This is a genomic window from Saccharopolyspora shandongensis, assembly GCF_900106995.1.
GTDB lineage: Bacteria > Actinomycetota > Actinomycetes > Mycobacteriales > Pseudonocardiaceae > Saccharopolyspora > Saccharopolyspora shandongensis.
In genome coordinates this window covers 1-109,247 of the sequence record NZ_FNOK01000006.1, presented here as the reverse complement: position 1 = coordinate 109,247, position 109,247 = coordinate 1, and the positions used below count along the sequence as shown (strand labels likewise).

The 109,247-nt window shown below is 70.0% G+C and carries 117 protein-coding genes and 3 pseudogenes (1 of these 120 running past the window's edge); 52 read left to right on the top strand and 68 right to left on the bottom strand.

Annotated elements, in window-relative coordinates:
* On the bottom strand, positions 1-54 hold the beginning of the coding sequence (locus BLW84_RS08615) for a hypothetical protein (RefSeq protein ID WP_143060897.1). 261 nt of this gene lie to the left of the window's left edge; 54 of the gene's 315 nt are visible here — the first part of the coding sequence; its start codon is at positions 52-54; the stop codon falls past the left edge of the window.
* A gap of 349 nt (positions 55-403) precedes the next feature.
* Positions 404-556, bottom strand: a complete 153-nt coding sequence (locus BLW84_RS47330; protein WP_177226362.1) for a hypothetical protein — start codon at positions 554-556, stop codon at positions 404-406.
* Between the two features lie 329 nt (positions 557-885).
* On the opposite strand from BLW84_RS47330, the gene map reads away from it, so the two are divergent.
* Together map and BLW84_RS08605 are read left to right on the top strand one after the other, a co-directional pair.
* Positions 886-1,653 carry a type I methionyl aminopeptidase gene (gene map, locus BLW84_RS08610; RefSeq protein WP_093263367.1) on the top strand — a complete coding sequence of 256 codons (768 nt, stop codon included), beginning with the start codon at positions 886-888 and terminating at the stop codon, positions 1,651-1,653.
* A gap of 249 nt (positions 1,654-1,902) precedes the next feature.
* Positions 1,903-3,078, top strand: coding sequence for a macrolide family glycosyltransferase (locus BLW84_RS08605; protein WP_093263365.1), 1,176 nt, complete (start codon positions 1,903-1,905; stop codon positions 3,076-3,078).
* 82 nt (positions 3,079-3,160) lie between these two features.
* On the opposite strand, the gene BLW84_RS08600 is transcribed toward BLW84_RS08605, so the two are convergent.
* Both BLW84_RS08600 and BLW84_RS08595 read right to left on the bottom strand, forming a co-directional pair.
* Complete coding sequence (locus BLW84_RS08600) at positions 3,161-3,703, bottom strand: YciI family protein (RefSeq protein WP_093263362.1); 543 nt, start codon at positions 3,701-3,703, stop codon at positions 3,161-3,163.
* 34 nt (positions 3,704-3,737) lie between these two features.
* Positions 3,738-4,193: a hypothetical protein gene (locus BLW84_RS08595; protein WP_143060895.1), complete on the bottom strand. Its 456-nt coding sequence runs from the start codon at positions 4,191-4,193 to the stop codon at positions 3,738-3,740.
* 182 nt (positions 4,194-4,375) lie between these two features.
* Between BLW84_RS08595 and BLW84_RS08590 the strand changes: the two genes are divergently transcribed.
* Positions 4,376-8,452, top strand: a complete 4,077-nt coding sequence (locus BLW84_RS08590; protein ID WP_093263357.1) for a type VII secretion system-associated protein — start codon at positions 4,376-4,378, stop codon at positions 8,450-8,452.
* 7 nt (positions 8,453-8,459) lie between these two features.
* Here the strand turns inward: BLW84_RS08590 and BLW84_RS08585 are convergent, their stop codons facing one another.
* The 4 genes from BLW84_RS08585 to BLW84_RS08570 all read right to left on the bottom strand — a co-directional run bounded on the left by BLW84_RS08585 (position 8,460) and on the right by BLW84_RS08570 (position 12,485).
* Positions 8,460-9,761 (bottom strand): RNA polymerase sigma factor, encoded by a 1,302-nt coding sequence (locus BLW84_RS08585; RefSeq protein ID WP_093263727.1) that lies wholly within the window; start codon positions 9,759-9,761, stop codon positions 8,460-8,462.
* Positions 9,758-10,177, bottom strand: a complete 420-nt coding sequence (locus tag BLW84_RS08580; protein ID WP_093263724.1) for a YciI family protein — start codon at positions 10,175-10,177, stop codon at positions 9,758-9,760. The genes BLW84_RS08585 and BLW84_RS08580 overlap by 4 nt, the downstream gene beginning before the upstream one ends.
* Positions 10,178-10,342: 165 nt before the next feature.
* A complete protein-coding gene (locus tag BLW84_RS08575) occupies positions 10,343-11,689 on the bottom strand; it encodes an MFS transporter (RefSeq protein WP_093263722.1) in 1,347 nt (448 codons plus the stop codon).
* A 64-nt stretch (positions 11,690-11,753) separates the two neighbouring features.
* Positions 11,754-12,485 (bottom strand): DUF2306 domain-containing protein, encoded by a 732-nt coding sequence (locus BLW84_RS08570; RefSeq protein WP_093263355.1) that lies wholly within the window; start codon positions 12,483-12,485, stop codon positions 11,754-11,756.
* Positions 12,486-12,681: 196 nt separating this feature from the next.
* On the opposite strand from BLW84_RS08570, the gene BLW84_RS08565 reads away from it, so the two are divergent.
* The 3 genes from BLW84_RS08565 to BLW84_RS08555 all read left to right on the top strand — a co-directional run bounded on the left by BLW84_RS08565 (position 12,682) and on the right by BLW84_RS08555 (position 15,274).
* Positions 12,682-13,641, top strand: a complete 960-nt coding sequence (locus BLW84_RS08565; protein WP_093263352.1) for a TetR/AcrR family transcriptional regulator C-terminal domain-containing protein — start codon at positions 12,682-12,684, stop codon at positions 13,639-13,641.
* Between the two features lie 90 nt (positions 13,642-13,731).
* Positions 13,732-14,634, top strand: a complete 903-nt coding sequence (locus BLW84_RS08560) for an alpha/beta fold hydrolase (RefSeq protein ID WP_093263349.1) — start codon at positions 13,732-13,734, stop codon at positions 14,632-14,634.
* A gap of 121 nt (positions 14,635-14,755) precedes the next feature.
* Positions 14,756-15,274 (top strand): alpha/beta fold hydrolase, encoded by a 519-nt coding sequence (locus BLW84_RS08555; protein ID WP_143060894.1) that lies wholly within the window; start codon positions 14,756-14,758, stop codon positions 15,272-15,274.
* A 6-nt stretch (positions 15,275-15,280) separates the two neighbouring features.
* On the opposite strand, the gene BLW84_RS08550 is transcribed toward BLW84_RS08555, so the two are convergent.
* From BLW84_RS08550 to BLW84_RS08530, 5 genes are all read right to left on the bottom strand, one after another.
* Positions 15,281-15,775, bottom strand: coding sequence for a DinB family protein (locus BLW84_RS08550; protein ID WP_093263344.1), 495 nt, complete (start codon positions 15,773-15,775; stop codon positions 15,281-15,283).
* Positions 15,776-15,849: 74 nt separating this feature from the next.
* Positions 15,850-16,425 carry a 1,2-dihydroxy-3-keto-5-methylthiopentene dioxygenase gene (locus tag BLW84_RS08545; RefSeq protein WP_093263342.1) on the bottom strand — a complete coding sequence of 192 codons (576 nt, stop codon included), beginning with the start codon at positions 16,423-16,425 and terminating at the stop codon, positions 15,850-15,852.
* Entirely contained in the window at positions 16,422-17,048 is a 627-nt protein-coding gene (gene mtnB / locus BLW84_RS08540; protein WP_093263339.1) for a methylthioribulose 1-phosphate dehydratase, read from the bottom strand. Before mtnB ends, BLW84_RS08545 begins: the two co-directional genes overlap by 4 nt.
* The gene (mtnC, locus tag BLW84_RS08535) at positions 17,045-17,764 is read right to left on the bottom strand and encodes an acireductone synthase (RefSeq protein ID WP_093263336.1); all 720 of its coding nucleotides are present in this window, start codon (positions 17,762-17,764) and stop codon (positions 17,045-17,047) included. Before mtnC ends, mtnB begins: the two co-directional genes overlap by 4 nt.
* The gene (locus BLW84_RS08530; protein ID WP_093263334.1) at positions 17,761-18,801 is read right to left on the bottom strand and encodes a s-methyl-5-thioribose-1-phosphate isomerase; all 1,041 of its coding nucleotides are present in this window, start codon (positions 18,799-18,801) and stop codon (positions 17,761-17,763) included. Before BLW84_RS08530 ends, mtnC begins: the two co-directional genes overlap by 4 nt.
* 309 nt (positions 18,802-19,110) lie before the next feature.
* On the opposite strand from BLW84_RS08530, the gene BLW84_RS08525 reads away from it, so the two are divergent.
* From BLW84_RS08525 to BLW84_RS08515, 3 genes are all read left to right on the top strand, one after another.
* Complete coding sequence (locus BLW84_RS08525; protein ID WP_093263331.1) at positions 19,111-19,902, top strand: ABC transporter ATP-binding protein; 792 nt, start codon at positions 19,111-19,113, stop codon at positions 19,900-19,902.
* Positions 19,903-20,051: 149 nt separating this feature from the next.
* Complete coding sequence (locus BLW84_RS08520) at positions 20,052-21,581, top strand: transferase (protein ID WP_093263329.1); 1,530 nt, start codon at positions 20,052-20,054, stop codon at positions 21,579-21,581.
* Positions 21,582-21,654: 73 nt separating this feature from the next.
* Complete coding sequence (locus BLW84_RS08515) at positions 21,655-23,055, top strand: DUF4328 domain-containing protein (protein WP_093263326.1); 1,401 nt, start codon at positions 21,655-21,657, stop codon at positions 23,053-23,055.
* Between the two features lie 50 nt (positions 23,056-23,105).
* Here the strand turns inward: BLW84_RS08515 and argG are convergent, their stop codons facing one another.
* Positions 23,106-24,554, bottom strand: coding sequence for an argininosuccinate synthase (gene argG / locus BLW84_RS08510; RefSeq protein ID WP_093263324.1), 1,449 nt, complete (start codon positions 24,552-24,554; stop codon positions 23,106-23,108).
* A gap of 75 nt (positions 24,555-24,629) precedes the next feature.
* On the opposite strand from argG, the gene BLW84_RS08505 reads away from it, so the two are divergent.
* From BLW84_RS08505 to BLW84_RS48935, 4 genes are all read left to right on the top strand, one after another.
* Complete coding sequence (locus BLW84_RS08505; RefSeq protein ID WP_245761027.1) at positions 24,630-25,166, top strand: GNAT family N-acetyltransferase; 537 nt, start codon at positions 24,630-24,632, stop codon at positions 25,164-25,166.
* 40 nt (positions 25,167-25,206) lie between these two features.
* Positions 25,207-25,368, top strand: coding sequence for a hypothetical protein (locus BLW84_RS47325; protein ID WP_177226360.1), 162 nt, complete (start codon positions 25,207-25,209; stop codon positions 25,366-25,368).
* 73 nt (positions 25,369-25,441) lie between these two features.
* Entirely contained in the window at positions 25,442-25,960 is a 519-nt protein-coding gene (locus BLW84_RS08500) for a GNAT family N-acetyltransferase (protein ID WP_245761026.1), read from the top strand.
* A 2-nt stretch (positions 25,961-25,962) separates the two neighbouring features.
* Positions 25,963-26,385 carry a transposase gene (locus BLW84_RS48935; RefSeq protein ID WP_245761025.1) on the top strand — a complete coding sequence of 141 codons (423 nt, stop codon included), beginning with the start codon at positions 25,963-25,965 and terminating at the stop codon, positions 26,383-26,385.
* A gap of 636 nt (positions 26,386-27,021) precedes the next feature.
* On the opposite strand, the gene BLW84_RS08490 is transcribed toward BLW84_RS48935, so the two are convergent.
* From BLW84_RS08490 to BLW84_RS08475, 4 genes are all read right to left on the bottom strand, one after another.
* Entirely contained in the window at positions 27,022-27,522 is a 501-nt protein-coding gene (locus BLW84_RS08490; protein ID WP_218157242.1) for a site-specific integrase, read from the bottom strand.
* Positions 27,523-27,533: 11 nt separating this feature from the next.
* Positions 27,534-28,019: a DUF6262 family protein gene (locus BLW84_RS50275; protein WP_425441694.1), complete on the bottom strand. Its 486-nt coding sequence runs from the start codon at positions 28,017-28,019 to the stop codon at positions 27,534-27,536.
* Positions 28,009-30,105, bottom strand: coding sequence for a tyrosine-type recombinase/integrase (locus tag BLW84_RS48330; protein ID WP_218157241.1), 2,097 nt, complete (start codon positions 30,103-30,105; stop codon positions 28,009-28,011). The genes BLW84_RS50275 and BLW84_RS48330 overlap by 11 nt, the downstream gene beginning before the upstream one ends.
* Positions 30,106-30,338: 233 nt before the next feature.
* Positions 30,339-31,466, bottom strand: coding sequence for a tyrosine-type recombinase/integrase (locus tag BLW84_RS08475; RefSeq protein WP_143060893.1), 1,128 nt, complete (start codon positions 31,464-31,466; stop codon positions 30,339-30,341).
* Between the two features lie 309 nt (positions 31,467-31,775).
* On the opposite strand from BLW84_RS08475, the gene BLW84_RS08470 reads away from it, so the two are divergent.
* The 3 genes from BLW84_RS08470 to BLW84_RS08460 all read left to right on the top strand — a co-directional run bounded on the left by BLW84_RS08470 (position 31,776) and on the right by BLW84_RS08460 (position 33,650).
* Complete coding sequence (locus BLW84_RS08470; RefSeq protein ID WP_218157256.1) at positions 31,776-32,597, top strand: helix-turn-helix domain-containing protein; 822 nt, start codon at positions 31,776-31,778, stop codon at positions 32,595-32,597.
* Positions 32,598-32,663: 66 nt separating this feature from the next.
* Entirely contained in the window at positions 32,664-33,245 is a 582-nt protein-coding gene (locus BLW84_RS08465) for a dihydrofolate reductase family protein (protein WP_093263307.1), read from the top strand.
* Positions 33,246-33,398: 153 nt separating this feature from the next.
* A complete protein-coding gene (locus tag BLW84_RS08460; RefSeq protein WP_093263304.1) occupies positions 33,399-33,650 on the top strand; it encodes a 3'-5' exonuclease family protein in 252 nt (83 codons plus the stop codon).
* A gap of 54 nt (positions 33,651-33,704) precedes the next feature.
* Here the strand turns inward: BLW84_RS08460 and BLW84_RS48930 are convergent.
* Together BLW84_RS48930 and BLW84_RS48925 are read right to left on the bottom strand one after the other, a co-directional pair.
* Positions 33,705-34,646, bottom strand: a pseudogene (locus BLW84_RS48930) (Tn3 family transposase); the annotation flags it as partial.
* 160 nt (positions 34,647-34,806) lie between these two features.
* On the bottom strand, positions 34,807-35,457 hold the full coding sequence (locus tag BLW84_RS48925; protein ID WP_245761023.1) for a hypothetical protein: 651 nt from the start codon (positions 35,455-35,457) through the stop codon (positions 34,807-34,809).
* A gap of 143 nt (positions 35,458-35,600) precedes the next feature.
* On the opposite strand from BLW84_RS48925, the gene BLW84_RS08450 reads away from it, so the two are divergent.
* Together BLW84_RS08450 and BLW84_RS47305 are read left to right on the top strand one after the other, a co-directional pair.
* On the top strand, positions 35,601-36,311 hold the full coding sequence (locus BLW84_RS08450; RefSeq protein WP_093263302.1) for an alpha/beta hydrolase family protein: 711 nt from the start codon (positions 35,601-35,603) through the stop codon (positions 36,309-36,311).
* Between the two features lie 61 nt (positions 36,312-36,372).
* Positions 36,373-36,549: a hypothetical protein gene (locus BLW84_RS47305; RefSeq protein ID WP_177226353.1), complete on the top strand. Its 177-nt coding sequence runs from the start codon at positions 36,373-36,375 to the stop codon at positions 36,547-36,549.
* A 184-nt stretch (positions 36,550-36,733) separates the two neighbouring features.
* Here the strand turns inward: BLW84_RS47305 and rox are convergent, their stop codons facing one another.
* From rox to BLW84_RS08415, 7 genes and pseudogenes are all read right to left on the bottom strand, one after another.
* Positions 36,734-38,158: a rifampin monooxygenase gene (gene rox, locus BLW84_RS08445; RefSeq protein WP_218157255.1), complete on the bottom strand. Its 1,425-nt coding sequence runs from the start codon at positions 38,156-38,158 to the stop codon at positions 36,734-36,736.
* 647 nt (positions 38,159-38,805) lie between these two features.
* On the bottom strand, positions 38,806-39,759 hold the full coding sequence (locus BLW84_RS08440; protein ID WP_177226358.1) for a sigma-70 family RNA polymerase sigma factor: 954 nt from the start codon (positions 39,757-39,759) through the stop codon (positions 38,806-38,808).
* Between the two features lie 177 nt (positions 39,760-39,936).
* Positions 39,937-40,134: a ferredoxin gene (locus BLW84_RS08435; protein WP_425441692.1), complete on the bottom strand. Its 198-nt coding sequence runs from the start codon at positions 40,132-40,134 to the stop codon at positions 39,937-39,939.
* 7 nt (positions 40,135-40,141) lie between these two features.
* Positions 40,142-41,365, bottom strand: coding sequence for a cytochrome P450 (locus BLW84_RS08430; protein WP_093263293.1), 1,224 nt, complete (start codon positions 41,363-41,365; stop codon positions 40,142-40,144).
* Positions 41,366-41,525: 160 nt separating this feature from the next.
* Positions 41,526-42,725 (bottom strand): NAD(P)/FAD-dependent oxidoreductase, encoded by a 1,200-nt coding sequence (locus tag BLW84_RS08425; RefSeq protein WP_093263291.1) that lies wholly within the window; start codon positions 42,723-42,725, stop codon positions 41,526-41,528.
* Between the two features lie 188 nt (positions 42,726-42,913).
* A pseudogene (locus BLW84_RS08420) lies at positions 42,914-43,315 on the bottom strand (DUF4158 domain-containing protein); the annotation flags it as partial.
* Between the two features lie 69 nt (positions 43,316-43,384).
* Positions 43,385-44,275, bottom strand: a complete 891-nt coding sequence (locus BLW84_RS08415) for an MBL fold metallo-hydrolase (RefSeq protein WP_218157240.1) — start codon at positions 44,273-44,275, stop codon at positions 43,385-43,387.
* Between the two features lie 267 nt (positions 44,276-44,542).
* Between BLW84_RS08415 and BLW84_RS08410 the strand changes: the two genes are divergently transcribed.
* The gene (locus BLW84_RS08410) at positions 44,543-45,340 is read left to right on the top strand and encodes an alpha/beta hydrolase family protein (protein WP_093263285.1); all 798 of its coding nucleotides are present in this window, start codon (positions 44,543-44,545) and stop codon (positions 45,338-45,340) included.
* 85 nt (positions 45,341-45,425) lie between these two features.
* Here BLW84_RS08410 and BLW84_RS08405 read toward each other — a convergent pair whose 3' ends face one another.
* Together BLW84_RS08405 and mug are read right to left on the bottom strand one after the other, a co-directional pair.
* Entirely contained in the window at positions 45,426-45,878 is a 453-nt protein-coding gene (locus BLW84_RS08405) for a hypothetical protein (RefSeq protein WP_245761022.1), read from the bottom strand.
* Between the two features lie 243 nt (positions 45,879-46,121).
* The gene (gene mug, locus BLW84_RS08400; protein ID WP_245761021.1) at positions 46,122-46,649 is read right to left on the bottom strand and encodes a G/U mismatch-specific DNA glycosylase; all 528 of its coding nucleotides are present in this window, start codon (positions 46,647-46,649) and stop codon (positions 46,122-46,124) included.
* A gap of 296 nt (positions 46,650-46,945) precedes the next feature.
* On the opposite strand from mug, the gene BLW84_RS08395 reads away from it, so the two are divergent.
* Positions 46,946-47,986, top strand: a complete 1,041-nt coding sequence (locus BLW84_RS08395; RefSeq protein WP_093263278.1) for a tyrosine-type recombinase/integrase — start codon at positions 46,946-46,948, stop codon at positions 47,984-47,986.
* Positions 47,987-48,027: 41 nt separating this feature from the next.
* Here BLW84_RS08395 and BLW84_RS49850 read toward each other — a convergent pair whose 3' ends face one another.
* From BLW84_RS49850 to BLW84_RS08380, 4 genes are all read right to left on the bottom strand, one after another.
* On the bottom strand, positions 48,028-48,192 hold the full coding sequence (locus BLW84_RS49850; protein WP_281247375.1) for a dihydrofolate reductase family protein: 165 nt from the start codon (positions 48,190-48,192) through the stop codon (positions 48,028-48,030).
* Positions 48,189-48,581: a dihydrofolate reductase family protein gene (locus BLW84_RS49845; RefSeq protein ID WP_281247374.1), complete on the bottom strand. Its 393-nt coding sequence runs from the start codon at positions 48,579-48,581 to the stop codon at positions 48,189-48,191. The genes BLW84_RS49850 and BLW84_RS49845 overlap by 4 nt, the downstream gene beginning before the upstream one ends.
* Before the next feature lie 127 nt (positions 48,582-48,708).
* The gene (locus tag BLW84_RS08385) at positions 48,709-49,473 is read right to left on the bottom strand and encodes a class I SAM-dependent methyltransferase (protein WP_093263712.1); all 765 of its coding nucleotides are present in this window, start codon (positions 49,471-49,473) and stop codon (positions 48,709-48,711) included.
* A gap of 96 nt (positions 49,474-49,569) precedes the next feature.
* Positions 49,570-50,166, bottom strand: coding sequence for a TetR/AcrR family transcriptional regulator (locus tag BLW84_RS08380; RefSeq protein ID WP_093263275.1), 597 nt, complete (start codon positions 50,164-50,166; stop codon positions 49,570-49,572).
* A 71-nt stretch (positions 50,167-50,237) separates the two neighbouring features.
* Between BLW84_RS08380 and BLW84_RS08375 the strand changes: the two genes are divergently transcribed.
* The gene (locus BLW84_RS08375) at positions 50,238-51,131 is read left to right on the top strand and encodes an NADP-dependent oxidoreductase (protein WP_093263273.1); all 894 of its coding nucleotides are present in this window, start codon (positions 50,238-50,240) and stop codon (positions 51,129-51,131) included.
* A 124-nt stretch (positions 51,132-51,255) separates the two neighbouring features.
* Here the strand turns inward: BLW84_RS08375 and BLW84_RS08370 are convergent, their stop codons facing one another.
* From BLW84_RS08370 to BLW84_RS08350, 5 genes are all read right to left on the bottom strand, one after another.
* Positions 51,256-51,546, bottom strand: coding sequence for a DUF6204 family protein (locus BLW84_RS08370; RefSeq protein ID WP_218157239.1), 291 nt, complete (start codon positions 51,544-51,546; stop codon positions 51,256-51,258).
* On the bottom strand, positions 51,543-52,196 hold the full coding sequence (locus BLW84_RS08365) for a TetR/AcrR family transcriptional regulator (RefSeq protein WP_093263268.1): 654 nt from the start codon (positions 52,194-52,196) through the stop codon (positions 51,543-51,545). The genes BLW84_RS08370 and BLW84_RS08365 overlap by 4 nt, the downstream gene beginning before the upstream one ends.
* A 41-nt stretch (positions 52,197-52,237) precedes the next feature.
* The gene (locus tag BLW84_RS08360) at positions 52,238-52,663 is read right to left on the bottom strand and encodes a GNAT family N-acetyltransferase (RefSeq protein ID WP_245761020.1); all 426 of its coding nucleotides are present in this window, start codon (positions 52,661-52,663) and stop codon (positions 52,238-52,240) included.
* A gap of 20 nt (positions 52,664-52,683) precedes the next feature.
* Complete coding sequence (locus tag BLW84_RS08355; protein ID WP_093263265.1) at positions 52,684-53,250, bottom strand: helix-turn-helix domain-containing protein; 567 nt, start codon at positions 53,248-53,250, stop codon at positions 52,684-52,686.
* 177 nt (positions 53,251-53,427) lie between these two features.
* Positions 53,428-54,318 carry an EamA family transporter gene (locus BLW84_RS08350; RefSeq protein ID WP_245761019.1) on the bottom strand — a complete coding sequence of 297 codons (891 nt, stop codon included), beginning with the start codon at positions 54,316-54,318 and terminating at the stop codon, positions 53,428-53,430.
* A 69-nt stretch (positions 54,319-54,387) separates the two neighbouring features.
* Here BLW84_RS08350 and BLW84_RS08345 point away from each other — a divergent pair, with 69 nt between their 5' ends.
* Complete coding sequence (locus BLW84_RS08345; RefSeq protein WP_093263263.1) at positions 54,388-55,245, top strand: LysR family transcriptional regulator; 858 nt, start codon at positions 54,388-54,390, stop codon at positions 55,243-55,245.
* 58 nt (positions 55,246-55,303) lie between these two features.
* On the top strand, positions 55,304-55,612 hold the full coding sequence (locus BLW84_RS46070) for a hypothetical protein (protein ID WP_143060892.1): 309 nt from the start codon (positions 55,304-55,306) through the stop codon (positions 55,610-55,612).
* Between the two features lie 17 nt (positions 55,613-55,629).
* Here BLW84_RS46070 and BLW84_RS08340 read toward each other — a convergent pair whose 3' ends face one another.
* The 3 genes from BLW84_RS08340 to BLW84_RS08330 all read right to left on the bottom strand — a co-directional run bounded on the left by BLW84_RS08340 (position 55,630) and on the right by BLW84_RS08330 (position 58,383).
* Positions 55,630-56,187, bottom strand: coding sequence for an AAA family ATPase (locus BLW84_RS08340; RefSeq protein WP_218157238.1), 558 nt, complete (start codon positions 56,185-56,187; stop codon positions 55,630-55,632).
* Positions 56,188-56,460: 273 nt separating this feature from the next.
* Complete coding sequence (locus BLW84_RS08335) at positions 56,461-57,594, bottom strand: glycosyltransferase family 9 protein (protein WP_093263258.1); 1,134 nt, start codon at positions 57,592-57,594, stop codon at positions 56,461-56,463.
* 39 nt (positions 57,595-57,633) lie between these two features.
* A complete protein-coding gene (locus tag BLW84_RS08330) occupies positions 57,634-58,383 on the bottom strand; it encodes an SDR family oxidoreductase (protein ID WP_093263255.1) in 750 nt (249 codons plus the stop codon).
* Positions 58,384-58,477: 94 nt separating this feature from the next.
* On the opposite strand from BLW84_RS08330, the gene BLW84_RS08325 reads away from it, so the two are divergent.
* Positions 58,478-59,032: a riboflavin biosynthesis intermediates N-glycosidase gene (locus BLW84_RS08325; protein ID WP_093263253.1), complete on the top strand. Its 555-nt coding sequence runs from the start codon at positions 58,478-58,480 to the stop codon at positions 59,030-59,032.
* A 394-nt stretch (positions 59,033-59,426) separates the two neighbouring features.
* On the opposite strand, the gene BLW84_RS08315 is transcribed toward BLW84_RS08325, so the two are convergent.
* Complete coding sequence (locus tag BLW84_RS08315; RefSeq protein ID WP_093263247.1) at positions 59,427-60,398, bottom strand: helix-turn-helix transcriptional regulator; 972 nt, start codon at positions 60,396-60,398, stop codon at positions 59,427-59,429.
* A 90-nt stretch (positions 60,399-60,488) separates the two neighbouring features.
* Between BLW84_RS08315 and BLW84_RS08310 the strand changes: the two genes are divergently transcribed.
* Both BLW84_RS08310 and BLW84_RS08305 read left to right on the top strand, forming a co-directional pair.
* Positions 60,489-61,469, top strand: a complete 981-nt coding sequence (locus tag BLW84_RS08310; protein WP_093263245.1) for an MDR family NADP-dependent oxidoreductase — start codon at positions 60,489-60,491, stop codon at positions 61,467-61,469.
* Entirely contained in the window at positions 61,466-62,548 is a 1,083-nt protein-coding gene (locus BLW84_RS08305) for a winged helix DNA-binding domain-containing protein (RefSeq protein ID WP_093263242.1), read from the top strand. The genes BLW84_RS08310 and BLW84_RS08305 overlap by 4 nt, the downstream gene beginning before the upstream one ends.
* A gap of 614 nt (positions 62,549-63,162) precedes the next feature.
* On the opposite strand, the gene BLW84_RS08300 is transcribed toward BLW84_RS08305, so the two are convergent.
* Positions 63,163-63,738: a TetR/AcrR family transcriptional regulator gene (locus tag BLW84_RS08300; RefSeq protein WP_093263239.1), complete on the bottom strand. Its 576-nt coding sequence runs from the start codon at positions 63,736-63,738 to the stop codon at positions 63,163-63,165.
* Between the two features lie 248 nt (positions 63,739-63,986).
* On the opposite strand from BLW84_RS08300, the gene BLW84_RS08295 reads away from it, so the two are divergent.
* Positions 63,987-64,535, top strand: coding sequence for an anthrone oxygenase family protein (locus BLW84_RS08295; protein WP_245761018.1), 549 nt, complete (start codon positions 63,987-63,989; stop codon positions 64,533-64,535).
* Positions 64,536-64,539: 4 nt separating this feature from the next.
* Here BLW84_RS08295 and BLW84_RS08290 read toward each other — a convergent pair whose 3' ends face one another.
* Entirely contained in the window at positions 64,540-65,364 is an 825-nt protein-coding gene (locus BLW84_RS08290; protein WP_093263235.1) for a pentapeptide repeat-containing protein, read from the bottom strand.
* A gap of 161 nt (positions 65,365-65,525) precedes the next feature.
* On the opposite strand from BLW84_RS08290, the gene BLW84_RS08285 reads away from it, so the two are divergent.
* The gene (locus BLW84_RS08285; protein ID WP_177226356.1) at positions 65,526-66,659 is read left to right on the top strand and encodes a coiled-coil domain-containing protein; all 1,134 of its coding nucleotides are present in this window, start codon (positions 65,526-65,528) and stop codon (positions 66,657-66,659) included.
* A gap of 195 nt (positions 66,660-66,854) precedes the next feature.
* Here the strand turns inward: BLW84_RS08285 and BLW84_RS08280 are convergent, their stop codons facing one another.
* Positions 66,855-67,313: a winged helix-turn-helix transcriptional regulator gene (locus BLW84_RS08280; RefSeq protein ID WP_093263232.1), complete on the bottom strand. Its 459-nt coding sequence runs from the start codon at positions 67,311-67,313 to the stop codon at positions 66,855-66,857.
* A gap of 84 nt (positions 67,314-67,397) precedes the next feature.
* Here BLW84_RS08280 and BLW84_RS08275 point away from each other — a divergent pair, with 84 nt between their 5' ends.
* Positions 67,398-68,600 (top strand): MFS transporter, encoded by a 1,203-nt coding sequence (locus BLW84_RS08275; RefSeq protein ID WP_093263230.1) that lies wholly within the window; start codon positions 67,398-67,400, stop codon positions 68,598-68,600.
* 100 nt (positions 68,601-68,700) lie between these two features.
* On the opposite strand, the gene BLW84_RS08270 is transcribed toward BLW84_RS08275, so the two are convergent.
* Complete coding sequence (locus BLW84_RS08270) at positions 68,701-69,909, bottom strand: GDSL-type esterase/lipase family protein (protein WP_093263704.1); 1,209 nt, start codon at positions 69,907-69,909, stop codon at positions 68,701-68,703.
* A gap of 67 nt (positions 69,910-69,976) precedes the next feature.
* Positions 69,977-70,384: a RidA family protein gene (locus BLW84_RS08265; RefSeq protein ID WP_093263227.1), complete on the bottom strand. Its 408-nt coding sequence runs from the start codon at positions 70,382-70,384 to the stop codon at positions 69,977-69,979.
* A 152-nt stretch (positions 70,385-70,536) separates the two neighbouring features.
* Between BLW84_RS08265 and BLW84_RS08260 the strand changes: the two genes are divergently transcribed.
* From BLW84_RS08260 to BLW84_RS08250, 3 genes are all read left to right on the top strand, one after another.
* Positions 70,537-71,619 (top strand): serine hydrolase domain-containing protein, encoded by a 1,083-nt coding sequence (locus BLW84_RS08260; protein WP_093263224.1) that lies wholly within the window; start codon positions 70,537-70,539, stop codon positions 71,617-71,619.
* A gap of 61 nt (positions 71,620-71,680) precedes the next feature.
* Positions 71,681-72,139 carry a GNAT family N-acetyltransferase gene (locus tag BLW84_RS08255; protein ID WP_093263222.1) on the top strand — a complete coding sequence of 153 codons (459 nt, stop codon included), beginning with the start codon at positions 71,681-71,683 and terminating at the stop codon, positions 72,137-72,139.
* 20 nt (positions 72,140-72,159) lie between these two features.
* Positions 72,160-72,546 (top strand): VOC family protein, encoded by a 387-nt coding sequence (locus tag BLW84_RS08250; RefSeq protein ID WP_093263219.1) that lies wholly within the window; start codon positions 72,160-72,162, stop codon positions 72,544-72,546.
* A 6-nt stretch (positions 72,547-72,552) separates the two neighbouring features.
* On the opposite strand, the gene BLW84_RS08245 is transcribed toward BLW84_RS08250, so the two are convergent.
* From BLW84_RS08245 to BLW84_RS08235, 3 genes are all read right to left on the bottom strand, one after another.
* On the bottom strand, positions 72,553-73,947 hold the full coding sequence (locus BLW84_RS08245; RefSeq protein ID WP_093263217.1) for a carboxylesterase/lipase family protein: 1,395 nt from the start codon (positions 73,945-73,947) through the stop codon (positions 72,553-72,555).
* The gene (locus BLW84_RS08240; RefSeq protein WP_093263214.1) at positions 73,944-74,495 is read right to left on the bottom strand and encodes a GNAT family N-acetyltransferase; all 552 of its coding nucleotides are present in this window, start codon (positions 74,493-74,495) and stop codon (positions 73,944-73,946) included. Before BLW84_RS08240 ends, BLW84_RS08245 begins: the two co-directional genes overlap by 4 nt.
* 115 nt (positions 74,496-74,610) lie before the next feature.
* Positions 74,611-75,597 (bottom strand): malate dehydrogenase, encoded by a 987-nt coding sequence (locus tag BLW84_RS08235; RefSeq protein WP_093263212.1) that lies wholly within the window; start codon positions 75,595-75,597, stop codon positions 74,611-74,613.
* 291 nt (positions 75,598-75,888) lie between these two features.
* Here BLW84_RS08235 and BLW84_RS08230 point away from each other — a divergent pair, with 291 nt between their 5' ends.
* The 3 genes and pseudogenes from BLW84_RS08230 (at position 75,889) to BLW84_RS49840 (ending at position 78,215) form a co-directional block, all read left to right on the top strand.
* Positions 75,889-76,260, top strand: coding sequence for a YciI family protein (locus tag BLW84_RS08230; RefSeq protein ID WP_093263699.1), 372 nt, complete (start codon positions 75,889-75,891; stop codon positions 76,258-76,260).
* Positions 76,242-78,010 (top strand): annotated as a pseudogene (locus tag BLW84_RS08220) (RNA-guided endonuclease TnpB family protein). Before BLW84_RS08230 ends, BLW84_RS08220 begins: the two are co-directional and overlap by 19 nt.
* Positions 77,943-78,215: a DUF899 family protein gene (locus BLW84_RS49840; protein WP_342743131.1), complete on the top strand. Its 273-nt coding sequence runs from the start codon at positions 77,943-77,945 to the stop codon at positions 78,213-78,215. Before BLW84_RS08220 ends, BLW84_RS49840 begins: the two are co-directional and overlap by 68 nt.
* 10 nt (positions 78,216-78,225) lie before the next feature.
* On the opposite strand, the gene BLW84_RS08210 is transcribed toward BLW84_RS49840, so the two are convergent.
* Complete coding sequence (locus tag BLW84_RS08210; RefSeq protein ID WP_093263209.1) at positions 78,226-78,873, bottom strand: helix-turn-helix domain-containing protein; 648 nt, start codon at positions 78,871-78,873, stop codon at positions 78,226-78,228.
* 105 nt (positions 78,874-78,978) lie between these two features.
* Between BLW84_RS08210 and BLW84_RS08205 the strand changes: the two genes are divergently transcribed.
* Together BLW84_RS08205 and BLW84_RS08200 are read left to right on the top strand one after the other, a co-directional pair.
* Positions 78,979-79,848 carry an oxidoreductase gene (locus tag BLW84_RS08205; RefSeq protein WP_093263206.1) on the top strand — a complete coding sequence of 290 codons (870 nt, stop codon included), beginning with the start codon at positions 78,979-78,981 and terminating at the stop codon, positions 79,846-79,848.
* 98 nt (positions 79,849-79,946) lie between these two features.
* The gene (locus BLW84_RS08200; protein ID WP_093263697.1) at positions 79,947-80,585 is read left to right on the top strand and encodes a LysE family translocator; all 639 of its coding nucleotides are present in this window, start codon (positions 79,947-79,949) and stop codon (positions 80,583-80,585) included.
* Here BLW84_RS08200 and BLW84_RS08195 read toward each other — a convergent pair.
* Positions 80,521-81,330, bottom strand: a complete 810-nt coding sequence (locus tag BLW84_RS08195; protein ID WP_093263204.1) for an ArsR/SmtB family transcription factor — start codon at positions 81,328-81,330, stop codon at positions 80,521-80,523. The two genes, BLW84_RS08200 and BLW84_RS08195, sit on opposite strands and share 65 nt — an antisense overlap.
* 64 nt (positions 81,331-81,394) lie before the next feature.
* Between BLW84_RS08195 and BLW84_RS08190 the strand changes: the two genes are divergently transcribed.
* Positions 81,395-82,819 (top strand): MFS transporter, encoded by a 1,425-nt coding sequence (locus BLW84_RS08190; RefSeq protein ID WP_245761017.1) that lies wholly within the window; start codon positions 81,395-81,397, stop codon positions 82,817-82,819.
* Positions 82,820-82,875: 56 nt separating this feature from the next.
* On the opposite strand, the gene BLW84_RS08185 is transcribed toward BLW84_RS08190, so the two are convergent.
* The 4 genes from BLW84_RS08185 to BLW84_RS08170 are packed head-to-tail and all read right to left on the bottom strand — an operon-like array spanning position 82,876 to position 86,891.
* Positions 82,876-83,709: an SDR family NAD(P)-dependent oxidoreductase gene (locus BLW84_RS08185; protein WP_093263201.1), complete on the bottom strand. Its 834-nt coding sequence runs from the start codon at positions 83,707-83,709 to the stop codon at positions 82,876-82,878.
* Entirely contained in the window at positions 83,706-84,602 is an 897-nt protein-coding gene (locus BLW84_RS08180) for an alpha/beta fold hydrolase (protein ID WP_093263198.1), read from the bottom strand. Before BLW84_RS08180 ends, BLW84_RS08185 begins: the two co-directional genes overlap by 4 nt.
* Positions 84,595-85,260 (bottom strand): CatB-related O-acetyltransferase, encoded by a 666-nt coding sequence (locus tag BLW84_RS08175; RefSeq protein ID WP_093263196.1) that lies wholly within the window; start codon positions 85,258-85,260, stop codon positions 84,595-84,597. The genes BLW84_RS08180 and BLW84_RS08175 overlap by 8 nt, the downstream gene beginning before the upstream one ends.
* A 14-nt stretch (positions 85,261-85,274) precedes the next feature.
* Positions 85,275-86,891 (bottom strand): ABC-F family ATP-binding cassette domain-containing protein, encoded by a 1,617-nt coding sequence (locus BLW84_RS08170; protein WP_093263193.1) that lies wholly within the window; start codon positions 86,889-86,891, stop codon positions 85,275-85,277.
* A 305-nt stretch (positions 86,892-87,196) separates the two neighbouring features.
* Here BLW84_RS08170 and BLW84_RS08165 point away from each other — a divergent pair, with 305 nt between their 5' ends.
* The 3 genes from BLW84_RS08165 (at position 87,197) to trpS (ending at position 89,565) form a co-directional block, all read left to right on the top strand.
* Complete coding sequence (locus BLW84_RS08165) at positions 87,197-87,406, top strand: hypothetical protein (protein WP_143060891.1); 210 nt, start codon at positions 87,197-87,199, stop codon at positions 87,404-87,406.
* Between the two features lie 123 nt (positions 87,407-87,529).
* Positions 87,530-88,270 carry a GNAT family N-acetyltransferase gene (locus BLW84_RS08160; RefSeq protein WP_245761016.1) on the top strand — a complete coding sequence of 247 codons (741 nt, stop codon included), beginning with the start codon at positions 87,530-87,532 and terminating at the stop codon, positions 88,268-88,270.
* 242 nt (positions 88,271-88,512) lie between these two features.
* Entirely contained in the window at positions 88,513-89,565 is a 1,053-nt protein-coding gene (gene trpS / locus BLW84_RS08155) for a tryptophan--tRNA ligase (RefSeq protein WP_093263188.1), read from the top strand.
* Here the strand turns inward: trpS and BLW84_RS08150 are convergent.
* Positions 89,542-90,231 (bottom strand): ABC transporter ATP-binding protein, encoded by a 690-nt coding sequence (locus BLW84_RS08150; RefSeq protein ID WP_093263186.1) that lies wholly within the window; start codon positions 90,229-90,231, stop codon positions 89,542-89,544. The genes trpS and BLW84_RS08150 overlap by 24 nt on opposite strands.
* Positions 90,228-91,298 carry an ABC transporter permease gene (locus BLW84_RS08145; RefSeq protein ID WP_093263183.1) on the bottom strand — a complete coding sequence of 357 codons (1,071 nt, stop codon included), beginning with the start codon at positions 91,296-91,298 and terminating at the stop codon, positions 90,228-90,230. Before BLW84_RS08145 ends, BLW84_RS08150 begins: the two co-directional genes overlap by 4 nt.
* 213 nt (positions 91,299-91,511) lie before the next feature.
* Between BLW84_RS08145 and BLW84_RS08140 the strand changes: the two genes are divergently transcribed.
* Both BLW84_RS08140 and BLW84_RS08135 read left to right on the top strand, forming a co-directional pair.
* A complete protein-coding gene (locus tag BLW84_RS08140; RefSeq protein ID WP_218157236.1) occupies positions 91,512-92,729 on the top strand; it encodes a sensor histidine kinase in 1,218 nt (405 codons plus the stop codon).
* Positions 92,729-93,361, top strand: coding sequence for a response regulator (locus tag BLW84_RS08135; protein ID WP_093263178.1), 633 nt, complete (start codon positions 92,729-92,731; stop codon positions 93,359-93,361). The genes BLW84_RS08140 and BLW84_RS08135 overlap by 1 nt, the downstream gene beginning before the upstream one ends.
* On the opposite strand, the gene BLW84_RS08130 is transcribed toward BLW84_RS08135, so the two are convergent.
* Together BLW84_RS08130 and BLW84_RS08125 are read right to left on the bottom strand one after the other, a co-directional pair.
* Positions 93,345-94,361, bottom strand: a complete 1,017-nt coding sequence (locus BLW84_RS08130; protein ID WP_177226355.1) for a methyltransferase domain-containing protein — start codon at positions 94,359-94,361, stop codon at positions 93,345-93,347. The two genes, BLW84_RS08135 and BLW84_RS08130, sit on opposite strands and share 17 nt — an antisense overlap.
* On the bottom strand, positions 94,268-94,843 hold the full coding sequence (locus BLW84_RS08125) for a hypothetical protein (protein ID WP_093263690.1): 576 nt from the start codon (positions 94,841-94,843) through the stop codon (positions 94,268-94,270). Before BLW84_RS08125 ends, BLW84_RS08130 begins: the two co-directional genes overlap by 94 nt.
* A 120-nt stretch (positions 94,844-94,963) precedes the next feature.
* Here BLW84_RS08125 and BLW84_RS08120 point away from each other — a divergent pair, with 120 nt between their 5' ends.
* The 5 genes from BLW84_RS08120 to BLW84_RS08100 all read left to right on the top strand — a co-directional run bounded on the left by BLW84_RS08120 (position 94,964) and on the right by BLW84_RS08100 (position 97,822).
* The gene (locus BLW84_RS08120; RefSeq protein WP_093263172.1) at positions 94,964-95,686 is read left to right on the top strand and encodes a 3-keto-5-aminohexanoate cleavage protein; all 723 of its coding nucleotides are present in this window, start codon (positions 94,964-94,966) and stop codon (positions 95,684-95,686) included.
* Positions 95,683-96,084 (top strand): PaaI family thioesterase, encoded by a 402-nt coding sequence (locus tag BLW84_RS08115; protein ID WP_093263169.1) that lies wholly within the window; start codon positions 95,683-95,685, stop codon positions 96,082-96,084. Before BLW84_RS08120 ends, BLW84_RS08115 begins: the two co-directional genes overlap by 4 nt.
* A 50-nt stretch (positions 96,085-96,134) precedes the next feature.
* Complete coding sequence (locus tag BLW84_RS08110; protein WP_093263166.1) at positions 96,135-96,461, top strand: ArsR/SmtB family transcription factor; 327 nt, start codon at positions 96,135-96,137, stop codon at positions 96,459-96,461.
* Positions 96,458-97,396 carry an SRPBCC family protein gene (locus BLW84_RS08105; RefSeq protein WP_093263163.1) on the top strand — a complete coding sequence of 313 codons (939 nt, stop codon included), beginning with the start codon at positions 96,458-96,460 and terminating at the stop codon, positions 97,394-97,396. The genes BLW84_RS08110 and BLW84_RS08105 overlap by 4 nt, the downstream gene beginning before the upstream one ends.
* Before the next feature lie 99 nt (positions 97,397-97,495).
* A complete protein-coding gene (locus BLW84_RS08100) occupies positions 97,496-97,822 on the top strand; it encodes a putative quinol monooxygenase (RefSeq protein WP_093263160.1) in 327 nt (108 codons plus the stop codon).
* Between the two features lie 48 nt (positions 97,823-97,870).
* Here BLW84_RS08100 and BLW84_RS08095 read toward each other — a convergent pair whose 3' ends face one another.
* Positions 97,871-98,560 (bottom strand): alpha/beta fold hydrolase, encoded by a 690-nt coding sequence (locus tag BLW84_RS08095; RefSeq protein WP_093263158.1) that lies wholly within the window; start codon positions 98,558-98,560, stop codon positions 97,871-97,873.
* 88 nt (positions 98,561-98,648) lie between these two features.
* On the opposite strand from BLW84_RS08095, the gene BLW84_RS08090 reads away from it, so the two are divergent.
* Complete coding sequence (locus tag BLW84_RS08090) at positions 98,649-99,434, top strand: ArsR/SmtB family transcription factor (RefSeq protein ID WP_093263156.1); 786 nt, start codon at positions 98,649-98,651, stop codon at positions 99,432-99,434.
* A gap of 7 nt (positions 99,435-99,441) precedes the next feature.
* Here the strand turns inward: BLW84_RS08090 and BLW84_RS08085 are convergent, their stop codons facing one another.
* The 4 genes from BLW84_RS08085 to BLW84_RS08070 all read right to left on the bottom strand — a co-directional run bounded on the left by BLW84_RS08085 (position 99,442) and on the right by BLW84_RS08070 (position 104,608).
* On the bottom strand, positions 99,442-99,915 hold the full coding sequence (locus BLW84_RS08085; protein WP_245761015.1) for a cupin domain-containing protein: 474 nt from the start codon (positions 99,913-99,915) through the stop codon (positions 99,442-99,444).
* A gap of 63 nt (positions 99,916-99,978) precedes the next feature.
* Positions 99,979-101,187, bottom strand: a complete 1,209-nt coding sequence (locus BLW84_RS08080; protein ID WP_177226354.1) for a cytochrome P450 — start codon at positions 101,185-101,187, stop codon at positions 99,979-99,981.
* A complete protein-coding gene (locus BLW84_RS08075) occupies positions 101,187-102,302 on the bottom strand; it encodes a type III polyketide synthase (RefSeq protein ID WP_093263150.1) in 1,116 nt (371 codons plus the stop codon). The genes BLW84_RS08080 and BLW84_RS08075 overlap by 1 nt, the downstream gene beginning before the upstream one ends.
* Positions 102,303-103,759: 1,457 nt before the next feature.
* On the bottom strand, positions 103,760-104,608 hold the full coding sequence (locus BLW84_RS08070; protein WP_093263148.1) for a universal stress protein: 849 nt from the start codon (positions 104,606-104,608) through the stop codon (positions 103,760-103,762).
* 204 nt (positions 104,609-104,812) lie between these two features.
* Between BLW84_RS08070 and BLW84_RS08065 the strand changes: the two genes are divergently transcribed.
* Positions 104,813-105,817 (top strand): Acg family FMN-binding oxidoreductase, encoded by a 1,005-nt coding sequence (locus BLW84_RS08065; RefSeq protein ID WP_093263145.1) that lies wholly within the window; start codon positions 104,813-104,815, stop codon positions 105,815-105,817.
* 64 nt (positions 105,818-105,881) lie between these two features.
* Here BLW84_RS08065 and BLW84_RS08060 read toward each other — a convergent pair whose 3' ends face one another.
* Together BLW84_RS08060 and BLW84_RS08055 are read right to left on the bottom strand one after the other, a co-directional pair.
* Positions 105,882-106,043 carry a VOC family protein gene (locus BLW84_RS08060; RefSeq protein WP_218157235.1) on the bottom strand — a complete coding sequence of 54 codons (162 nt, stop codon included), beginning with the start codon at positions 106,041-106,043 and terminating at the stop codon, positions 105,882-105,884.
* A gap of 133 nt (positions 106,044-106,176) precedes the next feature.
* On the bottom strand, positions 106,177-106,866 hold the full coding sequence (locus BLW84_RS08055) for a hypothetical protein (RefSeq protein ID WP_093263143.1): 690 nt from the start codon (positions 106,864-106,866) through the stop codon (positions 106,177-106,179).
* A 131-nt stretch (positions 106,867-106,997) separates the two neighbouring features.
* Here BLW84_RS08055 and BLW84_RS08050 point away from each other — a divergent pair, with 131 nt between their 5' ends.
* Together BLW84_RS08050 and BLW84_RS08045 are read left to right on the top strand one after the other, a co-directional pair.
* Positions 106,998-107,813 (top strand): ABC transporter permease, encoded by an 816-nt coding sequence (locus BLW84_RS08050; RefSeq protein WP_093263140.1) that lies wholly within the window; start codon positions 106,998-107,000, stop codon positions 107,811-107,813.
* Positions 107,814-107,818: 5 nt separating this feature from the next.
* The gene (locus tag BLW84_RS08045; protein ID WP_143060889.1) at positions 107,819-108,268 is read left to right on the top strand and encodes an ABC transporter permease; all 450 of its coding nucleotides are present in this window, start codon (positions 107,819-107,821) and stop codon (positions 108,266-108,268) included.
* 289 nt (positions 108,269-108,557) lie between these two features.
* On the opposite strand, the gene BLW84_RS08040 is transcribed toward BLW84_RS08045, so the two are convergent.
* Positions 108,558-108,911 (bottom strand): VOC family protein, encoded by a 354-nt coding sequence (locus BLW84_RS08040; protein ID WP_218157234.1) that lies wholly within the window; start codon positions 108,909-108,911, stop codon positions 108,558-108,560.
* Positions 108,912-109,247: the final 336 nt, after the last annotated feature.

The window sequence follows — 109,247 nt, the reverse complement described above, 5'->3', positions numbered from 1 at the left end:
GAGAGCCTTCGCTGTTCTCGCAATGTGTCCGGAGTCCACCGAAACGCGGTCCAATGTGCTGCCTCCTCATACGCGCCGCGGTCTATCGACTGCCACACCCGAAAAGGCTCCTGGAGAAGATCGTCGTGGCGCAAGCGAAAGGAAGAATGGGTGATTGTCCTAACATTCCCGCTGACGGTCGTCGTCAATTGTTCAGCTTCTGTAAAGCAGCAATAAACCCGGCAGTTGCGGAATGTGTCTTGCGGAGATTGGCTGAGTGAGCCCTTCCGGGTAGCGGTTCGTCGCTGGGGTGATCATGTTGCCGGTGTCGAGCGAGAACATGCCGACGCGACGGATCCCCACCTGATCAACAGCCGGAGCCCTCATCGCCGCCGAACGGCGGACTACCAGCGGCTCAACGGTGTCAGGTGTCGACCGGTTCGGTGGCGAACCGGGCGGTCCGTGGGTCGCGTTCGGTGCCGAAACCCACGACCTGCAAACCGTGCTCGCCCTCGTGGCAGCCGACGTCGGCCCCGCGCTGGTCCCAGCCACCGCTGCCCGCCACGCCGCCCGACATCACCTTCACCGCACTGCACGACCCCGAGGCGACTTGGGACGACAGACTGTGGCGTCGGTCTGCTCACGCAGGATGTCGCTGTGGCCGGCGTGGCGCAGAGATCCCGCTGGGCTCAGCCCTACCTCGCCAGACGACACGAATCCGTCCCGGTAGCCAGACGCCCACCTGCGGTCGATAACGACAGCGAGCAAGCCCCTGAGACGTTGCAGCTGCCCTCGCTCCCCGGTGGCTCGGATATGCCTGCCCGTGCCCGGTTTCGCATCCCTTGCTACATTCCCATGACCAGTATCGGTATAGTTATTGGGTCCAGTGGTGTGGGGGAGACGCACGTGATCGAGCTGAAGACGACCGCCGAGATCGACGCGCTGCGCGAAGCGGGCCGCATCGTCGCCCGAGCGCTGCACGCCGTCCGCAAGCACGCCACCATCGGCACCACGCTGCGAGAGCTCGACGAACTCGCGCATACCACGATCACCGACGCCGGCGCACAACCGGTGTTCCTCGGCTACCGGCCCACCTGGGCGCCCACCCCGTTCCCCGGCACCATCTGCGCCTCGGTCAACGACGCGATCGTGCACGGCATCCCCAACGGGCAGCGGCTCGCCGACGGTGACCTCGTCAGCATCGACTGCGGCGCCCGCCTGCAGGGCTGGGTCGGCGACGCCGCCATCACCTTCAGCGTCGGCACCGCCCGCCCCGAAGACACCCTGCTGGCCGAAACCACCGCGCAAGCCCTCGCCGACGGCATCGCCGCCGCCCAGCCCGGCGCCCGCATCGGCGACATCTCCCGCGCCATCGGCGTCGTCGGCCGCAGCGCCGGCTACGGCATCCCCGACCCCCTCGGCGGCCACGGCGTCGGCCGCGACATGCACGAAGCCCCGTTCGTGCCCAACGACGGCCCCGCCGGCCGCGGTACCCCGCTGCGCCCCGGCCTGGTCCTGGCCATCGAGCCGATGTTCCTCGCCGGTGGCCGCGACGACATCCGCACCGCCGACGACGGCTGGACCGTGCTCACCGACGACGGCAGCCGCGCCGCCCACGTCGAGCACACCATCGCCATCACCGACGACGGCCCACGCGTGCTCACCCTGCCCTGACACCCGGGAACACCGCCCGGGCGGGGCGCGTTTCCCGAGCCGCCCCAGAAACGCGCCCCGGCAAATACGGTGGCACGGCGCGAATTGCGGCGAACACCCGATGCCGGACGCAATTCCAACCGACCCGAACACCTTTTGCCCGGAATAGGCGAAAACGGTGATGATCAACGCCACATGCCGACGCCGGAACGGATCCGGATACTGGACGGTGAGCTCAGCGCACAACGCGCACGCCCAGTACGAGGGATCATGAAAAAGCACTTCGCGTTCATCAGCATGCCCGCCGCCGGTCACATCAACCCCACCCTGCCCCTGGTGACCGAACTGCTGCGCCGCGGCCACCGGGTCAGCTACGCCACCGGCCCGAACATGATCGCGGCCGTCGAATCCACCGGCGCCGACGTCGTCGAACTGCCCACCGACGTGCCGGAACTACCGCCCCAGTCGCAATCCGTCCCGCCGCCGGTGGCGAGGCTGATGCAGTTCTTCATCGACGACATCGAGAACAGCTTCCCGCCGCTGCGCGAACACTTCCGCGCCGACCCGCCGGACGCCGTCTGCGCCGACATCATGAGCCCCATCGGGCGCATGCTCGCCGACGATCTCGGCATCCCGCTGATCGCACTGGTGCCCAGCTTCGCCGCCAACGAGAAATTCTCGCTGCTCGACATCGTCGCCAAGGACAACCCCGCATTCTCCCCGGAGGCGTTCGCCGAATTCGGCCAGCGGATCCAGCAGATCGGCGCCCAGTTCGGCGTCCGCGCCCAACTGCCCTTCGGCGCGCCGCCGGCCGCGCTCAACCTGGTGTTCCTGCCCCGGGAATTCCAGCTCGCCGCCGACACCTTCGACGAGCGGTTCCACTTCATCGGCCCGCTGCTCGGCGACCGCCACGACCAGCCCTGGCAGCCCCGCGACGCAGGCGCCCCGCTGCTGTTCATCTCCCTGGGCACCGCGTTCAACAACCGCCCGGAGTTCTACCGGATGTGCTTCGAGGCGTTCGCCGACAGCCCCTGGCAGGTCGCCATGTCCACCGGGCAGCACGTCGACCCCGCCGGCCTCGGTGAAATCCCCGCCAACTTCGACGTGCGCGCCTCGTTCCCGCAGCCCGCAGTCCTGCGCCACGCCACCGCCTTCCTCTCCCACACCGGCATGAACTCCACCATGGAATCCCTGCACGCCGGGGTGCCGCTGGTGGCCGTGCCGCAAATGCCCGAACAAGCCGCCAACGCCGCCCGCGCCGAAGAACTCGGCCTCGGCCGCCGCCTCGACCCCGACACCGTCACCGCCGCCGAACTGCGCACCGCGGTCGACGACATCGCCACCGACGAACAGGTCCGCGCCAACCTCCAGCGGATGCGCCAGATCATCCACGACTGCGGCGGAGCCACCGCCGGAGCCGACGCCCTCGAAGCCCACCTGAACTGACCCGGTACGCCGCCGTCGGGCATCCCCACCGGAGATGCCCGACGGCGGCCCGGCCACGATGTGCGCCAGGCGGAACTTCCGCCTACCGGCGCCCGCCGAACTGCCACGTGTGCACCTCGACGTCCGCGTAGCGGCTCGCATCGAGGATGCCGCGCGCCTGGACCGGGTCCTGCGCCCGGACCAGCGCCGCCGTCCCCAGCCAGTCACCGCCGTCGTCGGACAGCAGCGGCCCGTACGCGATCAGGTCGTCCCGGTCCCGCGGCACATCGAGATCCACCGGCTGCCCCGCGCCGAAACCGAGCACCAGGTACCGGTTGCCGCCGCTGCTGCCGCCGGGGAAGTCCCACATCGTGCGCCCCAGCGCGTTGCGCCAGCGCCGCAGCAGCACATCCCGGTACGCCCCGGCCTGGTAACTCGGCTCGTCGAAGGCGAACGCGCGCGCGGCAGCGGGATCGGGCAGGTCGACGATGTGCACGCTGCCGGTCGGCGTGTCGCCGTCGAGGGTCGGCCCCCGGGCGATCATCACGTCCGCGAACCGGTCCATGTAGGACCAGTGCGCTTCCAGCAGCGCCTCGCGCAGCGGCAGGGACCCGGGCCGGTCGCGGTGATAGCAGAAGAACTCCATGCCCACAGTCTTCACCGCGCGCGCTCAGCCGTGATCACGACTCCGGCGCATCACCCTCCGCGGCCGGTCGCGCCTGGTGGTAGATCACGTTGCCGCCCTGCACCGCGAACTGCGTGGCCCCGTCGCGGGCGATGTTGGTCTGCGTCCAGGAACGCGCGCCGCCGGGAAGTTCCTCCTGAACGCGGTCGACCACCTCGCGCAGCTCGCCCTCGGCATCGGGATGCTCCTCCAGCAACCGGGACAGCCGGCGCGTCCACACCGGAGCCAGCTCCCGCCGCACCTGATCCTGCTCCTCCGGCGACGCCGAGGCGTTCAGCACCTCCGCGTCCTCGTCCAGCTGCGCCTCGACGACCCGCTGCCGATCCTCACCGCCTCGGCTGAACAACCGCGCCACACCATCGCGCGTGCCTTCCCAGGCATCCGTGGCCATCGCGCCGACCACCGCGGTGCCACCCGCGCCCGCCAGCGCGGCGAGAACCTCCGCCAACATCACGAACCCCCTAGCGACCGCACTCACGAAGTGATCGCCAATGTAGCGAAACGACTTCGCCGTGTGAACGTTCGGCGTCATCATGGCGGGATGGCCCGATCACCGGCGGAGATCGACGAACAGCGCGCGTTCGTGCCCGTCACCACTGGATTTCCCCGAACCGCCCGGAAAGGCGGCTGCGGATGATCACCGCCGATGGTAGCAACCTGCCAGGTTCGGTCGAACAGGTCGTGCAGGCCGAATCCGGCTACGCCTACGGTGTGATCGGCGCGGACCTCCACGTCCTCGGCGACGGCCGGCCCGTGTACCGGCTCACCAACGCCACCACCGCCACGCCCGGCACCGCGCCGGCGCTGGACGGCCACGGCCTGCCCGCCCAGCCGAGCCACCTGCTCGACGCCCGCTCCGCCGTCGTGGACTTCACCGGCCGCGACACCGAAGTCCGCGACCTCACCGACTGGCGCGACAGCGCCACCGGCCGCGCGGTCCGCTGGCTGCACGCCCCCGGCGGGCAAGGCAAAACCCGCCTCGCCCGGCACATCGCCGCCCAAGCCGCCCGCGACGGGTGGAAGGTGATCACCGCCGAGCACATGCCCACCCGGATCGACGCCGACGAACCGGCCGGCCACGACCTGCGCCCCGGCACCGCCACCGGGCTGCTGATCGTCGTCGACTACGCCGACCGATGGCCGCTGACCCACCTGACGTGGCTGTTCAGCAACAAGATCCTCATCCAGGACGTGCCCGTGCGGGTCTTGCTGCTCGCCCGAACCGCGCACCTGTGGCCGGCCCTGCACCACGCCCTCACCCAAGCCGGCTGGCCACCCGACGCCTGCACCACCAGGCCGCTGAACCCGCTGCCCGGCGAACACCACGCCCGCACCAGCATGTTCACCACCGCCCGGGACTGCTTCGCCCGCCACTACCGGCTGCCCGACGCCGCGGCGATCGACGTGCCCGACTGGCTCGAACGCGACGAGTTCGGGCTCACCCTCGCCGTGCACATGGCCGCGCTGGTCGCCGTCGACCGCCACGCCCGCACCCCGACCCGGCCGGCGCCCGAAGGCATGACCGCCTTGACCGCCTACCTGCTGGAACGGGAACGCCACCACTGGCACACTCGCCACACCACCGGCCGCGCCGGCACCGACCCCGCCGAAGGCCGCGCGGCGTTCGACACCACCCCGGCCGAGATGTGCCGGGCCGTGTTCACCGCCGCACTCACCGGCCCACTCGGCTACCGCGACGCCAAAGCAGCCCTGGACACCGCCGGCGCCGCCGCCGACACCGACCGGATGCTCGCCGACCACACCACCTGCTATCCGCCCGCCGACCCCCGCACGGTCCTCGAGCCGCTCTACCCCGACCGCCTCGCCGAGGACTTCCTCGCTCTGTGCCTGCCCGGCCACCACGTGCCCGGCCACATCCCAGACCCGTGGGCAGACGGCACCCCCGGGCTCCTACTGGCCCCCGCCACCGAGGACGGCCCGCTACCGCCGTACGCCGCGCGCGCCATCACGTTCCTCACCGCCGCAAGCGAACGCTGGCCGCACCTGATCAGCACGCTGGAGACGCTCGAAGCGCTCCTCCCGGACGATCCCGACCACACCCGCGGCGACCTCGCCGCCGCAGCCGCCGATCTCGCCGACCGCCTCGCCCGGCACCGGCTGCCGACCACCACCGACCCAGCCGCGCTCGCCCGCCTGCACGACAACCTCGGGCAGTGGCTGGACAGGGCCAGCCGCACCGAGAAGGCCACCGCCGCACACTCCGAAGCCGTGCGGCTCTACCGCCGGCTCGCCGCGACCGCGCCCGGACCGTTCGAACCCGAACTCGCCGGATCCGCGCTGCGCCTCGCCCTGTCCCGGGTGTTCGGGCGGATGACTCCTGAACGGGCCGCCGACGACGAGACCCCGGACCAGGCCCTGGCGGCGTTCCGCGAATCCATCGAGACCTACCGCCGGCTGGCGGCCGAAAACCCCGCCGAGTACAAGGTAAACCTGGTCGCGGCGCTCGGTGTGGCGGCGTTCCTCGTGCCGCACCTCGGACAGCTCCACCAAGCCGTGGCCCTCGCCGGTGAGGCCGTCGAGCTCACCCGCCAACTGGCGCGCGAGGACCCGGCCGAATACGAGCACACCATCCCGTACATGCTGGTGACCCTCGCCGCGGCCCTGGCCGGATCGCAGCCCGAACGGGCGTGCGAGTTCAGCCGCGAGGCGGTCGAACTCGCACGCCGGATGGCTCGCGAAAACCCCACCGACCGCGAAGAAGACCTCTCCTTCGCGCTGACGACGCAGGCGTCGATGTTGCTGCGGCTGGGAAAGGTCGACGACGCCCGCGCGGCACTCGGCGAGGTCGTGGAAATCCGCCGCCGGGCGCCGGACAGCCAGGCTGGTGACGCCTGGCAGGACACCATGACCGGGGTGCTGAGCACCGCTTGGGTGCACGCATCACCCGACGATGCCGCCGGCCTGGAAATAGGCGTGGAGATGGTGCGCCGCGAGGCGCGGGAGAACCCGGCCGCGACCGCTCCCGCGGCGCTCCAGGCCTACTTCAGCCTGATCTGGATGCTGGAACGGCTGGGACGGTGGGAGCAGGTCCTCGTCGCGCAGGACGCGATCCTCGACCTCGTCAGGACATCGGAGGACATCCCGGACCGCAACGACTTCCTGCTCGGCGCCCTGGTCGAGCGCAGCAGCATCCTGGCGAAGCTGGGATGGTGGGAGGAGTTGCTGAACTCCATCGGTGAGATCTCCGGCGTGCTCCTGTCCGAAAGCCCCGCGCGCGGGGCCGAGGCCTGCACCGGCAGCGCGCTGCAATCGGTGACGGCGAAGCTGGCGGACCTGCCACTTGGCGACCCCTCGGATCCCTACCAGTGGATGGCGTGCGAGGAGGCCATCGCCGTGCTCGGCGACATCGCCGCAGCCTACCGGCGGCTGGCCCGCGACGACCCGGCCGAGTATGAGCCCGGCCTGGCCGTCACGCTGAAAATGCTCGCCGAAGCGTTGTGGATCCTGGAACGACACGAAGATGCGCTGGCAGCCGGTCAGGAAGCCATCCGCTTCCGCCGCCGGCTGACCCGCGACGGCACCCCCGAACACCAGGCGCACCTCGCGCTCGCGCTGAAACGCTTCGCCGAGACTGCACAACGGTTGCAACAACATGAGAAAGCAGCGGCCGCCGCCGGGGAAGCCGCCAGGATCTGGCGCCGACTCGCACACGATGACCCCGCGGAAAACGAACCGGTCCTGGCCGCCGCACTGCACGTCACCTCAGTGAACCTGCTGCGGCCGAAGAAAGCAGCCGCTCCCGCCGCGGAAGCCATCAGCATCCTCGACCGGCTCGCCCGCGACGACCCCACCGAGCACGAGCCCCGCCTCGCCATCGTGCTGGACCACCACGCCTGGCTGCTGCGCGACCTGGGGCGGCAGGACGAATTCCGCGACACGCTGAGCCGCGTCATCGGACTCCACCGGCGACTGGCCGAACTCGACCCGGCCGCCCACTTGCCCCGGCTCGCACTGGCGTCGTGGCACCTGGCGCACCAGCACGCCACCGACGGAACACTCGCCGCCGCCTGGACCGCCGTCGAGGAAGCCGTCGGTGTCTACACGCGGCTCGCCGCTGAGGAACCGCAGGCGTTCGAAAGCGATCTCGACGGCGCCAGAACCACGATGCACGACATCCTCACCGACCTGGCCCGCCACGACCCCCACACCGGGCCGGTGGCCTGCCCCATGCCGGGAACGATCCTGCGCCGCACCGCCGGAGCTGAGGACAACGAGTGGCTCGTCCTCCTCGACCAGGCCCGGGAACCGGGGGAGGAGCCGTCCGACGACGCGATGATCGGCGGATGGCCCCTGGACGCCGCCGGACGCCCCGGACCGTTCCAGCCCAACCCGGGCTACCGGCCAGCCCACCATGGCGCCGCGACCGACCCCATCGACTTCGTGCTGCACCTGGCCGCCGCCGGCGGGCAGGTCGGCGACCGGCTCGTCCCGGCCTTCCGGCATTCCGTCGTGGAAATCGCCTGCGACGCCCAGCACCGGCCGCTGGTGGGCACTGCGCCCGACGGAGTCGCGTGCGCGCTCGTCGCCACCGCGCCCCGCCACAAGCAGCGGCTCCTGATGCAGCACTGGTGGCCGGTGCTGGGCAACGACTTGCCCGACATCATCCCCAGGGGGGTCGACATCCTCCTCAACCCCGGTGGCCCAACGCAATTCCGGCTCATCACCGCCGCTCTGGCGGCAGACGCGTAGGTGCCGGTCAGCCGAGGTCGGCGAGTTTCCGTTGGAGCACGGCCCGCTCGCGTTCGTTCCCGCACAACTCCAGGGCGAGCCGAAGCTCGGCGCGCGCCTGGTCGATGCGCCCCAAGCGGGTGAGCAGCTCCCCGCGGACGCTGGGCAGCAGGTGCGAGTTCGGTAGCGCCTGCGCGGCCGCCAGCTCGTCCACGATCGGCAACGCGGCAGCCGGTCCCCGGGCCATGCAGACCGCGACGGCCCGGTTGAGGTCGACCACCGGTGACGGCGCGAGCCGCCCGAGTGCTTCGTAGCGGAGCACGATGCGCTCCCAGTTCGTCTCGTCGACCGACGCCGCCACGGCATGGCATTCGGCGATCGCCGCCTGCAGGCCGTAGGCGCCCAGGCCCCGGCCGAGCCGCTCCGCGCGGGCCAGCGCCGCCCGTCCCCGGCGGATCGCGGCGCGGTCCCAGCGGCGGCGATCCTGGTGCTCCAACAACACCGGTTCACCGTCCGGCCCGGTGCGCGCCGGGAACCGCGCCGCGGTCAGTTCCAGCAGCGCCAGCAGGCCGAAGGCCTCGGGCTCGTCGGGCACCAAGCGGGTCAGCACCCGCGCGAGGCGCTGCGCCTCGCGCGCGAGGTCGAACCGGATCAGATCGCTACCGGAGCTGGCCGAGGACCCCTCGGTGAAGATCAGGTAGACCACGCTGAGCACCGAGCCCAGCCGCTCGGCCCGCTCCGCGGCTGCGGGCACCGCGAACGGCACCCGCGCCGCCCCGAGGGTCTTCTTGGCGCGCGTGATCCGGGCCTGCACGGTGGCGGTCGGGATGAGGAACGCCTTGGCGATCTCGTCGCTGGTGAGACCGCCGACGACCCGCAGGGTCAGCGCCACCTGCGCCTCCCGTGACAGCAACGGGTGGCAGGCGATGAACATCAACGCGAGCACGTCGTCGTCGATCTGGTCGGGATCCCACAGCACGTCCGCGGCGTCCCGAGCCGGATCGCCAGGCGCGTTCCCCGAGGCCACGCCGCCCTCGCCGAGGTCGTGGGCGAGGGCGGCGTACCGCTGGTCGAGGGCGGAGCGCCGCCGGAAGGCGTCGATCGCGCGACGCCGACCGACGGTGAGCAACCACCCCGCGGGGTTGCGCGGCACACCCTCGCGCGGCCAGGTCACCAGCGCCTCCGCCAACGCCTCCTGGGCGAGGTCCTCGGCGAGCGCGAAGTCGCTGGTGTAGCGGGCCAGGGCGCCGACGATCCGCGCGGACTCGATCCGCCAGACCGCCGCGACCGCCTCGCGGCCGGTGGGGTTCGCCGTCGCGTCCGGGCTCAGAGCTGGCCGGTCGCCTCGCGCCACGCCCGCTCCTTCTTGATCCACTCGTTGTCCTGCGGGAACTCGTCGATGCTGGTGACCCGGCGGATCTCGCACTTGCTGCCCGGGCCGGCCATCGGCGCCCGCTTCGCCCACGCCACGGCCTCCTCCTTGGAGGCGACGTCGAGGATCCAGTAGCCGCCGAACAGTTCCTTGGTCTCACCGTAGGGGCCGTCGGTGACCACCGGCGGCTGGGCGGAGTAGTCGACGACCACGCCGTCGGCGGCGTCGTCGAGGCCTTCGGCGGCGACGAGCACACCGGCCTGGATCATCTCGTCGTTGAACCGGCCCATCGCCTCCATGATCTCGTTGAAGTCGATGTTCTTGAAAGCCTCGAACGACTCGTCGGTCGCGCGCATGATCAGCATGTACTTCACGGTCGTGTCTCCCTGGGTCATCCGGGGGTCCCGATCGGACCCGCTCACCCCTAGGTCGAACGGGAAACGCCGTGGATCGACACGCCCGCCGAACTTTTTCCGAAGGGGACTCCCGGGCAGCCTACGACCAGGGCCGCGACCTGGCGATCGGCGCCAGGGCCGTTTTCACCGGGCGCGGAAGGCCACCGCGACGGCCAGCAGCGCCAGCACCGCGGAGAGCCCGAAACCCGCGAGATACGCGGTGGCAGGCGACCACACCAGCCACGCCGCGAACAACGTGCCCGCCACCGCCAGCACCGTCGTGGTGAACAACGACTCGCTGAGCTGCAACGCCGAACTGTTCACGCCCTGCTCGCGCGGAGCCGACAACCGCAGCGTCAACGCCGACAACACCGGGTACACCAGGCCCATCCCCAGCGACATCACCGCGAGCCCGCCGATGCACACCACCAGCGGCACCGCCGCGGACACCGTCGTCGCCACCCCCGCCGCCCCGACGGCCAGCAGCACCGCGCCCACCACCGGAACCCGCTCCCACCCAGGCAGACGCCCCTGCAGCCACGAACCCGCCAGCCAGCCGACCGCGGTCGTGGTCAGCACCAAACCCGCGGCGGTGGGGGACAGGCCACGCTCCCGCGACACCATCAGCGGCACGAACACCTCGGCAGCAGAGAAAGCCGCCCCCGCGATGCCGCGCAACGCCACCACGCTCGGCAGCCCCGCCCGGCCCCGGAACGTCCCCACCGGCAACAACCTCGGCGCGAACACCACCAACGCCGCCAAACCCGCGACGACCAGCACCCCCGACAGCCAGCCGGTCTGCTGCCCGCCGTAGTGCAGCAGCAACCCGCCCGCCGCCGCACCCACCGCCCACAGCGGACGGTCGAATCCGCGCTGCTGCGGCTGCGAACGCCAGGACAACCCGCGCAAGCTCGGGCTCACCAACGCCAGCGCGGGCACCGCCAGCACCATCGTCGCCAGGAACACCCACCGCCAGCTCAGCTGCTCCACCAGCAGCCCCGCCACCAGCGGGCCCACGATCGACGGCAGCAGCCACGCCCCGGCCAGCATCCCGAAGAACCGCGCCCGCAACCCCTCCGGCAGCACGTGCCCCACCACCACGTACAGGGCCACCGAGATCAACCCGCCGCCCAGGCCCTGCACGATCCGGCCCGCCACGAGCACCCACATCACCGGCGCCACCCCGGCCAGCAGCAGCCCCGCGGCGAACACCGCGACGCCCACCCGCAGCGGCACCGCAGGCCCGCGCGCATCGCTCCACCCGCCGGACACGACCATGCTCACCACACCAGCGGCCGTCGTCCCGCCGAAAGCCACCGCGTACAGCGCCAACCCGTCCAGGGAACGCGCGGCCGTCGGCATCGCCGTGGCCACCGCCACGTACTCGAAGGCCACCAGCGAGATCAACGTGAGCGTGCCGAAGGTCAACGACCGGTAGCGGCGGGAGAACAAACCCCCGGCTGCGGCGGAATCGACATCGATCGCGGACACGACCACCCCCGGGCGGCTCGGCGAACCAGACCGCCCCAGCGTTCAACCTCCACCGCACTCCAGGTCAAGCCGAAACCCCGGAACGGACCCCAGCCCGGACGCGTTTCGCCGGCCGCCGCTCCAACCACAACTGGGCCAGGATCAGCGGAACCACCCAGCCCAGCCACGTAGTCAGCCCGCCGATCGTCGACATCAAGTACTGCTCGTTGCCGCCGAACGTCGTCTCCAGCTGCGGGCCCAGCACCACACTCGCCACCACCGCCCACACCCGGTTGGTCACCGTCGAGACGGTCAGCACGAACGACCGCACCATCCACTTGCGGTGATCACCGAACCGCCGCGCCCGGCCCGCACGCCAACCCGCGACCGTGCAGCCGAACCACACCAGCCCCAGCAGCACGTTGCTCACCCGAGCCACCGGCCCGAACGGTGACACCGCGCCGATCACCATCGCCATCACCGCGGCGGGCAGCACCCCGGCGAAGACATAAGCGCGGCCGATCCAGCGGTGCGCCACCGGATACCGCCGCCGGAACGCCGGCCACACCTGGAAGCAGCAGCTCAGGATCGCCACCGACCCGAACAGCACGTGCGCCACGAGCATCGGGAAGTGCGGCGCGAACCCCGCCGCGGGCGGCACCAGCGACAGCGCCGGATCCAACGTGAGGTACCGCGGCACCGACACCACCACGAACGCCACCGCGACCAACGCCAACGGGCCCACCCACGGCCGCCGCCACCACCGCACCGACCGCGACTCCGCCGGAACCACCGGACGCTCCGCCACCACGCTCATCGACCCACCTCGAAGAAGGAGAACATGTACCCCGCACCTGATGCGTACACCGTATTGAAAAGTCGCCGAACATGCCGCAGATCAACGAAGAATCCCGGAAAATACAGGAATAGCACTAGTGCGCCCTAAGGGAATCCACGGGGTTTTCCTATAATTCCCCGGGGCAGTGCACTAGTGCGAAACCGAAAGGGGAGCGATGACGACCGGACCCCGGCCCCGACCGCCGTACCTGCGCATCGCCGAGGACATCCGCGCCCGCATCGACTCCGGCCGGCTCCGCCCCGGCGACAAGGTGCCCTCGACCCGCCAGATCATCGACGAATGGGGCGTGGCCATGGCGACCGCCACCAAAGCCCTCGCCGCCCTGCGCCAGCACGGCCTCGTGCACGCCGTCCCCGGCACCGGCACCGTCGTCAGCGACCCCACGGCGCACCACCGCACCCGGCCACGACCACCCCGGACCACCGAACCCGCCGGCCGCGAACGCATCGTGCACACCGCCATCGGCATCGCCGACCGCGAAGGCCGCGCCGCGGTGTCCATGCGCCGCGTGGCCGCCGAACTCGGCGTCGGCACCATGTCCCTGTACCGGCACGTCCCCGACAAGGACGAACTCCTCCGGCTCATGGCCGACGCCGCCTTCGCCGAAACGCCGCTGCCCGGCGCCGGCCACCGCGGCTGGCGCGCCCGCCTCGAAGAACTCGCCCGCCGGCAATGGGCCACCTACCGGCGACACCCCTGGCTCGCACCCATCGCCCTCACCTCGCTGGCCCAGCCACCGCTGCTACCGGCCGGCATGGCCCACGTCGAATGGCAACTCGCCACCCTCGACGGACTCGGCCTCCAACACCGCGACAGACTGCGCATCGCCGTCGGCCTCAACGGCTACGTCGGCGGCATCGCCATGAGCCACTCCCTGGACGCGGAATTCACCCAGGAAACCGGCATCACCAGCAGGCAACGCCACGACACCGACGAACCCGAGATGTGGAAACTGCTGGAAACCGGCCGCTACCCGCACCTGGCCGCCGCCGCGACCAGCGGCGTCGAACTCGACCTGGACGACCTGTTCGAGTTCGGCCTGCAAAACCAGCTCAACGGCATCGAACACCACCTGGCCCACCGCGCAGGACACCGCAGAAACCCACCGCGGTGACCCGCAAACACTGGCGAGCAGGGGGTGCGGCCCGGCAGGTCCGCCGGCTCTGATGTGCTGACCAGGTTCCCGACGACAGGAGTACAGGGCATGGCGGAGAACACCGGGGCCCCGCTGGGAAGTCGCTACGAGGTCTCGGACGGAGCGATGCTGCTGCACCGGTCCGGCACCGGTGGGCCGCCCGTGGTGTTCCTGGCCGGCGGTGGGATGTCCGGCCTGTACTACTGGAACGTGCACAACCTCGTCGCCGAGTTCACCACGAGCGTGATCTACGACCGGCTCGGCACGGGCTGGAGCGACGTGGTGGACCTTCCGCGCAGTGGCAAGCAGGTGACCGACGACCTGCACGAACTGCTGCGCGCCGCGTCCGTACCCGGCCCGTACGTGCTGGTCGGGCATTCGCTCGGTGGCCTGTACGCGCGGCTCTACGCGAAGCGATTCCCCGGCGACGTCGCCGGCGCGGTCCTGCTCGACCCGACCCACGAGGACATCGTCGACTACCTGACGGAGGAGAAGGCGCAGCGGCTGCGGGACTCGAACACCGACGACCCGCTCCCGCCCGAGCAGCTGGACCCGATGCGGGCCGCGTACCGGACCACGTTCGGCCGGGCGCTCGCCGCCTGGCCCGCCGAGATCCGTGAACCGCTGCTGGATCAGGGGTTCAGCAGCGAAGGCTACCGGCAGTCCCTGCGCGAGCCGATGAACCTGCCGCGGCTGTTCGGCGAAGTCCGCGACGCCGGACCCGAACCCGACGTGCCGCTGATCTTCGTGTCCGCCATGGGTACCGACACGTTCGCCGAGGAGCTGGTGCCGCCCGAAGCGCACGCATCGCTGGCCGAGTCCAACCAGACCAAGCACCGGCTGTACACCGACCTGGCCACGGCGCTACCCCGAGCCCGCGTTCGCCGCCTGGACGATGCCGGGCACTCGGGCATCGCCTGGCTCCGGCCGGACGCCGTGGTCCAGGCAATCCGCGACACGCTGTCGCACTGATCAACGGTTCACGGCCGCCCTGCACGACGTTCCACTCGCAGAGATCACCCACGACCAACCCGCCATCCCGCACGACCCCGCCGCCTACACCCTGGCCCGGCGCGCCGACTACGTCACCGCCGTGCTCGACGCCGCCGGCGCCACCACAGCCGCGTTCTGGGGCTACTCGATGGGCGCCCTCACCGGCTACGCCGTCGCAGTGCACGCCCCCGAACGGCTCACCCGGCTCGTCGCCGGCGCCTTCGACCCCATCGACGGATTCCGCTCCGCGATCGCCCCGGTCCTGCGCCACCTCGGCCTGCCGGCCGACACCGACCCCTACCCGTTCATGCACCAAGCGGCCACCGCCGACCCCGCACTGGCCGCCGTGATCGACGCCGCCGACCCCGCCGCGCTGCGCGCGAACTTCCAGGCGTTCGCCCACGAACCCGGCCAGCACCACGCGCTCGCCGCCACCGATATCCCGATGCTCATGTACGCCGGCACCGAGGACTTCTGGCACGACCCGATGCGGACCTTCGCGCAGCAGACCGGCACCGAGTTCTTCTCCCTGCCCGGCGCCGACCACCAAACCGGCTGGGACCGGGCCGCCGACGCACTGCCCCGAGTCCTGCGGTTCCTCACCGAAGACCAGAACTGACAGAACCTATTCGCCCGGCTCCTCGCCGACGAAACCATCGGCCTGCTCCCGCAGCACATCGATGTGCCCCAGGTGACGCGCCGTCTCCTCGACGAGGTGCAACAGCACCCACCGCAACGACAGATCGCGCAGCGCCGAAACGTCGTCCAGCGATGCCGCCGCCCGCACCACCTCGTCACAGCGCCGGGACTCCGCGACGTACTCGGCGAGCAGCTCCGCCACCGACACCCCGTCGGGCACCTTCAAGTCACCGTCCGGATCGTCGTCCGACCAGTCGAAGACCAGCCCCGTCTCCCCGGCGAAAACCCGCCGGAACCAGGAACGCTCCACATTGGTCAGATGACGCACCAGGCCCGGCAGGGTCAAACCCGTCGGCGTCGCCACCGACCGCAACACCGCATCCGGGGCCCCGGAAACCTTCCACACCACCAGATCGCGCTGCCGCTGCAGGAAGCTCAGCAACGCCGTGCGCTCATCACAACGATGCGCAGTCGCGGTCATGCCGAACCGGATACCACTCACCCCCGCAGAAGGAAAACCGGGTGCGGAAGGAGAATCCGCACCCGGCGCCGGCCTCACCGCGAGGCCATCAACTCGTCGAACGACGGGAACCGCTGCGCGGTGTCCGTGGCGCAGAAATCGCCCACCCAGCCGTCCTCGTCGTGGAAGAACCGGATCGCCACGAAATCCGGGCTCGTCCCCATGTCGAACCAGTGCGTGGTGTTCGCCGGCACGCTCAGCAGGTCACCCGCCTCGCACAGCACCGCGTACACCTTCTCGCCGATGTGCAGGTAGAAGACCCCGGCACCGCGGGCGAAGAACCGGTCCTCGTCATCGTCGTGGGTGTGCTCTGACAGGAACTTCTCCCGCGCCGCCTTCGCCTGCTGCGCCCACTCCGGATCACCGTCGCGCGGCGTCATCACCGCCGCGTCCACCTTGATGTAGCCCTCGGCGTCGATGACCCGGTCGACCTCGGCGCGATACGCGGCCAGCACGTCGTCGGCGGACGCGTCCGCCGCCAGCTCCTTGAGCTCCCAGCGCTCGAAGCGCACCCCGAACTGCTTGAGGACGTCCGCGATCCGCGCGCCGTCCTCGGTGCGCAGCTCCACCGTGCCGGGATCGGTGTCCGGCCACACAGTCAGCAACGTCATGCCACACCCTCCTGGAATCCGTTCGTGGCCAAGGTGAACTGGAACAACCAGTCCAAGCATTCCGTGCGGTGCCGGGCCTGCACCAGATCCCGGCCCCACACGTACAAGCCGTGCCGGGCCACGATCACCGCCGGCGTCGCAGCGTCGAAACCCGCCTCGAACGCATCGCCCAGCACGCCCATGTCCTGGCTGTTGGGCACCACCGGCACCGTCATCACATCGTCGTCGCGGCGCCCGAGACCCTTGAGCATCTCCAGATCCCGCAGCACCACACCGCCGGGCCAGCGCTGCCCGGCCACCACCGCGGAAAGCATGTGCACGTGCACCACCGCACCCGCACCGGCCACCGCCGCGATCCGCGCGTGCAACCCCGCCTCCGCCGACGGTCGCTGCCCGGGATCGGGCTGATCGGGCACCGCCGCCCCGGCGGAGTCCACGACCACCACGTCCTCGCCGGTCAGCTCGCCCTTGTCCAAGCCGCTGGCCGTCACCGCCAGCCGCAGCGGCTCCCGCTGCAACGTCACCGACAGGTTGCCGGACGTGCCGCGCATCCAGCCCAGCCCCGCCATCCGCGCCGACTCCGCGGCCAACGCCGCCCCGGCCTGCTCCAGACCGACGCTCACACGATCACCCCAAGCTCAACATCGTCGAAAGTGGACACCACCGGATGCGACCCGAAATCGGCGTCCGCGAACGGCTCCCCGGCCCGGGCCACGCCCACGGTCCGCCAGCCCGCCGCCGCGGCGGCATCCACCTCCGCGGGAACATCCGAGAAGAACACGATCTCGCCCGGCGCCGAACCCAGCCCCGCGGCGATCGCGTCGTAGGAGGCGCGCTCCCGCTTCGGCCCGGCGTTGACCGTGTCGAAGTGGTGCGAGAACAGCCCCCGCAGGTCACCGGAGGTCGTGTTGGAGAACGACGCGACCTGCCCGGCCACCGAACCCGAGGAGAACACCGCCAGCCGCAGGCCCCGGTCCAGCCAGGACCGCAACGCCGGCACCACGTCCGCGAAGTAGTCGGTGGTCAGCTCCCCGCGGGCGTACCCGTCGGCCCAGATCAGCCCCTGCAACGTCTTCAACGGGCTGGCTTTGCGGTCGGCGTCCATCCAGCCGTGCAGCACCGCCACCACCTCGGCGGTGCCGGCCTGCTCGGCCAGCCCGGCGTCGGCCTTGACCTGCGCGACCGCCTCGGCGACCACCGGATCGTCGCCGTGCGCGTCGATCCAGGGACCCAGCCGAGGCCGCGCATAGTCGTAGAGCACCACGTGCACCTGGCTGGTGGCGGTCAGCGTTCCCTCGATGTCCAGCACGACCCACTTGGCCGCGACCTGCACGCTCACCGTGCCGTCCCCCGTTCCTCGTTCCAGTACTCGTGCACCCGGTCCGGCGCGAACGCACCCCGGTCGGTCACCACTGTGGTCACGAACCGCGGATCGGTGACGTCGAAGGCCGGGTACAGCCCCCGGACCCGCTCGCTGGCGCTGCGCCGCCCCAGGGTGTGCAGCACCTCGTCGCCGTCGCGGAACTCGATCGGCACGTCCGCGCCGGTGGCCGACGCCGGATCCGGGGCGTGGCACAACGCGTGGAAGGGCACCCCGAAGGCGTTCGCGGCCACCGCCAGCTGCAACGTCCCCACCTTGTTGATCACGTGCCCGTCCATGGTGACCCGGTCGCTCGCGGTCACCAACGCGTCGACCTCGCCGGCCCGCATCAGGGATGCCGGCATGCCATCGGTGATCAGCGTGGTGTCCACGCCCATCTCCGCCAGCGTCTCCGCGGTCAACCGCGCGCCCTGCAGGTACGGGCGGGTCTCGGTGCACACGAACGACGGCCGCTTGCCCATCTCCAGCGCCGCCTCGACCAGCCCCACCAGGTACAGGTCGCCCCAGCAGTGCGTCAGGATCCGGCCGCCCTCCGGCAGCAGCGCCGCGCCGGCGCGCCCCATCTCGCGGCTGCGCCGCCGGTAGTCCGCGTCCCCGGCCCGCGCGCCGGCCAGCGCCGCGGCGGCCACGTCATCGCCACCGGCGTGCACCGACGCCATGACCCACTCCACGGCCTTGCGCGGCTGGTCGTTGGTCGGGCGGGTGGCGATCAACCGGTCACCGGCGGCCCGCAGCCGCTCGCGCGCGGTCGCCGGATCCTGCCCGGCGGTCTCCCGCGCGGCCAGCACCATGCCCCACAGCACCGCGAAGTACGGCCCGGACGACTGCGTCACCATGTCCTCGATCGCCGCGGCGACCTCCTCGACGGTGCGGGCGTGCACCCACCGGTGCTCGAACGGGAACACCCGGCGATCCAGGATGTGCACCCCGTCCTCGGCCAGCCGCACGCTGTCGGCCAGCGTCGGCAACCCCGGGTGTGCGGCAGGTGGCGGCATCGAATCCTCAACTAGGCGCAACAGCAGGTGAACAGGTCTTCACCAGGGTATCGATCCCGGCCAGAGCACCGGCAACACGATCCACATCGCGGAACCGGCGGTTTGCTAGGGTTCCGGTACCGACCAAGATCGGACGGTCAGCGGCCCGGCGACACCGGGACCGCACGCGACACCGGGCCCGCGCCACCGCCCACTCCGGGACGTCTCCCGAGGGCCGCGCCGAGGCCGAGTCGAGCCCCGCGTCCAACCCCGTGCCACGTCACACGAGCACCCGGCCGCGCCCGGGCGCGAGATCCTGGAGGCCAACCGGTGATCGACTCCCGGCCCACCGAGACCGGCCCCGTCCTGCGGGTCACCGACATCGACGTCGTCCGCGACGGGAACTACCTGCTGCAGTCGATCTCGCTGGAGGTCCACCGCGGCCAGCACTGGGCGCTGCTGGGCGCCAACGGCGCCGGCAAGAGCACCCTGCTGAACCTCCTCGGCGCCGTCAACCACCCCACCCGCGGCGCGGTTGAGGTCCTCGGGCACCGGCTCGGCCGGGTCGACATGCGGCAACTGCGTTCCTACGTCGGCCACATCAACCCCCGCCACCCCCTGCAGAGCCCGCTGCGGGTCCGCGACGTCGTGCTCACCGGCGCCACCAACACCACCGAACCGGTCCCGCGCTGGCAGCCCACCGACGAACAATCCCGGCAGGCCGACCGCCTGATCGGCATGCTCGGCATGGCCGGCAAGACCGACGCCCGCTGGAACACCCTCTCCCAGGGCGAACGCGGCCGCGCCCTCATGCCCCTCCCGCGGCTGCTTCTGCTCGACGAACCCGCCACCGGCCTGGACCTCGCCGCCCGCGAACAACTGCTCACCAGCCTCGACGCGCTGCGCGCCGAACACCCCGACCTGGCCACCGTGCTGGTGACCCACCACCTCGAAGAGCTCCCCGCCAGCACCACCCACGCCATGCTGCTGCGCGAAGGCCGCTGCCTGGCCGCCGGGGAAGTGGCGGACGTCCTGACCACCGACGAGGTCAGCAAGTGCTTCGACCACCCGGTCCGCATCACCCGCACCGGCGGCCGCTGGCACGCCCGCGCCGACCGATGACAGAACCCGCCACGTAGACCGGAGAACCGGTTGCTCCGATCCGTGGCAGCAACCGGAAACACACCCAGCGCCTGCGAACCGGCGTGGTACCAGTGGAAGCGATCTGCGCTGCCAGCGGTACTCCCGGCCAGACGGGCAGGTGAGCTGAGGTGTCCTTCGGTGTCCGCGCGGCCCGGCCGGTCATGGCGATCGCGATCGTCACGACCTACATCGCCCTGCACGTGGCGATCACCGCGGGCCTCGACCGGCAAACCCGCGACCGCTTCCACGACGCCCCGGCCCAAGCTGCGGCCTTCGCCGCCGCGCTCGACCGCTACGCCGGCGGGGATCAGCCTGCACACGCGGAAATCCTCGAACGCAACGCCTGGTTCGAGCGCAACGCCCCGCTGACCGCCAGCCGCTCGACGATCGCCGCCGCCACCGACCACGCCGAGCACGGCAGATTCCCCGCCGCCCGCGAACGAGCCGGCAGGCTGGCGGCGGAAATCCGGCAGGATCAGCAAAAACTCGACCAAGACCTCGGCACGTCGAGCACGGCGGCGCTGTGGTGGGCGGTGGCCGCGGGAGCGCTCGTCATGCCGTCGCTGTGGCTCAGGCACCGGCGCCGGGCCGCCGCTGCGGAGATCGTCGAAGCGGTCCGCCCGTTCGTCCCGCACCAGCCGTGGTGGCGGCGACCGGTGTTCCTCACCGTCAGCGCGGCCGGGTACGGGCTGTTCGCGGCAGGATCCATCGGAATCTCCACCCTGGAACGAGGCCACCGGCTGACGCTGGGCGTGCCCGCGTACTCCATGCTCGGCAGCCTTCTCGCCCTCGGAATCCAAGGACTCCTCCTGCTCGGCGGCCTGCTCGTCCTGTGGGCCGGATTCCTGACCCTGCGCTATTCCCGGCCCCGCGCGGCGCGCGGCGCGACCCAAGCCCTGCTCGCCGACGGCCGCCGGCCCGTGCTCTACCTGCGCAGCTTCGCCGACGACGACATCGCCGCACAGGTCGACGACGCCGTCCCCCTCAACATCCATTCCTGGGAGGAGCAGCTCGTGAGCGCGCTGACCGCCTTCGGCCCCGTGATCGCTGTGGGCAAGCCCGGGGAACCGCTGCCGCGCCTGGGAGCGGCGCGGTGCTACCTGCCGCGCGACGACTGGCAAACCGAGGTCCGCCGGCTCATGGACCTGTCGCAACTGATCGTGCTGCGCTTGGGCACGGGGGAGGGGCTGTGGTGGGAGGTCGAGCAGGCCCGCGCCACCCAACCCGCGCGCAAACTGCTGCTGCTGATGCCGAGCGACCCGGCAGACGTGGCCGAACGGCTGGACGAGCACCTGCCGACGCCGACCCGGCTCGACGAAGGGGCCACCGGCGACCACTGGACCTCAGCCGTCGTCGCATTCGACCCCGACTGGAATCCCCGCTTGTTCCCGGTCAAACCCACACCCGACACCCGGAACACGCTCGCGCATCGCACGATCCGCGCGGTCAAGCGGGCACTGGGATTCCTGGTTCTGAGCGTCCCCGCGCGGAGTGCGGCCCGCGCGATGAAGGCCGCCCGGGTATCGGTGGGCGACCGCACACCGGCGATGGTGCTGCGGGTGAACATCGGCATGCTCGTGACGCTGGGCAAAGGCCTGCTGCTGATCGCTGCCCTAGCGCTGCTCATCCGTGCCCTGGAGCTCGCCGGCGTCGGTTAGCTCGAGCCTCCCGAAGACCCGGAAACGACGGGACGCCAAGGAATCCGGCGGTTTCACGAACCCTGGAGGAATCATGGACGCTGCAGTGCAGGGCACACCGACGGAGCGGTACCGGACGGTGACCGGCGTGGCCACCGCCGCGAAAGCGCTGATCGCCTCGGTGCTCGTGTGCGACGTGCTGGACACCGCATTCACCTGGCACGCCCACTTCGTCGTCCGCGACTACCTGGCCGGGAACGCGACGACCGCGGATCTCGAAGCGGCCGATCTCGTCACGACGCTGGTGGCGATACCTGCGCTGCTGGTGTCCATCGCGGCGGGCGTGGTGTTCCTGATCTGGCTGTGGCGGGCGCGGATCAACGCCGAACTGCTGGGCGGCCGCTCCGCGCACCGCCGATCCCGGGGCTGGGCGATCGGCGGCTGGTTCGGCCCGGTGGTCAACCTGTGGTTCCCGTACCAGGTCGTGTCGGACATCTGGCGGGCCAGCGCGCCCCGGCGGCAGGCCCCCGGTGGCCTGATCATCGCCTGGTGGGTGCTGTTCGTCGCCGTCACGATCATCGGCCAGATCCTCCTGCGATCCTCCCTGGAGGAGATCACCGAGCAGGGACTGCAGGAGGCCGCGAACCTGGCCACCCTGTCCACGATGCTCAACCTGGCCTCAGGCGTGCTGATCGTCATCATCATCACGCAGATCACCACGTGGCAGACCGCAACGCCGCAACAGCCCACGGAGACGCACGCCACTCCTGGCGCGGTCGACCACAGCACCGCACGCATGGCGCTGATCACGCTGCTGCTGGGCGTGTTCAGCCTGGTGCCGCTGCTGATCGTGCCGGGCATCGTCACCGCGGTCCTGGTGCTGCTGCGCGCCAACCGCGGCCCGGCCACTCCTGAGCCGGAGACGACCGGCCCACCCGAGACAACGGCCGTCGGCGGCACGGCAGGAAGCAGAACCACCGCCGTGGTGATGGCCCTGTCCGGCCTGCTGTTCTCCGTGACGTGGAGCGGAATCTGGGCCTACGCCGTCGTGGACGCGACGCGCGGCCCCGAACCTTCGACGACCCTCGCCGACTGCGAGAACCCGCCCGCGGGCAGCGCCACCATGTGCACGATGAAACCCGGCGACTGCTTCACATGGCCGGGCGAGGCCGACCGGTTCCTCACCGTCGCGCTCGCGTCGTGCACCCAGCCGCACGACGCGCAGGCCATCGGCGCCTACACCGCAGACGACGGGCCGTGGCCGGGATGGGATGCGTTCCAGAACCAGATCGACGCGTGGTGCGGCCCGATCGCCCAGCGGAACGTGGATGCGAGCGCCGTCTCACCGGACGACTCGCTGGGCCTCATCACACCGGACCAAACCGCGTGGGACGGCGGCCACCACACCGCGTTCTGCGCGGTCGTCAGCGAAGCAAGCGGCTACCGGCAGTCGATCCTGGTGCCCGACGCCGACCTGTCCGTCCCGACGCGGTAAAGCGTTGTGGGCCGGGCGGGACACCCCACCCGGCCCACAAGACACCCGGATCAGTCCGTGCCGTACTCCATCGCGGCCCGGTCGAGGGTCTGACCTTCCTCGGAGTCCTGGCCGCGGGAGGCGATCGCCTCGGCGCCGCCCTGCGGCATCGCCCCGATCAGCCCCGTCGACGCCGCCTGCGCGGCACCGATCAGCGCCGGGTGACCGGTGCCGACCATGCCGATGCCCGCGTACTGCTCCAGCTTGGCGCGCGAGTCCGCGATGTCGAGGTTGCGCATCGTGAGCTGGCCGATCCGGTCCACCGGGCCGAACGCCGAGTCCTCGGTGCGCTCCATCGACAGCTTGTCCGGGTGGTAGCTGAACGCCGGGCCGGTGGTGTCCATGATCGAGTAGTCCTCACCGCGCCGCAGCCGCAGCGTCACCTCGCCGGTGATCGCCGTGCCGACCCAGCGCTGCAGCGACTCCCGCACCATCAGCGCCTGCGGGTCCAGCCACCGGCCCTCGTACATCAGCCGTCCCAGCCGCCGACCCTCGTTGTGGTAGTAGGCCAGGGTGTCCTCGTTGTGGATCGCGTTGACCAGCCGCTCGTACGCGGCGTGCAGCAACGCCATCCCCGGCGCCTCGTAGATGCCGCGGCTCTTGGCCTCGATCACCCGGTTCTCGATCTGGTCCGACATGCCCAGGCCGTGCCGGCCACCGATCGCGTTCGCCTCCATCACCAGGTCGACCGCGGTGGCGAACTTCTTGCCGTTGATCGTCACCGGACGGCCCTGCTCGAAGCCGATCGTCACGTCCTCGGCGGCGATCTCGACCTCCGGATCCCAGAACCGCACGCCCATGATCGGGTTCACGGTCTCGATGCCGGTGTCGAGGTGCTCCAGCGTCTTGGCCTCGTGCGTCGCGCCCCAGATGTTCGCGTCGGTCGAGTAGGCCTTCTCGGTGCTGTCCCGGTAGGGCAGGTCGTGCGCCAGCAGCCACTCCGACATTTCCTTGCGGCCGCCGAGCTCGGACACGAAGTCCGCGTCCAGCCACGGCTTGTAGATGCGCAGCTGCGGGTTGGCCAGCAGGCCGTACCGGTAGAACCGCTCGATGTCGTTGCCCTTGAACGTCGAGCCGTCGCCCCAGATCTGCACGTCGTCCTCGAGCATCGCCCGGACCAGCAGGGTTCCCGTGACAGCCCGGCCCAGCGGCGTGGTGTTGAAGTACGGGCGCCCAGCGGAGCGGATGTGGAACGCACCGCAGGTGAGCGCGGCCAGGCCCTCCTCGACCAGCGCCGCGCGGCAGTCGACCAGGCGCGCGAGCTCGGCACCATAGGTCAGCGCACGACCGGGCACCGAGGCGATGTCGGGCTCGTCGTACTGGCCGATGTCGGCGGTGTAGGTGCACGGGACGGCGCCCTTGTCGCGCATCCACGCGACCGCGACAGAGGTGTCGAGGCCCCCGGAGAAGGCGATGCCGACGCGCTCGCCGGTGGGCAGGGAGGTGAGAACCTTGGACATGGAAAAGAGTATGCATTGCGACGTATGATCATGCAAAACTGGGGTGCACGACGTCCCCTCCGCAGAGAGGTACCCATGTCCCTGGCACTGCCCGAGAACCTCACCGACACCGTGATCGCGATCCGCCACCTCGCCGACCGCGACGCCGAACCCTTCGCCGCCGGCACCACCGACGCCGCCGTACGCCGCTTCGCGCACCTGCCCACCCCGCACTACACGGCCGAAATCGTGCGCGAACAGATCCGCGGCGTGATCGCCGACGGCCTGCGCGAGGGAAATCTGGCGGTGCTGGCCATCGCCGACGCCGCCGACGACCGCTTCCTCGGCTCGATCACCGTCTTCGACATCCGCGGCACCACCGCTGAAGTCGGCTTCTGGCTGAACCCCGCCGCCCGCGGCCGCGGCGCCACCCGGCGAGCCCTCGACCTCGTCGCCGCCTGGACCCGCGACCACGGCATCACCACGCTGCGGGCCCGCACCGAGGACACCAACACCGCATCCCAGCAGGCCCTCGAACGCGCCGGGTTTCGCCACGTCGCCGGGCCGACCCCCGAGATCAGCCCCAGCGGGGAAACCATCAACGGCCTGACCTACCACCGCGACCTGGCCTGACCCTCCGAGCCAGGATCATCCCGATGAAGAACGCGCTTCCATGCCGTCGCCTGGCGTCGTGGTGATGGGGTCGATCCCGACCTGGCCGGACACCCAGATCGTGTCGCCGACCCGGGGCGCCCGCGAGAAGGTCCCGACTGACAGGTCGGCGGTAGCGCCGCCGGTCGAAACCCGGTTGTCCCGCATGATCCCCGAGGGCTAGCGTACCGGCGGGATGCTGTCGATCATGGAGGCCCGTGATGTTCTCGGTCCCGCTTGGCTCTGATGGCGCACGCTTGTGCCCGCTCGAACCGTGGCACGCCGAGGAGTTCCTGGCCCACCTCGATCGTGGCAGGGAGTTCATCGGGCAGTACATCGGCTTCGCCGACCGCGCGACGGATCTGGACTCCAGCCGGGCACTGCTGCGCGCGTACGCGGACAAGGCGGCCACCGACACCGGCCGGATCTACGGCATCTGGACCGGTGACACCCTCGTGGGCGGCGTGTTGTTCCGCAGGATGGACCTCAAGCACGGAGTCGTCGAGGTGGGCTGCTGGCTCGAGCCGGCGGGCACCGGGAAGGGCCTGGCCACCCAGGCCGCCCGCGCGATCATCGACTGGGCGGTGGAGACCCGGGGCGCGCACCGCGTGGAGTGGCAGGTCAAGGCGGGCAACCTGGCGAGCATCGCGGTGGCCCGCCGACTGGGCATGACCCGCGACGGCGTGCTCCGTGAGGCCATGCTGCACCGGGGAAAGCGCTTTGACCTCGAGGTATGGTCGGTGCTCGCGCCGCAATGGCGCGCTCAGCACCTGTGACATTGCTGCGCCGGCTGGGCAAACACTCGCACGAGAACCGCCTGTACCGGGCGTTCCGCGAGCTGGGCCGCGTCATCCGCACCGTGACGCCGTTGCGGTTCCTGTCCGAACCCGAGCTGCGCGGACAGATCACCGCGATCACCAACAAGGCTGAAGCGTTCCACGGCTACGCGGAATGGCTGATGATCGGCGTCGCCGACCTACTCGTCGAGGATGAACTCGCCTGCTATCGGCCCAATCCCGCGCATCAGCGGGCCAAGCTGCTCGAAGTCACCCCGACCGGCCGCGCCGCACTGCACAGGATGCAGGCGGCCTACACCCAGCTGGCCCTGCGCACCACCGAAGGCCTCGACTCGGACAGGCTCGACCTCGCACGCGAGACCCTCAGCGAACTACAGCGCCGACTCGAATCCGAACTGCCCTGACCCACCGAGTGGTCGTTCGCAGATCTGCCAGTAGCTGGAGCAGGTGCAGCAACTCGATTTCCGCTCATTGGCGTGAACAGGCGATGTCCGGAACACGGGAGCCCTCGCCAGTCGGCGAATCTGCGCCGTACAGTGGTTCGCGCAAATGACCGGTTGTGACAGTTCTGCGAACAGCCCGATCCGAGCCGAAGATCCGCAGGTCGCGATTCGCACAACACCCCGCAGACCCCCCGTTTTGAGAGAGTTCTGCGAGTCTGTCGGCATGCAGCTCGGGCACGACGACGCCGCGGCCGCGGTCGAACGCCACCCCTGCCCGCAATGCGACGTGCCCGCGCACGACGTGTGATCGCTGGGCGTGCCGCGATGACCGACGAGGACGACCCGTCGGGGCCGGTGAGGCGTCAACGCTGTGCTCCAGCTGACCGGATCGACTGTCATCACCGCTGGGCAGGCATATCCGTTCGAAATTTCCGGACACTACGGCGACCCCGGAAGGACCCCGGATAACTTCGAAGAGCCGAAGTGGCAGGCAATCAGCGAGGCGCCTTCGCCGGCCACCTGGTCAAGGATGCGCCGTCTGGTAGGGGTGGGACCGGAATACGCCGGAAACCTGCCGCGGCCCCCGGTAGCTGCTGGTCAACCGCGTCGGCGTGGGCCGGACAGCGTTTCGGTGGCCTCGTGGACGACGGCGAGGCCGGGTTTGACGTAGCGCTGGACCGATCGCAGGGACTTGTGGCCGGTCTTCGTCATGATGACGTTGGCGGAGACGTTGGCTTCGCCGAGGTGCGTGGCCGAGGAGTGCCGGAGTTCGTGTAGTCGAAGCCCGTCGCCGTACTGGGCAAGCAGGATGCGGGCGCGGTCGTAGCCCAGCCGAGCCCGGCCGGTCTCCGGGCAGATGTCGTTCGGGTTGGTGGTGGCCAGTCGGTGCGGGCCGGGCCGGTACTCCGACAAGAACAGCGGACCACGTTCTCGGCCGGCGATCAGCCGGGGCAGCAGGTGCGCGGTGTCGGTGCCCCACGTGATCCACATGATGTCGCCGCCCTTGGCGACGATCCGGGCCTGCCTGTTGGGCAGGTCCAGGTCCTCGATGTTCAACGCGAGCACCGCGCTCGCACGGGAGGCGGATTCGTAGAGCATCCGGTAGAGCGTTATCTGGACCTTTGTTCGCGATCATGGTTTGTGAGCTGGTGATTCGTGTGGCTGACACTGTCAGGCAAGGAGGCTGCGTCGGCGGTTGACCGGGTTACTCGGCGGAGATCGCGGAGTTGTCCGAGAGCCACGGCAAGTTCGTCGCGTAGGCGCTTGTTGTCCTCGGACAGCTTCTGGTTGGCCGTTCGCAGGGCTCGAACGATGGCCTCGTGGGACTTGGTGCTGACACGCTGCTCGCCTGGGAGCGCTGGGCGCCCCGAACTCGGTTGTTTGGCGGCCAACTTCTTCAGCCGTTCCAGCAGGGCGGCCTGGCCCTCGTCGTAGAGGAAGGTGCGGGACACCCCGGCTCGGGTGGCGACCGCAGTGACGGAGACCCGGCCGCCGTGATGTTCCAGGTCGTCAAGGACCGCATGGACGCGCGCGATGCAGTCAAGGCGACGCTGCCGGGCTGACTCGATGAGGTGGGCCGAGTTGTCAGCTGGCATCAGCGGCACCTTCTGTCCGGGTGTGATCGGGCTTGTCGGCGTCTGGGGTGCGAGCGCGCAGGTCGCTCTCCTCGTCCGTGATGCGGATGATCAGGTGCTCGACTGAGTCGGCAAGTCGGGCGTTGGTTTCAGCAGCGCGGGTGCGACCGGCCGCCTCGGTGGTGGCTTGGAGTTCGCGCGCGCGGAGCAAGGTGTCTTCGTGGATAGGGAGGAACTTCTGATCGGTCTGAAAGTCCTCGCAGACGTAGCAGCCGTCGGCGGCGGTCTTGGGACAGGGGCGGGCGATATGTCGGCCGCACCAGCCACCGGCGACCGCGTGCAGGCGTCGGCCGATCTTCTCAGCCAGCCACTCGACTGCGGACAGATCGCTGTCCCGGCGGACCCGAACGGCCTCACCCTTGAGATTGAACCGAACCTCGTATTTCTCCTCGTACTCGCGGCGCAGGGTTTCGTCGCTGATGCGGGAGTAGTGCTCCTGCATTTCCCAGGAGGTATGGCCGAGCACTTCTCGGATGGTGCGCCCGGACACGCCCGCGTTGGCCATGCGGGTTCCAAGCGTGTGCCGGAATTGGTGCCAGGTCACCCTTGCCGGACGGCCATGGATGTCGACCAGCCGAATCCGGCTGAGCCAGGCGTCGAAACGGCGTGTGATGGTCGTGTAGGTCATGTGATGCCGACCATCCGGGTTCATCTGAGCACGGGGAAACAGCCATGGGCACCCATCGTCGAATCGCCGCAAGACCCGCTGGTGCTGCTCGCGAATCGCTTCGACAACCACCCGGGATGCCGGGATGGCCCGGAAGCTCTTGTCCTTGCTCTTGTAGTGCACCAGCGCCCACCTGCCGGACGGAGTCTGCTTGAGGCAGTCGGTCTTCAAGGTCAGCGCCTCGCCGATCCGCAATCCCTCGTCACGACAGATCAGCACCATCGTGCGCGTCTCCGGTTCGAGTAGCGCCAGGTTCTCCTCCGACTCGATCTGTTCCATCAAGTACTCGTCGATGAAGTTCGCTTTCAGGCCGGAACGTCTGGGGTAGTCGTCGGTGAAGATCCGAGTCGTCGGCGAAAGAGCGGGTTCCCAGCCGTAGCGGTGCCAATACGCGAAGAAGTCCGCCATTGTGGACAGGTGACGGATGCGAGTTTCCGCGCTGAACGGCTTGCCGCGACCCCGCCCCGCTTTGTTGTCATTCACATGCCGGTGGAGCCAGCCCACATAGGTTTCGAGCACCGCCCGGTCCAACACGGTCGGGTCGTCCTGCCGATCCGAGTAGGCATGGGCGAGGAACCGCGAGAAGCACTTGAAAACAGCGACCTGGCTTTGGACAGTTCGCAGCTCGCCGTGCCCGAGCTTGACCTTGGTCCAGCGCTTGGCCTTGTCCCGCAACCATTCCTGCGTGATCGCAGTGAAGTTCAGGGCGCTGACACCACGGCGTTCTTCGATGCTGAAACCGAGATGTTCCGGTCGCCAAACATCACCCTCGTACTCGTCTTCTGGACGGTCAAGATCGGCGAGAGCGCGTAGGGCGGTGCCGAGCAGGCCGCGGACTGTGGGGTCTTGGCTCGCGCGTCCCCGCCACTGGTCCAGTGTGCGATCCCGCAGCGAGCTGACGCCTTCGGTCAGCGCGAGTCGGGTCACACATCCCCACGTGGCCTGCAGGATCCGCGAGGCACGCTCGTCGGTCCGAACCTGCAACAAGTACTGGAACTCCAGGGTCAGCAGCGGAGGCAAACCATCGACCGAGAATCCAGGAGTGACACGGTCGCGCACCGCGCTGGGCAGGTCGGCCAGTGCTGGCTTGCCAACCCGCTGCCACCGATAGAGATGTCCTTCGCACAAGTCATTGCTGCTGATCGGGTAGACGCAGCCATCCGGATAGCGACAGCAGCCGACGGCCGGACGGTCCGCCGGACGCGCGAGAAACATGAACTCCTCGATGGCCGTCTTCCTCCGACGATGAATCGGCGACATCCACTCTGTGCGATGCACGTCGCACAACAAGGCAAATCCTGCCGCGTAACGGCACTGAGGAACTCGGCACGGGCCAACCTCTGCGCTCCAGCCCATCACCCAGTTCCGGGAATCGGCCATCCAAACCTCCGGGTCCGGTGCTCCAGCCGCTCGCCATCGCCGTCGGTGCTGAAGACACATGCCTTTAGCGGTGTCCTCACGGGGACATGTCGGGATCTGACACAAGATCGGGGCAAGGAAGTGTCCCGGTGGCGGTACGAACCGCTCCACGCGGAACTCAGGGCGCAGTACCCTCAACAACACAGCAGCTCGCGGATCAGCCGGCAGCGGCATCGCCGCCGCTCGGTTCGTACTCACCGGGCCTCCCAGAAGCCGACTCGTTCCAATTCCTGGACCAAGTCGTCCGTGTCCAGATGGGCGTAGATGTCGGCGGTAGTGCGCGTCGAGGAGTGCGTGAGCAGTTCCGCGGCGACCTCGAGGCGGACGCCGGCTCGCAGCAAAGCAGTCGCATGCGTGTGCCGGAAAACATGGGGGTGAAAGTCAATCCCGGTGCGCTTGCGCAGCCGTTTGACGAGGCTCATTACGCCCCAGTACGTCATGGGAGATCCGTATGGGCCGTTCCACAAAGACACGAATACGTAGTCGCTGCCGAGCTCGCCATACTCCGCGAACAGGTAGTCCGTGTAGAGATCGAGCAACGTCCGGCGGACTGGGATCTGTTTGGCCTCCCGGCTCTTCCCTCGGGCTCGGTTGACGTTGTTTTCCCGTGGCCGCAACGTGATCGCAGATCGGTCAGTGTTGATGTCCTCGTGACGCAGTCCCAGCGCTTGCCCGATCCGGCAGCCCGTCTCGAACATCAGGGCTATCAGCAATCGGTCGCGCAGTCGGTCACACGCGTCGAGGATGGCCTGGACCTCGTCATCCGTCAGCGTCGCTGGTCGGCGCGTGACTTCCTTGAGCCGTGTCTTCCGTTCCTTGACTGGGGCGCTGGCAATTCCGGCAAGAAAACCGCCATAGTCCCCGGAACGTGCTGGTCGGTAACGAACCAGGTGTGCTGAGAGACCGACACCCCGACGCGCCAGGAATTCGTAGAACATGCACACGCTGTCCAGCGCTCTGTTTACAGTGGACGGCTCCCGAGCGGGAGGGTCAGCCTCCTCCACGGTCCGCAACCGCCCCGGCTGAACAGGGCGGCGCAACCATCCAGCGAACTGGTCCACATGCTCCGGGGAGGCGTCGAGCAGCCCGACGCCCAGCAGATCCAGAAACACCAGCCAAGCCCGCAGATCGAAGGCTCGGGCACGGATCGTGTTGGGCGAGTGTTCCCGGTCAGTACACGCGGCCAAGTAGTCGTCGATGGGTTCTACGACCCGACCATCGCTCGATATCACGGTGAAGGTCTCTCGCCGAACGCCGCTGCCCTGAACCCGACGGACCCGCGTCCCGGACTCCTCGAAATGCACGGACAGTAGATCGACCACTCACGGACACGAGTCAAGACCGAGCGTCAGCCACGCACCCATTGAGGTACACGATCTTTCCTTGGCTGACGTACCTGACACTTCAAGATCGGGTACAGATAAAGAGCGTCTTCTCCCGCAGCGGCACGTCCCGGCGCCGGCACAGCCGGTCGATCCGGGATCGGGACACGGCCTTGGTGTCGTCGTTTTTCTCCCGCTCGTCCAGGATCGGCGTCGGCTCGATGCTGGCGGCAGCGCGGCTGGGACCATCCCGGCACGCGATGCTGGCGAGGCGTCGGCGATGCTGTGGGCGTGGAGTACGTGTCCAGAGTGCCGCGACCGCCGCTGGACGGGCTGATCGACGACCTTTACTACCTGGAGGGTGCGCCGCCGTACGCCCGGCTGACGCTGCCGCCGATGCCCGCGGCGTTGCTCATCGTCAACCTCGGGGCGCCATTCCGCATCCGCGCCGGCACCGACATCGAGACGGCCGAGTACGCCGACGGCTGCGTGGTCACCATGCCCACCCGCGCGTTGGAGTTCGGCTACCCACTCCGGACCCGGTCCGTCGGCGTGCACTTCAAGCCGTGGGGGCTGGCGCCGTTCCTGTCGATGCCCGCGGCCGAGCTGCGTGACCGGCCGGTGACCGTAGAGCAGGTTTGGGGCCGGCCCGCCATTGCTGAGCTGCGAGACCGGCTGGCCACGGCGCCCGGACCGCACGAGATGCTGACGCTGCTCGAGGAGGAGCTGATGCGACGGCTGTGCGAGGCCGCCGGCCTAGGGCTGGTCCGCCATACGAGCAGCGTCATCGCGGCGACCAGCGGGGCGGTGGCGATCGGCGACCTGAGCGTGGCAGCCGGTGTCAGCAGCACTCATCTGGCGCAGCGGTTCAAGGAGCTCATCGGCGTCACGCCGAAGCGGCTGGCCCGCACCTACCGCTTCGCCGCCACCGTGTTCGCGATCAACCCCGCCGGGCCGATCGACTGGGGCGACCTCGCCGGTGGCGCAGGCTACTTCGACCAGGCCCACTTCGGCCACGAGTTCCGGGCGTTCACCGGGCTCACGCCGACCCGGTACGTCGAAGTCCGGCGGCGGTTCCTGCGCGAACATCCCGGCCACGCGCTGGACGGCTGGCCGCTGCCGGCCGATTGATTTCTTACAAGAGCGACAGCTCACGACACGCTAATTTCGGGGCACCCCAAAGCAGAGGAGAGCCCCGTGGGCAAGGTGGTCATGTACAGCTCGGTGTCGGTGGACGGCTTCGTCGCGGACGAGAATGACCAGCCCGGACCGCTGTTCGCCTGGTTGTCCAGCGGAGACGTCCCGTTGGACGAAAGCGGAGAGCTGAAGGTGTCGCAGACGTCCTACGACTACACCCGGCCATACTGGGACCAGATCGGGGCGACACTCGTCGGCCGCCACGTCTTCGACATGACGGACGGCTGGGACGGGAAGCCTCCGGGCGGGGTCGACCACGTGGTCGTCGTGACGCACCGGCCGGAGCCCGAGGGCTGGGACCCCGAGGCGCCGTTTCACTTCGTCGACGGCGTCGAGGCAGCCGTGGCCAAGGCGCAGGAGCTTGCGGGTGACCGCATGGTCGAGGTCGCCGCTGGCGACGTCGGTGGCCAGGTGCTTGCCGCGGGCCTGATCGACGAGGTGCGCATGGACGTCGTACCCGTGGTGTTCGGGTCCGGCAAGCGCTACTTCGGGTCGGTCCACGCGCAGCACCTGTTGGAGGATCCTGACGTGGTGATTCAGGGCAACCGGGTGCTTCACCTGCGCTATCGGGTGCGCCGTTGACCGATCTGAGCGGGTACGCGAAGAAGTCCACTGCGAACGGTGACACAAGATCGGGCCTCCGGCTGCGATTGCGCATCGCTGTCCCTGGTCGGGCAGCCGACGCCGATCCGCCCCAGCACCTCACCTGCGGCAAGTTCAACTCAAGATCACTGGTTGCCGGTTTCCGTCGTATCTTGGCCGACCCCCAACAACGCCGACTACGACCGCGGCGTCATCACCGCCGACTGCCACCGGCACGGCATCCGCCGCACCCGCCTGGCCGACCTCGGACACTGGGCCGACGTCATGCTGCCTCGCTCCGACCACGCCCACTCCCGCCGCTGGCTGCCCAACGACGGCAGGCACCGAGCCCTCGGCGACGTCCAGCAGACCCGCCAACACCTCCTGCACATGACCGCACCCTGACCACGCGCGACATCCGGTGATCCTGGCCAGGCACGCTCGGGCCGGATCACCGGGTTACGCGGCCGGGCCGCCGGGGAACAGAGCGCGGGGCTCCAGATCCAGCCGTGTGGTCGGTACCGCGTCGGGAGGGTCAAGGTCGAGCACCAGGTCACCGAGCCGGCGGATGGTGTGCGTGATGTACGGGGTGATCGTGGCCAGATCGTCGTTGTCGACCGCGTGGCCCTCGGCGGCCAGTGCGTTCGCCGCGTCGGTGATGTCCAGCGCGGTCGAGTAGATCGCGCAGTTGGCCATCAGCTCGTTGAACTTGACCACCAGCTCGTGGTGATCCGGGTCGTTGTGGCCAATCAGCCGACCACCGACCATCAGCCATTCCGAGTAGCCGTGGAACGCCTCGGCCTTGTTCGTGATCGCGGTGATCTGCTCGCGCAGCTCCGGCTCGGACAGGTACCGCAGCAGCGTCACCGTGCGGATCACCCGGCCCAGCTCGCGAAACGCCCGGTAGAGCCGGTTTTTGCGCGAGTGGTTGCCCAGCCGACGCAGTAGCGTCACCGACGACACGCGGCCCTCGCGGATGGAGATCGCGGTGCGCAGCAGGTCGGTCCAGTGCTTCTCGATCAGGTCCCAGTCGATGGCGTGGTCGCCGAACAGCACATCGATGTGCTGGTAGCGGTTGCGCGGATCGGGCCGGTAGAAGATCAGGTCGTGCCAGTTCCTGATCCTGGGGAGCAGCTCGAAGCCCAGCAACGCCGCGAGCCCGAACACCGGCAGCGACTGGCCTTGGGTGTCGGTGTGGATCGTGTCGGGCTGGATCTCGGAGTCGTTCTTGAGCAGTCCTTCGATGATGTAGACCGCCTCCCACACCCCGCACGGGATGAAATGGCTGAACAGGGCGATGTAGGAATCGGCGACGTGGCGCATGGCGATCCCGCCGTAGCGGATGTGCGACTCGGCGAGCGGGTTGTTCTCCCAGGTGTCCACCTGCGAGCCATCCACCGCCACGACCTAGCCGTCAGCCGCTGGTGGACCGCCGCCTCCAGCGTGATCGCCGAGGGTCGCCGGTCGGCTCCCTTGCGGCGGTTGAGCACCGGCCGCTCGCCGTCCAGCACCAGGTCGGTGTTCGCCGGATACCCGGCGTCCACGGTCGCGGCGGTGCGGGTCAGCTCGTGCCGGTAGTGCGCCACCAGCTCGGCCGCGTCGATCGGGATACCGGCCTGGGCGCAGAAATCCCGGCCAGCGGCTGCCACTCGTCCCAGGTCATGAGCTGCGCGTGCAGGTTGGCGTAGGAATCCGACCCGGCGACCGCGATATCGCCGGAACGCAGCTCGGCGGCCAAGTAGGAGAACACGCAGACCTCCAGGTGCCGACGGGCCAGCATCCCCGGCCGCTGCCGGTCGCGCAGCACCTTGCGCCAGGCGTCGCTGGCGAAGGCGTCCACATCGACGCTGACAGTGGTGTTCTGGCCATCCACCTCGACCGGGGTCGTCTCCGATATCCAGTCGCTGCGCCGATCGCGATTGGCACGGACGAACTCCACCGCGTCCAGCACGCTGCGGTCCGCGCTGGTCGCCTCCAATTCGATCGCATCGACCAGGGTGAACAACACCGGCCGGTGCGAGCGGTAGAACCGCTCCAGCAGCGGCAAGTAGTTGTTGCCGTGGTAGGCCGACACCGCCTCCGTCGCGCTGGCCAGCTCGTCGATCCCGCAAGCATCGGCCAGGGTCTTCAGCACCAGGCGACCGGTGCGTTCCTCCACTCCCTCGGTGTTTTGGTCCGGCTCGTCGGCGCCGGGGTCGGGATCTGCAGCCACGGTGGCTTCGCGAGCTGCAGCCACAACATCACCGAGCACGTTGATGAGCCGTTCGGTCTCGGCGCGGTTGGCGGCTTGGATCTCCTCCAGCCGCTCGCGGCCCTTCTTGTGCAGTCGACGATTCGGGCACCCCGCGCCCGACCGTGCTCTTCCACGGCGGGTATGACTCCACGCTGGAGGAGGACTACCTCGCGCTGGCCGCAGGCGCGCTGCGGCGCGGCTACAACGTCATCGCGTTCGACGGCCCCGGCCAGGGCAGCACCGTCCGCGAGCAGGGCCTGCACTTCCGGCCGGACTGGGAGGCCGTGGTCACCCCGGTCGTCGACTTCGCGCTCACCCTGCCCGAGGCGGACGCAGAGCGACTCGTACTGATCGGCATGAGTCTCGGCGGTTACCTCACCACGAGGGCTGCAGCCTTCGAGCACCGCATCGCCGCATGCGTGCTGTACGACGGCGTCTACGACTTCCACGCAGTCATCGCCGCGACCGCCGACCGCGCCGCTTCGACGCCCGGCGGTCCGGAGGCGTTGATGGCGCAGAACACCATGGTGCGGTGGGTTGTGCACGACGGGGCCTTCGGCGTGTCCGACCTCAACGAGCTGGTCAAGGCGACCGAGGCGTACACGATGGCGGGCATCGCCGACCGCATCACCTGCGCGACGCTCGTGCTCGAAGCCGAGAACGACCAGTTCTTCAAGGGGCAGCCGCAGCGTCTGCTCGACGAGCTGACCTGCCAGAAAGAGCTGATCTCCTTCCGCGAAGACGAAGGCGCGGGCGAGCACTGCCACGAGGGTGCGCTCTCCCTGTTCCACCAGCGCACCTTCGACTGGCTCGACACCGCACTCGTCGGCTGACCTGGCCTGGGCGCGTCGCGGTCCTAGGTGGGATTCAGAACGCCGGAGGGCAGCAGTACCCATGTGGAGGCGGCTTTCCCCGGCACAGTCCCTGACAGTCCGCGCCGCGCAGGCTGCGAACACCGTGCTCCACTACGGCAAGGACGGCGCCCTGACTGGCCCGGACAAGGAGCACGCCGAGACCGCCATGCTCGCTCTCCACCTGCTCCAGTCCAGCCTGAACGCCGGCAGAAGGTGAACGGGAAAATGAACGGCCGAAACGGGCAGTCGGGGCGCCGGGGCCCGACGTTCATGTTCGACAGACGGCAGTTAGACGAACGCACGGCCGCCTGCGCCGATCCACTCCGCGTCCAGCCTTCCGATGGTCAGTCGCTACTGGCGTTCGATCCTCCTCACGGGCCTTTTCGGTTGCTCAGGCGAAATCAGTTGGCGGGCTTGCCGAACCAGCGGGAGAGGTGGTCGTCCAGGTCCTGCTGATCGTCGCCGATCCAGGCGACGTGGCCGTCGGGGCGTAGCAGGACGCACGGAACATCCAGTACCGCACTGGGATCCGCGAGGTAATCGACCCGGTTTGACCAGCCGCCGACGGTCAGGCGTTCGGTGCGGTCCAGCAGCAGGCCGCGGCCGCGATGCAGCAGACCGTAGAGGTGGCCCTGCTTCACGTCGATGTCGTGCAGGCGGCGGCCGAGCAGGTCGGGGCCTTCGCCGAAGTCGTAGCGGATGCCGATCGCGGTGATCTTCTCGATCAGATAGCGGTTCACCTCGTCGAAGTCCATCAGTTCGGCGAGCAGCCTGCGCACGGCCTGCGGGCCCGGTTCGGTGGACAGCAATTCCATCTGGGCGCGGGTGTTGTCCAGCACGTCCTCGGCGACCGGATGACGTTCGGCCTGGTAGGTGTCCAGCAGTGTTTCCGGCGCCCAGCCGCGGATCTGTGCGGCCAGTTTCCAGCCGAGGTTGAATGCGTCCTGAACGCCCAGGTTGAGGCCCTGTCCGCCGGTGGGTGGATGGATGTGTGCCGCATCGCCGGCCAGCAGCACCCGCCCGACCCGATAACGTTCGGCTAGCCGGGTGGCATCCCCGAAGCGGGACAACCAGCGCGGGGAGTGCACGCCGAAATCGGTTCCGGCGATGGCGCGCAGCTGTTGTTTGAAGTCCTCGAGGGTGGGCGGTTCCGCGCGATCACTGACTCCCGCGGCGGGGACTACGACGCGATAGACCCCTTCGCCGAAGGGCCTGAGACTGAAAGTCTTGTTGGTCTCGTGGATTTCGGTCACCTTGGCGGCGATCTCCTCCTGCGGCACACCCACCCCCATCTCGCCCATCAGCGTCTCGGTCCGCGAGGGCTCGCCGGGGAAGCCGACGCCGAGCAGTTTGCGCACCGTACTGCGCCCGCCGTCACAGCCGACGAGATAGCGCGAACGCAGCTGTTCGCCGCCGGCCAGCTCGACGGTCACACCCTCGTCGTCCTGCTCGAAATCGGCCACCGCGCAACCGCGCCGGACCTGCGCACCCAGTTCGATCGCATGTTCTTCGAGCAGGTGAACGATGACCGGCTGCGGGATGCCCAGCAGATAGGCGTGCGCGGAATCCAGGCCCTCGGGCGCGGGTTTGGCGATGACGGCGAAGAATCCGCCGGCCGGACGCTGTCTTCCGTGTTCGAGAATGCGATCCAGCAGTCCGCGCATTGCCATCAGCTCGATACTGCGAATATGCAGACCGACTATGCGGACGAACGACACGGGCTCGGTTTCCTTCTCCAGAACGAGTACCCGCACACCGTGCAGCCGCAGTTCGGCGGCCAGCATCGCGCCAGTCGGCCCGCACCCGGCAACGATCACGTCGAACATGAGGGGCGCGCGACCGGCGCTGGAGGCCGACGACCGGAGTCCAGGGACGTCGCCCACGGTGAAGTCGCGCTCGACCGTATCGTTCGACGACGACTCGGCGGTGAACTGCGAAGAGTCCATAGGTGTTGCCTTTCGGGAGTGCCTTGTTGTCAAGGCGCTCCCGGCGACACCTACGTCAATCGCCCGGCCGTGACGGGAAGGGGAGCACCCACGTCGATACAGCGTTCATGGGTCTCACCTCCTCGGGCGGTGTCACGGTCCACTGCAAGCTACAAGCCCGAGCATCACCCCGTCCAATCCTTTCCCAGCCACGTGATCACGACTCCGAACGGGCCCGTGCGGCTGCAGGGCGAATCCGGCGTGGCGGACCCCGGCTGGCCCCGGTCACGGTCGAGTTCTGGCCCGTGATGTTCCCCTTCGAACCCGAGCGGTTCACGCCCAGCCGGCCCCAAGCCCTCGTCGACGCCGCCCTCGCGTTGATCGCCCCAGCCCCGAGCGCGCCCGGTTCGCAATCCACGAATCGCGGTGGCGGACGCCCGCATGATCAGTCGTGAGCTATGTCCCGGTCGCGCGCGAACAGCTTCGGCGTTTCACGCGCGACCACCTGTGAAACGCGGGCGCTGCGCCTGACTGCGGTCGGCGTCGGGTCACCACTGGGTGATGAGCGGCGTGTCCGGTGCGTGCTGCCGCCAGGCTTCGGTGAGGCGGACGAGGCGGGTGGGGGCGGCGATGCCGCGCACGGTTGCGATCTTGCCGCTGGAGATGTCGAACGTCACGGCGCCGATGACCTGGTCGCCGAGCACGAAGAGGATGGCGGGGGCGCCGTTGACGAGCGCGTAGTGGACGGCGGGCGTGCCGCCGGCGAGTCGCCGTTTCGCGGGTGTGGGTTTGAAGCCGGCCCGTGCGACGGCGGCGATGCGCTGCGGAGTGTCGAACTGCAGCAGCTTCTCGGTCAGGCCGGCGCCGTCGGAGATCGCGGTTGCGTCGTCGGTGAGCAGCGCCACCAGCCGTTCGGTGCGGCCTGAGGAGGCAGCGGCGAGGAATTCTTCGACGATCCTGCGGGCGGATGCCGGGTCGACGTCGCCGCCGCCGCGGCGGGCGGCGGTGATGCGGCGCCGGGCCCGGTGGAGGTGCTGGTGGCTCGCGGACTCGGTGATGTCGAGGATCTCGGCGATCTCGGCGTGGCTGTGGGAGAACGCTTCGCGCAGGACGTAGACGGCCCGCTCGAGGGGTGACAGGCGCTCCATGAGAGTCAGCACGGCCAGGGAGACCGATTCGCGCTGCTCGAAAGTGCCGGCCGGGCCGAGCATCGGGTCGCCGTCGAGGAGCGGTTCGGGCAGCCAGGCGCCGACGGTGCGTTCGCGGCGGGCTTGTGCCGAGCGGAGCCGGTCGAGGCACAGGTTGGTGACGACCTTGGTCAGCCATGCTTCCGGCACTTTGATCCGCTGCCGGTCGGCGGTCTGCCAGTGCAAGAACGCATCCTGCACGGCGTCTTCGGCGTCGGCGGCGGAGCCCAGCAGCCGGTACGCCAGCGAGGCCAGCCGGTTCCGACTGGCCTCGAACCGACTGATGTCGAAGCGATCAGTGGCGGTGCTGTCCACGCGGACCACCCTAGAGTGTGTTTCAGAAGTGAATCGATGGGTCGGTTGTGCTGAGGTGCCGGGTGTCGTAGATCGACAGCAGAAGACGTCTCTTGGCGATGCGGCCTGTCGGCAAGGCTGGCCCCACCGAACTTGTCGCCCTCCACTGGCGCGGACGCGTCGTCACCGGGGATGTGCTTATTCCTGCAGGATGGAGAGGGCTCGGGATGGGCACAGGGTGACGGCGTGGCGCGCCGGTGCGGCGCGCTGGTCGTCGGGGTGATCGGTCAGCAGGGCCACAATGCCGTCGTCGTCTTGGTCGAAGACGGCCGGCTCGGTCAGGACGCACTGGCCGGAGCCGACGCAGAGGTTGGTGTCGGCCTTGATCCGCATCATGTCCTGCTCACCAGGTGACCGGGAGTTCGTGAACGCCGTAGATGACGGCGTCGGTCTTGAACGGCAGGTCCTCGGCCGGCGCGGCGAGCCGCAGGGTGGGGATGCGGCGGAACAGCGTGTCGAAGACGATCTGCAGCTCCATCCGGGCCAGGTTCTGGCCGAGGCACTGGTGCGGGCCGAATCCGAAGGCGAGGTGGTGGCGGGCCCCGCGCTCGACATCCAGTTCGGCCGGATCCTTGAACGCCGCCGGGTCCCAGTTGGCCGACAGTGTCGAGACGATGACGCCCTCGCCGGCCTTGATGCTCACCCCGCCGATCTCCACGTCTTCGGTGGTCACCCGGGAGGTGACCCCGTCGGCGATGGTGAAGTAGCGCAGCAGTTCCTCCACGGCCATGGGCGTCTTGTCCGGATCGGCGGTGATCAGGGCCAGTTGCTGCGGGTGGGTGAGCAGCGCGACCACGCCGAGCGAGATCATGTTGGCTGTAGTTTCGTGTCCGGCGGTCAGCAGCAGGAAGGCCAGGCTCACCAGGCCTGCGTGGTCGATGGTGCCCTTCTGGCGTTGCCGGGCGATCTGCCGGCTGAACAGGTCGTCGCCGGGTTCGGACTCTTTGCGGGTGACCAGGTCGTCGATGTAGGCGCGCAGTTCGGCGAAGGCTCGCTGGCGGTCTTCCAGCGACGTCCGGCGCACCATCATGGTGGTGCGGCTTTGGAAGAAGTCGTGGTCGGTGTAGGGAACGCCGAGCAGTTCGCAGATCACCAGGGAGGGCACCGGCAGGGACAGTGCCTGCACCAGGTCGACCGGACGGTGGTCGGTGGCGAGCATGTCGTCGATGAAGTGGTCGACGATGTCCTGGATCCGCGGGCGCAGCGCGGCCAGCCGCTTGACGGTGAACTCGCCGATCACCGCACGACGGGCTGAGGAGTGTTCCGCGCCGTCCATGCCGAGCATCAACGGCGGCTGGCTGCGGAGCTGCTGCAGGGTCGCCGCATCGAGGGTGAAGAGCGGGAAGCCGTCCTTGCGCTTGTCGGAGGAGAAGCGGCCGTCGGCGAGGACGGCACGGCCTTCCTCATGCCCGGACACCCACCACGCCTCGCCGCCGCTGGTCAGGCGGACCTTGTTGATCGGCGCCTGCTCGCGCAGCCGCTCGTAGGCGGTGGGCGGGGAGAACGGGCAGCCACGCTCTACCGGCAGCTTCAGGCCGGTGAGTTCGCCGGCAACGCTCTTCGTCATGAAGGACCTCCAGTAATAGATGCGGTGGAGTTTGTTGTGCTTGTGGCGGCCTCGGGTGGCGTGATCGACACTGTTCCGGCTTCCTGGCCTGACGGGTCGTCCTGCGCAGGCTGGGTCGCCGTCAGATCCAGGCCGCTTCGAGGTTGCGGGCTGGATCGTCCTACGCGACCGCCTTCTCAGCGGACGCATCCGGCGCGGCGGCCAGGCGGTGCTTGCGCTTGGGCAAACCGAAAGTCGGGTGCGAGGTGGCCCACAGCGACATCTTGAGGATGCCCGCCTTGATGCGCGCGGCCTTCCGGCCGCCCACATACTTCGGCTTTGCCTGCCCTTCGTCGTCGACCATCTGCAGGATCCCGTCCCGCCGCCCGAGGCTGATGTGGTTGCCCGGGTACTCCAGCTTGGTGTTCGCGATCTCACGGCCGGTCAGGCGTCTCACGATCGCGTCCGTGGCCTGCCGACCGGTGTAGCCGGCCGAAGCGCAGGACATCGGCAGTGGCCGGCCGTTGTCGCCGATGGCGTAGGCGCTGTCGCCGGCGGCGTAGACGTTTGGGTGCGAGACCGACCGCATGGTGCGATCGACGACGATCTGACCGTTCTCGGTGACCTCCAGCCCGCCGGCGGCGGCGATGGGGTTGACCGCGAACCCGGCCGTCCACACGGTCGCGTCGGACGCCAGGGCAGTGCCGTCGGCGCACAGCACCCGCGTGGCTTCGACGGCTTCGACGCTGGTGTGCTGCAGGACGTTGATGCCCAGCCGGTCGCAGGCCTGGCGCAGGTGGCTGCGGGCTCCGGCGGAGAGCGGGGCGCCCAGCTCGCCGCGGGCGACCAGCGTCACCGACAGGCCGGGCCGGGATTCGGCGATCTCGGTGGCGGTCTCGATGCCGGTCAACCCGTCGCCGACGACCAGCACACTCCCGGTTTCGTCCCGCCTGCTCAGGCTGTCCAGGCGCTCGCGCAGGCACAGCGCGGAGGGCCGGCCGGTGACGTTGAAAGCGTGCTCGGCCACGCCGGGGACGCCGTGGTCGGCGATGTGGCTGCCGAGCGCGTAGAGAAGCGTGTCGTAGCCGAGCTCGCCGCCGCCGTCGGCGTCGGCCACGGCGATGACCTGGCGCTCGGGGTCGACGGCGGTAATACGGGCCAGGCGCAGCCGGATCCCGGTGCCCGCGAAGACGTCGGCGAGCTGTGGAGCCTCGATCTCCTGGCCGGCCGCGAGCTGGTGCAGCCGCAGCCGCTGGACGAAGTCCGGCTCGGCGTTGACCACGGTGATCTCGGCGTCCGTCGGGGACAGCCGGCGGGCCAGGGTCCCGGCCACGTAGGTGCCGGCATAGCCGGCGCCGAGGACGACGATGCGGTGTTTCATGTGATGCTCCTGTCGGTTCGCTTGCTCCCGGTGACTTGAGCGGAATAGCGCCCCGATTGCTGACAGGAACTGCATGTGGCATGGGTCACAGGACGGCAGGAGTGTCGCCCAACGATGCTCACGACGCCGAGGCGGCGCAGATACAGGCCGAGCTGAACGAGGTGATCTGACGCCGATCACCGTCGACATCAACGTCGTGCTCGCACCCGGCACTCCACCGGCAGGGCCTCGCACCGTCGGTCCTCCACCAGTTCGACTGGGCAGACCTCCGCGGCCAGCCACTCGGCCGGTGCCTTCTCGTCCGTGACCGTCGACGGCCGAAACCCCAGGGCCTCACGGATCTGCTTGCGGTGGTACTCGGTAGTCCGGCCGACCAACGTGTACTTCGCGAAGTCGGCGGCCGGGACCTTCACCGGACTGGCGACGTACTCCACCGCAACCGGCGGGACCTCTTCCAGCACGTCAGGGAACCGGGCTCTCAGCTCGAAGAACTTCAGCAATAGGCTCAAACTGAGCCGGGTTGCCCCGCTCTTGTTCGCCACCGAGCCCCAGTCGCCGTCTACCAGCGTCCAACTCGCCAACAGCTCCTCTGTACTTTGCGGCTGGTGCCTGGGCTAGGACTCCGGGGCCACGTCCACGGGGACGGGTGGAGTCGAGCGCTACGTCGCGAGGAACCGGCCCTGCTCGACCTCCGCGACCAGACCCTTGCCGATCAAGCGGTCCAGGTGCCGCAGCGCGGTCCTCCGCTCTACCGGCCTCACGTGCGCGCCTTCCACATGCGGCCGGTAGACCAGCCGGTGCTCGACGATCTCCGCGACGGTCCGCGGTTCGTCGAGCAGCCTTAGGAGCACCGCGTCCCGCTTCTCCACCACACCGGCGAAGGCGTCGAGCCGCCCGCGGAACTCATCGGCACCCTCGATCACGCCCTTCTGGTGCGACGTGCCGTACCAGCGGGCGTCGATCTCCCGGCACCGGCGCACGGTCTCCTCGAAGTCCACGAGGCTGCTGCCGACATCGCCGTAGTAAGGCCCGAACGACGTCAGGTCGACATCCGCCACGAACAGGAACCCGTCCGGCTCGATCAGGAAACCGCAATGACCTGCCGTGTGGCCGGGAAGGTGCACCACGGTCACCGTGCGCCCACCGAGGTCGAACACGGCGCCGTCGGTGAACTCCAGCGCATCCGGACGATCCTGCACGTGGAACTGATCCCGCAGCTTCCGGTCGACATCGGCGACGGCCTCGGGCGGAAGGCCGAACCCGGCGACCATGACCTCGCGAGATCGCAGCGCCGCGATGTCCGCTTCGTGGATGTGGACCGGCACGTCGTAGCTGCCGAGGCCGGCGACGTGGTCTTCGTGCGCGTGGCTCACCAGGACCACGTCCGCGGGCGGCGCCGCTTCGACCAGCGACAGCGACGGATCGACGACCAGCGTGGCGTCGGTGCCGCGCACGAGCAGCGAGTTGCCGAACGGGTAGGAGCCCCGTTCGGCACCGATGAGCACGGTGACCTCCCCGTACTCCATTTCCGTGTATCCCGTGGCGACCAACTCGAGTTCCTCTCGCGTGTCCCGGCCGGTGCGGTTCGAATCGTGGTCCAATGTGGACAACCCGGGATCCGCCCGCCAAGCACCGCAACGACATTCGTGCTGGTCAGGAATACCGGTGCGCGCGCTGTCCGGTGGAAGCACCGTACCGAGCCCCAAGATTTCACACAACGTCCGTTGCGCAAAATGCGGAGCGCTCGCCCGCCGCGCTGGTTTCTGCCGGTGGCGTAACCGAATCCCGGCACGCGGCCGCCGATCTACCGTGGCCGCATGAACTCACCTATCACGGGCACGGCCGCCGGCGTGCCGTTCACCGCCCTGCCACCGGCCGAGGACGGGCCCGCGCCGCTGATCGTCACCTGGCACATGCTCGACGCGCCGAGGTCGGACGCCGCGTTCGCCGCCGCGCTGCCGATGAACGACCTGCCCGCGTGGCGGGTGCACCTCGGCATGCCGATGTGCGGGGCGCGCATGGTCGACGGCAGCATGGACGCCGGCTTGGAACTGATCCGCGAGGACGTCCTGATGTCCGCTCTGCACCCGTTCGTCCGGCAGGCGGCCGAAGAGTTCCCGGCCGCACTGGAATCGATCCGCGCGCAACTGCCGGTCGACGACGGCCCGATCGGCGTGCTCGGCGGCTCGCTGGGCGGGGCCGTCGCGCTGCGGATCCTCGCCGACACCGACGTACCGGTCTTCGCCGGCGCCGTCGTGAACGCGGCCATCCGGATCCGGTCCGTCGTGGACCTGTTCCCGGGCGACTACCCGTACGACGCCGAATCCGAGAAAGTCGCCGACAGCCTGGACTTCGTCGCCAAAGCGGACACCATCGCCGGTCGCGCGCCACTGCTGGTCGTCAGCGGAGAGCTGGACCACCCGGCGCTGCGTGCCGACGCTTCGGATCTCGTCAACGCGTTGGGGAAGCGGTCCGAACTGCTGCCGATCCCCGGGTTGGCGCATCCGCTCGCCGACGAGCCCGGCATCGAGCCCGCGCCGCAACTGCCGCCCGCTAGCGAAGTCGACGCCGGCCTGACTGCGTGGTTTCGCCGCCACCTCGCGAAAGCGAGCTAGGGCGGCCCGAAAAACAATAGTGGCCTTGGCGCCGGCGCAGGATGCAGGTCTGCGCCAGCGCCAAGGCCACCGCCTCGCGCTGCTCTTACCGCTTCTTCTTCGGCGGATCCTTGCGCAGCAGATCAGGGCCGATGATCCGGCGCACCACCCGGCGAACCAGGCTGCGCTTCTTCACCGGGGCGGGCGGAGCCGGTGCCACCGGCTTGACCCGCTCGGTCGGCGCCGCCACCGACGCCTGCGACTGCGGACCCATCATCCCCGCGGCCGGCGCCAGCGGGTCGGGATTGAGCAGTTTGGCGAACTCCGGCTGCTCGTCGCGGATCGCGGGAATGTAGGGCTGGGTGACCTCCACCCGGGATGGGGCGTCGGCCATCGGCGGCGGCGAAGCCACCGGGCGGGCCGGGACGACCACCTCGTCCAAGGGCAGCTGGCCCACGATGCGGGTAGTCGGCGGTCCCGAGTCCAGTCGCGGCTGCTGCGCTTCCGACTGGAGCACGGGCTGGAACCACGGTCGAGCAAGGTCGTCTTGAATAGTCATCCGTATCGACTCTGCGGGGGGCAAGGGGCCAATGTCACCGGATCAGGGGCTTCCCTCACCGGCGGGTCAGACCCTACCGGTAACGGACAGATAAAGCACACCCCCGTGTTCCCTATGTCTCGCCGCGTGATCACGGGGAGTCCCGAAGCGGCCATCCGGCGTAATCAAGATCCGCCGAGCGACGGCGAAACCCATCGGTCCCGCCGTCGTTAGCGGCCCCTCCGGGGCGGCCCGGGCACGAGCTCAGCCCTGCGGGGCGCCCGAATCCGATTGCGGCGACTCGCCGAGCATCGCGACCTGCTGCAACTGGCGGAACTCCGCAGCGAGCGTGCCCGCGGTCCAGTGCGCGTTGAGGCCGCTGGGATTCGGCAGCACCCACACCCGCGCGCCCTCGATCCGCCGGTCCTGCGGCCCCACCGTCGCCCGCCGCTCGCCGAACGCCGTCCGGTACGCAGTGATCCCCACCACCGCCACCCAAGCGGGCTGGAACCGGCGCACCTTGTCCACCAGCACCTGCCCGCCGGCCTGCAACTCCTCGTCGGTGAGCTCGGCCGCTCGCGCGCTGGCCCGCGCGACGAAGTTCGTGATCCCCAGCCCCAACGCGGGCAGCTCGCTCTGCTCGTGCGGCTGCAGCAGGCGCGGCGTGAATCCCGATGCGTGCAACGCGGGCCAGAACCGGTTGCCCGGCCGCGCGAAGTGGTGGCCGGTGGCTCCCGACCACAGGCCCGGATTGATCCCGCAGAACAGCACCCGCAAACCGGGGGAGAGCACGTCCGCAATCCTCGCCCCCTCCGCCGCGGCCAACTCCTCCGCGCTCGGCCGGTTCCCCGCCAACTCGCACCTCCGGTTCCCGCAACCAACACCGGACCTTAACCGGCGGCCACGGCGTCCCGAAGCGGGTCCGGTCTCCGGCCACCGGTTTCCGGCGGCACCTCCATCCAGAATTACGTAACACCAATTGAAATAACGTTACTAGCCAAACGAAACAGAATTTTGATTCGAGAAACACCGCCGGAGGCACCGCGCATAATCGCGCTTATGTGCGGTATGCTCGGTATGCTAGTTCGGTGAGCATCATCGGGGAAGCGCGGGCGTCGGTAGTCGGCCGAGAGGCGCAAACGGAACTCCTGGCCACGCCCACGCGCACGGGACACACCGTGGCCGCGTTGATCGCGGCGTGGCTGGGCTCGTTCGCGGACTCCGGAGCCACCCGCGCCGCCTATGCGCGGGATCTCCGCGAGTACGTGGAGTGGTGCACGCGCCGGGAACTCGATCCGCTCGGCGTGCGGCTCCCGGAGGTGCAGATGTATGCCGCCGAGCTCGCCGCGGCGACCAATCCGCGCACCGGGCGCGCGTTCGCGGCCAGCACCCGGGCCCGGAAGATCGCCGCCGTCTCCAGCTGGTACACCTTCCTCGTGCGTGCCGGGGCGATCGACGCCAACCCGGCTCGCGACGCCGCGCGGCCCCGTTACGACAGGCAGCATTCGCCGACCGCCAGCGTCTCCGAGCGACAGGCCGCGCAGATGCTGACCGCCAGCCGGGACTACCGGCACCGCAGCCTCCCGCCCGAGGCGGTCGCGCTGGTGATGATGCTGCTGATCGATCTGGGCATCCGCGTCTCGGAGCTGTGCCACGCCGACCTAGCCGACCTCGGTCAGCGCGACGGACTCCGGGTGCTGACCGTGCGCATGAAGGGCGGCAAGGTCCGCACCCGGCCCATCCCGGCGCCACTGGTCCCGGTCCTTGACGCCTATCTGGCGCAGCGGCCGGACGCCGACACCGGAGCCCTGGTGGTGACCCGGCATGGCGAGCGCATCAACCGCCACCAGATCTTCCGGCTGGTGCAGACGATGGCCGCCGAAGCCGGCGTGCCGATGCCGCAGCGGATCACGCCGCACTCGATGCGGCACACCTTTAACACGATCGCCCGGGAAAGGGGAGCGGCGCTGGAAGACCGCCGCGACGCGCTCGGGCACTCCTCGGCGGCCGTCACCCAGCTCTACGACCACGTCGCGGTGTCGCTGACCCGCGACCCGGCCCACCTCGTCGCGGTAGCGACCAGCGAAACCCGCGAAACAGCCCCGAATTCGCCCGAACATTCCCCTTGATCATTTACGTCACGGTGACGTAAATGATCAAGGGGTCGCGGCTAGCGTTTCGGCGCGTAGCGCAGGAGCACGACGCCCGAGGTGAACGGGCGCGTCTCCAGCAGCGCGAGATCTTCACGGGTCGAGTCGAACAGACGGGCTCCGCGACCAACGGCTACCGGGAAGACGAACAATCGGAACTCGTCGACCAGGTTCGCCGCGATCAACGCGTGGACGAGCCGGATGCTGCCCGTTGTGACGATGTCCCGGCCGGTGCCGCTTTCAGCGCCTCGACCTCGTCGACCAGCGGTCCGCGCAGCACCGTGGAGTTCTGCCACCCGGGTTCGGTCAACGTGCTCGACACGACGTACTTGTCCACCGCGTTCAGGTAGTCGGAGACGCCGGTGGTGTCGTCGGTCTGCTTCCGCCAGAAGTCCCGGAAATCCACGAAGGTGTTGCGGCCGACCAGCAGGGCGTCGGCCGCTTCGCGTTGTTCGGTGAGCGCCGCAGTGATGTCGGACCGGTCGACCTCGTTGTCCCGGGGATCGAACCAGCCGCCTGCCATGTCGATCACGCCGTCGACCGTGCTGTTCTCGGTGACTACCAGCTTGCGCATGTGAACCTCCTTGAAGAGGTGGACAACCGCTGCCGATGGAAGTCATCTCCGAACCGCTCGGGTTCGCCCGAACGACCACGATTCCCGAGTGCAGCGAGCCGGGAACTTTGAGTCACGGTGACGAAATTCAGGCCGGTTTGCGGGCCTCCACGAGAACCCGGGTCGAGTGGGCGATGAACGGGCCCTCGCGCTGGATCCGCTCGTGCAATTCGCGCAGCCGGTCCCGGTAGCGGTCGACGGTGAAGTCCGGAACCGTCCAGATCACCTTGCGCAAGAAGTAGATGACGGCGCCGACGTCGAAGAACTCCATCCGCAACCGCTCCAGGCGCGCGTCGACGACGTCCAGTCCGGCTGCCACGGCCTCGGCGCTCTCGACGTCGGGGTGGCGCTTGCGGCGGATGTCCTCGGACAGCGGCCCGAGGAAGAACTCGACGAGCTCGAACACGGTCTCCGGGCCCACGTGCTGGGCGAAGTAGGTTCCCCCGGGCCGCAGGACCCGGGCGAGCTCAGCCCACCACACGGTCGCCGGATGACGGCTGGTGACCAGGTCGAACGCCGCGTCGGCGAACGGCAGCGGCGGCTCGTCCCGGGCTGCCACGACCACCGCGCCCAACGGGTGCAGCAGCTCGGTGGCCCTGGCGACGTTCGGCGGCCAGGACTCCGTCGCAACCATCGCGGCGGGGAAGTTCCCGGCACCGGCCAGCACCTCGCCGCCGCCGGTCTGCACGTCCAGCGCGGCCGACGCGGCGCCCAGCCGATCGCCCAGCAGCCGCTGGTAACCCCACGACGGGCGCTGCTCGGTCGCGCGACCGTCCAACCAGGAAAAATCCCACCCATCGACCGGTGCGGCCGACGCCTCGGCCACCAGATCCTCGAACAAACGCGTCGACATGCAGCCGATCATCCCAGCCCGCCATGCGCGCAGCCACCGAATAACCGGTGGCTGGAAGGAACATCCTGCTGACAGAGTTCGGAGTTCCATCATTGGTCACGAGGACCGGCGGCCCGGACGCACTGACGTGACCTCCCAGGCCGCCTCGATCATCCGGAAGATCTCGTCCACCGCGGCCTCCGGATCGGCCGCCTGACGGGCCAGCGAATGGGCGTCGACCACGAACCTCGCGATCGTCCGGCAGGCCGTTGTGGTCTGCGGCAGGTCGAGATCGGCAGCGATGGCCGTTGCCAGCGACTCTGCATGACGCAGCCTCATCGACTCCTCGTACTCCCGCAAGGCAGGTGATTCGTCGATCATGTGCCAGATCGGGGTGGCGCTGTCCGCCGTGCAATGTCGCACCAGCGCCTGGGTCTCGCGGCGCAGCGCAGGGATGAGCGGCTCGTGCGGCTCCCTGCCGGCGACCGCCTGCGTGAGGCGTTGCTCGAAGTCGTCGTCCTGTTCGAACACCAGAGCCTCTTTCGAGGCGAAGTGGGAGAAGAGCGTGGTGACGGCCACGTCGGCCTCAGCGGCCACGTCACGGATGCCCACCGCGTCGTACCCGTGTTCCAGGAAGAGCCGCAGGGCGGTGTCAGCGATCTTCTGGCGGGTCGCGGCCTTCTTGCGCGCACGGCGTCCAGGCGGCACAGTCATACTCCTAACACTATCAGATGCAAAGACGTAACAAGTGCTAAACACTAACCGTTAGTGCTACGGTCGAACGCATGAAGAAAGTGAGCTTCGCCGAGTTCGGCGGTCCGGACGTTCTGCAACTCGTAGACGCCGAGGAGCCCCACGCGGGCCCCGGGCAGGTACGCATCGCCGTGCGGGCGGCGGGCGTGAACGCCCACGACTGGAGGGTCCGTGAAGGCCAGTTCCAGGGGTCCCATCCGATCGAGTTGCCCGCCGGAGTCGGGCTGGACGCCTCCGGGGTGGTGGACGAGGTCGGTGAGGGCGTCGAAGGGGTCGAGGTCGGCGACCACGTGTTCGGCGAAGGCTCGAGCACCTATGCCGAGTTCGCCGTGCTGTCGGCCTGGGCCCGTATGCCCGCGGGGCTGACGTTCGAAGAGGCGGCTGGGTACGCCTCCGTGGTGGAGACCGCGCTGCGCATCATCCGCCAGGTCGGTGTGCAGTCCGGGCAGACGCTGCTGGTCAGCGGTGCTTCCGGCGGAGTCGGATCGGCGGTGCTGCAGATCGCCCGCGACCGCGGCATCACGGTGATCGGCACAGCTGGGGCCGCGAACCAGGACTATCTGCGTAGCCTGGGGGCCGTCGCCACGACGTACGGCGAGGGCTGGGTCGAGCGAGTGAGGCAGCTCGGCGATGTCGATGCAGCTCTCGATCTGGCCGGCTCGGGCGTGATCCGCGAGCTCGTCGAGCTGACCGGGGATCCGCAGAAGGTGATCTCCATCGCCGATCTCGGTGCGCCGGAGCTCGGTGTCCGCTTCTCCGGCGTGGCCGGGAGCGTGCCGGAAGCGCTCGCCGAGGCCGTCGATCTCATCTCGCGGGGAAAGCTCCACATCCCGGTCGAGAAGTCGTACACGCTCGCCGAGGCCGCGGCGGCGCACATCGACAGCCATGCCGGTCACACGCGCGGGCGCCGGGTCGTGGTCGTCTGAGCCGTTTCCTGCGCAGTTGCACAGCATCGGCGCGAATCTGATCTGCCGCCGGAGCGGCGCTACCCGGTGCCCCAGGGCATCGCGTAGCGCTCTGGATATCGACGAGTGGTCCGGCTCGGTGGGGTCAGGGCTTGCGGCCCTTCCGGCGGATCTTGATCTGGCGCATGTCGGTCACCGCCGTGCGCAGGACCTGGTACGGGTGGCCGTGGGCGTCCAGCGCCGCCAGCGCGCGCTGGGTCGCCTCCCGCTCGCCGTCGTCGTCGCGTTCGGCCGGAACCTGGCAGCGGAAGGTGAACGCCGAAACGGTGCCGTCGTGGGTGAACGTGCCGGTCTCGGTGAAGGCGGTGTCGGTGGCCGCCAGAACAGCGGCGCGCCCGGCCTCGCTGAGCCCGTCGAACTTGCCTCGGATCGTCACTCGGAACACGGTTGGTCCTTTCGCATGGCGCAGGTGAGAACGCGGTCGCCGAGCACGTCCTCGAAGGTGGTCAGCAGATCCAGCGCGGCTTCGGCGATCGCGTCGGGGCTCTCGCCGGCCGCGACGCGCTTGCCGATCTCGGCGAACACCAGGGAGTGGCAGCAGCCCAGCTGGTGTGCGATCACCCGGGGCAGCGGGTCGTCCGCTGTAGCACCGGTCTCCTCGGCGAGAACGGCGGCGAGCTCCTCGGTCATCTGCTGGCCGAGGGACTCGAGCCGGGCGAGGAGCGTGGGCGCGGCCCGCATCATGTCGAAGACGCGGCCGAAACCCGCGGTCAACCCCACCTTGCGGTCGCGGCGGTGCACCTCCTCGCGGAGCTCGCGCAGGATCGCGTCCGCAGCGGACTCGCCGGCGCGGCGTTGCCGCACCATGTCGGCGAGCCGTTGCGGCGACGCTTCGTCGGGCGGCAGGACGAGGTCTTCCTTGGTCGGGAAGTAGTTGTAGACGGTGTTCGCCGACACCTCGGCGGCCTCGGCGACCTCCGTGATCGTGACGTGCTCGAAGCCGCGCTCGACGAACAGTCCCATGGCCGCCTCGGTGATCCGCTGCCGTGTCCGGCGCTTCTTGCGCTCCCGCAGCCCCTCGGTCATGCCGCAAGTTTAACTCGACTCCAATATTGGAGTCGACTTCATTATTTTGTCAGGCGAGTTGCTTGTAGAAGAAGCTGCCGTCCTCGAGGCGGCCGGCCGGGTCGGCGGCGTAGCCGGGCACGATGTTCGGCGGTGGCGAGGAGTTCCCGGCCCAGCCCCTGGCCGCGGGCGTCGCGGTGCACCATGAGCTTGACGATCTCGGCGCGGTGCCGGCCGTTGGGCTTGGCTTCCAACGCGAGGCTGACTGTGCCGACGATGCCATCCGGGCCGTGGGCAGCCCAGACGACCAGGCCGCCGTCGGCGACTGCGGCTTCCCGGGCCTCCCACCAAGTCACGGCCGCGGCCTGGTCGAAGGGTTCGAGGAACCCGAGCGAGAAGCCGTCGTCGACGACGCCGACGAGGAGATCGGCCAGTTCCTTCACGCTGTCGCGGAAATCGGCGGCGGACAGCCGGGTGATGGTCGGCATGGCAGGATCCCTCCGGGTGATCAGGGCAGGACGATCAGCAGGGCGTAGCGGACCGGTTCTGGGCCAGGGCAGCGGAAGCGCGACCGGCCCCACAGCCGGAACCGCAGGCAGTCCCCGGCGCGCACCTCGTGCACGTGGTCGCCCGCGGTGATCTCCAGTACTCCCGCCAGCACCCAGATGTGCTGTTCCAGGCCCGGCACGGCCGGGCCGTCGTAGGAGATGTCCGCGCCCGGTTCCAGCACGCCTTCGACGACCTCGCCGCGCAGTCCTGGGTGTGGTGGGGACACCGAGCGCCGGGTGAAGCCCGAGGTCTCGTCCCGCCACACCTCCTGCCGGTCGGCGCGAACCAGCTGCGGCGGCTCCGATTCCACCTCGGCCAGCAGCTGCGACATGGTCCGCCCGTAGGCCGCGCACAGCTTGTTCAGCAGCGCCGCGGTCGGGCTGATCTCGGCCCGTTCCAGTCGCGACAGCGTCGAGCGGCTGATCTCGGTGCGCCGCGCCAACTCCTCCAGCGGCCAGCCGCGCTCCACCCGCAGCTCCGCGAGCCGACCCGCCAACCGGGCATCCATCCCAGAGCTGTTTCTCATATTCGGGAGATTAGCTCACATATGAGATATAGCGAAAGCCAGCGGCCGGATATGTGTCATAGCAGCCCTACGCCGGCGCCCGAAGCGCGCTGGGCAGCGAATCCCTCGCTGCCCAGCGCCGCGAGAACCCCGGCGCCCACGCACCTGATCCCGCACTTTCGCCAGACGAGCGCGCCGCTACCGGCGCGCGGTGACGACGCTGACCACGTTGGCGGCGACGATCGCCGCGATGCTCAGCCACTCCAGCACCTGCAGGTTCTGGCCGAGGAACACCAGCCCCACGACGGCCGCCAGAACCGGGTTGATGCTCATGAAGATCCCGAAGAAGTGCGCCGGAACCCGCCGCAGCGCCAGCATGTCGATCAGGAACGGCACGGCGGAGGAGAGGATGCCCGCAGCGGCCGCACAGCCCAGCGCCGCCGGCGTCGGCGGATGCTGGATGAGCACCACGATGCCGATCGGCACGAACAGCAGACCCGACAGCCCGGCCGAGGCGGCAGTGCCCTCGGCGCCGGGCAACCTGCGGCCCACCGAGCGGTTGAGCAGGATGTAGGACGCCCAGCACACCGCGGCCAGCAGTGCCAGGCCGATGCCGACGTAGTCCGTGGTCGGCTGCGGCCGGGTCAGCGCCACCACGCCCGCGGCGGCGGCCACCGCGCAGCCCAGGTCCACCACGCGTCGCGACGCGGCCAGCGCGACCGCCAGCGGGCCGAGGAACTCCAGCGTCACCGCAAGTCCGAGGCCGATGCGGTCGATCGCGCTGTACAGCGACAGGTTCATCGTCGCGAACACCGCCGCCAGCAGCAGCACCGGCTGCCACTGGCGCCTGGTGAACGCCCGCAGCCGAGGGCGCCCCACCGCCAACAGCGCGACGGCGGCGATCCACTGCCGCACCGCCACGACACCGGCCGGCCCGATCACCGGGAACGCCAGCGACCCGATCGCCGCGCCGACCTGATTGGACAGCCCGCTGCCGAACATCATCGCGATTCCCGCGTAGCGGCCGCCGTTTTCCGCGGTGGGCACCGGGAGGGCCACGGGCTGCCGCGCCTGCGCTGTCGTCTGCATGGCACAGAGCCTGCGCCGCCGCGATGGTTCCGCAAAATGCATCCGACGTGCCAGCTATACGCTTGGGTTATGGATGTGGAGCTGCGGCAGCTGCGCTGCCTGGTCGCGATCGCCGACGAGGGCACCTTCACCGACGCCGCCATCGAACTGGGCGTCTCGCAGGCGGCCGTCTCCCGCACGCTGGCCTCGCTGGAATCCGCCCTCGGCGTCCGACTGCTGCGTCGCACCAGCCGCGAGGTCGTGCCCACCGCCGTCGGCACGCAGGTCATCGCCCGCGCCCGGCGGCTGCTGGCCGAGGCCGGCGACTTGGTGCGCGACGCCACCTCCGGGCACACCCGGCTGCGCATCGGCTACGCCTGGTCGGCCATGGGCCGCCACACGGTGGACTTCCAGCGCCGGTGGCCCGCGCTGCGCCCGGACGTCGAACTAAGTCTGGTGCGCACCAACTCCGCCACCGGCGGGCTCGCCGAAGGCGCCTGCGACGTCGCCGTGGTGCGCACCGAACCCGACCAGCGGCGCTTCGACGGCGTCATCGTCGGTCTGGAACGCCGGTTCTGCGCGGTGGCGTCCGACGATCCGTGGGCCCGACGCCGTTCCATCCGGCTGGCCGAGATCAGCGAACGCACGCTCCTGATCGACCGCCGAACCGGCACCACGACCACCGAGCTGTGGCCGCCGGAGAACCGGCCTGCCGTCGAGTACACCCACGAGCTCGACGACTGGCTCACCACCATCGCCACCGGTGGCAGCGTCGGCATCACCGCGGAGAGCACCGTCGACCAGTACCCGCGCCCCGGCGTGGTCTTCCGCCCGCTGCGCGACGCCGCGCCCATCGCGGTCCGCCTGATCTGGTGGCGCGACGACCCGCACCCGGCCGCGCAAGCCGCTGTCGCCCTGCTCACCGACCTCTACCGGACCCAGCGCTAGGGAAGCGGTTTCCGGCTGCTCACCCCGGCGCCGATCCGCGGTCGTTGCCCGCCTGCCGATGTCCGCACGGCCATGCCGTACGGGGCGTAGTCGTGCCCTTTCGGACATTCCCGGGAAAAACAAATGGGCCGCCGGCATACCCGGCGCGCGTGGCGCCAAATCCCGTCCGCAGTTCGGCGCCAAGCAGCAGAACCGCGACTACCACACCCACACCGATCTCGTGCGGGCGCTGATCGGCCGCCGGGACCTGCGGCAGGTGATTCTCGACTCGCCCGGATTGACCAGCGAGCTGAGTGCTGTCGCACGGGAGATCAACGACCTCGACCGGGACCTTGTCGACCACCTCAACACCTACATGAGCACCTGACCTCGCCCGCCGGCCGCCTACCGGCGGCGTTCGGCGCCGGAGAGCTCATCGAGGACGAATCGCATGCGCTGGGCGACCGTTGTTCGTGGTAGGTGGACGAGTTCGTAGCCGTAGTCGGTGTAGGCGGCGACCATCTGCTCATAGGTGCGTTCGGCTTCTGCCGGGGTCTGCTTGCGTTCGCCGTCCCGCCGGTAGATCTCCGGCCAGAACGGGGCGATCAGCACCCGGTTGCGGTACCGGAACCGCCGCGCGGCGGCATCCACGTGCGCGGGCACCGGCAGGCCGCTCAGCCGCAGGTAGCCGACGATGTCGGGCAGCCCGCGGTCGAAGATCACCGGTCCGCGCCGGTGGCGGGCTTGCCGGTGGGAACGCAGGTCCCGCTGGAGCATCAGCTCGGCGAATAACTCCCGGTCCGCCCAGGGCAGGCCGCTGCCGCCGGTGGCCAGCTGGTCTGCGATGACGCCGCGGCCCGCCTCCGGCGAGCAGGCGTATCCGGCGGCGGCCAGCCGCTCGACGAGCGTCGTCTTGCCCGCCCCGGGACCACCGGTGATCACGACGAAATCTGCTGCCGACATGCCGACCTCCACCATCGAACCCTGGCAACGGAAAGTGCGGTGATTGTCGTCGTCGGATGCGGCGGGAACGCCGGGGTGAACGCGGCGCGAACGGCCACTGGAGCAGGCCTGGCACCAGATCTTAGCGGTCGCGATGAGTTTTGCGGCCCGGCGCGGTCCAACCATCGGAGGCGCTTGCCGGCCGGAGGTGTCTCCAAGACCGGGGCCGTGTCCGAGGTCGCGCATTCGGTTGCAGGGGGTACTGCGCGGCTCTCGGACCGGCCCTGGCGCTCGTCAGAGGTGGGCGGCCAGCAAGTTGTCCACCGAGTACATCAGTTCGGTGCGGCCGCCGAAGAGCTCGCGCAGGCGGGCGGCGTGATCGCGCATCGCGGCGTCGAAGTCCGCGGCACCGTCGTAGAGGCGGGCCACGCCGTCGACGAGCTCGGGGAGGTCGGCGTCGATGCGGGCCGCGGACATGCTGGGCGAACGCGGGCCGTCGTCGTCGACGGGCTCGGGCGTGTTGCCCAGCATGACGTAGCAGGGGAAGCGTTCCAGGTCCGGCAGCACCGAGTAGAACGGCACGCCCGGGTTGAAGTAGTACTCCGCCCAGTCATTCCCGGCCAGCGCCAGCCACGGGGTGCCCACGGCCAACGCGGCGAACGCGAACCCGGTGTGCGGCGAGAGCAGCATGTCGCAGCGCTGCATCGCGGCCAGCTGCCGGTCCAGCGACACGTCCAGCGCCCACACCGCGTTCGGGACGGTCGCGGCCAGCGCGTCGAACTCCGCGCGCGTGAAGCCGGTGCTGGTGCGGCCGTCGTCGGCGAGCTTGCCGGTGAAGCACATCCGCGCCCGCGGCCAGCGGTCGGTGATGGCACCGAGGATCCGCTGCCACGACGCCAGCGACGGGTAGCGCCATCGTTCGGCGCTGCCGCCGGGCAGCACCGCGATGGTCGGCGCGTCGTGCTGCGGCAACAGCTCGGCGGCCCAGTCGCGCGCCGCGGCGGGCAGGTTCAGCCGCAGCGGGTTGCGCGGCTGGTAGGCCGGTTCGGGCGCGCCGACCTGCGTGTGCCCGCCGGTGGTGCGGAAGTGCTCGGCGGACAGCTCGTAGTAGCGCTGCAGGCCGGGGAAGAAGTCGTGCTGCCACTTCTGGTGGCCGCGCGGATCGTCGACGACCCAGTCCCACTCGGCCGGGATGTGCGCGAGGACGTCGGCCGTCGGCGGCTCGAACACGTCGATGTCCACCGTGTACACCTCGTCGATCGCGTCGCACCAGGCGGCCAGGTCGAGGGCGGTGGCGGAGTTGAGCACCACCGCGATCCGGCGATCCGGGTTGGCACGGCGATATCCCAGGCAGTACTGCAGCGCCTCCACCGCGTGCCCGACGGGATGGCAGTAGACGAAGTTGACGAGCACCGATTCACGTTGCACGAGGTCGACACTACGGTCGCGGGCAACAGGTTTTCGCCGCTACAGCCCGCCCGCGACGCGCAGCACCGCTCCGCTGGTGTAGGCCGATTCCGGGCCGAGCAGCCAGCCGATCGCCGGGGCGATCTCGTCGGGTTCCCCGGCGCGGCCGAACGGCACGCGTGCCACCGCCGTGTCGATGCGTTCCGGCGCTCCCGCACTGGCGTGGATGTCGGTGCGCACCAGGCCGGGAGCGACGGCGTTGACGCGCACGCCCTCGCCGGCGAGTTCCTTCGCCAAGCCCACCGTCAGCGCGTCCACGGCGGCTTTGGCGCCGGCGTAGTGGACGTACTCGTGCGGCGAGCCGAGTGTCGCGGCGCTGGAGGAGACGTTGACGATGGCCCCGCCACCGCCGCTGCGGCGAGTGGACATGACCTGGGCGGCGCGGCGCGAGCAGAGCACCGTGCCGAGGAAGTTGACGTCGATGACCTGGCGGATCACCTCGACCGGCGTGTCGGCCAGATCGCCGATGTGCGCGGTGAGCCCGGCGTTGTTGACCAGCCCCGTGACCGGGCCCAGCTGGTGCGCGGCTTCGGCGAACAACCGGTCCACATCGGCCTCGCGGCTGACGTCCACACGCACCAGCACGCACCGGGCGCCGTGCCCGCGGGCCTCGGCGGCGACGCGCTCGGCGCCGCTGTCGTTGTCGCGGTATGCGAGCACGAGGTCGTGGCCGGCTCGGGCCAGCCACGACGCCGTGGCCGCGCCGATGCCGCGGCTGGCGCCGGTGATGATCGTGATGGGGCGACTCATGCGCCGATCATGACATTCGCCGGTGTCGGCCTCGTCGAGGGCCGTGCGTGAATTCGTTGGCTCGCAGCGGACCTGAGCGGGAAGACTGTCCCACATGGACACCAGCCCAGCGGACGTCGGCGAGGTGATCAGCCGGGTGCGGCGAGGTCAGCGCGTGAAGTTCCTGTTCTTCTGGGGCCACCGGCCCGAGCGCGATGGCCGCGTCGGACGCGGTTGCCTGAGCCAGTGGTGGCCCGCGCCGTTCGAGGTGGACGGCCGGAGGTTCGCCACCGCCGAGCACGACATGATGTGGCGCAAGGCAGTGCTGTTCGGCGACACCGGCAGCGCGGCGGAGATCCTGCGGGCGTCCCATCCGCGGCAGGCCAAACAGTTGGGGCGTGGCGTGCGCGGATTCGACCAGCGCCGCTGGGAGGAGAGCCGCTACGAGATCGTGCTGACGGCCTGCGTCGAGAAGTTCCGCCAGAACCCGGACCTGCGGGAATTCCTGTTGGGCGCCGGCAACCGCGTCCTGGTGGAGGCCAGTCCGGTCGACTCGATCTGGGGCATCGGCCTAGCCGCCGACGATCCGCGCTGCGAGAACCCCGAGCAGTGGCGAAGGCTGAACCTGCTGGGCTTCGCGTTGGGCGAAGCCCGCGCTCGCCTCGCCTGACCGAGGCGGGCTACGGGTCACATCAGCGTCAGCTGCGCGGGACGCGGGCGGCGCGGTGCCGTGGTTGCGGCCTGTGTGGTGGTGTCGCCGAGGGTGGACAGGAACGGTGACGGCTGCCGGTCCTGGGCGCTGCCGTGGGCCGTTCGCCGTGCCGCACCGATGAGGTAGAGGTGGTCCTGGGCGCGGACGCCAGCTTGTCCGATGCCCCGTGGTTGTTTTCGAGCCGCGGCACGAACTGGTGCGCCAGGTACTCGACCTCCCGCTTGTCCCGGAGGCTGCCGAGTACCGCCAGCCTTGTTCGTCGAGCAGATCCCGGGTTTTGCCTGAGTCATAACCGCTGTAGCAGAGCATCGTCTCGGGCTGCTGCGGGCGCTTCGGCATCGTCGCGATCTGGCTACGGCAGGGACGGTCTCTCCGGCGCGCTGGTGGCCCGGATGAAGCGGGCTCCCCATTCGTGGACGTGCGCGGCGAACTCCGGCGGGCCGAGCACCTCGAACTCGGCGCCCACGTTGCCCAGCGCCTGGGTGGGCCAGTCGAGGGAGGTCGAGGTCATGGTGATCCGGCAGGTGTCGTCGTCGAGCGGTTCGACGGTGGCCCACTGGCCGACCACCTGCCGTACCCGGGCCGCAGGGGCGTGGACGAGGGCCTCGACCGTGTAAGGGGCGGGGGCTCTGCTGGTCGCCTGGACGAAGGCCGCGGCGTCCTCGGCGGGGAGTGAACGCGGCCGGAAGCGCGTGCCGGTCGCGGCCGGGCCGGTCAGCCGGTCGAGGCGGAAGCTGCGCCAGTCGTGCCGGGTCAGGTCGTAGGCGACCAGGTACCAGCGTCCGCCGAGGGCGACCATGCGGTGCGGTTCGACCTCGCGTTCGGTGGGGGCGGCGCCTCGGGCGGTGTAGTGGAAGCGGAGCCGCTCCTGGTCCCGGCAGGTCTGGGCGACCGTGGTGAGTACTCCTGCGGCGACGACCGGCCCGGACGCGGAGACGGAGTACGTCATCTTCCGCAGCGTGTCCACCCTTGTGCGCAGTCGGGGCGGCAGGACCTGGACAACCTTGGTGAGCGCGCGCAGCGACGCCTCCCGCATCCCGGCGATCCCGCTCTGCGCCGCGTCGCCGATGCCCACCGCGAGGGCGACCGCCTCCTCGTCGTCCAGCAGCAGCGGCGGCAGGACGGCGCCGGGCGCGAGCTGGTATCCGCCGTCGGTGCCCCGGGACGCGCGGACCGGGTAGCCGAGCTCGCGCAGCCGGTCGACGTCGCGGCGCAGGGTCCGCTCGGACACCGCGAGCCGCTCGGCGAGTTCCGTACCGGGCCAGTGGCGGTGGGTCTGCAGCAGCGAGAGCAGCCTGAGGGCTCGTGAGCTGGTGTTGGCCATGCCACCATCCTCGCCTACTTCCGGCCAGAAAGTGGCCGGAAGTATCTCTAGTGTCGACGTCGAAGGCCGTACCAACGTTGGGAGCACGACATGATCAACCGCGAGATCCGACTGGCCACGCAGGTCGTTGGCGCGCCGACACTCGACAACTTCACGGTCGCCACGACCGAGGTGGACGGCGAGGTCCTGGTGCGGACCGACCAGATCGGGCTCGCCGCGACGTACCTGGAGCTGATGCGCGCGGACTGCACCATCCCGGTACCGGCCTGGCAGCCCGGTCAGCGGGTGGGCGTGGCCGCGATCGGTACCGTCGTCCGGTCCGACAGCCCCGAGCTTGCGGTCGGTGACCTGGTCCAGTCGATGACCGGCTGGAGCGAGTACTCGGCGGGCCCGGCCACCCAGTACACCAGGCTCGATCCCGTCGCGGATCCCGGCTGTTACCTCGGTCAGGGGCCGACCGCCTACTACGGGATGGCCGACGTGGCCGGTGTCGGCGAGGGCGACGTGGTGTTCGTGTCCGGCGCGGCGGGCGGGGTGGGCTCGCTGGCCGGGCAGATCGCCAGGTGCCTGGGCGCGGCGCAGGTGATCGGCAGCGCCGGCAGCCCCGCCAAGGTCGACTACCTGGTGAACGAGCTCGGCTTCGACGCCGCGTTCGACTATCACGACGGCTCGTTCGACCGGCTCCGGGAGCTCGCCCCCGACGGCATCTCGGTGTTCTTCGACGTCGTGGGCGGCGAGCAGTATCAGGCCGCGCTGCAGGCTGCCAGGCCCGGCGCCCGCTTCGCGCTGTGCGGCTCGCTGTCCAGCCAGCTCGGCGACGCGGCGGAGCGCTTCCCCGTGCCCGACCACGCCGCGGCCCGGGCCAGGGGTGTCGAGCTGCTGCCGTTCTCCTGCCACCACACCCCCGACCAGGTCGCCGCCTGGCGGGAACACTTCACCACCTGGCTGGGCGAGGGCCGCTTCGTCTACCCGCAGACCGTCGTCAAGGGCGGGGTCGAGGACGTGCCGGCGGCGTTCCTGTCCCTGCTCCAGGGCTCCTACCGGGGCAACGTCTCGGTGCGGCTGTCATGACGACGCTCTCGAAGACGGTCCTGAACCGGGCCCTGCTGAGCCGCCAGTACCTGCTGGCTCGTACCGATCGCACCCCGCTGGAGGTGATCGGGCGCCTCGTCGCGCTGCAGGCACAGGAGCCCAACTGGCCGTACGTCGGGCTGTGGAGCAGGATCCGCGGCTTCACTCACGCCCAGCTCACCGCGTTGTTGGAGGACCGGACGGTGGTCCGCTCCGGCCTGCTCCGCAGTACCCAGCACCTCGCCGCGGCCGACGACTTCCGCCGACTGCGCCCGCTGCTGCAGCCCGTGCTCGACCGCACCGCCCGCTCGGCCTACTTTGGCCGCAACAGCGCGGGCCTGGACACCGCCTCGCTGGTCGCCACCGGGCTGGAGCTGCTGGCGGCCGGTACGACGCCGCGGAAGGAGCTGGCCCGGCGGCTGGCCGAACTCCACCCGGGCCGCGACGGGCGCATCCTCGCCGGCGAGGTCGAGCTCAGAGCCCCCCTCGTCCACGGCCCGGCCACCGGCGCATGGGGCTCCTGGGGTACCCGCTCGGCGGTGTCCGTCACGCCCGCCGAGACCTGGCTCGGCCAGCCCATGGCCCCGGCGACCGTCAAGGACCTCGTCCGCCGCTACCTGGCGGCGTTCGGCCCGGCCGGCGTCAAGGACGTGCAGGCCTGGTCCGGACTGACCCGGCTCGGCGAGATCGTCTCCGACATGCGCGCCGAGCTGCGCCACTACCGCGATCCCGACGGCAGAGAACTCATCGACCTGGCCGACGCGGAACTGCCCGACCCCGACACGCCCGCCCCCGTACGCCTGCTGCCCGCCTTCGACAACGCCCTGCTCGGCCACACCGACCGGACCCGCATCATCAGCCAGGAGGACCGGAAGCGCGTGATGCCCGGCCAGGCGCGGGTACTGCCCACCTTCCTCGTGGACGGCCGGGTCCACGGAAGCTGGTCGCTCGACGGCGACACCGTGCGCCTCACCGCGTTCCGTCCGTTGTCCGCGACTGATCGGGTGGCCGTGGAGCAGGAGGCGCAGCGCCTGGGGGTCTTCGTAGTATCCGGGAAACTTCGGGTGGAAATGGCTTGACCACCCGGGCAGTGCTGGCCAGCGGTTCGGCACGATGGCCGCTGCCCTGGGCGCAGGGTCAGGAGAAAGAAGCGGCCAGGATTGGACGGTAGTGATTGTTTGAGCTGGTCACCGGGGCGAAAAGTCCATTGTGGTCACAAAGAGACTGAGATCGAACAAGACCCAGTTGTCGCCTCAGCAAGCATGCCGAACTGCTCGGATATGCGGCTGGTGGTGCATGGCCATGGAGTGAGGGTTATTCACGAAGGCAGGTAGAACTGCAGTGCAACTACCGCGGAGATATTGGACGCTCGCGGACACCGCCACGGCGGCTAGCTAGTAGCCCGTGATTGCGTTCGCCGCCATGATCAACCAGGCCGACCGGCAGCCGGGGCAGGTGAGGCGATACCCGGTTGCGGTCTTGCCGGGATGGAGTTGGGCGAGCAGGTCGCCGATCGCTTCTGCCCGAGCACGTTGACCACCGTCGAGCCGGACCAGCCTCTGCTGCTCCACTGGGGATTGGCGTTAGCCCAACCTCGCGCAGGTGCGCGAACCAGGCCGGGTGGTGCAGATCGGCGTAGAAGTGCCCCCGGCGATCTTGCCAAAAGATCACCGGGGGCCCGGCCCCACGTCGGTCAGCTCTCCGGCAGGCTCCGGTCCACCAGGTCGTCGACGATCTTGTCGATGCCGTACGGCTGCAGCAGCCCGGGCACGGTGAGGTCGTCCACGATGACGCCGAGCATGGCCAGGTAGAGCTGCAGCACGGTGGCGCGGTCGCCAGGCAGGCCGACTTCGAGGTGCCAGTCGATGTTGCTCTTGAGCATGTCGGCGAAGGTGGTGGTCAGGTCCGCCTGCAGCTCCGGTCGGCGGGTGGCTTCCAGGCGCAGTTCCAGCATGGCGAGGTGGCTGCTGCGGTCGCCGCGCATCCGCTCGACGAGCTGGCGCAGCAGCGTGGCGGTGAGCTCTCGGCTGGGCGCGGCCTTCATCGTCTCGGCCATCTGGACCGGGTCCGGGGTGAGGCGTTCGTGGGTGCGGGCCATGATCTGGCGGAGCAGTTCGGCGCGGTTGGCGAAGTAGTTGGTCGTCGTGCCCGTGGGTACGCCCGCTTCCTTGTCCACGGAACGCAGCGTTAGCCCGCGCGACCCGTCCCGCGCGAGGACCTCGATCGCGGCATCCAGCAGCGCTGTGCGGCGGGCTGGGTTCTGTCGCATGTCGATCTCCCGAAACTCGTTGACGCCACTGCGGATGCAGTACTACGTTCTAACCACTGCATGCAGAGTACATCAATTGAAGTTAAAGGTGAGGGCCCAAGATGCGAGTTCACCCGAAGCGCCAGCACCGCCCGCAGGCCCCGTTGCCGCGCTCGGTGCCCCGCCCCCGGCCGCTGCCCAAGCCCGGCACCCGGCGGTAACGCGCACCCCTGCCGTCCAGCGGCCCACGACCGAACGAGAGATCAACGTTGAAATTCCTGCAAATCGCCACGATGCTGTCCGCCACGATCGCTTGCGCGCTGATGGCCGGGCTGTTCGCCGGCTTCGCCTACGCGGTCATGCCCGGCCTCGGGCGCTCCTCCGACCGCACCCTGGTCGAGGCCATGCAGAACATCAACAAGGCCATCCTCAACCCGGCCTTCCTGGTGCCCTTCATAGGCGCGATCCCGCTCCTCGCCCTGGCGGTGTTCCTGGCCTGGCAGGGACACGGGCGCCCGGCGCTGCCGTGGCTGATCGCCGGGCTGGTGCTCTACCTGGCCGCGTTCGCCATCACAGCCGCTTTCAACGTTCCCCTCAACGACCGGCTCGCCACGGCCACCACCGACTTCGCCGCGGCGCGCAGCGCGTTCGAGAAGACCTGGGGCACCTGGAACATCGTCCGCGCCCTCGTGCACACCGCGGCATTCATCTGCCTGCTGTGGTCCCTGGTGGTCTACGGCTCCCAGCGGGTCGACGACGGCCAGCCGGTCGCGCTGCAAGCCGGCCACGCGCGTTCCGTCGTCGTCTCCGGCGGCTGAGCGGTCACCAGTGCGCGGGACGGGAAAGTGCCGGGGGCAGCTTCGTGGCGGCGTCGCCCTTGGCGGCGTTGAGCTGGGCCTGGGTGAGGAAGATGGCGCCGGTGAGGTCGGCTCCGCGCAGGTTCGTGTCGCGGAAGTCCGCGCCGATCACGTCGGCCGAGCGCAGATCGGCACCGCGCATGTCGGCCGCGATGAGGTAGGCGCCGCGGAGGTTGGCGCCTCGCAGGTCGGCGCCGCGCAGCTTGGCTCCGATGAGGTCGGCGCCCCGGTGGTTCTTCTTGCGGCCCGGAACCTCGGCCCGCACGAGCTCGCTGGTACGCAGCAGCAAGGTGTTGATGTCGTGGCGCAGCGCCGCGACATCAACACCGGTGAGCTCATCGGCGCTGCCGCGGGTCAAAGCTTCGGTGTCCGCCAGTGCCTTGCGGAGACCGGCGTGCACGGGCGCGGCCGCCGGGAGAGTCAGGGCTTCGGTGAGGTACCAGAGCAGCTCGTGGAGCTGGCGCATCACCGGGAACACCGCGAACATCTTCCCGGCGCTGCCCGGGGCCTGCCGCCAGTCCGTGCCGCCGAAGGTGATCTGCGAGACCTTCTGCCCGGCGCCGAAGCAGTCGAAGACGGTGCAGCCGGGAAATCCCCGTTCGCGCAGCTGCGAGTGGATGCCGCAGCGGAAGTCGTCCAGCAGGTTGGTGCAGGGCGTCCCGGCGTCCTTGTTCACGGCGAAGTCGGCCGAGGCGGCGAAGGGCAGTGCCACGCAGCACAGTCCGAAGCAGTTCGCGCAGTCGGCGTGCAGACCGCCATCGGCGGGTGGGGCTTGGTGTTGGTCGGACAACGTGCGTGATCTCCTGCCGCGAGGTGTTCTCCCCGCATTCTCCCCGACCAGATGCGGCGGTCCGGACGCAGGTCGCGACGCCGGAGCGAGCCACAGGAGCGGCGGCGTGCCCCGCAAGCAGGTCCGACGTGCCGCCGGTCGCGGTTGATAACGTCCGCGGCATGGGTGAGCAGCAGGTGCGCGAGGCGACGTCCGAGGAGCAGGCCGAAGGGGTGTGCCGATTTCCCGGATGCTCGCGGGAGATCGTGCGCACCGGCGGCCCGGGACGCCCCTCGGAGTACTGCGACCTTCCCGAGCACACCCGCTGGCGCGCCTGGAAGGAACGGCAGCGCCTGCAAGCCGTGCAGGAACAGGCCGAGGTCTCGCCGGTGGCGGCCGTCGAGTACGACAGCGCGCGACTGCGGGCCGAGGAGCTGCTGCGGCAGTACCGGCTCCTGTCGGAGCAATTGACCCGGAATCTGCGCGCCGGCATCGCCGAACTCGGTACGATCGCTGATCCCAGCGCGGCCGAGGCGCAGATCCAGGCGGCCCAAGCCGAAGCCGCGCACCGCATCGCGCAGGCGGAGAAAGCCCTGGCCACCGCGCAGCAGCAGCGTCGCGACGCCGAGCAGGCGCGCAGCGCCGCCGAGGCGGCGGCCGAGGACGCCACCGCGGCCGCGGAAGCCGCTGGGCAGGACACCGAAAGCGCCCGCAAAGAACGGGATGATGCCGTGGAACGGGCGAATCAAGCCGAGCAGCGGGCGCGGCAGGACATCGAGGCCGCGCGCAACGAAGCCGAGGTCGCCACCGCGGCGGCCCGGCGCGACGCCGAGCGGCAGATCACCGACGCGCGCAACGCCATCGAGCAGGCGAAGGCGAACGCGGCCGCGGAAATCCAAGCGGCGCAAGAGGAAGCACGACGGCAAATGGATGCCGCGACACAGCAGCAGGCGGCGGCGGTGGAACGGGCGGCGCGCGCCGAACAAGCAGCGGAAACCGCGCAGGGACAGCTGGACGAGCTCAAGCGCGCAGCCGACGAAGCGCGCGCGGAAGTGCAGCGCCAGCGCGACGACCTCGCGACGCTGCGCGAGCAGCAGGCGGCGGAACTCCAGCGGCTGCGGACGGAGACCGCGGAGCGGATGGAGGCCGAGCGCACCGCTGCCGCGCAGCGGGTGGCGGCGGTGCAGGACGCGCGGGAGCAATCGCTGGCACGCGCGGAGCGCGCCGAACGGCAGCTCGATGCAGCGACGGAGGAGCTGCGTGCACTGCGGGCAGCGGTGGCGAAGCCGCCCGCGGAGTCGGTGGAGCCGGCTTAGCCGGCGAGGAAGCTACTCACCCCCGCCTTTGCGGCAATGCTGGAGCGCAACGATTCCGTTGCGCATCAACACGATTGACGACCTGTAGCGCTTGTTCGGCCAGGTCGGCGACGGCAGCGGTGGACTGGCCGGCATGAACCGGTCATCGGGAGTCGGCCGCTCTGGTGGACGTCGTGTGCCGCGTTCGGGCCGACGTCAGCGATCTTTTCGCACGGAGGTTGTGCCGACGTCGGCGGAATTGCCGCTCGAGTCGATCGGCCGAAGCTCTGGAAGCGGGACGCCGAGTTCGTCGACGAGGACGGAGTGGGTCTCGTCGGGGGCGAAGGCGTGGCGTTCGCCCCACTGGCGCAGGGCCACGACGACGGTGAACAGGTCGCGTCCGGCAGTGGTGAGCGTGTAGAGCTGCCGCCTGCCCGATGGCGCGGTCCGCCGGTCGAGGACGCCTCGCTCGACCAGCCGGCGGAGCCGGTCGGTGAGGATGTTGCGCGCGATGCCGGTGCGCTGCTGGAAGTCGGTGAACGCGCGTGCGCCGTCCATGGCGTCGCGGACGATGAGCAGGCTCCAGCGGTCGCCGATCAGGTCGAGGGTTCGCGCCACTGGGCAGCCCGGGTCGGTCCAGGCCACATCCTCGGCGCGGATCTCGGTCTGGTTCATCACGTCTCCCGAAGAGTTGCTGATTGAAACCATTCTGCCGTACCGTCGAATCAGTTGCACTTTGCTACTGATTGAGGAGTGCGGATGGGCCTGACCATTGGCCGAAGGACGTTGTTCGCCGTGATCTGCGCGGTCGCCGTCGCGAGCATCTACGCCGCCCAGCCGGTTCTCGCCCAGATCGGTTCCGACCTTGGCGTACCGGATGCCGACCTGGGATGGATCGTCGCCGCCGGGCAGCTCGGCTACCTGGCAGGACTGGCTGTTCTCGTCCCGCTGGGCGACATGATCGACCGGCGCAAGCTCATGGCGGGGCACCTTCTGCTGACCGCGGTGGGTGCGGTACTGGCCGCGACCGCCACTCGGACCTGGGTGCTGCTCGTCGGGATGGTGGTCGCGGGCCTGTTCGCGGTCGTCGTCCAGACGACGGTCGCCTACGCCGCGGCCCTGTCCACGCCCGAGGAACGCGGCCGAAACCTCGGCGCGGTGACGTCCGGTGTCGTCATCGGCATTCTCGGAGCACGTGTCGCGGCCGGCGCCCTGGCCGCGGTGTGGGGCTGGCGGAGCGTGTACGTCGCGCTCGCCGTGCTCCTGGTGGCGCTGGCGTGCCTCGTCCTGACGACTGTGCCGCCGGACGCTCGCGCCGACCACGCCACGTATCCGCAGGTGCTGACGTCGCTGGGCGGACTGTTCCGCGAGCGCCTGTTCCTCTCGCGCGGGCTGATCGCGTTCTTCCTGTTCGCTTCCTTCGGCGCGCTGTGGAGCGGCCTGGCGCTACCGCTCGCGGTCGCCCCGTGGCATCTGAGCACGGCGCAGATCGGCTTGTTCGGCCTTGCCGGGCTGGTCGGCGCTCTCGGCGCCGCCCGGGCAGGACGCTGGGCCGACGCCGGATTCGCCGGCTCCGTCAGCGGCGGGGCGCTCGTCCTCCTCGCCGCCTCGTGGCTGGCCATCGGGCAAGCGTCGTGGTCGCTGTGGCTCGTCGTCATCGGCGTGGTCGTGCTCGATTTCGCCGTCCAAGCCGTGCACGTGAGCAACCAGCACCTGCTCACCATGACCCACCCGCACCGCACCAGCAGCGTCATCGGCGGCTACATGGTCTTCTACTCGCTCGGCTCCGCTCTCGGCGCCACCGCCACGACCACCGTGTTCGCCGGTGCCGGATGGGCCGGCTCCAGCGTCCTCGGTGCGGCCTTCGCGGCCTGCGCGCTTGTGGTCTGGGCATCCAGCCGCCGCGTGGCGACCGAACCGCACCTGCCCCTGAGCGACCCGCAGAAAGCGAGCCGACCGTGACCTCCCGGATTCGGTGCCTGCGGGCACCGGTCTGGACGGGGTCAGCGTCTGCCAGGAGACCTGGCGACAACGCGACGTCGGGCGCGGCGGTGGCGCCTGGTCAGCGGGCTCGTTCGGCGGTGAACGGTCCGCCTGGGCGGAAGGCCAGTTCGGCGAAGCGTTCGCCGATGCGGTGGTGGGCGGCGGCGTCCGGGTGGAGCCGGTCGGGCAGCGGCAACTCGGCGAAGTCCGCCTCGCCGTAGAGCTCGAGGCCGTCGAGGTGGTGCAGGTTCGGGTCGTCGGCCGCGCGCTGCTTCACGATGCGGGCAAGCTCGTCCCGGATGACGCTCAGCGTCAGCTTCCCGGCCGCGCGCTCCGCGGGGTCGCCGGTGGCCCGGAACTGCACCTGTCCGGCTTGGAGCGCGTCGACGTCGAACGCGCCGGGGCCGGGGGTGTCCTCGTGGATGGGGCACAGGATCGGCGAGACGACCAGCAGCGGCGTCGTGGGATGGCCTTCGCGGATGGTGTCGAGGAAGCCGTGCACCGCCGGGGTGAAGGCGCGCAGGCGCATCAGGTCGGCGTTGACGATGTTGATGCCGATCTTGACGCTGATCAGGTCCGCCGGGGTGTCGCGCAGGGTGCGGGCGGTGAACGGGTCGAGCAACGCGCTGCCGCTGAAGCCAAGGTTGATCAGGTCCACGTCGCCGAGGGCGGCGGCCAGCGCGGGCCAGATCGTGCTGGGACTGGCCGCGTTGGAGCCGTGGCTGATCGAGCTGCCGTGGTGCAGCCACACCCGCCGCCCGGTCGGCACCGGCTCCACGGGAGCGTCGGTGCGCAGCGCGACCAGCTGCGTGAGCTCGTTGTGCGGCAGCCAGATCTCGACCTCCTTGGCACGGTCGGGCAGCCCGGCGAACCGGATGGTGCCGACCGGGCCGGGCTGGGTCTCGGTGGAGCCGGTGGCGACGTCCACGGCCACGACGTTGCCGCCCGGCGCGCTCGCCTGATCGGTCAGGCGGCCGTCGATGAGCAGGTCGTAGACGCTGCCGGGGCGAGGCGGGAGGCCCTGGTAGACGGTCTTGGTGGCGAGGACGTCCAGCTCGACGACCGTGGCCCGGGTGCGGACGACCAGCCGCACGCCGGAGGGCTGCGACTCCGCCATGGCCAGCTGCCCATCGGTGTACTGCGCTCGTGCCCAGGCGGGCAGCCGGTGCGGCAGCAACCCGTGCTCGGTGCGTTCCAGGTCGAGCGCGCCGCGAAGGAGATCCGCGGTGATGGGGGTGGTGACCCGAGCCTGCGGCCCGGGCTTGGCGGCGTCGTGCTGGTGGTCCATGACCACCAGCCTGTCAAGTGCGTTCCCGATCCGCACCTGGTTTTCCGGCCGCGGCCGCGGCCCCGGCTCAGGGGTTCACGGCGGCCAGCGCGTCGATCTCGACCAGCTGGTCGTCGTAGCCGAGGACCGTGACACCCAGCAGCGTGCTCGGCGGGTCGTGGTCGCCGAAGTGGTCGCGCACCACTTCCCACGTCGCGACCAGGTCGGCCTGCCGCGTGGCGGCCACGTAGACGGTCGTCTTGACCACATCGGACAGTCGGGCCCCGGAGTCGGCCAGGGCGGTTTCGAGGTTGCGCATCATCTGGCGCGCCTGTGCGGCGTAGTCGCCGACGGCCACGGTCGCGCCGGACTCATCGAGGGGGCAGGCTCCGGCGGCGAAGACGAGCTGCGCGTCGGGGCGCACGACCGCGCCGTAGGCGTATTCGGCCACATCGGACAGACTTCCGCTGCGGACCAAGCGGACCGTATCGGGCATAACGTCAGCCTACCGGCGGGCGTCGCGATGAGGCTTTCGCTCACTGTGAAAAAGAGTTGATCGTCCGAATAGTCTGGTTGTCAGTGGGTGGTCGGCGAGCTGGGGGCGCCGAATTCTGTTCCACAGTGGACATCGAAAGGACTGGGAGGACGATGGAGCCGCGGGGCGTGGTGGACGACCGGTTCGCCAAGGTGGCCGAGGTGTTCGCGCAGCTGCTGGCCGACGGCCGCGAGACCGGTGCCGGGCTGGTGGTGCGCTACGGCGGCGAGGAGGTCGTGCGGCTCTCCGGCGGGTGGGCCGATGCCGCGCGCACCAGCCCTTGGCGCGAGGACACGCTCGTGCACGTCTACTCGGTCAGCAAGGCGTTCGCCGCGCTGACCCTGCTGAAGGTCCTCGCCGACGCCGGGATCGCGCTGGACACCCCGGTTGCCGCGCTGTGGCCGGACTACGCTGCGGCCGGCAAGTCGGCGACCACGCTGCGCCAGGCGCTCAGCCACCAGGCCGGGCAGCCTGTCTTTCCCGCCACGGCCGGGGATCTGTTCGACGACGCCGGGCTGCGCGCACAGTTGGCGGCGGCCGCGCCGGAGTGGCCACCGGGCACGGCGGTGGCCGAACACGGCCTGACCTACGGCCATCTGCTCGACGGTGTCGTCCGGTCGGTCACCGGGCGCTCGCTGGGGACGGTGTTCCGGGAGGACATTGCGCGGCCGCTGGGGCTGGATGCGCACTTCGGGGTTCCCGACGCCGACCTGCACCGGGTCGCGGAGCTGGAGGTCGCAGACCCGGAATCCTGGAAGTTCGGCGAGCCGGGCGATCTGACGCACCGCGCGCTGGCGGTACCTCCCGGTGCGCTGGACGTGGCGCTGCACAACTCCGAACGTTGGCGGCGCGCCGAGTTCCCGGCTATCGGCATGCACACCACCGCGCGGGCGTTGTGCGGGTTCTTCGCCGGGCTGGCCGACGCAGATGGGCCGGTGGCGCGGCTGCTGGGCGGGGAACTGCACGGGGAGTTCATCCGGCCGCAGGTCAGCGGGTGGGACCTGTTCCTCGGCTTCGACGTGACGTGGACGCTGGGCCTGCAGCACTACGACGGCGATCTGGCCATGGGCGGCCTGGGCGGCTCCACGGCGTGGGTGTCGCGGAAGCACGGCTATTCCTGTGCTTTCGTGACCCGGCACCTCGCCGGACCGCACCGGATGATGGCGCTGGAGGAAGCCATCGAGTCTGCGTGGTGAACCGCGCTTCCGGTGCGGCGGGGTGCGCCGGGTGTCGTGGGGTTGGTATTGACTGGTTGCCATGGCAATCAAGATCGACGATGCGACGATCGCCGACGCCGAACGGCTGACGCGGATCGTGCGGACCAGCAGCGCCTACGACGGGCACTACCGGGTGATGGTGGCCGATCTGGGCATCGACGCCGAGTACCTGGCGGCGCACCTGGTGCGGGTCGCCCGAGACGAGGCCGGTCGGCCGCTGGGCTTCTACACGGTGATCGTCCCGGGGCGTGGCGGCGCCGGCGAAGGCGAGCTCGACTACATGTTCGTCGACGACGCCGCGCAGGGCCGGGGTGTGGGCCGGTTGCTCATCGACGACGCCCGCGCGCAGGCCCGCGCCCGGGGTTTGCGGCGGGTGCACGTGGTGTCGCACCCGCCGTCGGAGGGCTTCTACCTGTCGGTCGGAGCGAGGCGCGTGGGGACGGTTCCCGCGGAGGGTGCGATCACGTGGTCCCGGCCGCATCTGGTGCTCGAACAGTAGGCGGCACCTACCGTGTCGACATGCGAATCTCACGTCTGCAGTTCGTGTCGGTGCCGGTGGCCGACCACGTCAAGGCCCGCGAGTTCTACGTCGACGTCCTCGGCTTCGAGCTGGTCGTGGACATCGCCGGCCCGCACGGCCAGTTCGTCATGGTCGCCCCGCCCGGCGCGCAGACCGGTGTGGTGCTGGTCGACTTCAGCGTCGAGGGGCGCGAGTTCGGCGGGCCCGTGCACCTGCAGTTCCACACCGACGACCTGGACGCCGACGTCGCGGAGCTGCGCGCCGCCGGGGTGGAGGCCGGGAATCCGCAGGAGATGCAGTGGGGCCGGATGACGACCTTCACCGATGTCGACGGCAACCCGATCTCGCTGCTGCAGCCCTCGGCGATGGGGAACCGGCCGGGCTGACGCCGGTCACCGCATCGCGCGCCAGGGTTCGCCGCCGGCCCGGTCGAGCCGGTCGCCGGGTAGCGCCCAGGTGTGCACCGGGGTTTCGGCGGGTGTGCCCGCCGGCCAGCCGGGGTCGCCGGTGCGGGCGAAGTCGCGCCAGGCGCGCATCATGCGCCGGGACAGGGCCTGGTCGTGGTCGTCGGGCGGGCCGCCGAGGAGGAAGTCCGCCGTGGCGAGGTTGCCGAAGTTCAACGGCACGTCGGCGCCGTGCCAGGCGTGGACTCCGCTGCGGCGGCGGGCGAAACGGGCCAGGTGCGCCCGTCCGCCGTGGCGTGCGTGGTGCTCGGCCAGCCGCGTGCTGTGAGCCGCGAAGATCGCGTCGCCGAACAGGGCGAGATAGGCCTCGCGCGGCGAGGACGTGAGGGTGCGGTAATGCTCGGCGACCGCGTCCGGGATGGCCATGGCGTGGGCGAAAGCGCGCAGGTGGGCATCGGTGTCGACGCGCTTGAGGGTGTCCAGCGCGTCGAACAGCCAGTACTCCTCGGTCGTGTGACACACCAGCAGGCCGACGGTCGTGTCGTGCACTGTGGACAGTGGTGCCGCGGGCAGCGTGCGGCCGTCGACGACGGGGCCGAACAGGACCGGGTCGTACTGTCGCCGGGAACCGGAATGCGGGATGCCGGAGACGGCGGTCGCGGCGGTGACGAGGTCGCGGGGTGCGGCCGTCGCCGGGTCGGTGCCGAGTCGGGTGGTGATCTCGGCGGTGATGGCCGCCGCGGCATCGGTGGTGAAGTAGGAGTCGGGGACGCTGTGCAGGATGGCTCGGCGGAACAGCCCGCGTGCCTGCGGCATGAGCAGCAGGCACGCCGCCGATCCGGCGCCGGCGGACTGCCCGGCGACCGTCACGTTGCCCGGGTCGCCGCCGAATGCCGCGATGTTCTCCCGCACCCAGCGCAGCGCGGCGATCTGGTCCAGCAGGCCGCGGTTGTCGGGATGGCCGGCAAGGTGCCCGAACCCCTCGAAACCCAGCCGGTAGTTGGCGGTGACCACGATGAGCCCGGTGGCGGCCAGGGCGCTGCCGTCGTAGTCGGGCTGGGCGGTGGAGCCGAAGGTGTAGGCACCGCCGTGGATCCACACCAGCACCGGCAGCCGGTGCGCGGCCGGAGGCGCCCAGACGTTGAGGGTGAGCACGTCGTCGGCACCGGACCACGTCGGCGCGCCGGGCAGTTCCGCGTCCTGAGGCGCGATGGGACCGAACGCCACGCAGTCGCGCACCCCGGTCCAGCCCGCTGGTGGCCCGGGCGGCTGGAACCGATTCGGTCCGAACGGTGCTGCGGCGTAAGGGATTCCGAGGAACGTGTGGACCGCGCCGTGACGGCCGCGGATCCGGCCGGCGGCGGTGGTGACCTCGGGCGTCACCGCTGGGCCGGGCGGGTCAGTCGCCAGATGACGTCGATTCCCTCTTCGCTGCCCGCCCGGGGGTCGCGGCTGGGGCTGCGCTGGTCGACGCAGGTGAAGCCGAGGCGCTGCGGGATGCGGCCGCTGGCGGTGTTCGCCGCGTCGTGCCAGATCTCCACGCGGTCGATGCCCGGCAGCGCGAACGCCTCGTCGACCAGCGCGGCCGTGCTGGCGGTGGCCAGGCCCAGGCCGGTGTAGTCGGGGTGCAACCAGTACCCGATCTCCAGGCCGCCGGAGCCGATGCGGCGTTCCATGGCGACGCAACCGGCGATCGCGCCGTCGACGATGATGGCGTAGGCGTAAGCGCTGCCGGTGTGCCAGTTGCGGTCGCAGCGGTCGAGGAATTCGACGGCCGTGTCCAGCGAGTAGTCCCCGGCGGCCCACGGCATCCACGGCCGCAGGTGCGGCAGCGCTTCGGTGACCACTCGGTGCATCTCGGCGAGATCGTCACCGCGCCATCGGCGCAACACCGCCGATTCGAGGGTGATCAGTTCCGGGGGATGGGCCATGCGCCGATGGTCCTGCCCCACGGCCGATCTCGGCAACCAAATATCACCGGATCCGCATAGACGAAGTGGGCCGCCCCGTCACCGGGGCGGCCCACTTCGTCTATGCGCGGGTGGCTCAGATCAGGCCGAGCTTGCGGACCGCGTCGCGCTCCTCGACGAGCTCGTTGACCGAGGCGTCGATGCGCTCGCGGGAGAACTCGTCGATCTCCAGGCCCTGCACGATCTCGAACTTGCCGTCGCGAGCGGTGACCGGGAACGACGAGATCAGGCCCTCCGGCACGCCGTAGGAGCCGTCGGAGACCACGGCCGCCGAGGTCCAGTCGCCCTCGGGCGTGCCGTTGACCCAGGTGTGCACGTGGTCGATGGCGGCGTTGGCGGCCGAGGCGGCCGAGGACGCGCCGCGGGCCTCGATGATGGCCGCGCCGCGCTTGGCGACGGTCGGGATGAACTCGTCGGACAGCCAGGCCTGCTCGACCTGCTCGGCGGCGATCTTGCCGCCGACCTCGGCGTGGAAGAGGTCGGGGTACTGGGTGGCGGAGTGGTTGCCCCAGATGGTGAGCTTCTTGATGTCGGTGATCGACACGTTCAGCTTCTGCGCGAGCTGGGACAGCGCCCGGTTGTGGTCCAGGCGGGTCATCGCGGTGAACCGCTCGGCGGGCACGTCCGGCGCGTGGGCCTGGGCGATGAGGGCGTTGGTGTTGGCCGGGTTGCCGACCACCAGCACGCGCACGTCGTCGGCGGCACCGGCGTTGATCGCCTCGCCCTGCGGCTTGAAGATGCCGCCGTTGGCCTCCAGCAGGTCGCCGCGCTCCATGCCCTTGGTGCGCGGGCGGGCGCCTACCAGCAGCGCGACGTTGGTGCCGTCGAACGCGGTGCGGGCATCGTCGGTGATGTCGATGCTCTGCAGCAGCGGGAAGGCGCAGTCGTCGAGCTCCATCGCGGTGCCCTCGGCCGCCTTGACCGCCTGCGGGATCTCCAGCAAGCGGAGCTTGATCGGGGTGTCGGGCCCGATGAGCTGACCGGATGCGATCCGGAACAGCAACGCGTAGCCGATCTGACCGGCCGCACCGGTAACGGTCACGGTGACGGGAGCTTGGGTCATGAGGTTTCGTTCTCCTGCTCGCCGGGTGATTGCCTAGCGGGATGCTATCCCCAGCGCGCCGGTCCCGTTGCGTGCCCGCCACGGATCACAGTGGACCGCGCGCCGGACCGATTCAGCCGCGTCCGGCGGGGAGAGGCAGACCACAGTCCGGCGGCCCCGTGATCACCGATACGTGCTGGGTGGCGGCCCGCGGGAATTCTTCGCACCGTGGTGTCGATCCGGCGCGGAGCCGTTCGTGTAGTGGGTGAGGAGCCGGGGCGGAGCCGGCTTCACGAGCTCGAGGAGAACGCGATGAAGCAGTACCTGCTGAGTATCTACCAGCCCGACGGGCCCACGCCGCCGCCGGAGGTCCTGGAGCCGATCATGCGCGACGTGCAGGCGGTGAACGCCGAGATGCAGGCCGCCGGGGCGTGGGTGTTCGCCGCCGGCCTGCATCCGCCGGCCACCGCGACCGTGCTGCGTGCGAAGGGCACCGACGTGCTCACCACCGACGGCCCGTACACCGAGGGCAAGGAACACCTGGGCGGGTTCACCATCATCCGGGCGGCCGATCTGGACGCCGCGCTGGAGTGGGGCCGCAAGCTGGCGAAGGCGATCACCCTGCCCATCGAGGTGCGGCCGTTGCAGGACGACGAGGGCGAGACGTGCCGGTCGTCGGCGTAGCGGAGGTCGAGCGGGTCTTCCGCGCGGAGTACGGCCGCGCGGTGGCGGTCTTGGTCCGCGTCTTCGGCGACATCGACATCGCCTAGGAAGCGGTCCAGGACGCCTTCGCCACGGCCGTGGCGAAGTGGCCGTCGGCGGGCCTGCCGCCGAGTCCGGCGGGCTGGATCATCACCACGCGCGCAACCGGGCGGTCGACCGGCTGCGCCGGGAAGCCTCCCGCGAGGACCGGCACGCGCAGGCCGCGCTCCTGCACGCCCGCGACGAGCCGGAGCAGGAGGGGCCCGTGCACGACGACCGGTTGCGGCTGATCTTCACGTGCTGCCACCCGGCGCTGTCTACCGGCGCGCAGGTGGCGCTGACGCTGCGGCTGCTCGGCGGGCGGCTGGTGCGTGCCAAGGGCAAGATCCGTGCTGCCGGGGTCCCGTACCGGGCGCCGGACCGGCTACGCGTAGCTGTATCGGTACAGTGTGTGATCATGGCGAGGTTCCGCATGTACCCCAGTGCGCGGCAGGAGCAGGTGATGCTCGCGCATTGCGCGCATGCGCGGTACGTGTGGAACCTCGCCGTCGAACAGCACTCGCACTGGAACCCAGGACGTCAACCTGGACCAGGGTTCGCCGAACAGTGCCGTCAGCTCACCGAAGCCCGCGTCGACAACGAGTGGCTACGGCAGGGCAATGTTGATGTGCAGCAGCAGGCCCTAAAGGACTTTGCCCAGGCGCGTGCGCGCATGTTCGGCTCCGGATTCGGGGCCCCGACATGGCGGAAGAAGTACCGTCATGAGGGGTTCCGGGCGATCGGTACCGATCGGGTACCCGCCCTCAACCTCGATGGGACCCCGGTGCTGAACCGCAAGGGCAAGCAGGTGATGTCCCGGTCGGTGGTGGTGCACAAGCTGAACAAGAATTGGGCTCAGGTCAAGGTCCCGGGCTGCGGGTGGGTACGATTCCGGCTCACCCGCAGCCGGTTGCCGGATGCGAAGACTTTCCGAGTGACCTACCGGAACGGTCAGTGGCACGTCGCGTTCGCCGTCATACCCGATCCGATCAATGCTCCTGGAAACGGCCGAATGGTGGGGATTGATCGGGGCGTGACCATCACCGCCCAGCTCTCGGACGGCCGGTCGCTGAACTGCCCCCAGCTGTCCAGCAAGGAGCGAGCGAAGCTCCGCAAGTACGAACACCGCGCCGCCCGCGCACCCAAGGGAAGCGACACCAAGCGGGCCGAGTACGCCAAGGTCGCGGCCATCAAGGCGCGGGAGGCGAACCGGCGCAAGGACTGGTGCGAGAAGACCTCGACGATGCTCGCCAAGTCCTTTGACACCATCCGGTTCGAAAAACTCAACATTCGGAACATGACCCGATCCGCACGGGGAACCGTTGAGCAACCCGGACGGAACGTGCGCCAGAAGGCCGGGCTGAACAGGAGTATTCTCGCCCAAGGATGGGGCCTGCTTCGGCAACGTACGGAACACAAAGCGCCGGGACGAGTCCACGAGGTCCCGGCCCCCTACACGTCTCTGCGGTGTAGCGATTGTGGGTGGATCGACAAGAACTCGCGCAAGAGCCAAGCCGAGTTCGTCTGTGACGCCTGCGGTTTCACCTGCAACGCGGACCTAAACGCTTCATACAACGTCGCGGCAGGACAGGACAACACCCGTTGTCCCCTACTCGTACGGGTTGGTGCCGGAGGGACAACACCCCGCGTGGGGTCGAAGAGTGTCCGTGAACCTCAACTCTCGCTCTGGTAGCGCGTGTTGGAATCCCCTCAAGAGGGGAGGATGTCAAACCTACTCGACCTACGGGCGCGGTATGGACGTGCTGGGCAGCACCACGAGTTTCCTGGACCTGACCGCCCTGGGGCGGCAGGAGGACTGGGAGGAACCCGAGGGCCGCGCCACCGGCCTTGGTGCCCCGGCGGGCAGCCCGCAGGTGAAGTACCACGACGAGTACTGACCACGGTGTTTCAACTGGTGAGGCCGAGTTCGCCGGCTCGGGCACCGGCTTGGAAGCGGGAGTTGGCGTCCAGCAGGGTCATCAGCTCGGCGACGCGCCGCCGGTAGGTGCGGAGGGAGACGCCGATGCGGCGGGCCGCGGCTTCGTCGGTGAGCCCGGCGTTGAGCGCCTGCAGGACGCTGCGTCCGGCCTGGTCGATCTGCGGAAGTTCCTGACGCAAGTAGTCGGCGAGTGGGATGGCCGTGTGCCAGGTGGCGTCGAACAGGGCGTGCACGCCGTTGATGAGTGTCGGCGCCGTGGTCGCGGTGAATTCGCGTTCGCCCGCGGTGGTGGCACCGGCCAGGATCATCGCCCGCCGGTCGATGATGATCGTCTCGTGTGGCAGCGGGGCGGCGCAGATCCGCACCTCCGCGCCCACATCTGCGATCCGCAGCAAATGCTGCCGTTGTTGCGGATCGCAGAGCGCGGCCGAGGTGAACAGCTTGCGCACCCGCAGGTCCGGAGCGGGTTCGCCGGTGGGCCGGAGGCGTGGGTATGACCAGGTGCGCAGGTCGGTGGCGGCGCACACGAACTCGGTGCGGGCATCGGTGAACAGGTGTCCTGCCCGGCGAATGAGATCTGCCTCGCCACGCACCGCGATCACCTGGTGGTCACCCATGCCCACCGAGTCTACGGAGACGTTCGAGGCGGACGGTGCAAGTACGTTGGCAGCAACCTGCCAGCCGTTGGTGGCCAGGCCGGGTGGGCCCTGAGGCTGGTGCGCATGACGAATCTGACGGCCGCAGTGGGTGGCGAGTTCTTGCTGGGCGGTGATCTGCGGATCAACCGGCTGGGTTTCGGTGCGATGCGGCTGGTCGCCAATTCGCTGGAGGGGCCGCCGCGCGATCCGGCGACCGGTGTGGCGGTGTTGCGGCGGGCCGTGGAGCTGGGCGTCAACCACATCGACACCGCTGGTTTCTACCGCCTCGGTGGCACGTGTGCGCATGAACTGATCCGGCGGGCGCTGTGGCCGCACCGCGACGGTGTGGTGATCGCGACGAAGGTGGGCCCGCTGCGCGACGCCGACGGGACGTTCCGGGGACAGGCAACGGCGGCGGAGTTGCGGGGCTTGGTCGAGGAAGATCTGCGGCGGCTGGGCGTGTCGCGGCTGGACCTGGTCTATCTGCGGGCGGGCGGTATCGGCCCGGACGGGTCTTCGGTCGCGGACCGGTTCGCGGTGCTGGCCGAGCTGCGTGAGGCCGGGCTGATCCGCCACCTCGGCGTGAGCAATGTGGGCGCTGCGCAGCTCGCGGAAGCGCGCTCGGTTGCCCCGGTCACGGCGGTGCAGAACCACTTCCACGTGCAGCACGTCGAGGACCGGCAGTTGCTGGCCGAGTGCGAGCGGTCGGGGATTGCTTATGTGCCGTTCTTCCCGCTCGGCGGCGGTAGCACGCCAATGGACGCGGCAGGTGTTCGGGCAGTCGCGCAGCGGCTTTCCGCCAGTGTCGCGCAGGTGTCGCTGGCCTGGTTGCTGGCGGTTTCCCCGGTGACGTTGGCGATCCCGGGCACCGGTTCGGTGGCGCACCTGGAAGAGAACGTGGCCGCCGGTGGGTTGCGGCTCGACAACGGTGACCTCGCGAAGCTGGGCTCCTAGACGGGTGAGGCCAGTACCGCCGAATTGGCCGTTGGTGCCGCCGCCGCGGCCGCCTAGTGTCCGATCAGGACGGTTGAGTGCGGCGAGAAGGTGGCGTGGTGGTCGAATTTCCGGCGGTGGCGGGGATCGCGGTGGTGGCGCTGGGGCTGGTGCTCACGCCGGGACCGAACATGTTCTACCTGGTGTCGCGGTCGCTGACGCAGGGACGCCGGGCGGGGCTGGTGTCCCTGCTGGGCGTGGCGGTGGGGTTCCTGGTGTACGCGGCGGCGGCCACCGCGGGCATCGCCACCGTGTTCGCGCTGGTTCCCGCGCTGTACACGGCGTTGCAGATCGCCGGCGCGGCATATCTGCTGTGGCTGGCGTGGCAGGCGGTGCGCCCGGGCGGGGTGTCGGCGTTCGAGCCGGCGCCCACCCCCGCCTACGGGCCGGGAAGGCTGTTCGCGATGGGGCTGGTGACCAACCTGCTCAACCCGAAGATCGCGGTCCTCTACGTGTCGCTGCTGCCGCAGTTCATCGACCCCGCGCGGGGCGGTGTGGCGTTGCAGAGCCTGACGTTGAGCTTGGTGCAGATCCTGGTGGCGCTGTCGGTGAACGCGCTGATCGTGGTGACGGCCGGGTCGGTGGCGGGCATGCTGGCCCGGCGCCCGGGGTGGCTTCGGGTGCAGCGCTACTTCATGGGCGCGGTGCTGGCAGGGCTGGCGGTGCGGTTGCTGACCGACCGGGCTCGCCCGGCGTGATGCCGAGTGCGGCCTGCAGCCCGTCGGCGCCGTGCGCGGTGAGTTTCAGCGCCCGCTGCTGAGGTTTGCGGGCCAGCCAGCCTGAGTCGAGCAACGCGGTCAGCAGCGCCGCGCCGAGCCGGCCGGCGAGGTGGTGCCGTTGTTCGCTCCAGTCCACGCAGAACCGCAGCAGCGGCCGTCGCGACGGCCCGGCCTGCATGGCGTGCAGGTCCACACCCAGCGCGGCGAAGACCTCGTCGGCCCGCGGACCGAGCCGGTAGGGATGGTCGCTGAGCTGCACGGACAGGCCATCCTGCGGGCGGCGGCGGGTGTCGCGGATGCCGTCGTCGGCGGCGAGCGCGCCTCGGTCCAGCAGCGCCGCGGTGACCGTGACGCCGAGCCGACCGGCGAGGTGGTCGTAGCAGCTGCGGGCTTCGCGCACCGCGGCGGCGCGGGTGCCCTGGCGCAGCGAGCGCACCGGTTCGGCCGGTGCGATGGCGGCGAGGGTTTCCAGCACGGCGGCGACCCGGCCGTCGACGAGCCGGAAATAGCGGTGCCGCCCGGAGCGTTCGGCCTCGATCAGGCCACCGGCGCAGAGCTTGGCGAGGTGCGCGCTGGCGGCGCTGGCCGACAATCCGGCTTCCGCGGCCAGCACCGAGGCGGGTAGCGACCGCCCGTCGGCCAGCGCCTGCAGCACCTTGGCGCGGCCGGGTTCGGCGAACAGTGCGGCCACCGGCGCGATGTCGCTGTCTCCCTGGACTGCCATGCACCCATTCTGCTCCCACGACATTTCAGGCCGGCGTGAAGTGTTGCGGGTGCAGCCTCGGTGCGTGGTGAAGAGACGAGGTTCTCCTGTGCTGGTGCTCGCGGTGATGTGCGCGGGCATGTTCCTGGTGCTGCTGGATGTCACGGTGGTCAACGTGGCCCTGCCCGCCATCCGCGGCTCGCTGGGTGCGGGGATGGCCGGAACGCAGTGGGTGGTCGACGGATATGCGCTGGCCATCGCCGGGATGTTGCTGGTCGGCGGCGCGCTGGGCGACCGCTTCGGGCACCGCAGGGTGGTGCTCGCCGGGCTGGCGGTCTTTGGCGCGGCGTCGCTGGGGTGCGCGCTGGCTCCGGGGCTCGGGGCGCTGGTCGCCGCTCGCGCGGTGCAGGGTGTGGGGGCGGCGTTGCTGCTGCCGGGCAGCATGGCGGTGATCGCCGGGGTGTACCCGGATGCGGCGGAGCGGGCGCGGGCTTTGGGGGTGTGGGCGGCGGTGTCGTCGCTGGCGTTGCCGGCCGGTCCGCTGGTGGGCGGCCTCCTCGTGGAGTGGGGCGGCTGGCAGTCGGTGTTCGCGCTGAACGTGCCGGTGGTGATCGCCGCGGTCGTGGGAGTTCGCACACTGGTGCCGGTTGTGCCCGGCGATCGTGGGCAGCGGGTGCGCGTCGGGGCGCTGGCAGGTGCGGTCGTGGGGTTGACGGCGGTGGTGTTCGCGGTGATCGAGGCCGGTCAGGCAGGACTGGGGGCATCGGTGGTGGCGGCACTGGGAGTGGCGGTGATCGCGCTGGGGGCGGCCGGGCGGCGGGTGCCGCGTTCGTGGCTGGGCAACCGGCCGTTCCTGGCGGCGAACTCGGTGGCGCTGCTGATGAATCTCGGCATGAACGGCACGCTGTTCGTGCTGTCGCTGTACCTGCAGAACCTCGGCGGGAACTCGCCGGCGCGCACCGGTTTGCTGCTGTTGCCGATGTCGATTCCGCTGGTGCTGCTGGCGCCGGTGGCCGGGCGCGTGGTGGCGCGCTTCGGGCCCCGGGTGCCGATGGTGTGCGGCGCGGTGATCGCCGCGGCGGGATCGGGCTGCTGGGCCCTGGCGTCTCCGGGTGGTGGCTATGCCGAGGTGGTTCCGGTGCTCGTCGCGTGCGGGATCGGTGCCGGATTGCTGACCACACCGGTGGTGGCGGCCGCGGTCGGCGCGCTCGGACCGCGACGTTCGGGGCTGGCCAGCGGGGTGAACAACACCATGCGGCAGACCGGGACCGCGCTGGGCGTCGCGGTGTTCGGCGCGATCGCGGGCTCTCCGGCCGCACCCGCCGATTTCGCCGCTGGGCTGCACCGGCTGGCAGTGGTCGGCGTGCTGCTGTGGCTGGTGGCGATCGCCTGCAGCCTCGCCACCAGCCCATCCGGGCGCGGACCTCGTTCCGGTGGCCCGGACAACCTGAAGCTCTCGTCAGGCCGCACCGGAGACGGGCTCCGGGCGGCCGGCGTGGCGGAAGGGTGAGGGGGCCAGCGCGCGGCGTTGAGCAGGCCGAGTCCGGCCGCGGTGGCGTGCTGGTGCTAGATCATGCGTTTGCCGCCACCGGCGTAGATGGTCTGGCCGGTGACCCAGCGGGCTTGGTGGGAGGCGAGGAAGACCGTGAGGTCGGCGATGTCGTCGGGGCGGCCGACGCGGCCCAGCGGGCTGAACTCCGCGAAGCGGGTGTTCATGTCGTCGCTGATCCAGCCGGTCTGCACCGGGCCCGGCGAGATGATGTTGACGGTGATGCCGGCGTCGCCGAGTTCGATGGCCGCGGAACGGCTCAGCGATTCCAGCGCGTTCTTGGTCGCCCAGTAGGAGATCTGGTCGGCCGCGCCGGGCGCGGCGTCGGTGGAGATGTTGATGATGCGGCCCCAGCGGGCCTTGCGGCGCAGGTGACGGCGGTGGAATTCGGCCATCAGCAGCGCGGGCGCGCGGGTGTTGACGGCGTGGTGGGCGTCCAGGCTCGCCGCGGCGACGGTGGTGGCGCCGCGGGCGGGGTCGGTCCGGAAGGTGTCGGGCACGCAGTGGGCGGCGTTGTTGACGAGGATCTCCACCGGCCCGAAGTGGGTTTCGGCGTGGTCGAAGACCGCCGGGACGACGGTGGGGTCGGCGAGATCGACGGCCAGCGATTCGGCGTCGGCACCGTCGCCGCGCAGGGCGTCGCGCACGTGATCGGTGTCGGTGGACTTCGCCGTGCCGTAGGTGTGGTCGGCTCCGGTGGTATCGCGGGTCGGGGGTGTTTCGGGCAGGGAGGCGAGCACGACTTTGACGCCTTGGCGGGCCAGGGCGCGGGCGATGCCGGCGCCGATGCCCAGCGGGCTGTTGGCACCGGTGATCACGGCGACGCGGTCGCGCAGGCGGGGGTCGATCACGCGGTGGTCCTCTCGAAGTGTCCGATGTGGTCGGTGATGGTGGTGGTGATCTGGCGGTGCAGCGCGCCGGGCAGGGCGTGGCCGAGCCCGGGGATGGTCGCGCAGCGGGCGCCGGGGATGAGGTCGGCGAGGTGCCGGCCGTGCGGGGGTGGGTTGATGGGATCTTGCGGGCCCTGGATGACCAGGGTCGGCGTGGTGACGTGGCGCAGTTCGGCGCCGCGTTCGGTGGGGACCGGGGTGGCGAAGGCGTGCGCGGACGGTTGCCGGTAGCTGCCGGCGTGGTCGATGACGGCGTTCTCCCAGCGCCGGAACTCCTCGGCGTCGAAGGGGATTTCTTCGCCGGCGAGCAGTCGCCACTCGTCGATCCGGCGGTGCAGCGCGGTGGCGCGGTCGGGTGCGGGGTCGGCGCGGTGGGCCATCGCGGTGACGATCCGCGGGGTCGGGGTGGGCAGGTCGGTGGGTTCGCCTTCGACGGCGCGGCGCATCGAGTCGGCGAAGTCGACGTCGAGGGCGGCGGTCAGCATCAGGGTGAGGGTGCGCAGCCGGTCGCGGTGGTCCAGGGCGAGCAGCTGGCCGAGGGTGCCGCCCATGGACAGGCCGACGACGTGGGCGGTGGCGATGCCGTGGCCGTCGAGAACGGCTACGGCATCGCGGGCGAGGTCGGTCAGGGCGTAGTCGGTGATGTCCAGGTGGGTGGAGCGGCCGGTGTCGCGGTGGTCGTAGCGCACGACGTGCAGGTGGTGCGCGACGAGGGCGTCGACGAACTCGTCGGGCCAGCCCAGCGCGCTGGTGTTGGCGCCCATGATCAGCAGCACCGGCGGGTCCGCCGGGTCGCCGCGGGATTCGCTCCACAGCCGCAGGCCGTCGGGTGTGGTGATGTGGAGTTCAGTCATCGAGCAGCCCTTCTCGACGGGCCAGGGCCGCGAGGTCCTTGGGGTCGCCGGCCATGATGGTCCGCACGTGGGTGGTGATGGTCTGGACGGGCCAGTTCCACCAGGCGATGCGCTGCAGCAGTTCGACGTCGGCGTCGTAGAAGCGGCGGCGGATCACCCGGGCCGGGTTGCCGCCGGCGATGCCGTAGGCGGGGATGTCGCCGGTGACCACCGCGCCGGTGGCGATGATCGCGCCGTCGCCGATGTGCACGCCGGGCATGACGGTGGCGTCGCGGCCGATCCAGACGTCGTTGCCGACGACGGTGTCGCCCTTGGTCGGCAGGTTGGTGGCGAGGTCGAGGGTTGCCTGGGCCCAGTCGCCGCCGAACATGGTGAACGGGTACGTGGAGCAGCCGATCATGGGGTGGTTGGCGGCGGGCATGATGAACCGCGCTCCGGTGGCCAGCGCGCAGAACCGGCCGATGCGCAGCCGTGCGGGCCCGTAGTTGTAGAGCACGTTGCGGGTTTCGAATTCGGCGGCGCCTGCGGGGTCGTCGTAGTAGGTGTACTCGCCGATCTCGATCAGCGGGGAGCTGACCACTGTGGACAGGAAGGCCACGTTGGTCAGCTCGGGCCGGGTGCTGGGGTGCACCCGGGTGGGGTCGGGTGTGTCGGGCATGGTGGCGGCTCCCCTCAAGCGCGTCGGCCGTCGTGCAGGTTCAGGGTGGGCCCGTTCCAGCGTCGCCGCAGCCATCGGTCGTGGCTGGCGACGACGATGGCGCCGGGCGCGGCGTGCAGGGCGTCTTCGAGTTCGCCGACGAGGGTCAGCGACAGGTGGTTGGTGGGTTCGTCCAGGAACAACACCTGTGGTGGATCGGCGAGCAGCAGTGCCAGGGCCAGGCGGCGGCGCTGGCCGACCGAGAGCGCGCCGACGGGGCGGTCGAGGTCGGCCTGGGCGAGCAGGCCGAGTTCGCGCAGGTCGAGCCGGTGGGGCGTGGCGTAGATCTGCCGGGGGCTCTTGCCGGGGGCGGCGAAGGTGACGTCCTGTTCGAGCAGGCCGACGCGGAGGTCGTGGCGGCGCTGCACGGTGCCGGTGTCGGGCGCCAGCCGGCCGGCGGCGAGGTGCAGCAGGGTGGACTTGCCTGCACCGTTGCCGCCGGTGATCAGCAGCCTGTCGGTGCCGGTGACGTCGAGTTCGTCGATCCACACCCGTCCGCGCACGCCGGCTTCCCTGATCTGCAGCACCACATCGGTGGTGGTTTCGCGGCCGGTGAGGGGCGCGGCGAAGCGCAGCGGGCTCGGCGGTTCGTGGACTTGGGCGGTGGTGAGGTCGTCGAGGCGCTGCTGGGCGTTGCGCACCCGGCGGGAGATCTGCTTCTGGACCCGGCCGCCGGAGTAGTCGTAGGCCATCTTGGCGTTGTCGCGCCGCATGCCGTGGTGGCTGACCTGGCGGGCGGTGACGTCCACGGCGTGGCGCAGGGCGGCGAGTTCGTTCTGCTCGGCGGTGTAGCGCTGTTCCCAGCGGGCGCGTTCGGCGCGTTTGGCGGCGAGGTAGTCGGTGAAGGTGCCGCCGTAGCGGGTGGGGCCGTCCACGGCGGGGTCGAGGTCGAGGATGTCGGTGCAGACCGCGTCGAGGAACACGCGGTCGTGGCTGGCCAGCACGACGGCGCCGGGCAGCGCGGCGAGGTGCTGCTGCAGGAACGTCAGGGCGGATTCGTCGAGGTGGTTGGTGGGTTCGTCCAGCAGCAGCGCGCGGGGCCGGCGCAGCAGCAGGACTGCGAGGCCCAGCCTGCTGCGCTGGCCGCCGGAGAGCGTGCCGATGCGCCGGTCGCCGGTGATGCCGCCCAGGCCGAGCCCGTCGAGGACGACTTCGGCGCGGTGGTCGGCGTTCCAGGTGTCGTGCTGCTGGGCCCAGTCGAGGACTTCGCCGTAGGCGGCGAGGATCCCGGGGTCCGCGGGCGCCTCGCCGAGGGCGTCGGCGAGTTCGGCGAGGCGGGCTTGTGCGGCGCGGTGTTCGGCCAGCGCCTCGTCCAGCGCGGCCGCCAGCGTCGTGCCGGGGGTGAAAGGTGGTTCCTGGTGCAGGAATCCGAGGTCGTCGGGGCGGGCGAGCTCGCCGCTGTCGGGGTCTTCCGCGCCGGCGAGGATGCGCAGCAGGGTGGACTTGCCGACGCCGTTCTCGCCGACAAGGCCGATGCGCTGGCCGGGCGAGGCGGTCAGCGACACCCCGGCGAGGACGGTCCGGTCCGCATAGGACTTGACGAGGTCACGTGCGCGCAGAACGAAGGACGAAGCGGCAGAAACATGGGGCACAGGGCGTCACACCGGGGGGACTCGATGACAATCGCCCGCCGGGCACGATTCGACGCGAACCGGTGGAAGCGGTCGCGGAAGCCTCGGACGCGGGCCTAGCTCGAAGTCAGTTCTTCATAGTGGTGTTGATCTTAGCGGCAAGTCCGCCGCGGATGTCAAGGGAATTTCTGCGCCGTCGTCCGCCAGACGGGGTAGATCCGCTCGCCTGTCGTGGTGATCCAGTCGGCGAGCGGTGCCGGTCGATGTTGGCCTGGGGCCATCGGCTCCCGCACGGGGGGCCCGAGCAGTTCAGGAGATACGTGATCATGCGCCGATTCCTCAGCGTCGCCGTCCTCGCCGCCGCCTTCGCCGGCACCACCGCGGGCCTGGCCCACGCCCAGGACGACCCGTCGAACTTCACGCTGCCCGCCCCGGCGTGCGAGAGCGGCAGCTGCGCCGACTCCAACGGGCAGGACGGGTACGGCCAGGACGGCACGGCGCACTCCGTGGCGACCGACGAAAGCGGGAACCAGTGACGCCGGTTCGCCCGTAGCCGAGCTGTTCGGGGGCCTGCTCCACGCGGAGCAGGCCCCCGACGCTGTCCGCACCGCCGCTAATTCGGTTGCCCCGCCGCAAGATTCGGGTGTAGTGCTTGTCCAATGATGCAGCAGAACCACACCGGCGACACCGCGGTGCTGTCGGACGGCGCCACGACGGTGTCCTACGTCCCGAACGGGATGCCGCGCACCGCGCGGGTGCTGGGAATCGACGGACCTGGCGCGTTGGATCTGCTCCGCGCGGAGTTGCCGGGGTGGAAGCTGTTCGCCACGCCGGAGCACGGCGAGGTGCTGGTGCGCGCAGGTGCGCGGCTGAAGCGGCACGCGCATGCGATGCGGCGGGATCTGCGGGCCGACCCTCCACCGCGCGAGTGGGCGGACCTGGTCCCGGCGGCGCCGCTGCGGCTGGTGGACTGCGATCGCCCGGCGTCGGAACTGCTGGCGCCGTGGCGTGAGGCGTACCCGCCGGATCACCCCGACCGGGGCTCCGGCGACGACCAGCAGGTGCTGGTGGAGCTGCTGCAGCCGCTGCTGGCCGGCCGGGTGCTGGGGCCCGTGCTGGGGTGCAGCGCATTGGTGGTCGACGCCGGCGACCAGGTCGCGGCCGGGCTGGTGGTCAACGATCGCGATGGCGTGCCGTGGGTGGGCGATGTGTTCCGCCGTCCGGCGGCGGAATTCGCGGGCCTGGGCGGGCTGCTGCTGCGGCGCGCGATGGCATGGTTGAGCGCGCAGGGCCGGCATGAGGTGGGTTTGGCCGTCACGGTCGGCAACCCGGCGCAGCACGTGTACGAGCGGCTCGGGTTCGCCGTCACCGACACGACGATGACCGTGGAAGTCCCGTGACCGCATCCCCGGACCGGCCGCCGCCGCGGGGATGGCTTCGGTCATACCGCGGGCGGCGTGCGGCCGGAGCGGGTTAGGATGGCGGTGTGATTCGCAGTTCGTGCTTCGCGTGGTGGCGCTCCGGTTAGGAGCGGCCATCTCAGCACGCACGTCTCGGGCCGTTCGGATGGACGGCCCTTTTTCGTGTTCTCCACGCGTCGCGGGCCCCGGCCGGACCCCGCCACCAGACCGAGGAGAACACCATGACCACCGTGATCGAGACGTCCACCGCCGCGCGCCGCAGCGCCGAGCTGGAAGAGCAGATCACCTTGCGCCCCAACGACTTCCGAGTGCTCACCGGCGACCGCCCGACCGGGCTGCTGCACCTGGGCCACTACTTCGGCACCCTGCACAACCGCGTCCGGTTGCAGCGCCAGGGCGTGGAGATGATGGTGATCATCGCCGACTACCAGGTGCTCACCGACCGCGACGTCGCCGAGCACCTCGGCGAGCACGTGGACAACCTGATGCTGGACTACCTGGCCGCCGGGATCGACCCGCGGACCGCCACGATCTTCACCCACAGCGCGGTCGCGGCGCTCAACCAGCTGCTCCTGCCGTTCCTGAGCCTGGTGTCGGTCTCGGAGCTCAGCCGCAACCCCACGGTCAAGGACGAGATCAACCACTCGCGGCAGGCGGCCGTCAGCGGCCTGATGTTCACCTACCCGGCGCACCAGGCCGCCGACATCCTGTTCTGCAAGGCCAATCTGGTGCCGGTGGGCCAGGACCAGCTGCCGCACCTGGAGCTGACCCGCACGATCGCGCGCCGCTTCAACGACCGCTACGGGCGGCTGCTGCCCGAGCCGGACGCGCTGCTGTCGCCGGCGCCGCTGCTGCTGGGCACCGACGGCACCAAGATGAGCAAGAGCCGCGGCAACGCGATCACGCTATCGGCCACCGCCGATGAGACCGCGCGGCTGATCCGTGGCGCGAAGACCGACGCGCAGCGCCACATCACCTACGACCCGCAGTCGCGCCCGGAGGTCTCCAGCCTGGTGCTGCTCGCGGCCCTGTGCCTGGGGCGCGATCCGCACGACGTCGCCGCGGACATCGGTTCGGGTGGCGCGGCGGAGCTGAAGCGCACCGTGACCGAGGTGGTCAACGAGTACCTGGCGCCGATGCGGGAACGACGCGCCGCCTTCGCGCAGGATCGCGGCGATCTGCGCCGGATCCTGCGCGAGGGCAACGAGCGCGCCAACGCCATCGCCGAGGCGACCCTCGCCGAGGTGCGCTCAGCGATGGGCACCCGCTACTGAGCGGGTCAGCTGCCCGTCGCGCATCACGGCCACGTCGTCGACCTGGTCGAGGTACTCGGTGTCGTGGGTGACCATGACGGTGGCGACCTGGTGCTGGCGGGTGACCTCGGCGAGCAGCTCGACGATCTGGCCGCCGCGCTCCTGGTCGAGCGCGGCGGTCGGCTCGTCCACCAGCAGCACCGCGGGCCTGCCGGTGAGGGCGCGGGCGATGTTGACCCGCTGGCGCTCACCACCGGAGAGCTGGTGCGGCCGCCGGTGCTGCTTGCCGTCGAGCCCGACCGCGGCCAGCGCTTCGACGGCCGCGCGGCGCTGCCGCCGCACCGGAACGCCGCGCATGTGCTGGATGGCGAGCAGCTGTTCGGCGGCGGTCAGCGAACCGAGCAGGTTGGGCTGCTGGAAGACGATGCCGATCTTCTCCAGCCGCAGCCGGGCCCGCTGCGCCGCGGACAGACCGACGGCGTCGACGCCGTCGACGACCACGCGGCCGGAATCGGGGCGCAGCAGAGTCGCGGCCACGGCCAGCAGGCTCGACTTGCCGGAGCCGGAGGGCCCGACGACGGCCAGCACCTGGCCGGGCTCGACCTGCAGCGACACCTCGTCGAGAGCGGTGAGTACGCGGTCGCCGTCGGGGTAGGTCAGGCGGACATCGGTCAGGGTGAGGCTCATCGGGCTGCTCCCAAAGCGGTCAGCGGGTCGACGGAAGTGATGCGCCGGACGGCCAGGACGGCACCAGCCATGCCCAGGACGATCATGGCGATGATGGGCAGCACCGTCGTGGCGGCGGTGAGCTGGAACGGCACGGCCTGCACCGCCAGCGCCCCCAGCCCGACCCCGACCGCACCACCGACACCGGCGCCGAGCACCAGCACGATCGCCGACTGCGCCAGCGCATCCCGCAGCAGGTAGCCGGTGGCGCCGCCGAGGGCCTTGAGGATCGCGATGTCGCCGCTGCGCTGGATGGTCCACACGGTCATGAACGCGCCGATGACCAGCGCGGAGATCGCGTACAGGAAGCCCTGCATCATCAGCAGCGACCCGTTCTCCGAGGAGTAGGAGCCGATGGCCGACAGGCTGCCGCCGGTGGTCGCCGTGGTGGTGCCCGCTGCGGCGTCGGCCTGCGCCGGATCGGTGGTCACCTCGGCGGCGATGACGGTGGCCAGCGGCGCGTCGACGCGCGGGGGCCGCAGCTCCGACCAGGTCTCCAGCGCCGTCCACGCCACCGGCGTGTGGCTGTAGTAGGCGTTGTCGGCGATGCCGCTGATGGTCAGCCGCTGCGTGCCCGCCAGCACGCTCTGCCCGACGGCCAGGTCGTTGTTCTCGGCGAGCTCGCGGCTGATCACCAGCGTGCCGGGCGTGACCGCCTCGGGCGCGAGTCCGTCGGCGGAGCGCACGCCGAAGATGGTGGCGGCCGTGCCGCCGGTGGCGGTTTCCAGGCGGGTCTGGGTGATGCCCAGCGGTGCGGCGCGCTGCACGCCGGGCGCGGCGCGGTAGGCGTCGAGCTGGGCCTGGGTGACCGAGGAGTCGGCGAAGGACTGCTCGGGGGCTTCGGCACTGGCCGTGCCGAAGGCGATGTGGGTGGTGGGCAGCTGTGTGATGGCCGAGGTGGACTGGTGGGCCAGGCCCGCGGTCAGTCCCGACAACAGCACGATCAACAGTGTGATCAGCCCGACCACCGAGCCCATGAGCGCGAACCGCCCCTTGGCGAAGCGGATGTCGCGGATGGCGAGGAACACGGTGTTCTGCTTTCCGGTCGTGGTCGATTCCGGCTTCCAGCCTCGCCGCGAACGGCCCTGTTGCCATCGCCGCGTGGATTGATTCCGCGGCTGCCGCGCGGTGCACCCCGATCTCAACCGAACGATCGATGCCGCGCCCCGGCTGCGATGTCTAGAAAGGACCCTGGCGAGCACCGTCCGCCCCGTCCACCCACAGGCCTTAAGGTGTCCACAGTGTCCGAAACGTCGTTGCCCGCCGGTCCCGGCCCGGTGGCGATCCTGCGGTTGATGCGGCTGGTGTTCCACGCGGGATTCCTGCTGCTGCTGTGCATCGCCACCACGCGGGTGTTCCTCACCCACCCCGCCGGCCCGGCCGGCTGGCTGGCGGTGGCCGGCGCGGTGCTGCTGACCGCCGTGTACGCCGCGGGCGCGGCGGTGCGCCACGCCCTGCACCGGCGGTGGCTGGCGATGGCATGGCTAGCGGCGGTCACCGCGGTGTGGGCGGGCCTGCTGGTGATCAGCCCGGACTTCTCGTGGCTGGCGTTCCCGCTGTTCTTCCTGCACCTGCACCTGCTGCGCGGGCGGCACGCGCTGGTCGCGGTCGTGGTGGTCACCGCCCTGGTCGTATCGGCCCAGGGCTGGCACGCCGGGACCTGGAGCGTGGGCATGGTGCTGGGCCCGGTCGTCGGGGCCGGGGTGGCGGTGGTGATCACCTGGGGCTACTCGGCGATCTACGCCGAGAGCCAGCGCAGGCAAGCCCTCATCGACGACCTGACCCGCACCCGCGCGGAACTGGCGTCCTCGCAGCACCAGGCCGGGGTGGCCGCCGAGCGGGAACGGCTGGCCAGGGAAATCCACGACACCCTCGCCCAGGGCCTGTCGAGCATCGTGCTGCTGCTGCGCGCGGCGGACACGGCGCTGCCACCGCAGGCGGACAAGGCCCGCGCCCGCATCACCGAGGCGCAGCGCACCGCGTCGGACAACCTCGACGAGGCCCGCCGCTTCGTGCGGGACCTGCGCCCACCGTCGCTGACCGGCGCGGGACTGCCGCAGGCGCTGCAGAGGTTGTGCGAGGACACCGCGAGGGAATCGGGCATCCACTGCCGCTTCCAGACCGACGGCGTACCCGTGCAGTTGCCGTCCGGCTACGAGGTGGCGCTGCTGCGCGCGGCCCAGGCCAGCCTCGGCAACGTCGTCCGCCACGCCCACGCCCACACCGCGGTGGTCACGCTCGGGTTCCTCGACACGGAGGTCACCCTCGACATCTACGACGACGGTGCCGGTTTCGACCCGGCCGCGGTCCGGCCCGCACCGGATGGCAGCGGATATGGGCTGATCGCGCTGCGGGAACGCATCGGCGCGCTGGGCGGGCGGCTCGCGGTGGAGTCCGCGCCCGGCGACGGCACCGCGGTGGCCATCCGGCTGCCGCTGACCGACGAGGAGATCCGGTGATGGCCGAAGCGTTGCGCATCCTGCTCGTCGACGATCATCCGGTGGTCCGGCGCGGACTGCGGGCGATGTTCGACGACCGGCCGGACATGACGGTGGTGGCCGAGGCCGCCGACGGGCAGGCCGCGCTGGACGCGCTGGCCGGCACCGAGGTGGACATCGTGCTGATGGACCTGCAGATGCCCACCGGCATGGACGGCGTCACCGCCACCCGCCGCATCACCGCGGAGGGCGGCCCGCCGGTGCTGGTGCTGACCACCTACGACTCCGACGCCGACATCCTCACCGCCGTGGAAGCCGGCGCCACCGGCTACATGCTCAAGGACGCCCCACCGGAGGAGCTGTGCCAAGCGGTGTGGCTGGCTGCGTCGGGCCAGACGGCGCTGGCACCCGGCGTGGCGGCACGGCTGCTCGGTCACCTGCGCCGCCCGCAGCCCGCGTTGAGCCCGCGCGAGGTCGAGATCCTGCAGCTGCTGGCCCAAGGCCTGTCCAACCGGGCGCTGTCGAAGGCGCTGTTCATCAGCGAGGCGACCGTGAAGACGCACCTGGTGCACATCTACGACAAACTCGGCGTGGACAACCGCACCGCGGCGATCACCACGGCGTTGCAGCGCGGCATCATCCGGCCCCGGTGACCGCCTCGACCAGGAACGCCGGACGCCACCAGTAGTCGGCCAGCCGCCGGGTGGCGATCCCGGCGAACCCGGCCTCACGCAGCAGCGCCTCCCAGGCGTCGATGGCCAGCTCGTAGTTGGTGGGCGCAGCGGTGCCGAACTTGCCGAGGATCACCGGCAGGATGAACCCGGCGCCGACGAGATCGCGGTCACCGTCGTACTCGCGCAGGCCGCGCTCCAGCCGGGCCAGGCAGTCGCGGAACCACGCGGGTTCCCACACCGAGGCGACCTCCGGGACGTCGAACTCAACCAGCACGAACCGGTCGGTGTGCGCGGCGATCCAGCGCAGCACCCGGGCCTTGTCGGCCTCCGGCAGGGATTGCAGCGCGAAGGTGGACTGCACCAGGTCCCAGCGCCGGGTGTGGGTGGCGGTGAACTCCTGGGCGGTGCACGGCCACGCGAGGTGCGGGATGCCGCGTCGCGTCAGCTCGGCGGTGGTCTCGGCCAGCAGCGCGGCACTGGGCTCGACGACCCCGACGGCGGGGCGGTGCTCGGTGAGCGCGGGCAGCAGCGCCATCCCGTCGCCGGTACCGATGTCGAGCAGCCGCTGAGGCCGGTGCCGCCGGTAGAGCTCGCGCAGCGCGCCGGAGGTGGCCTCGTAGAGGCCGATGTTGCCGCCGCCGCGGATGAACGCCCGGAATGCCGCGGGGGAGTCGTAAACGCTCGCGGCATCGCCACCAGCGGTGATCACGGCCAGCAGTCGCGCCAGTTCGCTGTCCGGGTCCAGCGCTCCGGCCTGTTCGGCGGCGCAGTGCGCAGTGGTGGCGTCTCCGCTGCTGTAGGCCCGGATCGCCGCGCACAGCGCGGTTTCGGCGTCGGTGAGGATGTCTGCGGGGCGGGTCTGGTGGATCAGGATGTGCTCCTCGTTCAGGCGGGACCGTCGAGATAGGACTGCCCGCGCGAGGACAGCCGGAAGCCCGATTCCTGGGGCTCGACGAGGCCGAGCTCGCGCAACTGCCACACGTCGGATTTGCAGCGGGACGCCGGCCGCCCAAGGCCGGCGGCGAGTTCGGTGGGCCGGAGCCCGGGGCGCTGCCGCAGCACTTCCAGGACGGCCTTGGTCCACGGCCCGCGCGGGGAAGAGACGTCCAGCCGCGCCAGCCGCCGGTCGATCTCGGCGCGTTCGCGGGGACGCAGCTCCACCGGTTCCGGCGGCGGCTCGGGCGCGGGGCCCGCGTAGCTGAGGGCGAGGCGGTAGACCGCGCCGCGGCCGTGCTTGTCCAAAGAGGACCGGAGCCCGGCGGCGGAGGCGAAGCCGGCGCGGTGGGCGTCGGCATCGGTGATCCGGGCTGGATCGACCTCGGCGACCTCGTCGACGCCGATCACCCCGACTGCGGTGTGCAACCGCGAGCCGGCCCGCGCCAGCGGGCTGGGCCAGCGCTGGAACGCCAGGGTGATCTCGCCGGCGGCCACGCCCCGCAGGATCCGGTTGCTCAACACCACGCCCACCACGCTAGTACAGGTGCCGCAATCACCGATCCGGGCGGATTGTGGCGCCCACGATGATCACGAAACGGGGTCGTCAGCTTCCGCGCGCCCGCCGGAACAGGGGAGAATCGGGACATGTTGCAGGTCTGCCTCAACGGCGCGCGATCGCCGCGCGAGCACTTCCACCTGCCCGTGCGTCCGGAGGAACTGGCCAAGGCCGCCGCGGACAGCATCGCCGCCGGCGCCACCGACATCCACCTGCATCCCAAGGCACCCGATGGGGCCGACAGCCTCGACCCGCACGCGGTCGCCGCCGCGCTGCGCGCGGTGCGGGCCGCCGCGCCCGGCGTGGGGGTCGGCGTCACCACTGGAGCCTGGACCGCGCCCGACACGGCCGACCGGATCCGGGCCATCCGGGCGTGGACGGTGCTGCCCGATCACGCCTCGGTGAACTGGCACGAACCCGGCGCGGACGACGTCGCGGCCGTGCTGCTGGAGCGCGGTATCGGTGTCGAGGCGGGCATCTACTCCGGCACCGACGGCGACCACCAGTTCCTGCGCTCCCCGCACCGCGGCCGGGTCTTGCGGGTGCTGGCCGAGGTCACCGACCTGACCGCGCGCGGCGCCCCGGCGACGGCCGAAGCACTGCTGGAGCGGCTGCGCCCGGCGGCGACACCGATCCTGCTGCACGGCGAGGCGGCCGGCGCGTGGCCGGTGCTGACCATCGCGGCCCGCCGCGGGCTCGCGACCCGCATCGGCCTGGAGGACACCCTGCTGCTGCCCGACGGGCAGGTCGCCGCCGACAACGCCGAACTGGTCGCCGCCGCGACCCGGATCATCGCCGAGGAGAGCTCATGACCGCAGTCGACCACCAGCAGCTCGTCGGGCTCATGCCGTTCGCGGTGTCGCTGGGCGTGCAGATCGACTCCGCGAGCACCGAGGAGGTCTGCGGGCACCTGGACTGGGCACCGCAGCGCTGCACGGCAGGAGGAGTGCTGCACGGGGGAGCGGTCATGGCGCTGGCCGATTCGATCGGCGCGATCTGCGCGTTCCTCAACCTCCCCGAGGGTGCGCACACCGCCACGATCGAATCGAAGACGAACTTCTTCCGCGCGCTGCGCGAGGGTGCGCTGCACGCGGTCAGCCGCCCGCTGCACGTGGGCCGCACGAACATCGCGGTGCAGACGGAGCTGCTGGACGACGACGGGCGCCGCATCGGGCACACCACCCAGACCCAGGCCGTGCTCTCGGCCTGATCCCACGCCGCCGACGAGCAGGCATATTTCCGCTCGGCTATATTGACGGGGTGGCAAGTACCTTCGAAGTCCTGGCCGAACCGCACCGCCGGGACATCCTCGACCTGCTGCGCACCGGCGAACGAGCCGTCGGCGACCTCGTCGACCACCTCCCGCTGAGCCAGCCCACGGTGTCCAAACACCTCAAGGTGCTGCGCGAAGCAGGCCTGGTCGAAGTCCGCCAGGACGCCCAACGCCGCTGGTACCGGCTGCGTCCCGAGCCACTCGCCGAAATCGACGCCTGGCTGGCGCCCTACCGGCAGATGTGGCACGAACGCCTCGACGCCCTGCAACGCCACCTCGACGCCATGTCCGACCCGGAGGACACCCAGTCATGAACACCGACACGTCTGTCACGATGATCGGCGACCGCCCGGTCCTGCGCCTGCAACGCCTGCTGCACCACCCGCCGGAGAAGGTGTGGCGCGCCATCGCCGACCCCGCCGAGCTGACCCACTGGTTCCCGGCCCGCATCGACTTCGACCAGCCCGTCCCGGGCGCCAAGATGCGCTTCACCTTCGACGGCTCCGACGCCGCCGACGAGGGGGAGATCCTCGAAGCCGACCCGCCGAAGGTCTTCGCCTTCCGCTGGGACACCGACGTCATCCGCTGCGAACTGCTCCCGCGCCCCGAAGGCTGCCTGCTGGTGTTCAGCCACGCGCTGCACGGCCCCGACAGCGACCGCCCGTCGATCGCCCGCCACGCCGCCGGCTGGGACGCCTGCCTCGACAGCCTCGCGGCCGGGCTCACCGGCACGACCGCCGAGTTCTCCATGCAGACCTGGTTCGAACGCGCCGAGGCCTACATCGAGCAGTTCGGGCTCGGCGAAGGCGAACTCCACGAGACCGACAACGGCTACGAGATCAGCTTCGAACGCGACTTCGTCCAGCCCCCCCACGAGGTCTGGACGCTGATCACCGGCGACAGCAACCCCACCACAGGCGCCCAGCCACCGCTGGAGAGCACCCACGGCTACGGCGAGGCCGGCGCACTCACCGCCGTCGAAGCTCCGAACACCCTGGAATACACCTGGCAACCAGGCGGCACCGTGCGGTTCCAGCTGCGCGACCAGCACCCGATCGGCACCCGCCTCACACTCACCCACACCCTGCCCACCGCACAGGCTACGGAACGCGCCACCCTCCTGGCGGCATGGCAGGTCTACTTCGAGAGCGTGTTCGCGACCCTGCACGGCGACATCCGCTGCCCCTGGCCCGCCGACCGCACCGAGCAGCTGCGCGAGCACTACGCGCAACGCCTCGGCCTGGGCTGAATCGAAGCCGACCAGCCCGAATCGCCCCGCGCGCGGTTCCTTAGGATCATCGAGCCCGGTGGAAGCCGAGCACCCACGACGCCCGAAGGAGTACCCGCGATGATCTTCATCACCGCCAAGTTCCGCATCCGGCCCGAACACGCCGACCGGTGGCCGGAGATCGCAGCTGACTTCACCCAGGCGACCCGCGCCGAGCCCGGCTGCCTGTGGTTCGACTGGTCCCGCAGCCTCGACGACCCGAACGAGTACGTCCTGGTCGAAGCCTTCCGCGACGACCAGGCCGGCGCCGCGCACGTCCAGTCCGAGCACTTCAAGCAGGCCCAGCAAACCCTGCCGCCGCACCTCGCCGAGACCCCGCGAATCGTCAACGCGACCGTGGACCAGCAGGACTGGTCGCTGCTCGGCGAGATGGCCGTGCAGGACTGACCCGCTGTGGTGTCGTGCGTCCAGGCACGCACGACACCACAGCCATCGTCACAGCTCGGCCAGCAGGGCGGCGACCAGATCCGGACGGGACCAGTGGGGGCAGTGCCCGGTCGGCAGCTCCACGACCTCGACCGCGTTCCACCTGACCGAGCCCGACACCAGCTCCGGCATCCGGTCGGCCACGCCCCGCACGAAGGTCGCCGGTACCTCCCGCCACGCCGCCGCCTGCACACCCTGCCCGCTGACCACTGGATTGCTGGGCCGCAGCAACGAAATCGCCTCCTCGGCCCGCGCCGCGGAACAGTCGTGGAACAACGCCTCCCGTGCGGAATCCGCGGTCAGCTCCAGCAAGCCGTCCGCCCGCCACCGCACCGCCTCCCGCGCCCCGAGCTCAACGGCGGGCGGGGGAGCGAGATCGGTCAGGCTCTGCCCGGCATCGGGCATCGCGCCGCAGAGGTACACCAGCCGCCGCACCGCCGGATGCCCGGCCGCCGCCTCGGTGATCACCGCACCGCCATAGGAGTGCCCGCACAACACCACCGGTTCGATCGCGGCGTCCAGGAGCTCCCGCACCAGGGCGGCATCGTCGTGCAGATCACCGGCGGCATCGCGGATGCCACCGAACCCGCTGGGCAGATCCGCTACCGAGCATGCGATCCCCACGCCTTCCAGATCCGCGACGACATCACGCCACGACCAAGGGCCCAGGAAGCTGCCGTGCACCAGCACCACCGCCATGCCGGGAGCCTAACCGGCATCTTTTGACATGCAGCCGATCGGCTGCCTATATTCGGGCAGCCAACCGGCTGCACTTTTGGTAGGTGACATGGACGACGTGTTCAAAGCACTGGCCGACCCCCACCGTCGCCAACTGCTCGACAACCTGAACGCGCACAACGGCCAAACCCTGCGCGACCTGTGCAGCGGCCTGGACATGGCCCGGCAATCCGTGAGCAAGCACCTCGCAGTGCTCGAAGCCGCCAACCTCGTCACCACCGTGCGACGCGGCCGCGAAAAGCTCCACTACCTCAACGCCGAACCGATCAACGCCATCACCGAACGCTGGATCAACCAGTACGACCGACACCGCATCCGCGCACTCGCAGACCTCAAAACCGCACTGGAGCAACCCGTGAACAACCCGGAATTCGTCTACACGACCTACATCAACACCACACCGCAACAGCTCTGGCAAGCCCTCACCGACCCCGCCTTCACCCGCCGCTACTGGGGCCTGACCATCGACACCGACTGGCAACCCGGCTCCACCATGACCTGGCACGTACCCGGCACCACGATCACCGACCCCGCCCAGCTCGTCCTCGAAGCCGACCCCCACCGCAAACTCGCCTACACCTGGCACACCTTCACCCCGCAATGGGCCGAAGGCAGCGGCATCGACGACGACACGCTCACCACCATCGCCGCCGAACCCCGCTCCAAGGTGACCTTCGAAATCGAACCCCTCAGCGACATCGTCAAACTGACCGTGATCCACGACGGCTTCGAACCCGACAGCACCGTGCTCGGCATGATCACCCAAGGCTGGCCCGCCCTGCTCTCCAGCCTCAAAACCCTGCTGGAAACCGGCGAAGCACTACCCGACGCCTAACAACACCTCACGCATCGAACCGCAACGGCGTCAACTGCTCGATGTCATGACGCCGCCGCAACTCCGCCACCGCCGCATCATCCACACCACCCGGAGCCTCCAAGAGCTCCAACAACTCCTCGAAGTACCGCTCGTGATGCGACGGCGGCGACGACTGGAAGAACATCCGCGCCGCAACCTCACCACGATTGGCGAACGCATGCGGACACCCCGGCGGCACGAACATGACACTGCCCGGACCAGCACGACAAACCCGCTGCCCCGAATCGCCCTCCCACTCCGACCAGCTGTCCCCACCACGCACGACCGGCTCGAACGCCAGCAGCTCCAGCTCACCCTCCAGCACGTAGAACAACTCCTCGCTGCGGGCATGCACATGCGCACCGACGTCGAAACCCGGCGGCACCACGACCTCGAAACTCGACGCCGCCATCGAATGCACCCCCGTGACCTTGAACGTCACGTCCTGCGCACCCGTCACGATCCGCTTCCCATGACCAGGCGGAACGACCAAACCCTGCATCAGCGCTGAACCTTCCCCGAATCACCAGGCCACCGGCAGATCAACCGGACCGCGGATCATCACGTCCTGCCGCCACCGGACCTCCTCCGGCGGCACCGCCAACCGAAGCCGGGGGAGACGCTCCACCAAACCCCCCAGCAGCACCTGCGACTCCATCCGCGCCAACAACGGCCCCACGCAGTAATGCGGCCCATGCCCGAACGCCACATGCGGAATCTCCGCACGCCCCAGATCGAACCGCTCCGGATCCGGGAAGACCTCCGGATCCCAATTCGCCGTCACGTACGAAACGTGCACGACGTCCCCGGCCCGAATCCGCACCCCCCGGATCACCACGTCCTCCGTGGCCACCCGCGGCTGCCCGACACCGCGCTTGTGCGGGATGAAACGCAGCAGCTCCTCCACCGCATGCGGAACCAGCCCCGGCTCCGCCACCAACCGATCCCGCAAACCCGGCTCCGTCAACAGCACGTACACCATGTTCGAACTGTTGTAGCGAACCGCGTGCCACCCGTTCAGCGACACCAGCACCACCAGCGCGCCCAGCTCCTCGTCATCGATCTCGCCACGATCGCGCGCATCACCCAGCACCGTCAGCAGATCATCACCCGACGACCCGCGACGCCGCGCCACCAACTTGTGAAAGTACGCGTACAACTCGTCCTTGATCCGACCGTTGCGAGCCACCTCCGACTCGTCGCGCGCCATGCTGAACAACGTCTCCGCGCACCACATCAACCACGGCCGATCGGCCTCCGGAACACCCACCACGTCACCGATCATCGCCATCGGGAAGGGCGCCACCACGTGCTCCACCAGATCGGCCGGCGACCCCGCGCGCACCAACGCCGCAATCCGCTCGGCCATCACCTGCTCAGCACGCGCCCGCAACCGCTCGACGTTGCGCTGCGCGAAGACCTTCGCCGCCACCCGCCGAATCCGCGCATGCCCCGGCGGATCCGCATAGCTCACCGCCCGGTCCAACGGGATGATGTGCTTCGTCATCCGCGGAAACGGCTGCCCCGCGATCGCCGCCCGGCTGAACCTCGGATCCGAGGTGACGAACTTGACGTCCTCGTACCGCGTCACCAGCCACGCCTCACCCGACCCGAACTGCATCCGGATCCGCGCCACCGGCTCATCCCGCGAGAACGCGGCCAGATCCGGATCGAACCCCACTCCGGCGATGTTCGGCGGCACGTAGCACCGCACCGGACACCGATCCGACATCAGCGACCTCCCAACGGACGCGCAACCGCCACCCGCTCACCCCGGGGACGCGCGATCGTCGCCTCCGGCCCCGAAACCCAACGGCCGACGGCCATCTCCGCGCTGATCCCCGGACCGAAACCGGCGATCAACCCACGCGCCCGATCCGGCACCGAACCCTCGTCGAACATCCGCAGCAACGCATCGAGCACAACGCCACTGGCGATGTTCCCGTACTCCGTGAGCGTCGCCCGGCTGTACCGGAACGCCACCGGCGGCACCCCCAAGAACTTCGTCAGATCGTCGAGGATCCGCGGCCCACCGGCGTGGACGATGTAGAAGTCCAGCCCCGCGACATCCCACCGATGCCGATCCGCCAACGCACGCAGCGCCGGCGCCAGCGGCTCCATCGTCGTCGGCACCCGCTTGTCCAACCGGAAGTGGAAGCCAGTCGCCTTCACCTGGTAGGAGATCCAGTCCTCGGTGTTCGGGATCATCGCCGCGGCATTGCGCTCCAGCAGGACCCCGCTGCCACCGGAACCCCGCACCACGGCAGCCGCGACGGCATCGCCGAACAACCCGTTCGACAGCAACGAACCGATGTCGTGATCGTCAGGCTGGTAGCACAGCGAGCAGAACTCGCAGGCGACGATCAGCGCGTTCAAGTCGGGGTAGGCGGTGCAGAAGTCGTGCGCGCGGTTGATCGCCGCGCCACCAGCAGCGCACCCGAGCTGCGCGATCGGCAGCTGCCGCGTGTCGTGGCGGAACCCCATCGAGTTGATCAGCCACGACGTCATCGACGGCATCATGAACCCGGTGCACGAGACGTACACCAGCAGGTCGATGTCCTCGGCGCGCAACCCCGAATTGGCCAGCGCCCGAGAAACGACGGCCGGCACACGCAGCTTGGCCTGCTCCTCGTAGATCCTGTTGCGCACCTCGAATCCCGGGTGCTGCAACGTTTCGGAGATCGGCCGGATGAGGTGGCGCTTGCGGACCCCGGTGTTGCTGATCAACCGCAGGGCGAGGGGGAGTTGCGGGTGATCGGCGTGGACTCGACGGGCGTGCTCAAGAGTTTCCTCCACGGTGATGACGTGCTCGGGAACGGCGACCGCCGGTCTGCACAGAACTGCCACCAATGCCTCCAGACGTACGAGCCAACCTGCTGCGAAGCCGAATTGGTTCGGCACTCATCATCCGGTGCGGCGCGAGGAAGGGTCGTCCGTGAAGGGCCGTTTCCCCCGGCATAGCCACTGATGGGAGGACGCGGCCATGGTGCGTGACTAACTCACGTGAATGCCCAATGAGATTCCGGGCACGCCAGCACGATTCATCTTTGAGAGCAAGGGGAGTGGGGCGACTCCGTCGCGCAAGCCATCAACACATCGCGATGCGTCTACCTCTTCGCGGTGTTGATCTCGGACGGGACGGCAAGGGGAGAGGCGGCTGATTCCGGTGATCAGACGCAGATTCCTCGCCGATGCAAAACCTGGCGCGCCGGACAAGGTGTGCAGCGCGCATGTCACGGCACGAGCAGCCTTTCCGTCGCTCGGGATGCAGGGGCGTTGATGAACGTGGCGGACTCGGCGTGCCGTCAGTTCGTGCGATGACGCGACCGGCCCGTAGTCGGAGCCCGAGGATCTGGGGTAGTGGTCGGGCGGAGCCTCAAACACGTTACTTAACATAATGTACATTATCGGCGTTTTAACGACCTGCGGAGACGGCAGCCAGAAGGGCCTGTTTACCAAGCTTCCGCGCCAAATGTCGCCGAGCCAGACAATGCCGCTTGGTGATCCGGCGGCGGCGCCGAGGTCGCGTCGAGCGCTGAGTGCGACATCGGCCGCGGGATTGCGTCGTGCGCCGAGTTGGCGGTTGGTCGGCACGGTGTCGCGAGGCTTGGCCGCCACAGCCGCCTTGCGGAGCGCCGAGTTTGGCGAGCTGCGGTCTCGGGGGCCGGCGAAGGTCCTCCAGTCGCCCATCCGGCTCGATCTACCAGGGTCCCGTTGCCGCACCTATTAACGTCACAGTGACAAAATCAGGTAGGCGGGGACAGGGCATCCATTTGCGGAGCATCATCGCTTCAATCCGCCGGATCATGATCCACATGATTCACGGCGGGCTGAGCCGGATCCGCCTGGCGCGCCATCTGGAATGACCCGGCCGACGATTCGACCTGTCGGCAAAGCACATGGTGTGCCGATGCGGAGCCGTTGAGTGGCGTGGGCCGCGAAAGAGCCGATCGTCCCGGGCGAGCGATTATCGATCCCCCGGGAAGGGGTCGGCTCTCTCACCACACCACGTCTCCATTTGATGGATAATCAACGTTATCCATCAAATGGAGAAAGTAAGGCGCATACCGAAAGTCCTTGTTCGCGCCGCCCGGACTCGTCGCCAATCCCCCGTACATCCGTTCCTGGAAGCCGCTTCCTCGATCACTCCGGGCAGCAAGCTCCCCCTGTACCTGCAGGAAAGGCTCATCCCCTCCGCCCCTACGAGGCCGCAGTCCCCTCTCCCCATGCATCAGAGCGCGGCTGCGCGGTCGGCACGTAGGCTGCCCTACCCTGCCGCATCGTCCCCCGGTCGTCCACGGAGGTCACGTCGTGGAGCGGGCGATCAGGACCGGGCACGGGGCCATGTGCAGCAGGGCACGGCTGGTCGAGCCCAGCAGCATGCCGGTCATGCCGCCTCTCCCCCTGCTGCCCACGACGATCAGCTGCGCCTGCCTGCCGTGTTCGACGAGGTAGCGGACCGGCCGGTCCCGTTCCACCACGCGGTGCACCTCGACGTCCGGGTACTTCTCCCGCCAGCCGGCCAGGCGCTCGGCGAGCACCGCTCGCTCGGTTTCGTCGATCGATTCCCATTCCCGGTCGTCGTCGCGGGCGAGCCAGGGCTCGACTTCGACGTCCATCCAGACGTGCACGGCCACCAGCGGCGCGTGGCGCACCGAAGCCTCCTCGAAGGCCGCGGCAACGGCTGCCTCGCCGACGCGGGACCCGTCGACGCCGACGAGGATCGGCCCCGGATCGGCCGGTTCGACGTCGCGAGCACGCACGACGACCACCGGGCACTCGGCGTGCATGGCGACCGTCTCGGCCGTGGACCCGACCATCATGCCCCCGCCTTCACCGAGGCCCCGGATCCCCACGATCACCCGGCGGCCCTGTGCGGACTCCTCGACGAGAACGGCGTGCGGGGCGCCCCGGCGCAGTTCCGACGTCGTCTCGACGCCTGGTGCGACCTCGTCGACCTGCTGTGCGGCCACGGCCAGCCAACGGCGTCGTGCGGACTCCTCGGCCGCACGCGCCTTGTCCGGTAGCGACTCCGCTCCGACTGAGATCAACCGCAGCGGCACGCGGTGCAGCGCGGCGTCGGCAGTGGCCCACCGGACGGCGTTCAGCGCCGACTCGGACCCGTCGACGCCCACGATGTTCGCCTTGCGCATACTCGTCTCCTTCCCCAGACCGACCGTAAAGCCGCGGCAGAACCGCACAAGTCGGGCGTTCCCGGAGGACTCCGTGCCCGTACCGCGGTAGGTCGGGCGACGGGCATCAGGGCACTTCGTCACCTGCTGTTGGAAGGCACTTGGACTCTCACCCGGCGGACTTCGAGCGGTCACAGTGGCAGCATCGAAGGTGAGGAGTCGTGCATGCGAACGTTCCCCGCGGCCTTCGGGTTGACATCTGGGCAGACGGAGCAGGTCGTCCGGCTGGCCGGGATGGCTCCGTCGCTGCACAACAGCCAGCCGTGGCGCTTCCGGGTCCTGCCTCACCTGATCGAACTGCACGCCGATCCGAAGCGGCACCTGCCGGTCGCCGATCCGGAGGACCGGGAGCTGCGGTTGGCGTGCGGGGCGGCGCTGTTCAACCTGCGGCTCGCCCTGGAGCAGGCGGGCATCCGGCCGGTGGTGACCTTGCTTCCGCGCTTGGCGGCTGCCACCGCGTTGGCCGAGGTGCGTAGCGGTGGCCACGTGGATCAGCGCCCGGAAAACCTCCGGTGCTACGAGGCGATCACCGAGCGGCACAGCCATCGGCAGCCGTTTCGGAACATCCCGGTGTCCGCAGCGGACCGGCACTTGCTGATGCGTGCCGCTCATGAGGAGCAAGCGTGGCTGCATGTCGTCCAGCCAGGTGAGCAGGGCACGCTTGAGGGCTTGGTGCATCGCGCGCATCGAGCGCAGATGGCCGACGCCCGCTTCCGAACCGAGATGGCCGCATGGATCGGGCGCACCGATGACACCACCGAGGGTGTGCCGGTGTCGGCGGCGGGCCCCAAGCCGGAGCCGAAGGACCAGTGGGTGCACCGCGATTTCACCGCGGGGCACACCGAGCGCTCGCCGGGAACGGAGTTCGAGTCCAATCCGCTGCTGGTCGTGTTGTGCACCCGGCACAGCGGCCGGGAGGCGGACCTGCAGGCTGGGCAGGCTTTGCAGCGGTTGTGGCTGATCACGACGGCGCAGGGGCTGGTCGCCTCGATGATCTCCGAGGTCGTCGAGGTGCCGGAGACACGTGAAGAGCTCCAGCGGATGCTCGGTGGGAACGTGGTTCCGCGAGCGCTCCTGCGAATCGGGCACGGTGCGCCGTCGGTGCCCTCGCCTCGACGCAACGTGGGCGACATGCTCGTCGACGATGTTTCGGGAGCGTTCGAGAGCTGAGCTTCGTCCGGGACCACTCCCCTGCGCTCCTCGCATCCTGGTGACGAACGGTTCATGAGCACCGTCAGTACGGCGCTGTGTCGTTCACCCGATCTGCTCGGTCCACCCAACACCCCTCGACCGGCGCCTCGCCCACCAGCTCCATGCCGAGTTCGGCGAAGAACGCCGCGGCGGCCTTGAGGTCGTCGACGACGATGCCGACGTGATCCATCCGCTTGATCGTCATGCTCGGTCTCCTTCGTGCGGCACGGCCGGGGTGGCCGCATCTGCCCGTGGGTCGGAGCCGCCGGGCCATTCTCGGCAGCCTCTTCTCCGAGACCTCCTACCGCACGGCCCGGGGTGCGATCGGCTTGGCGGGGCTAGGACTGGATCGTCCACGGACCTTTGTGCCGACGAAACACCGGCGACCTGGAACAGCGCTCCTCGTAGCGTTCCTGCAGGCGGCTGTAGTCGTGGTCGGGAAAGAGGATGGGGAACGCCTCCAGCGTCCTGTCCAGCTGGCTGACCATCGTCTGGAACTCCCCGTCGCAGAGGTCGACATCCATGAAGAGGTACTGCCAGAACGGGGCTCCCTTCATGAGGAGCAGGTTCTCCAGGTAGGACTGGTAGTCGAGTTCCAGCGGCTCCAGTCGCTCGCGGTTCATGTCGTAGAGCCACAGCTCCCGGTTTTGGGCGCCGAAAGGCACCCGCAACGCGGTGAGGCGGCCAGATCCGGGTGCCTCCTCCAGCGTCTTCAGCTCCGGGGGCAGCCGTTCGTCCACATAGGGCAGGCCGTAGTCGGACAGGCAGTTCCGGAGATCTTTGAGCGCGAACTCCCCGTAGATGTAGTGGTCGTCGGAGTGCCATGTGACGTGGATGTGATCGGTGCTGAGCAGGTAGTCCTGGACGCCCTCGACGGCGTCGTCACCCCAGGCGGTGCCGATCAGCGCGACATCGCCGGCTGAGAGCGCCCGGGGCGGGCCCGATCCGATCTCGCTGGTGCGCATGACGACGTCCGGTGTGGAGCGGAGTTCCTCGACGTGTGCGCGGACGCGGTCCTGGTAGTTCATGCCCGTAGATCTTTGCTCAGACCACGACCGTCAACGCATTGCCCCGCATTCGGCGACGCGATTCGATGTCCCGCTGCTGCCTGAATGCGAGGTGAGCGCGTTTCGGGTCGGTAAAGCACCTCGTCGACCCATTGCACCGGCAATACTTCCGCTACCTGGGCCGGCTCGTGAACGGCGATCTCGGCACCTCCACGGCGACCCGGCACCCGGTGCTCGGCGATGTGCTCGCGGTGCTGCCCGCGACGGCCGAGTTGGTGCTGCTGGTGGCGTTGCCAGCCGCGACGTTCGCGGCGCTGCGGCACGGGGCGGCCACCGACGCGGTCAGCCGGATCCTGGTCGTCATCACCGCCGGGCTGCCGACCTTCTGGCTGGGGCTGCTGCTGCAGTGGCTGCTCGGCACCAAGCTGGAGATGCTGCCGATCTCCGGCCGGTTCTCGGCGGGCGTCGAAGTGCCGACTCGCACGGGCATGGCGATGCTCGACGCGTTGCTGGCCGGTGACCTCTACGCGTTCTACGACGCGCTCCAGCACTTCGTGCTGCCCGCGTCGGTGCTGGCCGTCCCGGTCGCTGCTCAGCTGTTCCGGTTGCTGCGCGCGGAATTGCTGACCGTGCTGGCCCGCGAGCACATCACCGTCGCCAGGGCCAAGGGCGTGCCGATGCGGCGGTTGGTGCGCGGGCACGCGGTGCCGAACGCGATGGGTCCGGTGCTGACGCTCACCGGCATCGAGGTCGGCATCCTGGTCGGCTCCGCGGTGCTGGTCGAGTCGATCTTCGGGCTGTCCGGCGTCGGCGCCTACCTGCAGAACGCGGTGGAACAGCGGGACATCTTCGCGGTGCTGGGCACCGTGACGGCGATCGGTGTGCTGGTCGTGCTCGCCAACCTCGTGACCGATGTGGTGCAGCTCGTGCGGGATCCGCGGCTGCGCTCGACCCGGATGGGCGGGTGAGGACCGTGCCGCAACTCATCAGGTCGACCCGGCGGAGCGCGCTCGACGCGATCGTGATCGCGCTGGTCTGCGTGGTCGTGGCCACCGCGTTGCTGGGGCCGCTGCTGGCGCCCGGGTCGGTGTTCCGCTCCAACGTGCTGGAAGCCCTGCAACCGCCCAGCGCGGCGCACTGGTTCGGCACCGACGACCAGGGCCGGGACGTGCTCTGGCGGCTGGTGGCCGGGGCCCGCGAAACGCTGCTGGCTGCGATGCTCGTGGTGGCCAGCTATTCGGCCATCGGTTGCCTGGTCGCGGTGCTGGCCACCGTCGGCGGCCGGTGGCTGGACGAGGTGCTGATGCGGGTCACCGACATCGCGCTGGCGCTGCCCGGGATGGTCGTGGCTCTCGGCTTCGCCGCCGCGATGGGGCCGAGTTTGAAGAGCGCGATCATCGCGATGATCCTGGCCGGGGTGTGACCCAGATACGCTCCAAACCCGCCACGAGATGATCTTGGGCTAGGCCGTCGCGACGTCGTGCCGCGTAGGTCAGAGAACCGCAGGACAGTCCGGGCAGGAGAACAGGAACTCGCGCGGCACGAACCCGGCGGTGCCGGCCCGCTCGGGTGCGCCGCGCCATCGCCATCCGGCTTCCGTGTCAATTCTGTCCGTGTTGCTGTGTGGGACGTCGGGGCCCCGGACAACTGCCCGGCCTCCGCTCAGCGCTTCCGCCAGTGCTTCCGCTCAGCGCTTCCGCCAGTGCTTCCGCTCAGCTCTTCCGCTCACTCAGGACGCAGAACTCGTTGCCCTCCGGGTCGAGGAGGGTCACCCAGTGCTGCTCGTCCTGCACGGTGTCGGCGCGCCGGGCACCGAGGGAGAGCAGCCGGGCGACCTCGGCCTCCTGGTCGTCGGGGCGGAAGTCGGGGTGGAGCCGGTTCTTCGACGTCTTGCCCTCGGGGACAGGCACGAAGAGCAGCCCCGGCATCTGGTCCGGCTCAGGCCGGATCTCGATGATCTCCTCGGATTCGTCGGCCACTACCCAGCCGAGAGCCTCGGCCCACCAGCGCCCGAGAGCGACGGGGTCGGCGGAGTCGACGATGATCTGTTCCCATTCCAGTGCCATGGGCCTGAGCATAGACAGGACCGGCGGCCCCGTTACCTTTTTCGTAGCTCCTGATCTAGGAGTTGTGGTCGCCAGGTCCGGCATGACTGACGCCCCCAGTCGTAGGCATGATCCGGGGGGTGGTGTCACCGGGCCTGGTGGCATCGACCGACCGCTGATAGGGACACGGCCGCCTGCTGGGCAGGTCTCGTCGTAACGTGGGTGCCGGCGCTCGATGCTCGACCGGCGACCACCCGAGACAAACGAACGGCACGGTGGATGAGCAGCGATTTCGGTGTGTTCCTCGGCCTGGACGTAGGGAAAGGCGAGCATCACGCAGTGGGCGTGGCTCCGGAC

Bases quoted from the DNA above. Each gene is read 5' to 3' on its own strand.
- BLW84_RS47330 (WP_177226362.1), bottom strand. From the start codon at position 556: ATGTCGGGCGGCGTGGCGGGCAGCGGTGGCTGGGACCAGCGCGGGGCC.
- BLW84_RS08605 (WP_093263365.1), top strand. From the start codon at position 1,903: ATGAAAAAGCACTTCGCGTTCATCAGCATGCCCGCCGCCGGTCACATC.
- BLW84_RS08600 (WP_093263362.1), bottom strand. From the start codon at position 3,703: ATGGAGTTCTTCTGCTATCACCGCGACCGGCCCGGGTCCCTGCCGCTG.
- BLW84_RS08595 (WP_143060895.1), bottom strand. From the start codon at position 4,193: ATGTTGGCGGAGGTTCTCGCCGCGCTGGCGGGCGCGGGTGGCACCGCG.
- BLW84_RS08590 (WP_093263357.1), top strand. From the start codon at position 4,376: ATGATCACCGCCGATGGTAGCAACCTGCCAGGTTCGGTCGAACAGGTC.
- BLW84_RS08570 (WP_093263355.1), bottom strand. From the start codon at position 12,485: ATGAGCGTGGTGGCGGAGCGTCCGGTGGTTCCGGCGGAGTCGCGGTCG.
- BLW84_RS08565 (WP_093263352.1), top strand. From the start codon at position 12,682: ATGACGACCGGACCCCGGCCCCGACCGCCGTACCTGCGCATCGCCGAG.
- BLW84_RS08560 (WP_093263349.1), top strand. From the start codon at position 13,732: ATGGCGGAGAACACCGGGGCCCCGCTGGGAAGTCGCTACGAGGTCTCG.
- BLW84_RS08550 (WP_093263344.1), bottom strand. From the start codon at position 15,775: ATGACCGCGACTGCGCATCGTTGTGATGAGCGCACGGCGTTGCTGAGC.
- BLW84_RS08545 (WP_093263342.1), bottom strand. From the start codon at position 16,425: ATGACGTTGCTGACTGTGTGGCCGGACACCGATCCCGGCACGGTGGAG.
- BLW84_RS08530 (WP_093263334.1), bottom strand. From the start codon at position 18,801: ATGCCGCCACCTGCCGCACACCCGGGGTTGCCGACGCTGGCCGACAGC.
- BLW84_RS08515 (WP_093263326.1), top strand. From the start codon at position 21,655: ATGGACGCTGCAGTGCAGGGCACACCGACGGAGCGGTACCGGACGGTG.
- argG (WP_093263324.1), bottom strand. From the start codon at position 24,554: ATGTCCAAGGTTCTCACCTCCCTGCCCACCGGCGAGCGCGTCGGCATC.
- BLW84_RS08505 (WP_245761027.1), top strand. From the start codon at position 24,630: ATGTCCCTGGCACTGCCCGAGAACCTCACCGACACCGTGATCGCGATC.
- BLW84_RS47325 (WP_177226360.1), top strand. From the start codon at position 25,207: ATGCCGTCGCCTGGCGTCGTGGTGATGGGGTCGATCCCGACCTGGCCG.
- BLW84_RS08490 (WP_218157242.1), bottom strand. From the start codon at position 27,522: ATGCTCTACGAATCCGCCTCCCGTGCGAGCGCGGTGCTCGCGTTGAAC.
- BLW84_RS50275 (WP_425441694.1), bottom strand. From the start codon at position 28,019: ATGCCAGCTGACAACTCGGCCCACCTCATCGAGTCAGCCCGGCAGCGT.
- BLW84_RS48330 (WP_218157241.1), bottom strand. From the start codon at position 30,105: ATGGCCGATTCCCGGAACTGGGTGATGGGCTGGAGCGCAGAGGTTGGC.
- BLW84_RS47305 (WP_177226353.1), top strand. From the start codon at position 36,373: ATGTGGAGGCGGCTTTCCCCGGCACAGTCCCTGACAGTCCGCGCCGCG.
- rox (WP_218157255.1), bottom strand. From the start codon at position 38,158: ATGTTCGACGTGATCGTTGCCGGGTGCGGGCCGACTGGCGCGATGCTG.
- BLW84_RS08435 (WP_425441692.1), bottom strand. From the start codon at position 40,134: ATGATGCGGATCAAGGCCGACACCAACCTCTGCGTCGGCTCCGGCCAG.
- BLW84_RS08430 (WP_093263293.1), bottom strand. From the start codon at position 41,365: ATGACGAAGAGCGTTGCCGGCGAACTCACCGGCCTGAAGCTGCCGGTA.
- BLW84_RS08425 (WP_093263291.1), bottom strand. From the start codon at position 42,725: ATGAAACACCGCATCGTCGTCCTCGGCGCCGGCTATGCCGGCACCTAC.
- BLW84_RS08410 (WP_093263285.1), top strand. From the start codon at position 44,543: ATGAACTCACCTATCACGGGCACGGCCGCCGGCGTGCCGTTCACCGCC.
- BLW84_RS08405 (WP_245761022.1), bottom strand. From the start codon at position 45,878: ATGACTATTCAAGACGACCTTGCTCGACCGTGGTTCCAGCCCGTGCTC.
- BLW84_RS49845 (WP_281247374.1), bottom strand. From the start codon at position 48,581: ATGCGCAAGCTGGTAGTCACCGAGAACAGCACGGTCGACGGCGTGATC.
- BLW84_RS08385 (WP_093263712.1), bottom strand. From the start codon at position 49,473: ATGTCGACGCGTTTGTTCGAGGATCTGGTGGCCGAGGCGTCGGCCGCA.
- BLW84_RS08380 (WP_093263275.1), bottom strand. From the start codon at position 50,166: ATGACTGTGCCGCCTGGACGCCGTGCGCGCAAGAAGGCCGCGACCCGC.
- BLW84_RS08375 (WP_093263273.1), top strand. From the start codon at position 50,238: ATGAAGAAAGTGAGCTTCGCCGAGTTCGGCGGTCCGGACGTTCTGCAA.
- BLW84_RS08365 (WP_093263268.1), bottom strand. From the start codon at position 52,196: ATGACCGAGGGGCTGCGGGAGCGCAAGAAGCGCCGGACACGGCAGCGG.
- BLW84_RS08360 (WP_245761020.1), bottom strand. From the start codon at position 52,663: ATGCCGACCATCACCCGGCTGTCCGCCGCCGATTTCCGCGACAGCGTG.
- BLW84_RS08355 (WP_093263265.1), bottom strand. From the start codon at position 53,250: ATGAGAAACAGCTCTGGGATGGATGCCCGGTTGGCGGGTCGGCTCGCG.
- BLW84_RS08350 (WP_245761019.1), bottom strand. From the start codon at position 54,318: ATGCAGACGACAGCGCAGGCGCGGCAGCCCGTGGCCCTCCCGGTGCCC.
- BLW84_RS08345 (WP_093263263.1), top strand. From the start codon at position 54,388: ATGGATGTGGAGCTGCGGCAGCTGCGCTGCCTGGTCGCGATCGCCGAC.
- BLW84_RS46070 (WP_143060892.1), top strand. From the start codon at position 55,304: ATGTCCGCACGGCCATGCCGTACGGGGCGTAGTCGTGCCCTTTCGGAC.
- BLW84_RS08340 (WP_218157238.1), bottom strand. From the start codon at position 56,187: ATGTCGGCAGCAGATTTCGTCGTGATCACCGGTGGTCCCGGGGCGGGC.
- BLW84_RS08330 (WP_093263255.1), bottom strand. From the start codon at position 58,383: ATGAGTCGCCCCATCACGATCATCACCGGCGCCAGCCGCGGCATCGGC.
- BLW84_RS08325 (WP_093263253.1), top strand. From the start codon at position 58,478: ATGGACACCAGCCCAGCGGACGTCGGCGAGGTGATCAGCCGGGTGCGG.
- BLW84_RS08315 (WP_093263247.1), bottom strand. From the start codon at position 60,398: ATGGCCAACACCAGCTCACGAGCCCTCAGGCTGCTCTCGCTGCTGCAG.
- BLW84_RS08310 (WP_093263245.1), top strand. From the start codon at position 60,489: ATGATCAACCGCGAGATCCGACTGGCCACGCAGGTCGTTGGCGCGCCG.
- BLW84_RS08305 (WP_093263242.1), top strand. From the start codon at position 61,466: ATGACGACGCTCTCGAAGACGGTCCTGAACCGGGCCCTGCTGAGCCGC.
- BLW84_RS08300 (WP_093263239.1), bottom strand. From the start codon at position 63,738: ATGCGACAGAACCCAGCCCGCCGCACAGCGCTGCTGGATGCCGCGATC.
- BLW84_RS08285 (WP_177226356.1), top strand. From the start codon at position 65,526: ATGGGTGAGCAGCAGGTGCGCGAGGCGACGTCCGAGGAGCAGGCCGAA.
- BLW84_RS08280 (WP_093263232.1), bottom strand. From the start codon at position 67,313: ATGAACCAGACCGAGATCCGCGCCGAGGATGTGGCCTGGACCGACCCG.
- BLW84_RS08275 (WP_093263230.1), top strand. From the start codon at position 67,398: ATGGGCCTGACCATTGGCCGAAGGACGTTGTTCGCCGTGATCTGCGCG.
- BLW84_RS08270 (WP_093263704.1), bottom strand. From the start codon at position 69,909: ATGGACCACCAGCACGACGCCGCCAAGCCCGGGCCGCAGGCTCGGGTC.
- BLW84_RS08265 (WP_093263227.1), bottom strand. From the start codon at position 70,384: ATGCCCGATACGGTCCGCTTGGTCCGCAGCGGAAGTCTGTCCGATGTG.
- BLW84_RS08260 (WP_093263224.1), top strand. From the start codon at position 70,537: ATGGAGCCGCGGGGCGTGGTGGACGACCGGTTCGCCAAGGTGGCCGAG.
- BLW84_RS08255 (WP_093263222.1), top strand. From the start codon at position 71,681: ATGGCAATCAAGATCGACGATGCGACGATCGCCGACGCCGAACGGCTG.
- BLW84_RS08250 (WP_093263219.1), top strand. From the start codon at position 72,160: ATGCGAATCTCACGTCTGCAGTTCGTGTCGGTGCCGGTGGCCGACCAC.
- BLW84_RS08240 (WP_093263214.1), bottom strand. From the start codon at position 74,495: ATGGCCCATCCCCCGGAACTGATCACCCTCGAATCGGCGGTGTTGCGC.
- BLW84_RS08235 (WP_093263212.1), bottom strand. From the start codon at position 75,597: ATGACCCAAGCTCCCGTCACCGTGACCGTTACCGGTGCGGCCGGTCAG.
- BLW84_RS08230 (WP_093263699.1), top strand. From the start codon at position 75,889: ATGAAGCAGTACCTGCTGAGTATCTACCAGCCCGACGGGCCCACGCCG.
- BLW84_RS08210 (WP_093263209.1), bottom strand. From the start codon at position 78,873: ATGGGTGACCACCAGGTGATCGCGGTGCGTGGCGAGGCAGATCTCATT.
- BLW84_RS08205 (WP_093263206.1), top strand. From the start codon at position 78,979: ATGACGAATCTGACGGCCGCAGTGGGTGGCGAGTTCTTGCTGGGCGGT.
- BLW84_RS08195 (WP_093263204.1), bottom strand. From the start codon at position 81,330: ATGGCAGTCCAGGGAGACAGCGACATCGCGCCGGTGGCCGCACTGTTC.
- BLW84_RS08180 (WP_093263198.1), bottom strand. From the start codon at position 84,602: ATGACTGAACTCCACATCACCACACCCGACGGCCTGCGGCTGTGGAGC.
- BLW84_RS08175 (WP_093263196.1), bottom strand. From the start codon at position 85,260: ATGCCCGACACACCCGACCCCACCCGGGTGCACCCCAGCACCCGGCCC.
- BLW84_RS08165 (WP_143060891.1), top strand. From the start codon at position 87,197: ATGCGCCGATTCCTCAGCGTCGCCGTCCTCGCCGCCGCCTTCGCCGGC.
- BLW84_RS08160 (WP_245761016.1), top strand. From the start codon at position 87,530: ATGATGCAGCAGAACCACACCGGCGACACCGCGGTGCTGTCGGACGGC.
- trpS (WP_093263188.1), top strand. From the start codon at position 88,513: ATGACCACCGTGATCGAGACGTCCACCGCCGCGCGCCGCAGCGCCGAG.
- BLW84_RS08150 (WP_093263186.1), bottom strand. From the start codon at position 90,231: ATGAGCCTCACCCTGACCGATGTCCGCCTGACCTACCCCGACGGCGAC.
- BLW84_RS08135 (WP_093263178.1), top strand. From the start codon at position 92,729: ATGGCCGAAGCGTTGCGCATCCTGCTCGTCGACGATCATCCGGTGGTC.
- BLW84_RS08120 (WP_093263172.1), top strand. From the start codon at position 94,964: ATGTTGCAGGTCTGCCTCAACGGCGCGCGATCGCCGCGCGAGCACTTC.
- BLW84_RS08115 (WP_093263169.1), top strand. From the start codon at position 95,683: ATGACCGCAGTCGACCACCAGCAGCTCGTCGGGCTCATGCCGTTCGCG.
- BLW84_RS08105 (WP_093263163.1), top strand. From the start codon at position 96,458: ATGAACACCGACACGTCTGTCACGATGATCGGCGACCGCCCGGTCCTG.
- BLW84_RS08100 (WP_093263160.1), top strand. From the start codon at position 97,496: ATGATCTTCATCACCGCCAAGTTCCGCATCCGGCCCGAACACGCCGAC.
- BLW84_RS08095 (WP_093263158.1), bottom strand. From the start codon at position 98,560: ATGGCGGTGGTGCTGGTGCACGGCAGCTTCCTGGGCCCTTGGTCGTGG.
- BLW84_RS08090 (WP_093263156.1), top strand. From the start codon at position 98,649: ATGGACGACGTGTTCAAAGCACTGGCCGACCCCCACCGTCGCCAACTG.
- BLW84_RS08080 (WP_177226354.1), bottom strand. From the start codon at position 101,187: ATGTCGGATCGGTGTCCGGTGCGGTGCTACGTGCCGCCGAACATCGCC.
- BLW84_RS08070 (WP_093263148.1), bottom strand. From the start codon at position 104,608: ATGCGCAAGGCGAACATCGTGGGCGTCGACGGGTCCGAGTCGGCGCTG.
- BLW84_RS08065 (WP_093263145.1), top strand. From the start codon at position 104,813: ATGCGAACGTTCCCCGCGGCCTTCGGGTTGACATCTGGGCAGACGGAG.
- BLW84_RS08060 (WP_218157235.1), bottom strand. From the start codon at position 106,043: ATGACGATCAAGCGGATGGATCACGTCGGCATCGTCGTCGACGACCTC.
- BLW84_RS08055 (WP_093263143.1), bottom strand. From the start codon at position 106,866: ATGAACTACCAGGACCGCGTCCGCGCACACGTCGAGGAACTCCGCTCC.
- BLW84_RS08040 (WP_218157234.1), bottom strand. From the start codon at position 108,911: ATGGCACTGGAATGGGAACAGATCATCGTCGACTCCGCCGACCCCGTC.